This window comes from Gimesia sp. (assembly GCF_048262075.1).
In the GTDB taxonomy this organism is placed as follows: Bacteria; Planctomycetota; Planctomycetia; order Planctomycetales; family Planctomycetaceae; genus Gimesia.
Genome location: NZ_JBLXFK010000008.1, coordinates 57,672 through 173,014, shown reverse-complemented (window position 1 = coordinate 173,014; position 115,343 = coordinate 57,672). Strand labels below are relative to the sequence as shown.

Annotated in this window: 99 protein-coding genes (1 of these 99 only partly in view); 58 read left to right on the top strand and 41 right to left on the bottom strand. The window is 49.5% G+C overall.

Annotated elements, in window-relative coordinates:
- Positions 1-47 precede the first annotated feature (47 nt).
- The 8 genes from ACN0YH_RS16920 to ACN0YH_RS16885 all read left to right on the top strand — a co-directional run bounded on the left by ACN0YH_RS16920 (position 48) and on the right by ACN0YH_RS16885 (position 9,890).
- Entirely contained in the window at positions 48-1,589 is a 1,542-nt protein-coding gene (locus ACN0YH_RS16920; protein ID WP_417380759.1) for a sulfatase family protein, read from the top strand.
- A 327-nt stretch (positions 1,590-1,916) separates the two neighbouring features.
- On the top strand, positions 1,917-3,437 hold the full coding sequence (locus ACN0YH_RS16915; protein WP_417380758.1) for a sulfatase: 1,521 nt from the start codon (positions 1,917-1,919) through the stop codon (positions 3,435-3,437).
- Between the two features lie 166 nt (positions 3,438-3,603).
- A complete protein-coding gene (locus ACN0YH_RS16910) occupies positions 3,604-4,305 on the top strand; it encodes an SDR family oxidoreductase (RefSeq protein WP_417380757.1) in 702 nt (233 codons plus the stop codon).
- Between the two features lie 113 nt (positions 4,306-4,418).
- A complete protein-coding gene (locus ACN0YH_RS16905) occupies positions 4,419-4,784 on the top strand; it encodes a GNAT family N-acetyltransferase (RefSeq protein ID WP_417380756.1) in 366 nt (121 codons plus the stop codon).
- A 290-nt stretch (positions 4,785-5,074) separates the two neighbouring features.
- On the top strand, positions 5,075-5,611 hold the full coding sequence (locus ACN0YH_RS16900) for a hypothetical protein (protein ID WP_417380755.1): 537 nt from the start codon (positions 5,075-5,077) through the stop codon (positions 5,609-5,611).
- Between the two features lie 143 nt (positions 5,612-5,754).
- Positions 5,755-6,291 (top strand): RNA polymerase sigma factor, encoded by a 537-nt coding sequence (locus ACN0YH_RS16895; RefSeq protein WP_417380754.1) that lies wholly within the window; start codon positions 5,755-5,757, stop codon positions 6,289-6,291.
- A complete protein-coding gene (locus ACN0YH_RS16890) occupies positions 6,282-8,285 on the top strand; it encodes a hypothetical protein (protein ID WP_417380753.1) in 2,004 nt (667 codons plus the stop codon). The genes ACN0YH_RS16895 and ACN0YH_RS16890 overlap by 10 nt, the downstream gene beginning before the upstream one ends.
- Before the next feature lie 36 nt (positions 8,286-8,321).
- Positions 8,322-9,890 carry an alpha/beta fold hydrolase gene (locus tag ACN0YH_RS16885; RefSeq protein ID WP_417380752.1) on the top strand — a complete coding sequence of 523 codons (1,569 nt, stop codon included), beginning with the start codon at positions 8,322-8,324 and terminating at the stop codon, positions 9,888-9,890.
- A gap of 54 nt (positions 9,891-9,944) precedes the next feature.
- Here the strand turns inward: ACN0YH_RS16885 and ACN0YH_RS16880 are convergent, their stop codons facing one another.
- Entirely contained in the window at positions 9,945-11,510 is a 1,566-nt protein-coding gene (locus ACN0YH_RS16880; RefSeq protein WP_417380751.1) for a sulfatase, read from the bottom strand.
- 199 nt (positions 11,511-11,709) lie between these two features.
- On the opposite strand from ACN0YH_RS16880, the gene ACN0YH_RS16875 reads away from it, so the two are divergent.
- The 3 genes from ACN0YH_RS16875 (at position 11,710) to ACN0YH_RS16865 (ending at position 13,501) form a co-directional block, all read left to right on the top strand.
- Positions 11,710-12,351 (top strand): hypothetical protein, encoded by a 642-nt coding sequence (locus tag ACN0YH_RS16875; protein ID WP_417380750.1) that lies wholly within the window; start codon positions 11,710-11,712, stop codon positions 12,349-12,351.
- 76 nt (positions 12,352-12,427) lie between these two features.
- Complete coding sequence (locus ACN0YH_RS16870) at positions 12,428-13,246, top strand: class II glutamine amidotransferase (protein ID WP_417380749.1); 819 nt, start codon at positions 12,428-12,430, stop codon at positions 13,244-13,246.
- A 6-nt stretch (positions 13,247-13,252) separates the two neighbouring features.
- Complete coding sequence (locus tag ACN0YH_RS16865) at positions 13,253-13,501, top strand: DUF1697 domain-containing protein (RefSeq protein ID WP_417380748.1); 249 nt, start codon at positions 13,253-13,255, stop codon at positions 13,499-13,501.
- On the opposite strand, the gene ACN0YH_RS16860 is transcribed toward ACN0YH_RS16865, so the two are convergent.
- From ACN0YH_RS16860 to ACN0YH_RS16845, 4 genes are all read right to left on the bottom strand, one after another.
- Positions 13,428-13,901, bottom strand: a complete 474-nt coding sequence (locus ACN0YH_RS16860) for a hypothetical protein (protein ID WP_417380747.1) — start codon at positions 13,899-13,901, stop codon at positions 13,428-13,430. The genes ACN0YH_RS16865 and ACN0YH_RS16860 overlap by 74 nt on opposite strands.
- Positions 13,902-14,053: 152 nt before the next feature.
- Positions 14,054-15,523: a M56 family metallopeptidase gene (locus tag ACN0YH_RS16855; protein ID WP_417380746.1), complete on the bottom strand. Its 1,470-nt coding sequence runs from the start codon at positions 15,521-15,523 to the stop codon at positions 14,054-14,056.
- 11 nt (positions 15,524-15,534) lie between these two features.
- Positions 15,535-15,924: a BlaI/MecI/CopY family transcriptional regulator gene (locus tag ACN0YH_RS16850; protein ID WP_417380745.1), complete on the bottom strand. Its 390-nt coding sequence runs from the start codon at positions 15,922-15,924 to the stop codon at positions 15,535-15,537.
- Positions 15,925-16,059: 135 nt separating this feature from the next.
- Positions 16,060-17,556, bottom strand: a complete 1,497-nt coding sequence (locus tag ACN0YH_RS16845; RefSeq protein WP_417380744.1) for a hypothetical protein — start codon at positions 17,554-17,556, stop codon at positions 16,060-16,062.
- Between the two features lie 199 nt (positions 17,557-17,755).
- On the opposite strand from ACN0YH_RS16845, the gene ACN0YH_RS16840 reads away from it, so the two are divergent.
- Positions 17,756-18,151 carry a BlaI/MecI/CopY family transcriptional regulator gene (locus ACN0YH_RS16840; protein WP_417380743.1) on the top strand — a complete coding sequence of 132 codons (396 nt, stop codon included), beginning with the start codon at positions 17,756-17,758 and terminating at the stop codon, positions 18,149-18,151.
- A gap of 10 nt (positions 18,152-18,161) precedes the next feature.
- Positions 18,162-21,158: a M56 family metallopeptidase gene (locus tag ACN0YH_RS16835; RefSeq protein WP_417380742.1), complete on the top strand. Its 2,997-nt coding sequence runs from the start codon at positions 18,162-18,164 to the stop codon at positions 21,156-21,158.
- A gap of 23 nt (positions 21,159-21,181) precedes the next feature.
- Here the strand turns inward: ACN0YH_RS16835 and ACN0YH_RS16830 are convergent, their stop codons facing one another.
- Positions 21,182-21,928, bottom strand: a complete 747-nt coding sequence (locus ACN0YH_RS16830) for a TlpA family protein disulfide reductase (protein WP_417380741.1) — start codon at positions 21,926-21,928, stop codon at positions 21,182-21,184.
- Entirely contained in the window at positions 21,925-22,869 is a 945-nt protein-coding gene (locus ACN0YH_RS16825) for a PQQ-binding-like beta-propeller repeat protein (protein WP_417380740.1), read from the bottom strand. The genes ACN0YH_RS16830 and ACN0YH_RS16825 overlap by 4 nt, the downstream gene beginning before the upstream one ends.
- Positions 22,870-23,210: 341 nt before the next feature.
- Between ACN0YH_RS16825 and ACN0YH_RS16820 the strand changes: the two genes are divergently transcribed.
- Complete coding sequence (locus ACN0YH_RS16820; RefSeq protein ID WP_417380739.1) at positions 23,211-24,536, top strand: FG-GAP repeat domain-containing protein; 1,326 nt, start codon at positions 23,211-23,213, stop codon at positions 24,534-24,536.
- Positions 24,536-25,159 carry a hypothetical protein gene (locus tag ACN0YH_RS16815; protein WP_417380738.1) on the top strand — a complete coding sequence of 208 codons (624 nt, stop codon included), beginning with the start codon at positions 24,536-24,538 and terminating at the stop codon, positions 25,157-25,159. Before ACN0YH_RS16820 ends, ACN0YH_RS16815 begins: the two co-directional genes overlap by 1 nt.
- Before the next feature lie 115 nt (positions 25,160-25,274).
- Here the strand turns inward: ACN0YH_RS16815 and ACN0YH_RS16810 are convergent, their stop codons facing one another.
- Positions 25,275-25,877 (bottom strand): hypothetical protein, encoded by a 603-nt coding sequence (locus tag ACN0YH_RS16810; RefSeq protein WP_417380737.1) that lies wholly within the window; start codon positions 25,875-25,877, stop codon positions 25,275-25,277.
- Positions 25,878-26,274: 397 nt separating this feature from the next.
- On the opposite strand from ACN0YH_RS16810, the gene ACN0YH_RS16805 reads away from it, so the two are divergent.
- Complete coding sequence (locus tag ACN0YH_RS16805; RefSeq protein ID WP_417380736.1) at positions 26,275-26,958, top strand: hypothetical protein; 684 nt, start codon at positions 26,275-26,277, stop codon at positions 26,956-26,958.
- 173 nt (positions 26,959-27,131) lie between these two features.
- On the opposite strand, the gene ACN0YH_RS16800 is transcribed toward ACN0YH_RS16805, so the two are convergent.
- The 8 genes from ACN0YH_RS16800 to ACN0YH_RS16765 form a co-directional block, all read right to left on the bottom strand.
- A complete protein-coding gene (locus ACN0YH_RS16800) occupies positions 27,132-28,775 on the bottom strand; it encodes an FAD-dependent monooxygenase (RefSeq protein ID WP_417380735.1) in 1,644 nt (547 codons plus the stop codon).
- Positions 28,776-28,908: 133 nt separating this feature from the next.
- Positions 28,909-29,553: a DUF1990 family protein gene (locus tag ACN0YH_RS16795; protein ID WP_417380734.1), complete on the bottom strand. Its 645-nt coding sequence runs from the start codon at positions 29,551-29,553 to the stop codon at positions 28,909-28,911.
- A 218-nt stretch (positions 29,554-29,771) separates the two neighbouring features.
- Positions 29,772-30,296, bottom strand: coding sequence for a hypothetical protein (locus ACN0YH_RS16790; RefSeq protein WP_417380733.1), 525 nt, complete (start codon positions 30,294-30,296; stop codon positions 29,772-29,774).
- 129 nt (positions 30,297-30,425) lie between these two features.
- A complete protein-coding gene (locus ACN0YH_RS16785) occupies positions 30,426-30,941 on the bottom strand; it encodes an SMI1/KNR4 family protein (protein WP_417380732.1) in 516 nt (171 codons plus the stop codon).
- A gap of 33 nt (positions 30,942-30,974) precedes the next feature.
- Positions 30,975-31,832 carry a hypothetical protein gene (locus ACN0YH_RS16780; RefSeq protein ID WP_417380731.1) on the bottom strand — a complete coding sequence of 286 codons (858 nt, stop codon included), beginning with the start codon at positions 31,830-31,832 and terminating at the stop codon, positions 30,975-30,977.
- 144 nt (positions 31,833-31,976) lie between these two features.
- Positions 31,977-32,426, bottom strand: coding sequence for a hypothetical protein (locus tag ACN0YH_RS16775; RefSeq protein WP_417380730.1), 450 nt, complete (start codon positions 32,424-32,426; stop codon positions 31,977-31,979).
- Between the two features lie 15 nt (positions 32,427-32,441).
- Positions 32,442-33,011, bottom strand: a complete 570-nt coding sequence (locus ACN0YH_RS16770) for a DUF2007 domain-containing protein (protein ID WP_417380729.1) — start codon at positions 33,009-33,011, stop codon at positions 32,442-32,444.
- A gap of 20 nt (positions 33,012-33,031) precedes the next feature.
- Positions 33,032-33,736, bottom strand: a complete 705-nt coding sequence (locus ACN0YH_RS16765) for a family 16 glycoside hydrolase (protein WP_417380728.1) — start codon at positions 33,734-33,736, stop codon at positions 33,032-33,034.
- A 387-nt stretch (positions 33,737-34,123) separates the two neighbouring features.
- Here ACN0YH_RS16765 and ACN0YH_RS16760 point away from each other — a divergent pair, with 387 nt between their 5' ends.
- Both ACN0YH_RS16760 and ACN0YH_RS16755 read left to right on the top strand, forming a co-directional pair.
- Entirely contained in the window at positions 34,124-35,098 is a 975-nt protein-coding gene (locus ACN0YH_RS16760; RefSeq protein WP_417380727.1) for a linear amide C-N hydrolase, read from the top strand.
- A gap of 41 nt (positions 35,099-35,139) precedes the next feature.
- The gene (locus ACN0YH_RS16755) at positions 35,140-36,180 is read left to right on the top strand and encodes an LVIVD repeat-containing protein (protein ID WP_417380726.1); all 1,041 of its coding nucleotides are present in this window, start codon (positions 35,140-35,142) and stop codon (positions 36,178-36,180) included.
- Positions 36,181-36,224: 44 nt separating this feature from the next.
- Here the strand turns inward: ACN0YH_RS16755 and ACN0YH_RS16750 are convergent, their stop codons facing one another.
- Positions 36,225-37,250: a DUF1853 family protein gene (locus tag ACN0YH_RS16750; protein WP_417380725.1), complete on the bottom strand. Its 1,026-nt coding sequence runs from the start codon at positions 37,248-37,250 to the stop codon at positions 36,225-36,227.
- Between ACN0YH_RS16750 and ACN0YH_RS16745 the strand changes: the two genes are divergently transcribed.
- From ACN0YH_RS16745 to ACN0YH_RS16720, 6 genes are all read left to right on the top strand, one after another.
- Positions 37,245-37,970 carry a phosphatase PAP2 family protein gene (locus tag ACN0YH_RS16745; RefSeq protein WP_417380724.1) on the top strand — a complete coding sequence of 242 codons (726 nt, stop codon included), beginning with the start codon at positions 37,245-37,247 and terminating at the stop codon, positions 37,968-37,970. The genes ACN0YH_RS16750 and ACN0YH_RS16745 overlap by 6 nt on opposite strands.
- A gap of 154 nt (positions 37,971-38,124) precedes the next feature.
- Positions 38,125-38,631 carry a hypothetical protein gene (locus tag ACN0YH_RS16740; RefSeq protein ID WP_417380723.1) on the top strand — a complete coding sequence of 169 codons (507 nt, stop codon included), beginning with the start codon at positions 38,125-38,127 and terminating at the stop codon, positions 38,629-38,631.
- 130 nt (positions 38,632-38,761) lie between these two features.
- Positions 38,762-39,187: a hypothetical protein gene (locus ACN0YH_RS16735; protein ID WP_417380722.1), complete on the top strand. Its 426-nt coding sequence runs from the start codon at positions 38,762-38,764 to the stop codon at positions 39,185-39,187.
- 407 nt (positions 39,188-39,594) lie between these two features.
- Positions 39,595-40,671 (top strand): hypothetical protein, encoded by a 1,077-nt coding sequence (locus ACN0YH_RS16730; RefSeq protein ID WP_417380721.1) that lies wholly within the window; start codon positions 39,595-39,597, stop codon positions 40,669-40,671.
- 106 nt (positions 40,672-40,777) lie between these two features.
- The gene (locus ACN0YH_RS16725; RefSeq protein WP_417380720.1) at positions 40,778-41,788 is read left to right on the top strand and encodes a hypothetical protein; all 1,011 of its coding nucleotides are present in this window, start codon (positions 40,778-40,780) and stop codon (positions 41,786-41,788) included.
- Between the two features lie 175 nt (positions 41,789-41,963).
- Entirely contained in the window at positions 41,964-43,091 is a 1,128-nt protein-coding gene (locus tag ACN0YH_RS16720) for a hypothetical protein (protein ID WP_417380719.1), read from the top strand.
- A 46-nt stretch (positions 43,092-43,137) separates the two neighbouring features.
- Here ACN0YH_RS16720 and ACN0YH_RS16715 read toward each other — a convergent pair whose 3' ends face one another.
- Positions 43,138-44,508: a TolC family protein gene (locus tag ACN0YH_RS16715; protein WP_417380718.1), complete on the bottom strand. Its 1,371-nt coding sequence runs from the start codon at positions 44,506-44,508 to the stop codon at positions 43,138-43,140.
- A 1,082-nt stretch (positions 44,509-45,590) separates the two neighbouring features.
- On the opposite strand from ACN0YH_RS16715, the gene ACN0YH_RS16710 reads away from it, so the two are divergent.
- Together ACN0YH_RS16710 and ACN0YH_RS16705 are read left to right on the top strand one after the other, a co-directional pair.
- Positions 45,591-46,103: an FxsA family protein gene (locus tag ACN0YH_RS16710; protein ID WP_417380717.1), complete on the top strand. Its 513-nt coding sequence runs from the start codon at positions 45,591-45,593 to the stop codon at positions 46,101-46,103.
- Between the two features lie 173 nt (positions 46,104-46,276).
- On the top strand, positions 46,277-47,563 hold the full coding sequence (locus ACN0YH_RS16705; protein ID WP_417380716.1) for a PQQ-binding-like beta-propeller repeat protein: 1,287 nt from the start codon (positions 46,277-46,279) through the stop codon (positions 47,561-47,563).
- A gap of 12 nt (positions 47,564-47,575) precedes the next feature.
- Here ACN0YH_RS16705 and ACN0YH_RS16700 read toward each other — a convergent pair whose 3' ends face one another.
- The 5 genes from ACN0YH_RS16700 to ACN0YH_RS16680 form a co-directional block, all read right to left on the bottom strand.
- The gene (locus ACN0YH_RS16700) at positions 47,576-48,001 is read right to left on the bottom strand and encodes a 3-hydroxyacyl-ACP dehydratase FabZ family protein (protein WP_417380715.1); all 426 of its coding nucleotides are present in this window, start codon (positions 47,999-48,001) and stop codon (positions 47,576-47,578) included.
- A 137-nt stretch (positions 48,002-48,138) separates the two neighbouring features.
- Complete coding sequence (locus ACN0YH_RS16695; RefSeq protein WP_417380714.1) at positions 48,139-49,566, bottom strand: phytoene desaturase family protein; 1,428 nt, start codon at positions 49,564-49,566, stop codon at positions 48,139-48,141.
- Between the two features lie 247 nt (positions 49,567-49,813).
- Positions 49,814-51,199, bottom strand: a complete 1,386-nt coding sequence (locus ACN0YH_RS16690) for a phytoene desaturase family protein (protein WP_417380713.1) — start codon at positions 51,197-51,199, stop codon at positions 49,814-49,816.
- Between the two features lie 21 nt (positions 51,200-51,220).
- Positions 51,221-51,484 carry an acyl carrier protein gene (locus ACN0YH_RS16685; RefSeq protein WP_417380712.1) on the bottom strand — a complete coding sequence of 88 codons (264 nt, stop codon included), beginning with the start codon at positions 51,482-51,484 and terminating at the stop codon, positions 51,221-51,223.
- Between the two features lie 325 nt (positions 51,485-51,809).
- Positions 51,810-53,060 carry a beta-ketoacyl-[acyl-carrier-protein] synthase family protein gene (locus ACN0YH_RS16680; protein WP_417380711.1) on the bottom strand — a complete coding sequence of 417 codons (1,251 nt, stop codon included), beginning with the start codon at positions 53,058-53,060 and terminating at the stop codon, positions 51,810-51,812.
- Positions 53,061-53,441: 381 nt separating this feature from the next.
- Here ACN0YH_RS16680 and ACN0YH_RS16675 point away from each other — a divergent pair, with 381 nt between their 5' ends.
- The 4 genes from ACN0YH_RS16675 (at position 53,442) to ACN0YH_RS16660 (ending at position 60,430) form a co-directional block, all read left to right on the top strand.
- A complete protein-coding gene (locus ACN0YH_RS16675) occupies positions 53,442-54,011 on the top strand; it encodes a sigma-70 family RNA polymerase sigma factor (RefSeq protein ID WP_417380710.1) in 570 nt (189 codons plus the stop codon).
- Complete coding sequence (locus tag ACN0YH_RS16670) at positions 54,008-55,657, top strand: LamG-like jellyroll fold domain-containing protein (RefSeq protein WP_417380709.1); 1,650 nt, start codon at positions 54,008-54,010, stop codon at positions 55,655-55,657. The genes ACN0YH_RS16675 and ACN0YH_RS16670 overlap by 4 nt, the downstream gene beginning before the upstream one ends.
- Positions 55,658-55,750: 93 nt before the next feature.
- Positions 55,751-58,873, top strand: a complete 3,123-nt coding sequence (locus ACN0YH_RS16665) for a DUF1549 and DUF1553 domain-containing protein (protein WP_417380708.1) — start codon at positions 55,751-55,753, stop codon at positions 58,871-58,873.
- A gap of 69 nt (positions 58,874-58,942) precedes the next feature.
- Entirely contained in the window at positions 58,943-60,430 is a 1,488-nt protein-coding gene (locus ACN0YH_RS16660; RefSeq protein ID WP_417380707.1) for a DUF1501 domain-containing protein, read from the top strand.
- A 22-nt stretch (positions 60,431-60,452) separates the two neighbouring features.
- Here ACN0YH_RS16660 and ACN0YH_RS16655 read toward each other — a convergent pair whose 3' ends face one another.
- Complete coding sequence (locus tag ACN0YH_RS16655; protein ID WP_417380706.1) at positions 60,453-61,214, bottom strand: helix-turn-helix domain-containing protein; 762 nt, start codon at positions 61,212-61,214, stop codon at positions 60,453-60,455.
- Between the two features lie 202 nt (positions 61,215-61,416).
- Between ACN0YH_RS16655 and ACN0YH_RS16650 the strand changes: the two genes are divergently transcribed.
- The 3 genes from ACN0YH_RS16650 to ACN0YH_RS16640 all read left to right on the top strand — a co-directional run bounded on the left by ACN0YH_RS16650 (position 61,417) and on the right by ACN0YH_RS16640 (position 68,433).
- The gene (locus ACN0YH_RS16650; RefSeq protein ID WP_417380705.1) at positions 61,417-62,793 is read left to right on the top strand and encodes a DUF1501 domain-containing protein; all 1,377 of its coding nucleotides are present in this window, start codon (positions 61,417-61,419) and stop codon (positions 62,791-62,793) included.
- Positions 62,794-62,958: 165 nt separating this feature from the next.
- On the top strand, positions 62,959-65,472 hold the full coding sequence (locus tag ACN0YH_RS16645) for a DUF1549 domain-containing protein (protein WP_417380704.1): 2,514 nt from the start codon (positions 62,959-62,961) through the stop codon (positions 65,470-65,472).
- A 66-nt stretch (positions 65,473-65,538) separates the two neighbouring features.
- A complete protein-coding gene (locus ACN0YH_RS16640; protein WP_417380703.1) occupies positions 65,539-68,433 on the top strand; it encodes a c-type cytochrome domain-containing protein in 2,895 nt (964 codons plus the stop codon).
- A 43-nt stretch (positions 68,434-68,476) separates the two neighbouring features.
- On the opposite strand, the gene ACN0YH_RS16635 is transcribed toward ACN0YH_RS16640, so the two are convergent.
- Both ACN0YH_RS16635 and ACN0YH_RS16630 read right to left on the bottom strand, forming a co-directional pair.
- Complete coding sequence (locus ACN0YH_RS16635; RefSeq protein ID WP_417380702.1) at positions 68,477-69,730, bottom strand: hypothetical protein; 1,254 nt, start codon at positions 69,728-69,730, stop codon at positions 68,477-68,479.
- Positions 69,731-69,851: 121 nt separating this feature from the next.
- Positions 69,852-72,776 carry a c-type cytochrome gene (locus ACN0YH_RS16630; RefSeq protein ID WP_417380701.1) on the bottom strand — a complete coding sequence of 975 codons (2,925 nt, stop codon included), beginning with the start codon at positions 72,774-72,776 and terminating at the stop codon, positions 69,852-69,854.
- 348 nt (positions 72,777-73,124) lie between these two features.
- On the opposite strand from ACN0YH_RS16630, the gene ACN0YH_RS16625 reads away from it, so the two are divergent.
- The 5 genes from ACN0YH_RS16625 to ACN0YH_RS16605 are packed head-to-tail and all read left to right on the top strand — an operon-like array spanning position 73,125 to position 78,821.
- Positions 73,125-74,249, top strand: a complete 1,125-nt coding sequence (locus tag ACN0YH_RS16625) for a sugar-binding protein (RefSeq protein ID WP_417380700.1) — start codon at positions 73,125-73,127, stop codon at positions 74,247-74,249.
- The gene (locus ACN0YH_RS16620; protein ID WP_417380699.1) at positions 74,242-75,774 is read left to right on the top strand and encodes a sugar ABC transporter ATP-binding protein; all 1,533 of its coding nucleotides are present in this window, start codon (positions 74,242-74,244) and stop codon (positions 75,772-75,774) included. Before ACN0YH_RS16625 ends, ACN0YH_RS16620 begins: the two co-directional genes overlap by 8 nt.
- Positions 75,775-75,819: 45 nt before the next feature.
- Positions 75,820-76,800: an ABC transporter permease gene (locus ACN0YH_RS16615; RefSeq protein ID WP_417380698.1), complete on the top strand. Its 981-nt coding sequence runs from the start codon at positions 75,820-75,822 to the stop codon at positions 76,798-76,800.
- 42 nt (positions 76,801-76,842) lie between these two features.
- Positions 76,843-77,097, top strand: coding sequence for a zinc ribbon domain-containing protein (locus tag ACN0YH_RS16610; RefSeq protein ID WP_417380697.1), 255 nt, complete (start codon positions 76,843-76,845; stop codon positions 77,095-77,097).
- A gap of 59 nt (positions 77,098-77,156) precedes the next feature.
- Positions 77,157-78,821, top strand: coding sequence for a formylmethanofuran dehydrogenase subunit A (locus ACN0YH_RS16605; protein ID WP_417380696.1), 1,665 nt, complete (start codon positions 77,157-77,159; stop codon positions 78,819-78,821).
- 203 nt (positions 78,822-79,024) lie between these two features.
- Here ACN0YH_RS16605 and ACN0YH_RS16600 read toward each other — a convergent pair whose 3' ends face one another.
- Positions 79,025-79,690 carry a carbonic anhydrase gene (locus tag ACN0YH_RS16600; protein ID WP_417380695.1) on the bottom strand — a complete coding sequence of 222 codons (666 nt, stop codon included), beginning with the start codon at positions 79,688-79,690 and terminating at the stop codon, positions 79,025-79,027.
- 439 nt (positions 79,691-80,129) lie between these two features.
- Here ACN0YH_RS16600 and ACN0YH_RS16595 point away from each other — a divergent pair, with 439 nt between their 5' ends.
- The 5 genes from ACN0YH_RS16595 to mog all read left to right on the top strand — a co-directional run bounded on the left by ACN0YH_RS16595 (position 80,130) and on the right by mog (position 87,276).
- Positions 80,130-80,435: a hypothetical protein gene (locus tag ACN0YH_RS16595; protein ID WP_417380694.1), complete on the top strand. Its 306-nt coding sequence runs from the start codon at positions 80,130-80,132 to the stop codon at positions 80,433-80,435.
- A 212-nt stretch (positions 80,436-80,647) separates the two neighbouring features.
- Complete coding sequence (locus tag ACN0YH_RS16590; RefSeq protein ID WP_417380693.1) at positions 80,648-83,746, top strand: DUF2309 domain-containing protein; 3,099 nt, start codon at positions 80,648-80,650, stop codon at positions 83,744-83,746.
- A 61-nt stretch (positions 83,747-83,807) separates the two neighbouring features.
- The gene (locus ACN0YH_RS16585) at positions 83,808-85,199 is read left to right on the top strand and encodes a proton-conducting transporter membrane subunit (RefSeq protein WP_417380692.1); all 1,392 of its coding nucleotides are present in this window, start codon (positions 83,808-83,810) and stop codon (positions 85,197-85,199) included.
- Positions 85,199-86,686 (top strand): proton-conducting transporter membrane subunit, encoded by a 1,488-nt coding sequence (locus ACN0YH_RS16580; RefSeq protein ID WP_417380858.1) that lies wholly within the window; start codon positions 85,199-85,201, stop codon positions 86,684-86,686. The genes ACN0YH_RS16585 and ACN0YH_RS16580 overlap by 1 nt, the downstream gene beginning before the upstream one ends.
- Positions 86,687-86,733: 47 nt before the next feature.
- Positions 86,734-87,276: a molybdopterin adenylyltransferase gene (gene mog, locus ACN0YH_RS16575; protein WP_417380691.1), complete on the top strand. Its 543-nt coding sequence runs from the start codon at positions 86,734-86,736 to the stop codon at positions 87,274-87,276.
- Positions 87,277-87,349: 73 nt separating this feature from the next.
- Here mog and ACN0YH_RS16570 read toward each other — a convergent pair whose 3' ends face one another.
- From ACN0YH_RS16570 to ACN0YH_RS16540, 7 genes are all read right to left on the bottom strand, one after another.
- The gene (locus tag ACN0YH_RS16570) at positions 87,350-88,201 is read right to left on the bottom strand and encodes a TatD family hydrolase (RefSeq protein WP_417380690.1); all 852 of its coding nucleotides are present in this window, start codon (positions 88,199-88,201) and stop codon (positions 87,350-87,352) included.
- A 54-nt stretch (positions 88,202-88,255) separates the two neighbouring features.
- Positions 88,256-88,495: a hypothetical protein gene (locus ACN0YH_RS16565; RefSeq protein ID WP_417380689.1), complete on the bottom strand. Its 240-nt coding sequence runs from the start codon at positions 88,493-88,495 to the stop codon at positions 88,256-88,258.
- Between the two features lie 243 nt (positions 88,496-88,738).
- Positions 88,739-89,275, bottom strand: a complete 537-nt coding sequence (locus ACN0YH_RS16560; RefSeq protein ID WP_417380688.1) for a GNAT family N-acetyltransferase — start codon at positions 89,273-89,275, stop codon at positions 88,739-88,741.
- Entirely contained in the window at positions 89,272-90,219 is a 948-nt protein-coding gene (locus ACN0YH_RS16555) for a metal ABC transporter substrate-binding protein (RefSeq protein WP_417380687.1), read from the bottom strand. The genes ACN0YH_RS16560 and ACN0YH_RS16555 overlap by 4 nt, the downstream gene beginning before the upstream one ends.
- 11 nt (positions 90,220-90,230) lie before the next feature.
- Positions 90,231-91,409: an ABC transporter permease gene (locus ACN0YH_RS16550; protein ID WP_417380686.1), complete on the bottom strand. Its 1,179-nt coding sequence runs from the start codon at positions 91,407-91,409 to the stop codon at positions 90,231-90,233.
- A complete protein-coding gene (locus tag ACN0YH_RS16545) occupies positions 91,406-92,077 on the bottom strand; it encodes an ABC transporter ATP-binding protein (RefSeq protein WP_417380685.1) in 672 nt (223 codons plus the stop codon). Before ACN0YH_RS16545 ends, ACN0YH_RS16550 begins: the two co-directional genes overlap by 4 nt.
- Positions 92,074-93,864: a hypothetical protein gene (locus ACN0YH_RS16540; protein ID WP_417380684.1), complete on the bottom strand. Its 1,791-nt coding sequence runs from the start codon at positions 93,862-93,864 to the stop codon at positions 92,074-92,076. The genes ACN0YH_RS16545 and ACN0YH_RS16540 overlap by 4 nt, the downstream gene beginning before the upstream one ends.
- 316 nt (positions 93,865-94,180) lie before the next feature.
- Between ACN0YH_RS16540 and ACN0YH_RS16535 the strand changes: the two genes are divergently transcribed.
- Together ACN0YH_RS16535 and ACN0YH_RS16530 are read left to right on the top strand one after the other, a co-directional pair.
- Entirely contained in the window at positions 94,181-95,173 is a 993-nt protein-coding gene (locus ACN0YH_RS16535) for a hypothetical protein (RefSeq protein ID WP_417380683.1), read from the top strand.
- Positions 95,170-95,664 (top strand): hypothetical protein, encoded by a 495-nt coding sequence (locus tag ACN0YH_RS16530; RefSeq protein ID WP_417380682.1) that lies wholly within the window; start codon positions 95,170-95,172, stop codon positions 95,662-95,664. The genes ACN0YH_RS16535 and ACN0YH_RS16530 overlap by 4 nt, the downstream gene beginning before the upstream one ends.
- 5 nt (positions 95,665-95,669) lie before the next feature.
- Here ACN0YH_RS16530 and argB read toward each other — a convergent pair whose 3' ends face one another.
- Complete coding sequence (argB, locus tag ACN0YH_RS16525) at positions 95,670-96,545, bottom strand: acetylglutamate kinase (protein ID WP_417380681.1); 876 nt, start codon at positions 96,543-96,545, stop codon at positions 95,670-95,672.
- A gap of 568 nt (positions 96,546-97,113) precedes the next feature.
- Here argB and ACN0YH_RS16520 point away from each other — a divergent pair.
- The gene (locus ACN0YH_RS16520) at positions 97,114-97,611 is read left to right on the top strand and encodes a hypothetical protein (protein ID WP_417380680.1); all 498 of its coding nucleotides are present in this window, start codon (positions 97,114-97,116) and stop codon (positions 97,609-97,611) included.
- 108 nt (positions 97,612-97,719) lie between these two features.
- Here ACN0YH_RS16520 and ACN0YH_RS16515 read toward each other — a convergent pair whose 3' ends face one another.
- Complete coding sequence (locus ACN0YH_RS16515) at positions 97,720-98,406, bottom strand: ABC transporter ATP-binding protein (RefSeq protein WP_417380679.1); 687 nt, start codon at positions 98,404-98,406, stop codon at positions 97,720-97,722.
- A gap of 48 nt (positions 98,407-98,454) precedes the next feature.
- The gene (locus ACN0YH_RS16510; RefSeq protein WP_417380678.1) at positions 98,455-99,810 is read right to left on the bottom strand and encodes an ABC transporter permease; all 1,356 of its coding nucleotides are present in this window, start codon (positions 99,808-99,810) and stop codon (positions 98,455-98,457) included.
- Positions 99,811-100,094: 284 nt separating this feature from the next.
- On the opposite strand from ACN0YH_RS16510, the gene ACN0YH_RS16505 reads away from it, so the two are divergent.
- From ACN0YH_RS16505 to yidD, 4 genes are read left to right on the top strand one after another with little or no spacing between them, the layout of a single operon-like run.
- Positions 100,095-101,021, top strand: a complete 927-nt coding sequence (locus ACN0YH_RS16505; protein ID WP_417380677.1) for a DnaJ C-terminal domain-containing protein — start codon at positions 100,095-100,097, stop codon at positions 101,019-101,021.
- Between the two features lie 5 nt (positions 101,022-101,026).
- Positions 101,027-101,470, top strand: a complete 444-nt coding sequence (locus tag ACN0YH_RS16500) for a hypothetical protein (RefSeq protein ID WP_417380676.1) — start codon at positions 101,027-101,029, stop codon at positions 101,468-101,470.
- Positions 101,467-101,871: a ribonuclease P protein component gene (gene rnpA, locus ACN0YH_RS16495; protein ID WP_417380675.1), complete on the top strand. Its 405-nt coding sequence runs from the start codon at positions 101,467-101,469 to the stop codon at positions 101,869-101,871. Before ACN0YH_RS16500 ends, rnpA begins: the two co-directional genes overlap by 4 nt.
- Positions 101,871-102,122 carry a membrane protein insertion efficiency factor YidD gene (gene yidD, locus ACN0YH_RS16490; protein ID WP_417380674.1) on the top strand — a complete coding sequence of 84 codons (252 nt, stop codon included), beginning with the start codon at positions 101,871-101,873 and terminating at the stop codon, positions 102,120-102,122. The genes rnpA and yidD overlap by 1 nt, the downstream gene beginning before the upstream one ends.
- Before the next feature lie 9 nt (positions 102,123-102,131).
- Here yidD and ACN0YH_RS16485 read toward each other — a convergent pair whose 3' ends face one another.
- On the bottom strand, positions 102,132-103,211 hold the full coding sequence (locus ACN0YH_RS16485; protein ID WP_417380673.1) for a hypothetical protein: 1,080 nt from the start codon (positions 103,209-103,211) through the stop codon (positions 102,132-102,134).
- 489 nt (positions 103,212-103,700) lie between these two features.
- Between ACN0YH_RS16485 and ACN0YH_RS16480 the strand changes: the two genes are divergently transcribed.
- The 3 genes from ACN0YH_RS16480 (at position 103,701) to ACN0YH_RS16470 (ending at position 105,801) form a co-directional block, all read left to right on the top strand.
- On the top strand, positions 103,701-104,171 hold the full coding sequence (locus tag ACN0YH_RS16480) for a universal stress protein (protein WP_417380672.1): 471 nt from the start codon (positions 103,701-103,703) through the stop codon (positions 104,169-104,171).
- Between the two features lie 122 nt (positions 104,172-104,293).
- Positions 104,294-104,653: a 2Fe-2S iron-sulfur cluster-binding protein gene (locus ACN0YH_RS16475; RefSeq protein WP_417380671.1), complete on the top strand. Its 360-nt coding sequence runs from the start codon at positions 104,294-104,296 to the stop codon at positions 104,651-104,653.
- Between the two features lie 119 nt (positions 104,654-104,772).
- Complete coding sequence (locus tag ACN0YH_RS16470) at positions 104,773-105,801, top strand: prenyltransferase/squalene oxidase repeat-containing protein (RefSeq protein WP_417380670.1); 1,029 nt, start codon at positions 104,773-104,775, stop codon at positions 105,799-105,801.
- Positions 105,802-105,820: 19 nt separating this feature from the next.
- Here ACN0YH_RS16470 and ACN0YH_RS16465 read toward each other — a convergent pair whose 3' ends face one another.
- Positions 105,821-106,753: a histone deacetylase gene (locus ACN0YH_RS16465; protein ID WP_417380669.1), complete on the bottom strand. Its 933-nt coding sequence runs from the start codon at positions 106,751-106,753 to the stop codon at positions 105,821-105,823.
- A gap of 683 nt (positions 106,754-107,436) precedes the next feature.
- Here ACN0YH_RS16465 and ACN0YH_RS16460 point away from each other — a divergent pair.
- The 3 genes from ACN0YH_RS16460 to ACN0YH_RS16450 all read left to right on the top strand — a co-directional run bounded on the left by ACN0YH_RS16460 (position 107,437) and on the right by ACN0YH_RS16450 (position 110,981).
- Complete coding sequence (locus tag ACN0YH_RS16460; RefSeq protein WP_417380668.1) at positions 107,437-108,699, top strand: HEAT repeat domain-containing protein; 1,263 nt, start codon at positions 107,437-107,439, stop codon at positions 108,697-108,699.
- Positions 108,700-108,921: 222 nt separating this feature from the next.
- Positions 108,922-109,959, top strand: a complete 1,038-nt coding sequence (locus tag ACN0YH_RS16455; protein ID WP_417380667.1) for a mandelate racemase/muconate lactonizing enzyme family protein — start codon at positions 108,922-108,924, stop codon at positions 109,957-109,959.
- Positions 109,960-110,000: 41 nt separating this feature from the next.
- Positions 110,001-110,981, top strand: coding sequence for a leucine-rich repeat domain-containing protein (locus tag ACN0YH_RS16450; protein WP_417380666.1), 981 nt, complete (start codon positions 110,001-110,003; stop codon positions 110,979-110,981).
- A gap of 8 nt (positions 110,982-110,989) precedes the next feature.
- Here the strand turns inward: ACN0YH_RS16450 and ACN0YH_RS16445 are convergent, their stop codons facing one another.
- Together ACN0YH_RS16445 and ACN0YH_RS16440 are read right to left on the bottom strand one after the other, a co-directional pair.
- Entirely contained in the window at positions 110,990-111,787 is a 798-nt protein-coding gene (locus tag ACN0YH_RS16445; protein ID WP_417380665.1) for a glycosyltransferase family 2 protein, read from the bottom strand.
- A 188-nt stretch (positions 111,788-111,975) separates the two neighbouring features.
- Complete coding sequence (locus tag ACN0YH_RS16440; RefSeq protein WP_417380664.1) at positions 111,976-113,700, bottom strand: diguanylate cyclase; 1,725 nt, start codon at positions 113,698-113,700, stop codon at positions 111,976-111,978.
- A 369-nt stretch (positions 113,701-114,069) separates the two neighbouring features.
- Here ACN0YH_RS16440 and ACN0YH_RS16435 point away from each other — a divergent pair, with 369 nt between their 5' ends.
- Positions 114,070-114,840, top strand: coding sequence for a 3-keto-disaccharide hydrolase (locus ACN0YH_RS16435; RefSeq protein WP_417380663.1), 771 nt, complete (start codon positions 114,070-114,072; stop codon positions 114,838-114,840).
- A 231-nt stretch (positions 114,841-115,071) separates the two neighbouring features.
- Positions 115,072-115,343 carry the start of a hypothetical protein gene (locus ACN0YH_RS16430; protein WP_417380662.1) on the top strand. It continues 664 nt past the right edge of the window, so only the first 272 of its 936 coding nucleotides appear in the window; the start codon lies at positions 115,072-115,074; the stop codon falls past the right edge of the window.

Genomic DNA, 115,343 nt, shown 5'->3' with positions numbered 1-115,343 from the left:
GAATGGATATCAATGAAACTATTTTTTCTGGAAAGTCGAACTTGATAATGACATTATGTAAATACATACTCCGCGTCGTCCTCATCGTCCTGTTTTTTCAAACAGCAACATACGCCGGCGAGAGACCGAACATCATTTACATACTTGCCGATGACCTCGGTTACGGTGATGTCAGTTGCTACAACCCGGAATCGAAAATCAAAACACCTCACATTGATCGCCTGGCGGTGGAAGGGATGAAGTTTACCGACGCTCATACGCCATCTGCCGTCTGTACGCCAACCCGTTATGGTATTCTGACAGGCCGCTACTGCTGGCGAACCCGCTTGAAATATCGGGTACTGGACGGCTTCGATCCGCCACTCATCGAACAGGACCAGGTCACCGTCCCTTCTCTGCTGAAAAAAGCGGGTTACGATACGGCGTGCGTCGGTAAATGGCATCTGGGCATGCAGTGGACAGACAAGAATGGCCAGCCGATTCCTGCTGTTCCGATCGACCGACGTCAGCGCCCCCGCGTGGGAGATGACGTGGATTACACGAAACCGATTATCGGCGGACCGTTGACCAACGGCTTCGACTACTACTTCGGCATCTCGGCTTCACTGAATATGTCTCCTTTCTGTTTCATCAGAAACGATCGACCCGTAATTCTTCCTACCATTCCCTCGGAACGGATTCAGACCGAATTTCTTTCCGTCGATCAAGGCATGCGGTCTCCCGATTTTACAATCCGCAGCGTGATGCCCACCCTGACCGGGAAAGCGGTGCAATTTATTGAGCGACAGGCGAAGCAATCTCCCGAACGGCCTTTCTTTCTGTATTTCCCGCTCACCGCGCCGCATTTGCCGCTGGTACCCAACGACGAATTTAAAGGCAAAAGTGCCGCCGGCGAATATGGTGATTTTGTGCTCGAGGTGGATGCGACTGTCGGAGCAATTATGGATGCCCTGCAGCGTACCGGTGTGGAAGATAACACGCTGGTGATGTTTACCTCTGACAATGGCGGACTGTATCACTGGTGGACGCCCCAGGAAACGGATGACCTCAAACATTACAAACCCAATCACCGTGGGCAGTATGTCAAAGACCGCGGGCATCAGGGCAATGCTCACCTCCGCGGTACGAAGGCTGATATCTGGGAGGGCGGCCATCGGGTCCCCTTCATCGTCCGCTGGCCCGGACAGACTCCCGCCGATTCCACCAGCGATGAGCTGGTGGAACTGACCGACCTGCTGGCAACCTGCGCCGCGATTACTGATACAAAGCTGCCTGCCGGAGCTGCACAGGACAGCGTTAATATTCTACCCGCCCTGCTCGGCAAGAAAAGTGATACGCCACTGCGAGATTATGCCGTCCATCATTCACTGTGGGGTCACTTCTCCGTTCGACAGGGACCGTGGAAAATGATTCCCAAACGTGGTTCCGGCGGCTTCACCCGCGCACGTGAAATCAAGCCGAAAGAAGGAGAACCAACGGGACAGCTTTACAATCTAGAACAGGATCCCTCAGAAACAAGGAACGTCTGGCAAAAACATCCAGAAGTTGTGAAGTCACTTTCAGCAATTCTGGAACAAGTCCAGAAATAGTAAGCTCACCAGTTAAAGTTCTCGAAGCGCTTCCCTGACCGATGGATACAGAATTTCTATAATCAATGAGGATATTTAAAAACAAATGCCCTCATTTGTGATGCAGTCGGAGCGATTTTTTTCTGTCATACTCAGTAACTGTCGGCAACTGGTAGCAGCTGTTGCTGGCCTCTTTAAATATCTTCTAACGTGCGAAATATGATTCAGATTGACTGTTATATTTTGTTAATTGCTGGCTTGAGTAACATGATTCTGGCAGAATAAACGGATTCAACGATCCGTACTAAGGTTCAGAATACACACTCGAATAAACCAGGGAACATCGCCATGACGCAACACTCTCTGAAATCAGCTTGTCTTCCCTTGTTATTATTATTCCTGTTAGGATTGTTCACTCATCCTGCGTTTGCTGCGAAGCCCCCCAATATTCTGTTAATCGTTTCGGAAGACAATGGTCCAGAATTGGGCTGTTACGGCGACCCGTATGCGAAAACGCCGCACCTGGATCAACTGGCGGAACAGGGAGTTCGATTTGAAAACGCGTTCGTGCCTTACTCGGTCTGTTCGCCTTCGCGGGCCTGTTTCCTGACCGGGAAATACCCACATCAGAATGGTCAGATCGGCCTGGCAACGCATAAATTTGCATTGTACCAGAAGGAGACCCCCAATTTTGTCACGCTGTTGAAGGAACAGGGTTATCAAACGGGGCTGATCGGAAAACTCCATGTAAATCCCGAAAACGCGTTTCCCTTTGACTTTCGCGCGATCCGCTCTGCGAATTTCAATCGCCGGGAACCGGTGACCGCTTACGCCTCTCAAGCGGCGAAATTCTTTGCGCGAACGAAAGACCAGCCCTGGTTTCTGTCCGTCAACTTTCCCGATGCGCATCTCCCCTTCATTCAACAAGCGAATGGACGACCAGCCCACCCCCTGACTGCCGACGATGTGAAACCGATGCCCTGGGTCGGCGTTGATACGCCACGTCTGCGAAAACAGGTAGCCAACTACTATAATTGTCTGGCCCGTCTCGATACGGGAGTGGGTTTACTGCTGAACGAACTCGATAAAGCGGGAGCAACCGAAAACACACTCATATTCTACATCGGCGATCATGGAGCCCAGTTTCCACGCGGCAAGGGAAGTGTCTATGAAGGTGGGCTCCGCGTCCCCCTCATCGTCTCCTGGCCAGGGAAAACACAACCGGGAATGGTGCGGAAGGAACTGACTTCAACCCTGGACCTGCTACCGACCGCCCTCGCGGCTGCGGGAAGAGAGATTCCCGAAGAGCTGGCAGGACGTGATCTGACACCTTTACTCACAGGCGCACCTGTCAAGAACTGGCGTGACTATATTTTCGGCTTTACGACCGGTTCTTTTCCGCGGAACTGTTACATCCAGCATGCACTCCGCGATGGGAGATATAAACTGATTTCCAATCCACGACCGGGGACGGAGAATCTGATCGCCGGCAGCTATCTCGACGAATCACATCCCCATTTTGTTATTTCTGGAGCAACCGCCGCCGACCAGAATACAATTTCTCCGCAGGTAAAACAGGCATTGGCTCGCTGGTCTCAACCACCTCGCTATGAACTATATGACCTGCAGGAAGATCCATGCGAGTGGAAAAATCTCGCCGATGACCCTGATTATACGATGGTGAAGACTCGACTGATCAACGCTTTAACTAAACTGCAGCAACAGACCCGCGACCCTTTTCTCGACCCCGTGAATCTAGAGGCGTTCGTCAAGGAACAGCTCGACCACCGCGATATGAAATACCGCAAGCAAAAAGATTTTCGCTGGTCCTATATCGATTCCTTTGCCAACTGGCGGGCCAAGGAGTAATTCTGGTACCCGAATATTTAAAGCAATTCATAACCGTTCGGTTGCTGACTAGACTATAGACACGTATTTCAACGTGAAATCTGATAACCTTTATTGGATGTGATCAGGTATCAACTCGTGGTCTTCATATAATTCAACATTAAGTAATAAGTAAAAGGTGTTTCAGATGTCAGATAAAGTTGCAGTCATTACAGCGGCTGGTAGCGGAATGGGTGCTGCGATTGCGCGAAAGCTTGCTGATCGGGAATTTAAGGTTGTGATCCTCTCTTCCTCAGGTCGCGGTAAAGCGCTGGCTGAAGAACTGGGCGGTGTTGGTGTCACCGGATCGAATCAAAACCCGGATGATTTAAAACAACTCGTAGAGACCGCCGTCGATTCCTTTGGAGGAATCGACGTGGTTGTTAACAGCGCGGGCCATGGTCCCAAAGGACAGATCCTGGAAATCAGCGATGACGACTGGCATCAGGCGTTGGACGTCTATTTTCTCAATGTCGTGCGTATCGCGCGGCTGGTCACTCCGATCATGGCGTCTCGCGGAGGCGGTCCGATAATCAATATTTCCACATTTGCAGCATTCGAACCCGATCCCCTGTTCCCCACATCGGGTGCCTTTCGAGCCAGCCTGGCCGCGTTCACCAAGCTATATGCCGATCAATACGCGTCTGATAACATTCGTATGAATAACATTCTACCTGGATTCATTGACAGCCTGCCCGAAACGGAAGAACGGCGACAGCGCATTCCAATGGGACGTTATGGAACCATGGACGAAATCTCGGAAACTGTCGCCTTTCTCGTCTCCGACGGTGCAAAGTACATCACCGGACAAAATCTCCGCATTGATGGCGGCCTGACTCGATCAGTTTAACCATTCGAATTTTCTCATTCAGAAACGGTTTCAAGTTGATCACATTGCATAAATTGAAAGATCCCTATCAGATAAATTCACTGGTACACGAATCCAGAGCAGAGGGATTTCACATGCTCGATCGTCTGCAACAGGAATGGAAAGAGGGAACAAATCGATTTGACCAGGCTGGCGAAATACTGCTTTTGGCAATGCAGAACCAGCAGGTTGTGGGCGTATGTGGTCTGAACCGTGATCCGTACAGCAACAGCGACCGTGTGGGGCGGGTCAGACGATTATATGTCTCAGCAGACAGTCGACGCACAGGAATCGGACGCCTGCTGGTCGATGCCATCCAGCTTCGCTGCCATGGTGTCTTCGATGAACTACGTCTCCGTACTGACACACCGGCAGCCGATGCTTTTTATCGTGCCCTTGGATTCCGGCGTGTGGAAGGTGATCCTGATTGCACCCATCTGCGAGAGATAGCTGACCGATAACAAAGCTGGCTTATTTGTTTTTGAGTATCTCGCGACATCGTGGATGAAGTCATGTAACATAGAATGAATTATTCCATACAATAACAGTGTTTTATCTATAATTTCTAATTCATACCAAATTGATTTACTTGAATTTGATCAGTCAACGGCGTCACACAGTCGTAGCGAAAATGATGAATACTATCCCGCGTACTGGAATATCTGAACTCACAGATTCAGAACTGTTGTTATTAGATATCGCTGCCCTTGATGGAGGTCTCCGCAGTTTTTTCTTGCGGGAGATCTTTCCGATGCAATACAACTATCCTTCCCATGATCTTCCTGACGAATTGTTGCATGAAACCCTCGACCGTTTTGAGCAGAAGGGAATTATCACAGGTGAAGACTGTCTCAACTATGATTCTCAACCAGATCGCAGAATTCGACTCACGTCAACAGGCGGAGCGCTTTGGGAATCCGAGCGATTACCGGACTGGTCCCGTTTTGTGACGGATTCCTATTCAGATCGTTATATTAAAATTTATGGACACTCTGCATCTATTTGCGAAGCATTTTTTGAGGTAGCCCGTTACACAAATTTAATTCAATACCGAGGAGGCCTGGTTAAAAAGGTATCAGGACATCGTCGGCTGGTTTACTGGCGTGATCAACAGACCATTCACTGCCTGGCTGCTCGAATCGTCTGTGAAGAGAACTGGCCTCGCTGGGACTACAGGCATTTTGAAGAGGATCGCTGCTGGTGGCGTTTCGCCAATGAAATTGGCAGATTCTGGAGTGACAAGGAACGTAGTTTCCCATCTCAGGATAATCATTCATCGACTCAGTAAACACACATTCCAACTAAAAAAAGTGTAAAGAGTGTAAAGAACGACATATCAGTTTTATTTCTTTCTGAAATCATAAGTATTTCTAATTTTTTTGTGTGATCGTCAGCAGGTCCGGTAACTACTTTGATAGAGAAAGGATCAACATGGACCTGACACAGCTAATTGAACTCTATCGCGGCCCTCTGGTAGGCCTGATCGCTTCCTGGGGGGCTCCCTGGAATGACGCTACGGAAATTGCCCTGGACAGCTTTGCCGAAGCGTACCTGAGTCGTGAATCCTGTCGCGGACTCTGGTCGGAGCCTGAGGTTTTTGGGCCCTGGCTGAGTGGTGTGGCCCGCAACCGCTATCGCAACTGGGCCCGCAGTCGCAAACGACGTCGAAACCATGTTGTGTCTGTGGAAGCCACGACCCTCGAATCGGTCGCCGCTCCTGCTGATCCGGAACCGGCGCCCCAACTGGAAAAACTACGCAGCGCCATTGATCAACTGCCTCTCAAACAGCGTCAAGTTGTGCTGATGCATTACCTGGAAGAAACCAGCGTCAAAGAAGTCGCAGTATTGTTGTCGCTCAGCGAAAAGACGGTCGAAGGTCGCCTTTATCAGGCACGTCGCTCTTTACGACGGATACTTGATGGAACAGTCTCGACGTCTCAAATAGGAAGGATGCTGTTATGCCTGTAGAACTTGTTCCCGAATCTGACTTACGAGCAGCACTTCGTCCGTATCAAGTTGACGCCAACGAATTTGAAGCAGGCATCCGCGCCCGAATCGAAATGGGTGTGGTACCTCTTCAGGATGAGTCTCAGAAAACCGACGATCCAGTACTGACAGTCGCCGCTACATTCATTCCCTGGCCATTGATCACCGGCGGTAAGATTGCCGGGGGAGGCGCCACGCTCTCGTCACTAACGCTGCCCCAGAAGCTGCTGGGGTATGCGGCGCTACCCGCGATCAGTTTATTTCTGTTAGTCGGGGCGACCTTTTTCAGTACCAGGAAAATTCACAAAGTGCAGCAAGAGAATCAGTCTGACATTAGCGACGCGAAGGAATTGCAGGCAGCCGTTCGCCAATGGTGGCGATCCCACAGATGGGGCGCGTTCACGGTATTTGCAGCCGTCCTCATCCTGCCGATGATCGGAGCGACGTGGCTTCTCTTCCTGATTCTGCTGGCTTCCTTCGGCTTATTGCTGTATTTCCTCTCCAGCTTTGCCCGACACGGGATCGGTAATCGACTGCTGATCGCACAGTCCTGTCTGTCAGGCTTACTCTTGCTTAGTATGACAATGCAGAATACTTATGGAGCCCTAAGCGGGATTCATTTCGTCGATCAAAAACTGATCGCCGCAGTCCTTCTTTCAGGCACCTTGATCCTGCTACCGATTGTGATCACCAGTATGGCACGCATGGGAGGGAGAACGGCATTCGAGTCTAAACAGAAATCCCCTCATTGGCTCGTTATACTCTGTACGTTTCTTATCCCTAATGTCCTCTTACTGATTGTTCTTTCCCCGTTTCGCAAACCGGTCTATAACCAGCCTGCTATTTTTGGCGGATATGGCTGGTTGATTTTTGCTGTCATGATTGCCGTTCAAATATCTGCAGTGCTTTGGGCTTATGTTAGACGCTCCAGAAAGGGGGGCGCTACACAACACGTGGCACGTCCTGAATGGATACCGGGAGTACTCTATGTCTGCATCACTCTTCCGTTTTTGCTCTGGCTCACCAATACGATCTGGTGGCCGGCGACACCAGCACGAATTTTGCACTACGTGGAAGCATTTGAGCAAGGACCTTACCCCTCGATTACTTTTCGTAACTGGGAGATCCCGGCGCGCTGGACGATCGAACAAGGACTTCATCCAGATTTGTCCCGCGCCCGCAAAGTATTAGACTACGAAATCGCCACCGATCAAGCTCTGTTAACCTTTACTCTGGGCAGTGCGTTCCGGGTAGGACTCGTGCGCCCCGACCAGATTGATACACTTCCCGATCTGGAACAAAAATGCCGATCACTACTGCCTGTAGCCAACTCACGAAAACCACGTAGAATCTATGGCCTGAATCAGAACGCCTGGGTCTTCTATGCCCTGGCTGATAGTAATCAACTCTCATCTGAGGATCGGGACTTTCTAGAGCAGCGGTTACTGGTCACTCTTGAAAACCCGGTCGTCAAAACGTCTGATATGCTGGAGACTGCCCTCCGCGTGACACAGTTATTAGAGGTGATCGACCGTCCCATCGACCGTGAGAAATACCGCAAGCAAGTCCATCAGTGGCTACGCGAGTTTCACAGCACACAGACCCACTCTTTCCAGATCGCTGGAGGATTCGAAAAGTATCAAGGCGTGTCAGCATCAATGCTGGCAACTTCAGATGCGGTCGAACTGATGCAGATCTATGGTATTCCCGAGGGGCTCGATTTAAACTGGGTCCGATCTTACCTGCGTCCGCTCAATTTTCGACCTGCAAACCGTAAATGGATCGCCGCGGTGACGCTCGATCGCCTGAATCGTCTGCCCGGAGCAACTCAACCGACGTTATTCGAATGGCTCTACTACGAACGCAGCCTGCTCGCGGCAATGCTGCTGGTCGCTTTGTGTCTCTATGCGACTCTGTCGTCCCCCCTGCCTCGTAAAGATAATTCTGGTACCAGGGAAGATTCTGCGTTAGGATGAAACTGCTGATCCTATATTCATTTCGGGGTTACCGTTATGCTCGTACAATTCGCGCGGTTCTTCTTACTCCTGGTCGTCGTCGGAATCTCTTCCAACACCGCTTCGACTGCAGCGCAGACTGCTCCTGCAGTGGGTACCAGTCTCATCCAGCCATGCCAGTTTGGAGCACAACTACAAGGAGAAGAAGCCTTGATTGTGGTCCCCGAAAACCGGACCGCTGCCAACAGTCGTAACATCACTGTGCATTATTTTCGGTTCCCTGCACGAGAGCCCACCGGGCAGCCACCGGTTTTCTTCCTGCCCGGCGGACCGGGAGAAGCGGTGACGGCCAAACAGATTACAGCAGGATTACAGCAAAAACGGTATAACAAATATGCTGAAATGCGTGCCTACAACCAGACGCGTGATGTTGTCATTGTGAATCAGCGTGGGAACAGCCATGTGCCGGGAATTCACCAACTGCCTGAACTGTGTTTTGCGCAACCGGGTCAACGCCTGGAAGCATTGTCTTTTGACAAGGCAGGCGCACGCTTGAAGGCAGGTTTACAAAATTCGATTCTCACTTGTCAGAAACTGCAGTTCGATCTCCGGGGATATGATATTCTGCATCTGGTTGAAGACGTCGATGCGATTCGGCGTTCCTGCGGTTATAAACAGATTGCCTTGCGAGGCAGCAGTTTTGGATCGCAGTGGGCACTGGCCTACTTGAAGCAGCATCCCGAACAGGTCGAACGCATGATGCTGTCGGGGGTAGAACCGCTCAATCATACCTATGACAGTGCCAACGGGATCTGGAACGTCTTCCAGCGAGTCGAAAACGAACTCCGTGCCTCCGGAACGATCAAACTGCCAGAAGCAGGATTACTGGGAGCTTTAAAGACCGTGCTGACACGGCTGGAGAAACAGCCGGTACGCGTGCGCGGCAAACATCCGCGTCGAGGAGGGACAACTGAGGTTGTCATCGGCGTCGATGATGTTCGCTACTATCTGACAAAGCCGATTTTGAATTCACGCCTCCATTCCCGCAACATGCTGGAACTCTGGCCGAAAATGGTTCTGGAACTTTATGATCAGGATTACCAGTATCTGGCAGCGAAGATTATCGATGATCGACCTGAGGTGAAGCGATATAACCTGCAACTGACATTGATTGACCACAGTCTGGGTATTACCGACAATCGTCAACTCGAACTGGAGGACGAAGCAGCCCGTCGCTGGTTAGGTGATGTCAACTGGTTTTATACAGCCACACGGAAGGTGACTCCCACGCCTGTAGTGGATGATGCTTTTCGTCAATTTGAAATCAGCCAGACACCAGTATTGCTCATTCATGGGACACTGGATTTATCGACGCCTGTTGAAAATGCGGAAGAACTGTTGAAGTATTTCCCCCACGGGCATCTGCTCACCATCGAGGGAGGAACTCACGCGGCCAATCATCACGCTGCGAGTTTCGATCCCCGCTTCCTGAAATACCTGACCGACTTCTTTAACGAACAGAACCCGACAGACGCCTATCAACACATCCCTGCTAGAATCACTTTACCGCCGCTCCAGTTTCAAGCAACTGGAGCCCCCTCCCTGTTTTCCCAGTTGATTGACTGAGTTCCGGGTAACGATTCCTCAATCGCGGAATCCCCAGTAGTCTTCCCTAAACAATCAGGGCATTTTCGGCTTCAGCGGTTGTTTACCCTCTTTTGTGGTGGGATAGAGCGCTGCATGCTGTTCCATACTTTCCATCAGCGACTGCATCATGCGCTTGAGCTGTTTGGGCTCTGATGCCGCCAGATCATGCTGCTCAAACGGATCTTTCGCAAGGTTATACAGCTGATAATGCGAGTCTTCGGAACCTTTCGAAGGCACGTAGTGATAGATGACTTTCCAGTCTCCATCGCGGTAAACGGTAAAGTAATTACTGCGGTGTGGCGAGTGAGGATAATGCATCAGAAAGGTATCCCGATGTGTTTTATCTGACTTGCCGGTGAGCAGTTGATTGAGCGGTTGACCATCTACGATGTAACCTTGTGGCGGCTTGACATCGGCCACGTTCAGAATCGTCGGGAACAGATCATGCACAGCAGCGATCTGTGTCTGCAGCGCGTCCTGAGGGATCGGCAGCAGCTTCTGATTGGGGTTCGAGGGATCCGGCTTGGCCCAGGCAGCGATGAAGGGCACACGCATGCCCCCTTCATAGTGGGCCCCTTTCTTACCCCGCAGGGGAGCAGCACAGGCGACCGCGTGTTGATGTCCGAGCGGCGCATCGGAGCCGTTATCGCCCAGAAATAAGATCAGCGTGTTTTCCGCCACTCCCAGTTGGTCCAGATGATTCATGATATCACCCAGCGATTTATCCATGCCTTGAATCAACGTCGCAAAGGCTTGTGCATTTTTCGGTTTATCCGAGTCCTTGTAATGATCGGCGAAACGAGGATCGGAATCAAAGGGGGCATGTACAGCGTAATGTGCCATATACAGGAAGAATGGCTGGTCCGCTTTGACGGTTTCAGCCAGAGTCGCATTGGCTTCAATGGTGAGCGCTTCCGTCAGAAAGATATCGGTATCATGATATTTCTCCAGATGCGGCACTGCCTGATGGGCCCGCCTGGTTCCCCGACCAAATTTCTTCATACCATAATAACTGCCTGGTGCACCAAACGAGGCGCCTGCGATATTGACGTCAAATCCAAGATTGAGCGGTTCCGCTCCGGGAAATCCATCTGCACCAAAGTGCCCTTTCCCCACATGAATCGTACGGTAACCGGCTTTCTCCAGCAGACGCGGTAAGGTCACGTCGTCTTTCTTCAATCCTGCCCAGTTCCAGTCAGGAGGTCCCTGTGGCCCGGCGTTATTCTTGCGGGGATTAATCCAGTTGGTCGCATGGTGCCGGGCAGCATTCTGGCCTGACATAATCGAAATGCGTGTCGGCGAACAGACACTCATCGCGTAGAAATGATTGAAGCGAATCCCCTGCTTCGCCAGTCGTTCCATACTGGGGGTAATATAATAATCGTTGAGCGGATAGCGTTTCGGCTGTCCTTTAGAGTCCGTCAGAAAGGGAACCGAAGTATCCATCACCCCCATGTCATCCACCAGAAACACCACGATATTCGGAGGCGTCTGCGTTTCCTTTTGTAAATTCGCAGCCTGTAAGCTGGCGGTACTGAAAAAGAGAGCGAGACAGAAAACAACAGCCAGTCGCAGTGAGCGGTTAAAATGCGAACTCATGGTGTGACGATCTTTCTAATACAGAATTCTCCGAACGGGAAATAAAACCGGTGATGGTTTAAGACTCCTAATATACCAGTCTGCAGATGCTGCTGTCTAACCAAGTCACTGTTCCAGTTAGTATTTTGTTGCCCGGATTGTTCCATTTGATTAGAATCAATCAGCAGGCGTTACACTTCACTGTTGGGATACCAGATACATGACAGTGAAAGAATCTTTCTGGACGGTCTTACTCAGTTGTGTCACTTTTGCCATACTGGGCGGCCTCGCCGGCTTGATGATCAGCATTATCTTTCCAAACTATTACGATTCCGTATTCTTCTCCGGGCGGGCAGCCCGTATTGATCCCTTCATTGGCGGCATTCGATTAGGGGCAACCCAGGGAACCGGCGTCGGATTACTTCTCGCTTTGGGAGCACTCGCCTGGGCTGCATTACGGGACCACAGCCAAACTACTGCCGAAACGACTCCAGAACAAAAACGGTCGCATCCTCCCGCCAGCCGGTCCTGGATCCCGATAGTGAGCTGGATTTCAGCGACCCTTATTTTGACGGTTTTCTGCAGTTCAGTCGCATTCGTGATGGGAGCCCTAACTGAAGAATTACGATCGACGCAACGACAGACTACGGAAATAATTGAAAAACTCGAAACGCTGCTCGCCTCTGGCAACTATCCAGATCTCAAAACTAATTTCTCCTCAGCAGCTCAGGTTTATCTGGTCGGTACAGTCCCCAATAAAAGTACCCATCAAAAACTCTTAGAACAGGTAGTCTCTACCTTTGGGACCCAGGAGGCTGAGAAGATGACACGATACATCGAGGTGAATACAGCTTCCCCCTGACATTAATTGGATTCATCAGAATTGTTCGATCTGATGCATTGAGTTCACATCATTCGAGTTTTAGAAAGATTCCCGCATGTGCCGCTGGCTCGCTTATTCCGGTCCCTCGCTCAGACTGAGTGATGTTCTGACCCGCCCCAATCATTCGTTGATCGACCAGAGTCGGCATGCTACGCAGAATGTGGAAAGTCTGAACGGCGATGGATTCGGCGTGGGCTGGTATGGCGATGATCCGACACCAGGCGTTTATCGCGACACACACCCTGCCTGGAATGATACCAATTTTCTACATCTGGCCGAACACATTCATGCGGGCCTGTTCCTCTCACACGTACGCGCTTCTACAGGCACACCGGTCCAGAATACCAATTGTCATCCCTTCAACTACCAGAACTGGCTGTTTCAACATAACGGTTCCATCCCCGAATTTCATTCACTCAAACGACAGTTGCTGTTCGACGTCGATCCCGGATTATTCCTGGCGATTGAGGGCTCCACCGATTCGGAGATCCTGTTTTACCTGGCGTTGACGTTCGGTTTAAAAGACGATGCCCCCCAGGCTCTCGCCAGAACAATAGGGCACGTCGAACAGGCCCGCCAGGCAGCCGGAATCGAAGGAGCCGTTTATTTCAGCGCCTGTGTCACTGACGGCGAACGGATCTGGGCAGTACGCTATTCCAGTAATCGACAGTCCCGTACACTCTATCACAGCAGCCATCTCAGAGCATTACATGATCTGGACGGGACCTATGCAGTTCTCCCTGAAGACGCGGTGATAATCGTCTCGGAACCACTGGACGATTTAACCGCCCACTGGGAAGAAGTGCCCGAATCGTCGCTCTTAACAGTGGAACAGGGATCAACCACTGTCACCACATTTAACCCGAAAACATAAAGAGTGATGAAAGGATCTTCAGTGAATTCGTTTGTGGCATTATTTCGCGGAATCAACGTCGGTGGAATAAATCGCCCGCCGATGAAAGAACTGACCACACTGCTGGAAGAACTTGGATTAAAGGCCATCGATCCTATACTCCGGCTTTTCCCCTCTCGTCAGTCTTTTTGTAATGAGCTCCTCAATCACGTCCCACGGCTCGCATCACCGCTTCGAGCTGGTCATGTTGTTTACGTGTGCCATTCAGTAATATGAATACCTGATCCTTACGCTCTATCTGATCGACAAAATTCGGCGGAAACACAAGTCTCTGTTTATCATAGTCGGCCATTCTCGGTTCGGCTTCCGTGACAACCAGTTTAAAGGGAGTGGCTATTTGAAATACCTTAGTGGCTTCAGTAAATGATTCTGCCTGCTGTCCTGTCTCGAAGTAATAGGCTCTGATCGAAGTTTCAACTCCCCAGATGACGAGTCTTGCATCTGCGATCTGGGGTTGATGATACGCGCTCGTCCCCGGTTTCGCTCCCGATTCCTCAGATGTTTCCGAGTCCGTCCGGGCCTGCAGCAACCCTGTCAGCAGGACTGTCCCACCAATGGTCAGTACAACCTGCATCAATCGAAGCCTGCCATTCCTGGTTCTATCGTTAGCGACCATCTCTGCTCTCCTCTGATCATAGTAAGATGAACCCCATCAGGCCCCCACCCAGGAAACCTGTTTTCCCTTAAAGTCTTAGTAGCGTCTTTCTCTACTTAGATCCTGTACAACGCAACAGACAGAAAACCCGATGATAAATCGGTCGTTTGAACTTACTTCGTTTCCAGCGCGCTCATCACTTTCTCCAGCCGTGAATGATCTTCTCGCGTGCCTTGCAATAACACATACTTGTCCCCGTCGAGTTCAAGTTGTTTTGCAATGTTAGCAGGCATGATACAAATCCGTTTATCCTGATCGGTAAGCATGGGTTTTGTATCCGAAATCTCTACTTTGAACTGGTCTGCAAGCTGAAATGTTTCAACCAGCTTTGCGAATGATCCAGCGGCCTGAACGGTCTTAAAATAATAAGCTCTGCTTGATGTTTTGGCCCCCGACCAGGAAATCAACTTCACATTTGGAATCGTCGGTAAATTAGCAGATCTGGTGTTGGGCGGATCGGACTCTGCTTCCTCTTGCTGCTTGTTTTTCGGAAGATTTTCTTTTGAGGTTTGCTCGACTGCAATCTGATCACCGGAGATGCGCTTCTGATCAGCCTGGACCGGAACCAACATCAACGCAAGCAGGCCGAGGCATAAGATTGCCCCACGATGTGAACGGGTTAAAGTTGTTTTGACACGAGAACTGGCAACCATGGTAATTCTCCTTTCCAAAGAACGGGATTCGATAAACTGTGTTCCCCAGACTGGCAACACAGTCTTCTCATGAACAGCATAGTCAACGGCAGCCAGCAACGTTCTGGCGTATGACTGGCGTGAGCCGGGTGTCTTATCGATCGCAAACGCATCACAACAGGTTTCAGCCGCAATAAACATTTCCCGTCGTGCGAGCCAGGCAATGGGATTCCACCAGAACAGACTAATGACGCCACAGGCCAGCAGACTGGGGAGATAATCTTTACGGACCAGATGTCCGATTTCATGGGCAAGAATCTGTAACAGCTGTTCCTCACTTAAGGTCTCTGCTAATGCACGTGGCAGAATGATCGTGGTACGACGGAACCCCACCCACAACATCGGAGAGCAGACTGTATTGACCACAACCAGATCGGGAGCATTAGAAAGCTGACAGGATTTACAGACACTCTGCAGCATCTCTGAGAGGCGTTGTTCCGGTTCAGCAAAATGGGCTGATATTTTTTTCAATCGGTACTGTTGAACAACCGCTAAAACAGCGAAAACCAACGTCACAAAAAGACTCAAACAGAGGAGCGCTTTTGAAATAATTAAACCAGCATGATTCCCGTCGCTGCTGTGCGTGCTTTGATGAACTGAGAACTCTGCAGATTCAACGGAAACAGGAGTGACCTGCTCCTCCGCAGTGCGATCACTTTCTGCTATCGGTGGTAACGCGGTCCTGGTTGGCTGTTCCGCCTGCATTGCCGGTAGTAATGGAACCGCAAACAGTGGTGGCGTCACAAACTTCAATAATACCAGCATCCAGAGACCATGCCGTAATGCCGGTCGTTCATATAGACAGCGGGTTGCCCCCAGTAGAGATAAGATTAACGATGCTGCGGTCACGAACACCATATTCCAGAGTAGACAGTACAATAGATAATTCATCGTAACGCTCCCTAGTCTTTGATGTTTTTGATAATTTTCTCAATCGAAGCACGCTGTTTATCGTTCAGTTTGACCTGATCTACGAGTGAGAGCAGCATTGGTGCCAGAGAACCGCCAAAGTGACTATGCGCCATTTTCTTTAACTGCAGCCCCACAAACTCCTGGCGATCCAGAACGGCTGAAAAACGATGAGCAAATCCACTCTTATCAACGGTCACCAGACCTTTCTCCATCAGACGGTCCAGAAAACTCTTCACCCCGCCATGCAGTGAATGTTCGTGGCGGCCGTACAGTTTCAGCACGATCTCACGCACTGGAATGCCCTCTGGAGTTGCCCATAGTATTTCCAGTACGGACAACTCCGTATCAGTCACATCAATATCGATTTCATTTTCAGGCATTTCCCGCTCCAACGATTTACCGTGAGAAGAGGGCTTCAACCTCTCATTCATTCTGCATTAGATGTTAATGCATTTTGCATGAGAGTCAACTGTAATCTGAAATATTTATTTTTTTGAATTCCCAACCGCACAGCGTCAGCGATCGATATCACTGATCCCCAGTGAGACTGGCAATGATTTTTCCGTGACATACAACTTGAGTAGAGCGAGTGCGAGGGTATCCGCGCGGGTCACGTTTTCATAATGATTGCATTGCGGATCGGCCTTGGGGAGCGGATGTGAATCGGGCCAGTAATGCTTGAGCCCCAGTTGCGCAAAGTACCTGGCCCGGTTCAGATACTGGTCTTTATTCGTCATTTCATAAGCAGCCAGCTGCAGGTAAACGGCAATCCCGATCTCGACCGGCCAGGGACGCTCTGACATATCAGGCTCACTGTTCAGATAGCGATTTGCTGCCTGCAGAATCAACTCACGGTATCGATCCTTCTCTGATCCTTCGGGGAGTTGCTTAAATCGACTATTAAACAGGACTCCCAGCATGCCGGTTGTCTTCCGTCCGTATTTGATATTCCACAGAAAAGAATAACCGCCGTTTTGTTTGTGTTCATAGAGTTGATACCTGGGTTCCGCTGTTACATATTCCACGAAACCGAGGCTATCAACCTGATGCGGGAGTCCCTGCAGACCCGTGTCAATTGATTGCGAAAGATTGAGCAGTTTCTCTTGCAGATCGCCAGGGCCCACCAGTTGCGCTGCATGATGGCAGTCGATCGCCAGGGAAATACTGGCTGAGGTATCGGCATAATTACGGATTGAGTCAAATTCGATCAGATTGTTTTGATGTTTGTCCAACTTACGTAAATAGCGACTGGCGAGCACATCGATATAGTTCAGAAACCTGGGATTCTGCGTTTTTGCATACGCGCGTGCCCAGTCATGAATGAAGTAGCCTCCTTCCTTAGGAAAGTCATAATTTCGGCGTGGATCATGTTTATCATACGCCGCATGGCGACTGAAATTACCGTCCTTCCTCCCCTGCCTGTCAGTATAGAGTTGATGTTCCCAGAGTCCGTCACAATAGTTGATCGTTGCCGTAGGATTCAATTCATAAAACTTTTCGAACAAGACCGTCGGACGCTTGGGTTCATGAATGGCTTTGGTTTCGTAGGTCCCCGGGCGGTCGGTTTTGAGATCCCAGCAGAGATGCTCACCCCAGGCAAACAATCTGGTTTCGGGAGACGGAGTGACTTCCAGAAACGTTTTTAAAGCAGCATCCGCCGCCTGTTGATATTTCGAGTCGACGGTGATCTCGGATAACGCATAGAGTACTCGATACAGATTTTGATCCAGATTCACATTCGAGCCATGCGTCGTCACCCGGTCCCCCTGACGAATGCCATTCGGCGCGGGAGGCATTTTAGCAAAGGGTTTGAGCTTCGTCCGCTGCATTATCGACAGCAACAACGGAGATTTCACACTGCCATAAGTGTCAGTTCCGTGCTCCAGCATCGCATCTGCATAGGCTTGTACCACCTGCAGATATTTCTCTGCCTTCTGTTCATCTTCTGCAGAGATCGGCTTGGTAATGAAAAGAAAAACAAGCAGAAACAACGGGTGAAGTGCTTTCATCATTCAAACCAGTGAAAATGAGAGATCTGGAATTGTGAAACTCTATCCTAAACCGAGTGCATTGGAATTGCCAACAAGATTCTGTGGGGAACGCAACTCGCTTTTAATCTCCTCAATTTATCTCAAAGCAGATCTTGACACCTGAGACAGCATGTCCTACCCTAACCTGCGACAGCATGTCCTATGTTCAAATGAGGTACTCATGGTCAATAAATCGCGTGATGTCACGGAAGCCGAACTGAGTGTTCTGCAGATACTTTGGTGTCAAGGGCCGCTCACGATTCGCGAAATTACCGAAATTCTGGAACCGCAGCGTGTAGACGCCTATTACTCGACCGTCAAAAAGCTGCTGGAACGTCTGGAATCAAAAGGTTTTGTGCAGCGTGAAGCCGCAGGCATTGCCTTCATCTATGAAGCCACGGTAGCTCGCGACGATCTGGTCGGACGACGTCTGCAGGAAGTCGCAGAGACGCTCTGTGAAGGCTCGCTTACACCACTGCTGACACAGTTGGCACACCATCAAGATCTCAGTAAAAAGCAGCAGAAAGTGCTGATGGATCTGATTGACGACCTGGCGAAGCAAAACAAAAAACCATAAGGAGATGGTCATGAATCCGACACTGAATGGAATGCTCAGTAACGTGTTGATCGCAGCTGGCCTGTTTGCCGTGGTCATGCTGTTACGCCGCTGGATCAAAAACCCGGCGGTTATCCATCTGCTGCTGGTATTGATTCTCGTCAAGCTCATCATGCCGGCTTACTGGCAGCCACAAATCGAACTGTTTCCGGCGGAAGCCGTTTTCGTCGAAGACAATTCGGACAAGAAACAGGCAGACACACTCACAAATCATTCAGACAAGCAGGAACTCTCATCAGTTGTGGAGTCATCATCTTTAAAGCAATCGCGGGCTCCCTTGAAAAACCTGTCAGAACGCCAGGCAGCATCCACCTCCCTGACACCAGCAAGTTCAATCGATCTGAATAATAATCAATCTAATGTCAGCAACGATGCTGCAGACTCGCATTGGATGCCCGGCTTCCTCTCGGGGAACAGACTGCGTGAAACGTCTTTTCTGACCGCGCTTATACTCACATGGGGAACCGGAAGTATCGTCTGTTTTCTGCTGGCAGCGATTCGCATTCTTCGTTTTCAGAACCTGTTACGTCACACACAATCGGCGTCCGCCGATCTCATTGAACAGGCCTCATCACTGGCAGCCCGGATCGGTTTAAAGTCGGTACCGCGGATCGAATTGATCTCAGCCAATATTTCCCCGCTGCTCTGGGTGTTCTGCAGTCGGGCCCGCATCATCTTACCAGCGAAACTGCTCGCTCAGCTGAATCAGGCGGAGCGGGAAACACTGTTATTACATGAACTGGCCCATTATCGGCGGGGCGATCATTGGGTCCGTCTGCTGGAACTGCTGACCACGGGAGTCTACTGGTGGAACCCGCTGTTATGGTGGCTGCGTCGAGAAATTCGTATCACGGAAGAAGTCTGTTGTGATGCCTGGGTGATTCAGACACTTCCAAACCAACGGCGTGCGTATGCCGAAGTTCTGGTGAAAGCGATGGGATTCGTCTCACAGGCACAGCCGATCACCGCGGCAACGGGCATGGGTTCACACCATTTTCTGGAGCAACGGTTGAAATCCATCATGTGTGACTCCGTTCGCAGTCGTCTCTCGCGACCATTAAAAACAGGAATCGCAGTGCTGGCGCTGCTACTGCTCCCCTTTGCGCCTATCGCCGTTCATTCACAAACGGAAACCAGTGTTGAAGTCGCTCAAGACACAGTACCCACAGTGGAAGAAATTCTGGATGGTTACCACGCGAATATTCAGCAACTGCTGCCAATAGAGCTGACTTATCGTGTTCTATCACAAGAAAACATGAATTGTATCACACGAGACCAGTTTGTACTGAAAGCGATTAAACGGTTTCCAAATCTGGATCGCAGCGAGATCACTGTGGACGGCAAAGTCCCCAGTGAAGATGAATTTCGCTTTATGGATATTTCATACCAACTGAAGCAACAGCAACTTGAACGACAGTTGACTTCCGAAGCCATCCAGGAACGACTGCGAGAAAAAGTAGTCGAGCAACGCTATTTCTGGACCGATGGTTCCTCATTTCACCAGCGCTGGCCATACTGGCCCGACAGTGAACGACAGCAGAATCCCAAATTAGATCAAGGGCCTGTCTGGCCGCCGGAGAATCTAAATCAACACTACGACTCCATCAAGCTCATCTCCTGGTCAAAGGCCAACCAGCCTCCCCTGAGGCACTGGTTTGGCAGGAATAAAGAACGCAGTTCCCTGCAGGCTTCGATTGGAAATCAACTGAAGGAGATGCCTTCCCTTCACACCAGTGCGCCGTTGGGTCTGAAGGCATATCAATGGGATGAGAAATTGCCAACGTATTCACTCGATGATTCCATGTCAAAAAATCCCGATCAATACAAGATCGTAGGTCGAAGCCAGTTGAACGGCCAATCCGTCATTCTGGTTGACAGTTTCAGTGCCTATCCTCAACGCTCGCAGGAGTCGCGCTGGCGGATGCGAGCCTGGATCGATCCCAGCCGAGGTTATCTGCCCTTACGCATTGAATGGGGGGTTGTTGATCCGTCCAATAAGTTAATCTCTGGTTTGAGTCACCACCTGGAGACACTTGAGATCAAACAGGTGGCGAACAGTTTCTACCCTGTACGAATTAAGTACCAGGAATACACATTGGACTACCCCACACAGCAAAAGCGGTCTGATAAATTGAAACCTGCAGAGCGGGCCAGGCAAGCACAGCTACCCATTCCTGTTATCGAGGGTCGCTGTAAAACCTGGGAAGTCGTCCGCATCAAAGCCAATCAATCGATTGAGCCGGAAACGCTGGCACTCCAGTTTCCAGAGGGCACTGTTTATGAAAACAAGCTTGACGGGCAGAAATATGTAACGGGGAAGACACAACCCCTGCCCTCTGAGCCTGAGCCAGAAGCTCCAAAATTCGTCAACTTCCTTGAGCAGGCGCCTCCCCTGCAGATTCAGGAGTGGGTGGATGGCAAAACACGGAATCTCGCAGATTTCCGCGGCAAGGTTGTGGTTCTGTCATTTCTGAGCGATGTGATGCATTTTGATTTTGAACAGATTCCAGTGGAAAATCAACAGTGGCTTGAGATGATCAAACAGACTATTAAGGCATTCCATACGAAATACGACGAAAAAGAAGTCGTCTTCCTGGAACTCTACCCCCCTGGCACCAGCAAGGAAAAGATTCGCGCCTTCCACCAGTTCCGAGGTTTTGAAACGCACGCCGCCATTGATCAATCCGCACCAACAGGAGGTGCCACCAATTTTCAATATCATGGCGGCATTCTCGATCTCAGCTTTTATCTGATCGATTCGGATGGTCGCGTGATCTTTGGTCCGCGTTTCTGGGATGGAGAACTCGGTGAGATGTACTTCCAGAATGCAGCAGATAAGCTATCGATTTCCCTGGATTCTTCAGAAGAACTCTCCCTGGAAGAGGGAGCCAGTGTCAGCCTGCGGATCATGGAATACATCATCAGCGAACAAATCGACAAAGCACTGGCGGCGAAGAAATCGAAATAGTTCAATCAGTTCTCTGCTTTAATTCATTCCACAGCAGGTTTACTGTTCTCTTCTGGCAGACCGGCCAGTTGTTCATCCAGCAATGCTTCCAGCCGCGGAACATCGGGTTCATAAAAACCGGCCTGGGAAAAGATGATTTTTCCTTCCGGAGAGATCACCAGCGTCCGCGGGATCAGATCGTGGGCAAACATGGAAAACACGACGCGGTCCGGATCGGGGGCCGCAGGGAAAGTGAATCCGTTCTCTTCACAGAACAGCTTCACAGCTTCCATCGTTTCTTCGCGGCCGATGACCAGCAGGCGAAACCGGGGGTTCTCCTGCCGTTCTTCCCAGATTTTCTGGATATGAGGGAGTTCCATGCGACAGGGGCCACACCAGGTTGCAAAGAAATTGATCAGCACCACATCTCCGCGTGCCTCTGACATCGAAAACTCTTTGTCATCCGTCATCGCCAGGGTAAATTCAGGAGCCTCGTCCCCCACCTTCAAAACGGAAGATTCATCAAGTTGTTTCTCTCGTCCCGCCGCTTGCTCTGCCATCTGCTCTTCACGCAGAGTGGGCAGCAACATTCCCCAGAAAATTGACTGTTGCACGACGATGCAGCCGACAATGATCCCCAGAGAGAGCAGAAGTCGCAGAATGTGGCGGCCTCGTCGGGGTGTCGTCCATTGAATGATCATCCCGAAAAATGAAACAATCATCACACAAATGGCGACGAACGCACCAATCTGCAGGGCAAACAGAATCGAGTTGTAGGTGGCAATACTCATGGTTTTTGTACTTTTAGTTGTTTACGAATCAGGGAAGACTGAGAATCATCCAGAATCTGCCAGCAGGCCAGTCCGTTGCCCACCAGATCAAATTCGTCGAACTGCCAGACCACGTTTCTGTTGGCGTCCAGTTCGATGATCTGTGGATTTTCCGGGCCGGCGTGACAGTTGCCAATCACGATGTTCCCATTGTCGAGTTGCTGCAGACAGGTGGTCCATTTGAGTTCGATCTCCGTCCCGGGCACTTTGCCCTGAATCTCCCAGACCGTCTCTTTCTTCGGATTCACTTCGCGAATACTGTTCCCACTGCCGGATGCGATCAGCGTGTTACCGTTCTTTAATCGAATCGCGCCATAGACGCGGGTCTTGATCAGGTACTCCCAGATGATTTCGCCGTCCCGATTGTATTCGGTTACAACCCCGGGCTGTTCAGAGCAGACCAGATACGTACCAGCGGGCGTGATCCGCATCAGGCGGGTGGACTGTGTCCCTCCTTTCTTGAGCGGGAACTGATGCACGAGCTTGCCGTCCTGATCGACTTCAATAATTCGCCCCACACCACTCTCGACAATCACCGTGTTTCCATTGGGAAGTCGAGAGAACGCATGCACGTCGACACGTTTCCCGGCATTACCATTCATCTTCGCCGAATCGTAAGTCCAGACGAGCTTTTTATCGAGGGTAATCTCTTTCAGGCCGGTCCAGTTGTCGTGAAACAGAATATGGCCGTTGGGTAGCAGTTGCACATCGTGATGCCCCGCGTGCCCTTTCTTCGGGCCTGCGGTTTTGTAAGACCAGAGCACTTTTCCATCGGCAGCGCAGAGCGCCAGGATGTCTTTCTGATAGGAAGCGCTGACCAGCACCAGTCTTTCTGCAGACGCGACTGCGGTCACCAGCAGGCAGGTAAATAACATTACTAAAAACTGCGAGGCACGTTTCATGATAACTGCTGGTCCTTACATTCGAGTGAAGATTGAACCTCAAAAGCTTATGTATCATAACCTTCCAGCAACTCAGTGGGAACACAGAACAGAATTCGTTTCATCCCTTTCCCTTCGAATCGACAGATTTTCCAGTAAATTTCATTGGACAGAATTCCTGAATCGCAGTTGATCTGGCGTATCAACGACAGTAGCCTGAAGAGTAGCTGATTCAAAACCTTTATTCTCCAATAAAAATGATAAATAAACAGACAATCAGGCAGGCACACGGACTCTCTTTACGGTGAGAGGATTCTACGGAACAATTGAAACATCATCTTAACCATCTGCGAGGATTTTCGATGACTTCAGACCGCCTGCTTTCATTATGTGTCTTCTGTTTCTACCTGATCTCTTCCGATTCGATCTTTGCGGATGACCAGTTTGAACAACCGGTTCGCCTGAAAGCAGAGGGAAAGATCATTGATTCTGGTGCTGCGTGGGGACACAGCAGTCCCTGTATTGAAGATCTGGATGGGGATGGCCTGAAAGACCTGATGGTAGGTGATTTCAGTGGCACGTTTCGTTACTACAAAAACGTCGGCCGCAGCGATGCGCCGGTTTATATGGATATGGGAAAGGTTCAGGCGGGAGGTAAAGACGCTGCAGTGCGGATTTACTGCTGTGTTGGCGGACAGCCCCGATTTGTCGATCTGGACGGCGATGGCATCCGGGATTTCATCAGCAGTTCCTACGATCCGGGCTACTGTTACTATTTTCGAGGACTGCCCGATCACAAATTCGCTGCCCCCATTGAGTTGAAAGACAAAGCCGGCGTCCCCGTGCGCAGCAGTGTCAAACAGAAACAGAATTATCAGTCATTCGGCAGTTTTTATACTCCCGTAGACTGGGACGCAGACGGTGATTTTGACCTGCTGATTGGCTGCTTTGACGGGCATCTTAAATTGCGAATTAATGAAGGGGATGCGAAAAAGTATGTCTTTGCTGATGAGAACCAGACAGTCGACGCCGGCGGTAAACCCCTGAAAGTAGAAAAGCACTGCTGCCCGGTGATCGCCGACTGGGACCAGGACGGTTTGTGGGATATCCTGGCAGGCAGTGATGAGGGGAGCGTCACCTGGTTCCGCAATACCGGTTCGAAATCAGCACCGCAGTTTGCCGAGGGAAAGATACTCATCCCCAAACATGAAGGGAGTGGGTATAACCAGGTCATCTGGAAGGAAGATGCCATTGCCCCCGGGATTCGCTCCCAGATCGAAGTGGTCGACTATAACCAGGATGGCAAACTGGATCTCCTCCTCGGCGATTTCAATACAACTTATGATTTTCGTGACGACTTGACAAAGCAGGAGAAACAACAGGTTAAAGCAATGTTGTCTGAAGCCGAAACGGTCGGCAAAGCGTATGGCGATAAAATGAAAGCCTTGCGGGAAGATTTCGCGAAACGCTATCCGGGTGATGAAATCTATAGCGATAAAGCAGATAAAGAATGGTCGAAAGCCTATAAAGCCATCAAAGACAGCCCTGAAGCCAAAGCGTATGACAAGCACGATGCAGAATTCGCACAGCAGATGAAGCCTTTTTTGGCGAGTACGCACCGCAAGGGAAACCGCAGTTTCGATCTGGCAAAATCACATGGTTACGTCTGGCTGTTTTTGAGGAAATAATGAACGACCACTCTCTGAAACGACAACCCGAATTCTGTATCAGCGCTATCATGTTTCCGTTTTTTCTGGCCTGTTGTCTATCAGCAGTCTCCGGCTGTGAACAGACTTCCGCCCCGAAAGCGATTTCAGAAAACAGCTCCTCAGAAAATCAACCAGAGGTAGAAACCAGTGTTCCGCCGGCAAGTCAGCAGGCAAGTCCGGCTGGTGTTTCTGATCGAAGTGAGGATCAGCAGGTCTCGGTCACTCTTGAAGTTCCTGAGCAAACAATAAAAGCGGGGGAGCGTTTTCCATTGACGGTGAAATTCGAAATTGCCCCCTTGTGGGAAATCCGGGCACTGGATGCACAACCCGTGAACGTTGTCACTCAACTCAAGCTGGCTCTGCCTGAAGGTTTTCAAACACAGGGTGACTGGCAGGCTCCCCCCTCAGGACGGTCTCTGTCAGCTGACAGTCATCCCGTTTATTCAGGCCGGGTGGAATTTCAGCAATTGATTCAAGCCAGGGAAGATATCAAACCGGGTGAATATGATATAAGTTGTCAGGTGCAATACCAGGCCTGCGATGAGCATCGCTGTTTGAGCCCAACGCACAAGAAGCTGCAGCTGACTGTCCGCATCAAGTGAATCCCTCTGCCAAGACAGCTCAGAGTCACCCCAGTACAAATCAAAGACAGTAAATTCAACTCTATTCAGCCTGGAATTCTTCAGGCAACGCCGCTGATTTCATTCAAAACGAACGTTACCCATTGTCCCAGCGTTCTCCGACAAAGCTGTCATTGATCGCTTCAATTTGTGTACGGATGGCAGAGATGCGTTCGTGATGCAGTCCCAGCGTTACGATATTAAACGCCGCTTCCGGACTGGGATTGTGAAAGTATTCTTCTTCGGTTCGCTGAGGCATCATTGTATCCAGGGGGAAATCAGTGACTCTGACAAAAGCCAGAATACAGCAGACCAGTTGATCGTCATTTAATTCGTAACTCTGTGGAACCGGTAATTGTTCACACTCCAGTTCCAGTAACCGGTTCCAGACGGAATGTACGACCTGAGTGTCTTCATGGAACAGATCAACTAAATAAGCGGGCAGAAATTTTAGAAAACCCGCATATGACATAAATACCGGCGCTTCATGGTGATACGAAAGTAAGCCGTGGTCCAGCTGATCCCAGGTTTTATGCGAAAAATCCCTGATGATTTCATCATAATCATCTCCCCGCTCCTGTACTAACTGTTCACCGTCAATATCAGCAAAATGAGTCGCCGGCGGAAAGGAATCAAAGATACTGTCGATTACAATCTCCCGGTAGTCGCGATTCCAGTCTCTATCTCTAAGAATAATCATATTGGTATCTTCTCATGTGATGAGTGATCACTTCCTGCATTCATATTGTAACAGTTGGAAAGTGAAACTCCTGATTCCAAATGGAAAGTGAATCGCGGAATTTGATTTTACTCGTTTTTTTCAATTCGCTGGTAGCAATCTGCTTCTGTTTTGCGTTTTAACTACAGAGGTGAAAGCCGGAACCTCCACTTCTGGGTCCACCTAGATAAACTGTTATTATAACACGACATACAACACAGATCACGAATCCATGTATTTATTCCTGTCTTAAAAACATTCGTTACCGGAAACCTCTGTTTCCAACCGCTGACGCTTTTGAGCGAGTAATCTTCTGCAGTATCGGGCCAACTGTATTTTTTTAGTTTGACACTTGTTGTCCGATAGGGGGATTTTACGTATGCGAAAATTCAGTATGTTACTCATCGTTCTGGCGTTATCGATGTTTGCCACAGATGCTTTTGCCCAGCGAGGCGGCGGGGGTGGAGGCCGTGGTGGCGGAGGAGGAGGCCCCCGCGGCGGCGGTGGAGGAGGAGGTGGCGGTCAACAGATGGGTCCACAAGGCGGCGGCGGCGGTGGCGGCGGTCAATGCCAGCAGGGAGGTGGTGGCAGCAACTCAATGCGTGGTGGCGGCGGTATGGGAGGCATGCAGACTGATTCGACCGATACTACCGACCTGGTCACGCAGATGATGCTGAGCATGGATCAGAACCGGGATGGCATGATCGCCGGCAACGAAGTCCCTCCGAAAATGCGGTCCAAAGTGAAAGACGCCGATGCCAACGGTGACGGCGTATTAAACCGCATGGAACAACTGGCTGTCATTGATCGCACCAAAATGCTCAACGGCCGCTCCGATGTCAATGGACTCGGACTCAATGAAGATATCTTCAAGCGCCTGGATACCAACCTGGATACGTTTGTCAGTCCCGATGAAGTGCCACGCTCACTCCAGCGATTGTTCCGCACGCTCGACACCAACAGAGATGGCATCATTGATACCGATGAACGGAAGGCTGCTCTGTACAAGATCAAGGGGAAACTGAACCCGGATACTTCACGTACGAAAGAGCCCAATATTTAAACGTGTGACGATCGTCTTCACGATCATATTGCCGGGAATCAATCCAAGACTTTAATGGTGAAACTCCTTGGAGCAAGCAGCATCCTCGAACTCCGAGATCGAGCGATGTTGTTTGCTATACCAGTCGACGGTAGGTTCCCGGCACTCTTTTTTTTCATCTGTCCTGCTGCATCTCATGATTTGAACAGAGCCTCAAAATAACTGGCGACTCGCGTCAATTCGGGTGGTTGGCTGCGAAATGCAATATGGCCATCAGGGCGAATGAGAAACAGACTGGGGTCGATGACACCAAAGCGGGCATGTACCTTTCCTGCGATATCATGCAGCCAGCAATCGTGAAGTGGTGATTCCATTAGCGATTCAGGCGGTGGGGCGGTCGAAATAATCCAGAACTCACCACTGTCTTTCAGAATATGATTGAATTCATTTAATTCAGGAACCTCCGTCTGATCAGTGGCCATCCAGAGCAGACTGTGCCCCTCATGCCCCATCAGCTGACTCAACTGGATTTCTTCTGCTGATTTGGATTTCACAAGCGGACCGGCATCGGGAGTGCAATCGCCGGGCAGTGGTCCTAACCAGTGTTGCCGGGCTGCGTCGCCAGCTGAATGGTAACCACTGACCAGAGGGCTATCGCGATAGTGTAGTTCCAGTTCAGATTCTGCCTGGGCCGCCTGCAGTTTTCCCCTGGACGTATACAGCAGGGCACACAGAGCACGTTTCACTCGCTCGATGGCAGCCGGGTCATTGGGAATACTGCGAAGCGCTTCCGCGGTGTCTCCAGAAGCGCCCACGGCAGCAGCAGCGGGCCGCCGTTCCAGCTCATAGCTATCGAGCAGTTTCGCATCCGCTATTCCCTCAATGACCAATGCCAGCTTCCAGCCCAGATTGAAAGAGTCGTGGATTCCCATATTCATACCATGTCCTTCGATCGGGCTGCAGGCATGGGCGGCATCACCGGCCAGCAGAACCCGTCCCGACCGATAGTGGGCACTCAACTGTCGATACGTATGATACAACATCGGGTCATCCGGTTCATGCAGACGGGAGCCGGGCGACAGAGCATTGAGACCGGCGTTGATCTGTTCCAGTAGCGCAGCATTGTCGATGTCATCATCGGCCCGGAAGTAAATCCGCCAGCGTTCCCGTGGAAGAGGAATCGGATTCAAAGCCGGGGCTTCGATTTGAATCGCCGCCCGATCCGAAGCATGCTGCCAGTCTTGTATCTGGCCATCAATCACGCCCCAGCGCCGCAGATAACGATGGCCGTCCACATCAATGCCACAGGCTTCTCTGACGCGACTGTGAATCCCATCAGTTCCCACCAGCCAGTCGGCGGTCACTGTCTGTTCGACTCCCTCGTTAGACCGCAGCCTCGCTGTGACTTGCGAATCATTCTGTTCCAGACTACTGAGTTCCCACCCACGCGTGACGGCACCTCCCAAACTGACAAGTCGCTCGGTCAGAATTTCTTCCGTTTCATTTTCTGATAGATTCAAATCGTAAGGATGTCGGCATTCCAGTCCGTTGAAATCCGTCTGCGCCACGATCTGACCATAGGCGAAGATATTAAAGCCTCGCATCAGATGCCCCCGCTCCAGAAAGGCATCAATGACACCCATCGATTCAAAGATTTCCAGTGAGCGACTATGAATGACCGTCGCGCGATCAAAGGGCAGGGGTTCGGGGCGACGATCAATCAGCAGGAAAGCAATGTTCCGTCGCGCCAGTTCTACAGCAAGTGAGAGACCTGTAGGACCGGCTCCGACAATGAGCACCGGGGAATATTGTGGTAGGCTTGTATGACCGTTTGACATTCTGTTTCCCATTGAGTTGAAGAGAATTGATGACCTGAGAGCCTTCTTTTTTGTCACGGAATCTTAATCAGATTACGTCATCAGTAAGCATCGCGCTCAATGATCATACTGATAACAGGACTCTGTTCGCGAGTCATATTTTGTACTTTTCAACTGCTGCTTTCATCGCCTGCAGCGAGTCACGGGCAAACTGTTTCTGTTTATGACGCACATACGGATAAGCAATCTTCGTCAACAACTGCTGCGGTCGAGAGAAAGCATACAGATCGTACCAGACCGAATCATCGTCGGCCCGCCATTCCACCTGAAAGCGCTCTTCACCACACTCCGCATGCTCAGGCAATGTGCCATACGCGAACGCATACCGTTGAATGGGCTCCGTCTCTTCCAGCACATACACCACGCGACTCGCATTCAAAACCCACAGTCCCAGCGCCTGCGCGAGGATTGCCACGGTCTGTCCCGGCTCCGGCAAGGTGTCGGGATGATGCAGACTGACCCAGTTCAGACGAAAGTGCTGCCAGTCCTGCAGTGCCCGCATCGCCTGTTCATAAACAGCTCTCCCCTGCCCCAGACAGATCCGGTTGTGATCGACCTGAAATCCGACGGGAGGAGTTGGCGCACGCGTCGCTCCAAGCGAGGAGTAAGTAAACTCCTGCTGTGCCTGCACTTTGATAAAGTCGGAAATCTGAGCGGGATCCGGTTTGCGGAAGTCGAACATCGTTTCCAGTTTTTCCGTAAAAGTGATGAACCGCCGGCAACGAGCATGCGTTACCATAGATAGAGATTAAGTAGTAGATTCTCTCAACAAAAGTGCATGGGCCCTGTGGATGTGAGAAATCCCAAGATGGTTGAACATGAGGCAATCGAAGCGTTCCCTTGAAGAATGGGAGGTTGGCTCCCCGCCTTCCGACAGAAGCATGTCCGGCTCTCGTGCCTACCTGCCCCGAGGATTATGCTGACTCGGATCTCTGCGGAAAGCTGTCGATGAAGCCTTTAATCGCAGGTTGTTACTGGATCTTCTGCGTCGGTCTGTTGTTGTGTCTGTTCCACGGGCTCCGGTTGAACCGCCAGCACAGTCATTACAATACCAAAGCAGTCATAGGAATCCTGCAACGCCACGCGGGGACAGGGCACGACATATGTCTTACCGCGGGCTTCAATGCGCAGCTTGAATTGATCCGACTTGAGCCACTCTTTCTTGTCTTTGCCAGACTCGAACCAGGTACCACTCAGGGACTCTGTTAACTCCCAGCGCCCCTGCGCATCGGTCACACAGGAGGCGCCATCTGAGTTCCTAAATACAAGTGTGACTTTCGCGTCTGCGACCGGTGTTTGATCGGCTCCTGCTAACATCTGGCCTTCGAGATACAGATCGTAAAAATAGCTGCAGCCCGGTAGAGCCAGCAGCGACAGGACCAGAAATAATGTCACCACTCGTGCGACCGCGTATATACGCAGTTCACGATCCAGCCAACAATATAGACTACGACAAAACGATCGATGAAAAGTCTGAGACATGCTGGAACCTCACCTGAAAAAGATCAAGGAAGCAGTTTCGCTTACTGCTTATGAGATCTGTTCCAGGCAGGATTTATTCCCGGTTAATTGAACAGATCCTATTTTTGCTGCAGGTAACAACACAACGGATCAGCGATTCAGCTCGCAGTCCCTCCCCTTCAGTTCGTTCAATACATGGCTGTAGACCCCCTGCTCGTCCGGTTGATGATAGTAGTCGGCGGGATGCAGTAGACATCCTTTTTCCTGAATCTCAGCGATCACTTTTTCAATCCAGTCATGAAGTGAATCAGCTAACAGGACCAGAACATCCGGAGAATGATTCATGTACAGCACGCTCCCCTCCGGGAATTGTGCTTCTCTGGTCGCGATGCAGGTAAAATCCCCATTATCAAAACTGTGGAACAGAATGATACCCTCGACGTGTTGTAGTGAATCGGCGTCGTACAACTCTTCCGATAAGAGATCCATGCCATTGGTGACAGCATAAAAGTCGCGCAGTTCCTGCGGGAGAGGTATCTTATCGATCAGGCTTTTCAGCTCATCCGCCGAAAGTGGGTCCTGCAATTCCACATCAAGTTCATCGCCGTCCTCGTCTTCCGCAGTCAAATCTGATATACGCTCCAGCAGTTTTCTGATGCGGGTCATTTATTTTGCTCCTTGAACTGGAAGAAAGTCAGCTTATTTTACCGGTTTTCCATTACGTCGATCAAATTGAAACGGTTCGGCTGAACTATCTGTCACTGTCACTTTCAGGGGTGGCGCGATCCCCCCCTGATCGACTTCCACTCGCAGCAGATTTTTCGCGGCAAACGGCCGATCATGCAGCCAGGTATGTCCGTCGCCATGGATGTAGAGGATTGGTTTTTTAAAGGTTTTCGCTGTTTCATTCAACGGGTCGAAAAAGTCATTGTGCACTTTGATCGGTTTTGCATGTCCGAAAATAACCAGACTACTGGCTTCATTACCAAAGCGACGCAAGTTACTGCGGACCCAGTTCAGATTATCGGCGTGACGCTGTTTCCATTCTGCAGGATCGTGCACACGACCGCCGACCAGATTCAAACCGATGAATAATACATTACCTTTCACGAAGGAAAAGTTCTCTTCCCGCTCCAGTTGCCGAAAGATCTTAAAAGAATGCTGCCAGCGGCGATCGAACCGCATGAAATACTGTTCCCAGAACTTCCACGCTTCCGCGGGATGGGTACAGTCGTTCCATTCGTTATCTCCCGGAATGATAAACACAGGCATTTTCGATTTCGCCAGCATCCCTGCAACTTTAATATAAACGCCTTCGTTACAGGGTGTGCTGCCTGCTTTAATATCTCCCACATGTACCACGAATTCCGCATCGTCTGGTAACTTCGTAATCTGTTCCGGCAGCAGGACATCTTCGGCCGGTTTGTAAGGGACGTCGCCCATCACATAGAAATTAACCTGAGTTCCTGGCTCGCTACTTTGGGTAGCATCTTTCTGGGCAAAAGCGATGGAACTGCACAGCAGCAGGAGTCCCATTAAAATTATTCTGAATCGCATCGGTAATTCGGTCCTCAATGGGGGGTAAGTCAGGGAAGTGCCATTCCTCATTTTTCAGTAGCAGGCACTCAAGAGCATGATGGGCGAGGAAGAAGACAGCAAGCGCCCCGGCATTAAAATCAGAATACGTTTCGAAAACTCATTTCAGCCAAACAGTTTTCTGGCCGTCGGATAGACGAAAACAAACCAGTATCCACTGAGAAAACTGATCGCTGAGAAAAAGGCACAAGCGGGATCAATTCTGTTTCCAAAGAGAGTAAATGCAATCCAGATCACACCAATCGAAGTGATAGAACCTTTCCAGACATACTGCCAGGTCGGACAGTGTTCTGCAAGCTGCTTATGTCGTTCCTTAGATTCAAGGGATGGTTCGCCTTCAACCAGAGATTTCCCCTGATCTCCGTTCAAGCCCAGCTGAGTGAGGGTGATGACAAACGGTAAAAAGAAGAATCCCGCTATGAAGAACAGGATGGCTGTTGCATTTTTAGAATTCAACATTCGAAGTAATGCATGCGTCTCGTCAAAGGTACAGAAGGCCATGACTGAGCTATACAGGAGTGCCAGGGCTCCGAAGAGGGAGAAAATATTTGTCATGAGATTTTCTGCCTGTTACTGAAACTGCATAAAGAACCGAGTGGAAGCATCGATTGCCAGAAACAGTAATACCAGAATCATCCACGTATTTACAAAGTAACTGATCCTCACTTTGCGCCGCTGTTCGACTGACAGGCGCTCTCCTCTGAACGCAATTTTTGCCAGCAGCAGGAGCGAATACAACTGCAGCGGAAAAAACAGGATGCCATAGACGGCCATCTTCCAGGCTCTGTCGACCATTTCATTCAGATCGGAAGAGGTGACTTCGTCATCGGCAGCTTCGTCTTCTTCCCACTGCTCATCAAAGTCTCCTGCTTCGCGGTCGAGCCCCTTTGTATTGCGCCAATCCTCTTCGGTAATCGTTACCGGTTCATGGTCATGCACAACTTCGAATGCACGCGGCACATCTGACTCGGCAACCTGCACTTTGATTCCGCCTATCGCGTTCCCCAGGTACCAGGCCATGCCCACCGCAACTTCATCCGACATAAACGAACGAATGCCTGCCGCCTCCAGTTCATTTTGAACCAGACTCGCTTCCACAGGTGAACTTAACGTCGCAACGGTGATTAATTCATGGGACACAGGTTTCTCTCCTGTAATGGTTAAGGCACTTTGACAATCACATTATCATAATGAATCGACTCTTTCGGCGTGACCAGTCCAATCTTGTCTTTGGTTGCGTGTGCGATACCGGGTGACTGCAGTGAACCGATGAGCTTGCCATCGATAAAAGCCTGCATCAGATCTCCTTTGATGCGCACTGTCACCGTGTACCATTTGTCTTTTTCCAGTTTGACGGGGAATACCGCCTGCGACTTTTTCAGGATCGCCTGTTCTTCCGCCGTCAGCTTTTCTTTGGACCGGCGTTTTTTGAAGATTTCATTATTGAAAACGCCGGTCTTACCATCACGGAGCGTCACCTTTGTGGGCGAGACCACCACGCGACAGAGGTGCCCCGCATGCGAGCCTTTGAACTTGTGCTGGTTGAATGTGAGATTGGTGGAAGGAGAGCCGGCAAACTTGAGATCAACGGTCAGTTCCACATCGCTGTAAGGTTTGGTCAATAACTGATGCACGGCGGCGTGACCACCATCCTTCAGTTCGACTCCCTGCAGCACGCCGTCTTTAATGACGGAGGAACTCTTGTAGAGATTCCACTGATTGCCCAGTTCTGATTCAGAGAAGTCGTCCGTGAACAGCGTCTGCTGATAATTATTGCCGGAAATGGCTTCCGGTGCTCCTGCCAGGATTGGCAGCGGAGCAAGCAGACAAATCAGCGTAACCATCGAACCTTGAATTGACATCATGAGCACCTTTATTGAAAGCCTGTGACAGAAATATCCTAAACGAGTTTCGCCGGGGAACACTCATTTTAGCCGGAACTGAGGTCCTCTTCACTCCGGAAACAGAAAAAGCAGACAGAATTCCCAAGGATACGCGATCAGCTTCACCGGAGCGAATACTTCAGATCCTGCCAGAAATCAACGTATTTGCTGATAAAAAGGATCACATTGTTTTGCAGTAGAAACTTCTGCGAACTCAAGCCCCCCCCCTTCCTGGTCTGACAGTAATAACAGTATTTGCTATGATGAGATGAAGTAGCTTGTTATTTCAGCAAGTCATTTCATGTAATAAGAATTCGAACAAACAGGAAATTTCTGGATTGAAACCAGATTCTGAAAAGGAAGCAGATTATGTGCACACGTGCGGTTTACCTGGGGCCGGAAGGGGAGACTGTGACTGGTCGGACCATGGATTGGAAAGAAGACCTGCAGAGTAACCTTTGGATTTTTCCCAGGGGGATGTCCCGTGACGGGGGACTGGGAACTGCGTCGTTAAGCTGGACCAGTCAATATGGCTCCGTCGTCGCTTCTCTCTACGAAGGAGGAACTGCGGATGGCATGAATGAAGCGGGACTGGTGGCTAATCTGTTGTACCTGGTGGAGTCGGAATATCCTGCCGACGACGATCCGCGGCCTGCGATTGTCATTTCCGCCTGGGCACAGTATGTACTTGATCAGTTTGCGACGGTCGAGGAAGCTGTCAATGAATTGCGCAAAGAGACGTTCCGGATGGTGACGGTGGTCGCCCCCAATGGTGCCGCGGGAACGGTTCATCTCTCCCTCTCCGATCCTTCAGGCGACTCAGCCATTTTTGAATATATTGGGGGAGAGTTGAAGATCCATCATGGCCGTCAGCATCAGGTCATGACCAATTCTCCCGTTTTCGACGAGCAGATCGCCTTGAACAAATACTGGCAGCAGATTGGTGGCACGGTCATGCTGCCGGGCACCAACCGGGCAGCAGATCGGTTTGCCCGGGCCTCTTTTTATATCAATGCCTGTACGCAGACAGCCAATCCCCGCGAGGCCGCCTCCAGTGTTTTCAGCGTGATGCGGAATGTGAGTGTTCCCCGCGGAATCAGTACTCCCGATCAACCGAACATCTCCTCCACGATCTGGCGTACGGTCAGTGATCAGAAACAAAAAATCTATTTTTACGAGGACACCGCCAGCCCGGGGATGGTCTGGGTTGATCTCAACCAGATCGATTTCAGCCCCGGTTCAGGCACACGAAAACTGACGCTGGTGGGCAACTACAATCTCAGCGGCGATCAGACCGACCAGTTCCAGCCGGCTGAGCCTTTTGCTTTCATGGCGCCTGCCTGAATGGGCTTATCCTGACTTTTCAAATGTGAGAGGCTTGATCAATGCACAACAGGCCGGCTGTCGTTACTTTCACTTTTTGCAGTCTGATCCTTTCAGGGTATGTCTGTGCTGCGCCCCCCACTCCTGTCGTGGGACAACTGGTGGATGACATCCGGCTGCGGGGAACCGAGGATATCTTCCTGCAGGGTGATTACGCCTACCTTCCCTGTCGCGAAGGAAAACGGCTGACCGTCTGTTCGATTAAAGACCCGGCACATCCAGCTGTTGTTTCCAGTTTCACACATCCCCTGCTGGGGGAAGCCGCCGGTTTTGCCATGCAGGGAAACCGGATCTATGTGACCTCCATGAGCAGTCATCGGCTGCTGATTTTAGATGCCTCCGATAAGAAATCGTTACGTTTGCTCGGATCGGTGCCTGTCGGCGAAAAAGGAGCGCTCTATAAAGCAGCATACCGGGACGGTTTCTGTTTTATTCCCAATCTACACGAGAAGAAACTGTTTATTGTCGATGTACGGAACTCGAAACAGCCACGGGTCATCGGTTCTGTGATTGTGACGACGGGAAACGATGGCCCGTTCAGCGTGACTCTCCACGGGGATTATGCCTACGTAGGCACGATCTTCGGCAAACAGAATCGTCTGGCGGTTGTGGATATCAAAGCCCCAGCTCAGCCGCGACTCGTCACACAGATACTCGGTCCCGACATGGGTCACGCCAGTGGCCAGATCGCTGGTCAGAATTTCTACGCCGTCAACTGGGACCGCAACGCGTTTTTTGTTTTCGACTTGACCAATCCAGCGGCCCCTGAGCTGCAGGCAAAACTGCTCGACAGGCGGCTGGGAAAGCCCAATCGCTGTGTGGTAGAGGGAAATCGTGCCTACCTGCCGATGGTGGAGGGAGATGGTATCGCGGTCGTCGATCTTTCAAACCCGGCTCAACCCGCATTCCTGACAGCATATCATGATTCCGAGCTGTTAAAGAAAACCTATGGCGTCGCGGTGCGCGGATCGCTGCTATATGTCGCTTCCCGGGAAGGGAACAGTCTGGTAGTTCTGAACCGCGAGATGCTGGAGAGGAAGTAGGCTGTCTCATCAGCATCAGACATCGCTCGCTCTATTATCAAATCTTAACCCTGCTCCGGCCAGTTCTCATCAACGACGAACAGACGGTCGATCTCCCGACAGTCAGTCTCGACCACTTTTAAAATACTGATCATCAGCGGTCGGTCCCCTTCCTGAAAATGCACATCCAGAGTTTGCTTCAGTTCAGAGAAGGTTAATAACTTCTCAATACCTGGATCTCTGACAGCAGGGGACAACCAGTCCGGTTTTTCACGGATCTGGTAAACAGTGTCGCTATACTGCGTTTTGAGCCAGTCTAGCTCAGAAGAATATAACCAGACGCCTTTTCCATGTGCAGGTGACATCCGCTCCGGAAGTGGGGTGAGTGCTGGCAGATGAGGATTGTAAAAAATGATTCCTTTGACAAAAGCCGCACGCCGCACGACCTCAGGAAAATGCGTTTCACTCAATGGCAGTTGATAATCGAACAGCCGCCTGCACTTCTTTTCAAAGTTGTCCTTGGCGTTGGGACCGATAAAATGGCTGCCGGTCGTATTTTCAGCGGGATAATACAGATAATATTTCACAGCCGTCTCCCAGTGATTCAACTCCCCTGCTTCATCTTCAAACAGGAAATCGATTTCACCAACGGTCTGGTTCTCAACAAACAACTGTTGATTTTGCGCGACAATCTTTAACCGGCGGATCTGTTCCAGCCAGTACAGTACCAGGCCTTCAAAGTACTGCCCCACACGAAAACGGGAATAAGGCACGAGGAACTCCGACAGATCCTGTTCGTTAATCAGCGACAGATCCAAGTTCACCGAACTGCCGGGATCTTGGCTGGAATGTGAAATCAGAGAGGCGCTGGTAATGGCCCAATGCAGGTCACGCAGTGACTGTGATTTATAGAGATCATGCTGGATTGAGTCGGACTTTTTCTGATTCATTATTCCCAGTTTAAACAGTTTCGCATAAAATAACCAACCACAGTAAACGGTATCTTGATCAATACAAGCATGAGACAACGGGTCCTGTTCAATGCTCCTGGAATAAACCTGCCGTGAAATGACAGAGTCGAAATCATGCATCAGCGAATTCTGGAATTCCTTCGTCGAACTCTCATCTGGTTGAAAGGTCGAGAACCCCTGCTGCTGGTGGTCTATCTGGGTTTTGTCGTTTCCACCTGGGCCTTTATCAAAATCGCAGATGAAGTACTTGAACAGGATACCCAGGCGTTTGACAAGTGGGTCATCCGATCGCTACGACAGACAGACGATCCTGCCACCCCGATCGGACCGGTCTGGGCACAGGAAATAGGCCGTGACCTGACCGCGTTCGGGGGAGTCGCTGCTCTGGTATTCTTTACAGTGATCGTGGCGGTCTATTTGTGGATTGAAAAAAAGCCGCGCGTGATTGCACTGCTGCTGGCAGCCGCCCTGGGGGGGTTGCTGCTCAGTTCCCTGCTCAAGCATTTTATCAGTCGTCCACGTCCCGATGTGGTGCCTCATCTCTCCCAGGTCTATACCAGCAGCTTCCCCAGCGGACACTCCATGCTGTCGGCGGTCATCTATCTCACACTGGGTGCCCTGCTGGCTTCGGTCATTCCACGAACCATTTTGAAAGTATACGTGCTCAGTGTAGCGATACTGCTGACAATTCTGGTCGGCCTGAGTCGAATCTACCTGGGCGTGCATTACCCGACCGACGTTATCGCCGGCTGGATCGCGGGCCTCAGTTGGGCACTGTTCTGCTGGATGATTGCCCGCTGGTTGCAAAACCGGGATCAGATTGAAGATGATGAGACGTAGTTAAAACATAGGCCGATCCACTTCGCAGCAGCAGAAAAGCGGAAATACTCAGTTGACAATACTCAGTAACCGTGGATATAGATGAGCCTTTGGAACAGGTGATCGCATTTCCCGTTTATTCCTGATTTCATCAATATAATTGAGCCTGAATCATATGCCATTCAGCACTGACATCAAATTGCCGAAAGAACACCCGCCCCATTTCCCGGACAAATGTGTCGCCTGTGGCTTCACCGCTCCTGATTCCACCGTAGTCATCCGTGAAAGTACGATGAGTTGGGCTCTTTTTTTTGTGGGTCTTTCCGGAAAACGCTTTCATGTGCAAGCGCCTGCCTGCCGATCCTGCGAAAAACGGATCTACCTGCAGCGGGCACTCAGGCTGATAATAACCACTGTCATTGTAATCGCTGCGATTTTGATATTCCGGCCTTATGTTGCAGAACTCTTTCCCAGAGCCCTGCAAAAATGGATCTTGCTGGGAATCGCCATTCTGAGTGTCATCCCCTATGTACTCTACAATACGATTTCACCCCATGACTTCGACATCACTGTTAATGAAGAGAGTGTTATTTATGAATTTCGCAACCCGGAGATAGCAGAAGCATTCTCAATTTTTAATCTGGATGCAGAATGGATCGAGATTGATGATAATCTATCATAGTCTGTCTGCAATCACGCATTAGACTGGATCCAGTTTTATTGTAGCGCCTCCGCGGCAGTTTAGCCCGAGTATCTTAGATTGAGAGACGCTATGGTTAAATGTGATGCACTCTAAGTACACACGATCCCAGGTGAATAAGATCTCTGCCATGGTTTTCTGGAACTGGTTCAAACGTAAACCGCTGGACTTTGAAGAAGTCTTCGGTGCTCTCAGCGGCAAAAAGGCTCAGCAGTTTTACGGAACACATTTTCCAGATAAAAACTCTTATAACAGCTTCGGCATCAAACTTCCCGAACCACTGCTGCTGGATGTAGAGCCTTTATTTGATCCCGTCGAATCATTTCAGTTCTTTGGCCGTCCCTTCAAAGTCGGCAAACGCTGGATACTGGCGTATCATATGGAATACGATACGCCAACGATTGTCGTGAACCAGGACTTCCAGATCCTACTGGAAGGGTTGGGATTGGATGATTCGACAGAGGAATATTTCGTGGCGGATCATTTTCTATCGTTTCTCGACCTGCTGACCATCGAAGCAGACGAAGAAGAAGCTTGAGCGTATCCCGTTCTATTCACTCTGTGAATTCAATCGCAGAGAGTTTCGTATTACGCCTCCAGACCTGCAGGTGGATTGGTCTTCCAGCCAGTTCTTTCCGTTCGTGGCCGTCGTTCCATTTTACTGGCAGGTCAACAGAATCGGCATGAATCGCAGTGCATTCAGCGGCGGTGAACTTGACAGGAGGAAAATCGATAAACTGAAACAGGAAGAGTGAGACCATTTCAAACTAAACAACATGATGAGGTAGTATCCGTGAGGTCCGAAGCTGACTGAACGGGAAATTTATTTGTGTTGATATTGAGGGAATCTGCATTTTCTATTTCAACAGTATTATTTTATCCATTAGTATAGCAGGCAGAAAAGTCACCGGCCTTTCTTTGGCAAGTCAGAAAAGGAACAGCTGCATGTTACTGACAAATTCGCTGCTCAATCAGCTTTCAAGCGTGTTCCGGTTTCAGATCGTGTTGCTGTCGTGCCTGTTTCTAACTACCACAGCAGTCTATGCACAGGATCAGACTGAGAACGCGGCTGCACTGCTGAAATTGATTACGAATATTGAGCAGCATGAAACGTTGTACTCTGCTCTTAAACTGAACCTGACCGAAGAATACGAAACATTTCCCAAACATACGAATCCTGAGAAGCAGATTCACAGTGAAACAAAATATTCCATTCTGCTGCAGGGACGAAATTTTCGTCGACAGGAAAACTCGCAGGGACGTTACCAGATAGCATATCGCTCAGTTCCGAAAACACCCATGAAAAGTTCCCACAAGAGAACTTCAGACTCGATTGAAGTCTATAATGGAATCACCCATCGGGGACTCTGGAATAGCGCTGCCCCTTCCCCGGTAGTAGAAGAAGAAGCAGAGTATGAGAGACGAGGCCAGATTTCCGACGAAATCCCCAGTCTGTCGAATTTAGTACGTCCCCATATGTTTCTGCTGGATGGTGGATGGTCTAAGGTTCCTCTCTCAACTTACTTGAAAGGTACCAATGCGATCCTGGCTTACCCCAATCCAGGTCACTTTGATGAGAAGATCGTCATTGAAGTAGAAATTCTCGGTCAGGAGGAATTCCAGGGGTTGACGTGCACGAAAATCCGCACTGAAACAAGTCATCTCAACGGCACACGCTATGCTGGCTGCGAACTCTGGCTGGCACAAGACCGTAACCTGATTCCCGTGCGAAAAGTAAGTTATACCTACCGCTGGTCGAAAACCATTCCTGTTGCAGAATCTATTGTTGACGAGTGGCAAGAGGTCAGTCCTGGTGCCTGGTTCCCCAGGAAAGCTCACACAGATCGTTACGATTCACTCAAGATCAAGCGCGAAGGCCAACAACAACTGTCCTGGCGGAAAGCGTACAAAGTGGAAAGTATCGAATTGAATCCGACAATCCCAAAAGAGGCATTTTCTAAACTGGACTTTCCACCAGAAACGTCGGTGAGAGTCTATCGAGATGGCAAACTCATTGAGTAAGTAGAAAACGAAGTTGGGAATCATACTGAACATTTAAGGAAACACGAGATTGAACAGGTCATTATTGAAAGTGCGTCATCAAGCCATAATTCCCATCAGGATCATATTGCTGTCAGTTGCGATTCTGCCTGGAGCAAAATGTCATGCACAGGACAAGACTGAAAACAAGGAAGCATTGCAGCAACTGATTGAGGAAATTGAGCAGAACGAGAAATTGTATGCGAATTTAAAACTCGAAGTAACCAGCGTGAATGAAATGTTTCCTAAACGCAAAGAGGCCGATCGACGAATTCGCCATGTGACGAAAACAATGCTTTTCCGACACGGGGATCAGTTTCGCGAAGAGGAAACAAAACAGGGCCGATTTCAGGTTCAATATTTTGCTCCTCCGAAAAAAGAATTGAGGAAGTATTCGAATACAGGCGTCATGAAAAGAATCCAGGTTTATAATGGGGAGCTCTGTCGTAATTATTCGAGTACTGATTTAACGGCAGTCAGGAAAGATGGAAATGCAATAAAACACAGCTATGGCGATAAAACATCTGAACCGCCGCTGATGACGAATTTGGTCCGCCCCCATATGTATCTATTCTTCGGCAAAGGCCCTTATGTTCCATTGTCAACGTTCCTGAAAGGGCAAAAAGTGATCACGGCTCATCCCGGTGAAACATACTACTTTCGTGACAGCATGATCCAGGCTCAGATACTTGACGAAGAGGAGTTCGCTGGTTTTAAGTGCATTCGACTCAGCATCAAAATCGTCAACGACAACGGTATGGTTCGTGCGCGGCACGAGTTGTGGCTGGCGCGGAATCGGAACCTGATTCCTGTTCGCAAATTGAGTTTTGCCAGTCACAGGTCAGATACGATCCCTCAATCAGATTCCAGCGTCAACTCATGGCAGGAAATCGCCACTGGTATCTGGTTTCCTCATAAAGCACACCAGGAAGAGAACAGTGTTTTCATCATCAGCAAAGATAACCGGAAGCAACTGTACTGGCGAAGAGAGTACGACATTCAGAAGATTGAATTAAACCCAAAACTGCCCGAAGACATCTTTACCAGGCTGGACTATCCTCCAGGTACGATCATGAGAGTCAGATATCGGAATAATTAATTTTCGGATAGAAATATTTGGTCCACTCTTTAACAGATAAATCGATCCGACCCGGTAAAAATATTCTCCACTATTGTGATGCGACTAATCAGGACAGAATTCACCCAATGATCAGATCTTAAAAACGGCATTCGCTCAGTATTCGGAATACTATCCGTAGAAAAGGAGCTTGGAAATGTGGCTGGTAACACGATTGATACGGCATCACTTTTTTCCCGTCAGCTACAGCGTATTGCTTCTGACTGTTTTGCTTCAGCCTGTCATGGCCCAAGGCGAAGAGAAAGAACCCTCTCTCTCAGCCGAACTGCGCCAATTGATTCACGAAGTAAAACAAAACGAAGACTTGTATCAGAATCTGCAGCTCAAACTGAATACCACTGAAATTGATCATGCTGAGTTGATTGAATACGAGGGTCCCAAACCCATCAAACGTCAGTCTACCCTTTCTTTCATCAGGCAGGGGGAGAAGTTCCGACAGCAGATTGACACGAAAGGACGGTTCGTCTTGACTTTCACACTCGGACTGTACTGGCTTCAGGATGGTTATCGCGCAGCAGATCCCGCGGAGATTCATGAAAATGAAACCTGGATCCAGGTCGAAACTGGTTCCAAAGAAAGCACATCTGTATTTGATGGAACCACTTATCGCAGTTTCTGGTCAGAGAATTTCAAGACTGAGGGAAGTGAGGAACCGCCGCATATTCAAAAACGTGGCTTAATTTCGGATCGCCCCTCCAGGCTGTCGAACCAGACCAGTCCCCATCGCTTTCTATTTGAACCCGCGTATCTACCTGCCTCGCTCTCGCGCTTCCTGACTGGCAAAGAAGCCGTTCAGGCTGAAACTGGAAAGCCCGCTGCGAACACCCGCGTGACGGAAACAGGCACGGAGACGTTTCAGGAACTGAAATGCACCACACTCCGGATGGAGACCCTTGACTCGGCCGGAAAGGCCCGTTCTCGAACAGACCTCTGGTTGGCTCAAGATCGAAACATGATTCCGGTACGTAAACAGTACTTTATTTACCACGTATCAAAAAAACTCCCGATCTCAGAATCCCTCATTGAAACCTGGCAGGAAGTTTCCCCTGGAATCTGGTTCCCCAAGCAAGCACACACAAATCACTACTATGCAAGATTGGGAAAACTAGAACCAGGACAAAAACCATCAAAGCGCATAGAGTATACTTTGAAAAGCATCGAACTGGACCCGCAACTGCCGGCGGATATCTTCACCAAACTGGTCTTCGAAGCAGGAACACCAGTCACTGTCATTTCTGATGGAAGAAGAATTAAACGCTTCTGAGAATTATTACTCATGAATGCCGGCTCATTACTGAACAATACGGCTTTTACTCTTCTTCCAGCATCGGTGGGATATCGCCTTCAATCATTGGTGGTACATATTGTTCGTCTGTGATGGTAACCCTTCTTGAATCGTAGGTTGGTCTCACTCCGCTACCACCAATGGCTTGATAGGTATTCACGATTGCTGCCAGTTGCTGTTGTTTTGTTTCGATCAATACAACCTTGGCATCCTGCAGGTCACGTTGGGCCAGCAGCACCTCCACGTATTCGGCGCGGGCGTTCTGGAACAGTTTGGTTGCAACATCAACCGATGATTCAAGTACTTTCAACTGCTGCATTTTGATTTCGACACTCTTGCCGTAGTTCTCTACCTTGTTAATGCGATTTACCACTTCGGTAAAGGCATTCAGGTAATCTGCTTTAATGGCTCTTCTGTTGATCACAGGAGCCACGAGTTCGCCGATGGCATTGTATACTAAGGATTCCGGCGTAATAAACAGATACCGGGGATTGAAGGCCGAGTACCCCACGCCGGCGTTCAATACCAGGGAAGGATAGAAGCGGGCCAGGGCAACCTGTATTTCGAGTCCCGCTGCCTGCAATTCGCGTTCTGCCTGCCGAATGTCGGCACGGTTATTCAGCATCTGTGAAGGTACACCAATATTGATGGTGTGCATATTGAGTTCGAAGAAATCCACCAGTTTGCGTTCGACGGTCTGTGGGTAGCGACCTGCGAGGAAGTTGATCCGATTTTCAGTTTCAATCAGCCGCTGCTGGATAATCAGCTTTTCACTCTGGTTCTTACGAACTTCTGCCTCGAAACGCTGAACGGCTAATTCCGTTCCCTGGGCTGCTTCTTTATTCGCCTTGGCAACCTCGAGACTTCGTTCCTGTAGTCCGATGGTGATGTCCAACGTCTCCAACCGTTTGTCGAGTGCCAGCAGTTCATAATAATTCTCGGCGATTTCAGCAACCAGTCGTGTTGTGATATAGTTCCTTCCCTCTTCAGTAGCAAGATAGCGTAACGAAGCCGCGTCCCTGGAATTCCGCAGCTTTCTCCAGATGTCGATCTCCCAGGAGATATCGGCTGCGAGCAGAAAATTTGGCAGTGGCTCAGGGAATCCCTTGCCTGGGGCAATCTGCAGTTGATCTTTAACAGCACCATCACGGGTATAGCGGCCAGGTTTATCGACACCTGCCCCGGCCCGTAAATTGAGGAAAGGCAAATAAGACCCCGTCCAGGCATAAGTCTCGTTGCTGGCGATATCAATGTCCTGTGCCAGGATTTTTAATTCCTGGTTGTCGACCATTGCCTGATCAATCAACCCCGAAAGCATAGGGTCATCGAATAACACGCGGAAATCCAGTTCCGCCGAGGTTGTTTCGTCGTAACTTCCATTGAAGGTGTCGGGCATTCCCGGTCCTTCATCCGCATCTTGAAGACAGGGAATTTTGCATGACGTGAGCAACAGCATCAGAGACGAAATGACCGCAGGCCAAAAACCGAGCCTCTTAATGAGCGAGGTGGAATATCTAACTGAAAACTTCAGCTGCCTGATCCTTGACACCTTGACCAGAGTTTTAAGTTAATGGTCTACAACCACTTTCCTGTGGTATTTTTGTGAGGATTGTCAGTTCATGTCCTTAGTTATTTATGTTTTGCAGTGAGTTCACCTCGAAGTTCCCGGGGTTTATTGGATTCAGAAGAAAATTCAGGGCAAGATATTGCCCCCCAAAACACAAGATCTTGCACTTTCTGACGCAGGATAATGCAGCCCCTGCAAGGAGCTGAGCTGCGTTGTTTCTTACTAAATGATTCAAACTGTGATCTGATATCCAGCTGTGGGGACAACATTGTCTTCTGATAAAATCTCTGACCAGGATAAAAGAGTCCGCGATACAGAGCCCTCCTCTGTATTTATTCACTTCCGATCAGCCTGGATGGTATTGTTTGCTGTCTGGCAGCATCCTGACGCTCTCTATTTCAGTTCTTTTTTTGTGAGTTTTCATTTTTGAGAGATTGTGAGAGGTTGAATGAGAATTTTAATCAAGGCTGGCGCAGGATTGTCTCAGATAAGTCCAAACGTTTTGCAAATCAGGCGGGAGTGTGTCTTTCAAGCGTCCGAAAGTGGTTTGAAAACTGGTACACACGCAGAACTCCTGAAACCTCTGAATAGCGAATACTCTTTCAGACAAGCAATATTGATAGTGCTGTTTTTATCACGCATGACCTTTGATCAGTTTGATAATTCATTGCAACGCGCGCGACGCTTAACTGCGTAGTTTCTTCGAGGGCACCAAGGGATCAAGTCGAATCTGTGTGGTGAAAATCAGGCAGTGGAAAAGTAGAGAAAACGGGTCTGAACTCAAGTTGATGGAAATACTCACACTGTTCCTCGGCTCCGATTCTGCAGGTGGGTATGTTCAGCCGTGAGAGTTTGGTATAGAATATCAGTTAATGACTCATCCCCTGAACCTTTAACGCCGGTGACTGACTGTGCTGTTACGACTGTTTCTCCTGTTCACGATCATCCCCCTCGCCGAGCTGTGGTTGCTGCTCTGGCTCAGTTCGCTGAGCAGCCCGGTGGTCACTTTTGGCCTGGTAGTAGTGACCGGAATATTAGGCGCCTGGCTGGCGCGGAAACAAGGGTCGCAGGCCTGGCGAAAAATTCAACAACATATGGTACAGGGGCAGCCTCCTACGGGGGTGCTGCTGGACGGTCTGATGATTCTGATTGCCGGTGCGTTTCTCATTACGCCAGGGATCATGACCGACATGGTCGGCTTTGCCCTATTGATTCCTCCCATTCGTGAAATTCTGAAAGCCCGGGTCGGAGAATGGCTCAAACAGCGGGCACTGTTGCAGGTTCGCTCTCAGAATACTTTCTATACCAGTGGAGCCCATTTTCAGGGTTTTCAGCAATCGTCGGAGCCAAGTCATACTCCCACAGAAGAAGAAGACATCATCGATGTGGAGTTCACGCGTAAAGATTCTTCTGAAACAGAATAAACGGCTTTACAATTGCATCAGGCGGGACGTCTCATATAATCGAAAACAGGCAGATCATCGTGTCTGCATGTTAACTTCCTTTAGTTATTAACCTCTGATTCAACAGTGTCTCACACGCTACTGATCAGCTCTGCATTCCCTCCCGCTGTTTATATTCTATTCAGGAATCTGTTATGGCCTTGCTTCACTTACGATGTCTGTTCTCTGCTGTCTGTCTGCTGGCTGTGATGATGACGACTGCATCATTGGTGATGGCAGAAGAACCGTACTGGAATCAGTTCCGCGGTCCACACGCGGATGGCACATCGCAGGCAACCGGATTGCCAACCACCTGGAGCGAGAAAGAAAATATCGTCTGGAAAACCCCGGTGCATGGGCGGGCCTGGTCATCACCGGTGGTCTGGAAGGATCAGGTATGGGTCACAACTTCAACCAAAGATGGTAAAACGCTGGGTGTCGTCTGCGTCGATTTTAATACGGGAAAGATCCTGCACGATAAAAAGATATTTGATGTTGAGAAACCTCAGTATATTGATCCCAGTAATTCACACGCCTCGAGTACTCCAATTATTGAAGATGGTCGGATCTATCTACATTACGGCGCATATGGCACAGCCTGTCTGGATACGAAAACCGCGAAAGTTTTATGGGAACGACGCGACTATCCGTGCAATCACTGGCGCGGTGCTGGCTCGTCTCCCATCATCTATCAGAATCTGTTGATTCTGCAATACGATGGTTACGATTACCAGTACATTGTCGCGTTGGATAAAGAGACGGGAAAAGAAGTCTGGAAGAAAGACCGGAACATCGATTACGGGACCAAGAACGGCGACTCCAAAAAAGCATTCGCCACGCCCCGGGTGATTGAATATAAAGGCCGCGTGCAACTGATCAGTCCGGCAGCGAAAGCAACCATTTCATATAATCCGCTGACTGGAGAAGAGTACTGGAAGTTTTATTACCCACAGCACTCCGCGGCAAATCGTCCCCTGTTTGATGGCGAAAAGATTTATGTCGGCACCGGGTTCGGTAAAGCCCATCTGTATGCGGTCAACCCGGGTGGCACAGGAATTGTGACAGACACGCATGTTAAATGGATCGAACAGAAAGGCATCCCTTCCAAGCCATCGCAACTGCTGATTGACGGCCTGATATATATGATCGACGACAAGGGAATTGCTACTTGCCTGGAGGCAGAAACGGGAGACCTGGTCTGGAAAGAACGCATGGATCGGAGTTCGTTTTCGGCATCTCCCATTTATGCGGATGGTAAGATCTATGCTCCGGATCGCGAAGGTGAGACGCGAGTGTTTTTACCGGGGAAAGATTACAAGGAACTGGCTTCGAATAAACTGGACGAGGGATGTGTTGCTTCCCTGGCTGTAGCGGGTAAGTCGCTGATCCTGCGAACCGAGCATTTCCTGTATCGAATTGAAGATCAGTCGGCAGGAAAATAAGCATGCGTTAAATTACGCGTCGGCAGCGGTCACCGCGAACTCAAGCCGGACCGCGGTTTCTTTTCCAACCGAGATTTTCCCGGTGAAGAAGTAAGCTCCGCCCAGCTTTTCTGTCAACGTGACCTGAATGTCAATCGTTTCTCCCGGCTTGACCATGCGGCGAAACTTGGTGTTGTTCAAGCGGGTCGCGACAGGCACTTTACCCGTGTCTGGGGCATCCGTTTTCGCTATGAAGACTGCTGCAGCCTGCATGGCGGCTTCACACAGAATCACACCAGGCAGAACCGGGTGATCGGGATAATGCCCCTGAAAGATATCGATATCAGGCGAAACGAACTTGCGGGCGTGGATGCTGTTTTCTTCGAGCGTGATGACTTCATCGAGCCACAAAAATGGTTCGCGGTGAGGAATACAGGCTTTAATATCGTCCAGATTCACGAGAACTTTCCGTTTCGTAATTGCTTTAATTCAGATTCAATGAGAATGAGACTGTGTCAGTTTTACTGTAGCGTCTCCAGGGCTGTTTGCCACGAGTATATTAGATTGAGAAACGCTATAGTTAAATGTGATGCGATCTAGATTCGGGCGGCAGCAGGAGTCAGATATTTATCGACATCGTTACTGACGATCACGCCATAATTCACAGCGCCCAGCCAACCTGACATGATAATCCCCACTGAACCGGCGTGATACAGGCCTTCGATCTGTTCAGGCAATTCCTTACTGACTTTGAGACCTTCGAACTTGGTTCCAAACGATGCGCCCTGCAGATGCTGTGTGTACCGCTGAAATGTACGCGGCGTGGATGCTTCCAGATGATCCACGCGGTCACGGATGTTGGGGACATACTGTTCCAGGCAGTCGAGGGTCGTTTCAATCAGATGATTTTTATCAGCTTCGTATTGATCTTCGGGGAGGTCGGCCCAGTCACTGAAATTCGCGTTGGTAGAAGAGACGATCAGAGAGCGATCACTTCCGGGACGCGTTTCCGGATAATAGAAAGAGAATGTGCGACTGCTGACCTCTTTACTGAGCATGGCTTTAATATCGAAACCGTTATGCTCTGAGTGAAACAGCAGGTCACCGCAGAAGTTGAGTTCATCACCGGGCTTGAGGGCGATGTAAACCTGCGTACTGCTGTTATTCAATCGCACGGCTTTGGTCTCTTCGATAAATTTGGGATCGAAGTGTTCCTCACCAACGAGATTGAGAATGGTTCCTTTGATGTTCGAGTTCGACATGATGGCTTTGCAGCCAATCCGACGCCCATTGACAACCACACCAGTCACACGACGGTCTGGACTGACTTCGACCTTCTCTACCTGGGTGCGGATTCGCACGTCGACGCCGTTCTTTTCCATTTCGGCTTTGATCAGCTTCACCAGTCGGTCGGTACCACCACGGAAGGTATAGACGCCTTTCTGCATGAAGTTGGAAAAAACAATCCCATATGTAATTGCAGGGTCTTCCAGCGTGGAACCGTTGGCATAGGAAATCGGTTCCATCAGCAGGCGAACGACATCATCGCGACCGGGAAAGAATTCTTCGAAGAGCTCGCGGGTCGTTTTCCCCTGATCGTCGAAGAAGTTCATCTTGCGGGCGGTGTCGAAAAAGTTTTTGACCGTGTCAGGTGCGATATTAAACTGTTCAATCAGCAGGCGAGTGAAATCTTCGCGGGTAAATGTCGTTTCGAGTGAGAACTGCGGATTTTCAAAACGAACGCCACGCAGAGGCACGATCGAATCGGCGATTTCCTGAGTCCAGTATTTACGACAGCTCTTGAGCATGCCGTAAGGGAAGCCGTGCAGAGAAATATCGAAAATATGACCGTTCTGGCGTTTGAACCAGGTGGCCATTCCGCCCAACTGGTAATGGTGTTCGAGTAGTAATACGGAATATCCCTGGCGGGCGAGGATGTTGGCAGAGGTCATGCCTGCCAGACCACTGCCGATCACAATGACATCATATTCGTCCTGGGTGTCTTTCAGAAAATCTTTGGCCATAATAATTCAGCGTCGTATTGAATGTAGCAGATGATAAAAGAGGGGACAGCGACAGTTCACTGTTCCTGCATGAATGGCATGTTTTGCATCTCCTGTTTATCGAAAAACAAGGGGTTTGTCTACTAAACCGCAATAAATCAGGATGCTGTGACAAAAGTGTGACAATTCACCTCATGTGAATAGAAAAAATCGCGTCTTTTTGCCATATCATGATGCAAGAGTACAGCATCAATGCAGCCTGAGATGCTTACTTCGCGTTCAGTAAATGCAGGTTGGCGATGCTGATTCCGGAGAGCATCGAACCAATGATTCCCAGAAACCCCTGATCCGTCCCGCAGAGGAAGAGATTATCAAAAGGAGTCGTGCCATCCAGGATTTTCTGCGGGGCACCGTAAACACACCCATTAATATGCCCGGTGAATTTTTTGATGGTGCGCGGCGTAAAGGTATCGACGTCAATTACATGCGGACGGAAATCTGGAATGAATCTCATTGATGACTCCAGAATCTGATCGTACCAGTACTTCTTGGCTTCGATATATTTTTCTTCCGGAAGATTCATCCAGTAACTCGGGTTCGCCAGTGCGGTGATACGGATCGAACCCTCTTCCAACGGTTGATCATACTCAAAATTATTCGGTGAGCAGATAATCCCACTGCGGACATCGACCGGGTTTTTCGACTGTTCGTAGTAAAAGTCTTCGGAATCGTTATAGAATACGATGGTCTCTTCGTGGCCGAATTCCGCTGGTTGCTGATCGAGTACAGAAATGGTTTCGACGAACGAAATTTCCCCGGGAGTAAAACGATCGTCCACAGGAACATCTGCGCCACACATCTGCAGTGTCTCAGCGGATCCCGCTGAAGACAGCACATTTTTTGCTTCAAGGATCTGGCCATCATCGAGAACCACGCCTGAAACATGTTTTCCATCGGTGACCAGCTGTTGAACTCCCGCGCGTAATTTGAGTTCACCTCCCAACGATTTGAATTTTTTCACCAGGTTCTTCAGAATCAATCGCACACCTTTATAGGGACGGGCAAAACCTTCCTGGTAAATACTGCGGAACATAATCACAAACTGATTAAAATCCATGTCATGCTCTGATGGACTGCCATAAAACATCAGCGGACAGAGTAACATGTGGATCAACAGCGGATCGGAAATATGTTCTGCCATACGAGCCCGGGCGGAAATCCAGGTTTGTCCCAGATCGCCAATGTTATGGGCATCGATCTCTGCAACCAGACGTCGAAACCCATCAATCTGGCTGGGAAATTGCGTTGCGATCTCAGCTTCAAAATATTCGAACTGGTTATTGAACCGCAGAGTGTGTCCGGGAAAAACTACAGATGAACCGAGCTGGGGGCTGAGGTCAAAGTCTTCCCAACTGAAGCGGAGCTGTCTGAGAATTTTATTGAGTGGTCCACGTTTCCCGCCGGGAGGTGAGTAATTGGTAATCGCATGCAGGCCGACATCATGATTACGTCCGCGCAGGCGATAGAAGGAATTCAGGCCACCGATGGTGGTGTGCCTTTCCAGAATACAGACCTGCTTCCCATAATAAGCCAGCCGGATTCCAGCAGCCAGCCCAGACAGGCCGGCACCGATAATAATTGAATCGTAGGTCATGGCGCGGGGATATTACGGGATTCAGACGGTGCTTTCCGCATCCTTCAGGAGTGGTGTCAGGTAGGTCACAGTGCTGTCCATTGTTCCCAATTCACCATAATCTTCTTCAGGAATCTGTACACGATAGAGTTTGCGTAACTCCATGACGATGTCCAGAAAATCCATACTGTCCAGTTCCATCTGTTCCCGGAAAGGAACACTGTCGTCCAGATCTGAAAGATCCTCATCGGGGGCAATACGAGACAAGATATCCAAGATTACCGATCTGATTTGTTCCGGCGCCATGCAGAAACTCCAAACTTTCTAAAAATCCAATAACGTCAATTTCGTGCAGCGAAGCTCACAAATATCACGGAAAAACGCGGTCAGGGAAGCCCCTTATAACAAACGAAGAATCTCCCCGCTAGAAGCCGGGTCCGAAAAACCCGCCCCTCATGAAGAATACTATAACCCGATCTAATATTGGATTTAAACCGACTCAGGCCTTGATAAAGCAGAGTTTTTCAGAAAAACCATGTAGAGTCGTCATTTACGATGAGTGAACACTGTTCCTCAAGCAGAAGATCCAATATTCGTTTATAGCGCGACGAGTTGCCGTTGAACAGTCTGATCAGTCAGAATATTTTTTAACGATCAGAACCGAATTGATTCCCAGCATACCAAATGAGTTATTCAGAATACATTCCACACGTTCCATCTGGCGAGGTGTATTGTGAACCAGTTGAGGCAATTTGCATTCTGGATCGAGTTCATCCAGATTCAGAGTGGCATGAGCAATCCCGTCTTCGAATGCAGGCAGATTCCCCAGCATTTCCAGTGCGCCGGCGGCTCCCATCGCATGTCCGATAAAACTCTTGGTATTGTTGATCGCCAGGTTGGGGCAATCACCAAATACACTCGCAAGCGCTTTTGCTTCTTCGATATCTCCCTGGTGAGTTGCCGTGGCGTGGCTGCTGACAATATCAATATCTTCCGGCTTTATTCCAGCCCGTTTGAGAGCCAGATGAATGCACTCCGCCTGTCGGGTGGAATTCGGAAGCACGAAATCACTGGCATCGGAATTCATCGCGTAACCGATAATTTCACCGTAAATGGTGGCGCCCCGGGCCAATGCATCAGGCAGACGCTCCAGCGTACAGACAGCGCCCCCCTCGGCAACCACGATCCCGTTCCGTTTGACATCAAAGGGTCGACAGGCTTTGGTAGGATCTTCATGCACCGCTAGAGCCCCTTGACTCTGGAAGCTGGCAAAAATCCCAAAAGTGTGAATGCTCTCAGAAACACCGCCACACAAGGCCATATCGACCTCATTCAGCCGCAGCATCTGCACGCCTTGAATAAATCCGGCATTCCCAGCCGCACAGGCAGCGCCCAGAGTCAGATGGGGACCGGTAATTCCCATGTTGAGGGTCACTTCACCGGCTGGATTATTCGCGACTGTCCGTGGGTTATGATGATGCGACCAGACTTTCGTGTCATAATCGAACTGCGAAATCTCGTAGACTTCGTTTTCTGTCTCTACATTACCGTGCTCGGTAATTCCCAGATAGACGCCAACACGATCACGGGCCACGTTTTCCCAGTCCAGCCCCGACTGATTGACCGCTTCATTGGCACAGTAAACTGCTATCGAACCGGCACGCGTCCCTCGGCGGACTTCTTTTCGCTTCTGGTAGCGTAATTCATCAAAATTACAGACGCCGGCGAGGACATCCCCCATATAGCGAATGTTGTAGTCTACGACTCCCGAACGACCTGCCAGCAGATTTTGCCGAAATTCATCCAGATTGTTGCCATTGGGAGCGGTTAAACCGATTCCTGTTATAACAATTCTGCTTTGATCATCCATTGATGCCTGCATGGATTTATACCACTCTGATCGATTTTTGAATGCGATAAAGATTCATAAGCCACTCGACCGCAGTGGCCGGGCAGAGGAAATGATAAATATTAACCCAAGGAGATTACCCGTTCTACTGTAAACTCGCAAGTGGCGCAGCAATTCCGATTTGCGATTCGTAATAGAATCAACGACAGTTCTGGTAATATTTCTGTATAGTGTAAGAGGAGGAGATTACCATTCACAACTCAGAGACTCAGTCGAAATAATCGTTTTAGAAACAGCAGCCTTAAGCCCACTCCTTTGCCAGACTTACAGGCGTTTTCATGATCTCATCAGAAACCAGTTCGAAAAAAATAATTTCTCGCCGTCCAGTTTTGATTTGAGCGTACGAATATCAGTATGGAACTGTCGCTGGAAATACAATTCGAATCAGTCACCACCATGAACCAGATCCCACATGAACAATTTGTTTCGCTGCTCGCACGACATCACAGCCTGATTCGCGGGTTTATTGGAACCTTACTACCTCATCAGACCGATGCTGACGATGTATTTCAGCAGACCTGCCTGGTGCTGTGGAGAAAATGGGATACTTTCGACGAGACACAGAGTTTTTCCTCCTGGGCCTGCGGGATTGCCTTTTATGAAGTGAAAAACTTTCAACGGGTCCAGAGCCGGGATCGTCATTATTTTTCAGATGAAATTCTCGCGCTCATCGCAGAGCAACAATCTACCTCATTACCCGAAACCGAACACAGGCAACAGACCTTGCAGAACTGTATTCAGAAACTGGATACCGAAAACCGGAAGCTGATTCAAGACTGCTATCGTGGCGACCTCAGCATCAAAGAAGTAGCTGAACAGACGGGGCGCAGCTGTGAGGCACTCTACAAGAAACTCTCACGTTTGCGGTTGAAACTCATGGACTGCATGCAACAGACATCCCTTGCCGCGGAGGCAGGCTCATGAACCAGATTCCCTCTCCCGACAATACAATGATCCCATTGATCGATGCGTTACTCCTGGGAACGATCAGTACTGAGCAACAGGCAGAACTGGAACGGCTGCTTGCTTCTGACCCCAAACAGCGTCAATTTTATATCGACTACATGCAGGTCCATAACGGACTCTCCACCTGGGCAAACGAAACGACAGAACCCGCAGCTTGGATTCCTCAGCCCACAATGGCTGCTCCCACATCCCCGATGAAAACACCTCGTTTTCTCCTGTTACTGTTCTCTTCATTGATTGCTGCTTCACTCCTGCTCTCACTGGCATACTATGCCGGTTGGAATACGCGATCGGATTCATCGCCTGTGATTACTGAATCATCGATTGATCTACCAACCAATGAAACCACTCAACCCCAGACGGACCATATCGCTTTATTAACGCAAGCGGTCGGCGTCGAATGGGATACCAACCGTAATCTGCAGGCCGGTGCGGGCCTGTCTGCCGGCTGGCTGAAACTCAAACAGGGAACCATTCAAGTCGAACTGATCAGCGGCGCTTCCATTCTGATAGAAGGCCCCGCAGCGGTAAAACTGATCTCACCACTCAAAGCATTTTGCCAATATGGAAAAATACGCGCGTCTGTCCCCGAACAGGCGCAGGGCTTTACGATGGAAACATCTCAAGTGAACGTGGTTGACCTGGGAACAGAATTTACCCTCTCACTGGATCAGTCAGGTAGCGGACAGGTACAGGTCATCAATGGCAAAGTGGAATTACATTCCACTGACGATCAGTCAACACAAGCGAACATTCAAAGTCTGACCACTGGCGAAGGCGTGCAGTTCGATCAACGGGGCACGATTGATCGTCTCAAAGAAGCCATCCGGCCTTTACTCAATCCGGAAGAACTGTCACAACTGGTTGAGAAGCAACAGGCACAGCAGTTCCTGCGCTGGCAGAAACAGAACGCCAGTCTCAAAGCAGATCCTTCGATCATCGCATATTACGATTTTGAAGAGTCTGCTAACTGGCTCCGCACACTGAATAACAAAAGCCAGCAGAAACCATCATCGGCTTCCCATGGAGCCATCGTCGGCTGCCAGTGGACGTCGGGACGCTGGCCACAAAAACGTAGCCTGGAATTTAAACGGACCAGTGACCGGGTACGCACTCACATTCCCGGAGAATACCAGTCGCTGACCTTCATGGCCTGGGTCCGCATTGAAGGCTTCGATCGCTGGCTCAGTTCCTTAATGCTCACTGACGGGTACAACCCCGGTAACCCGCACTGGCAGCTCAGTGACAAAGGCGAAATGATCCTGGGAGTCAGAACAGGTCCCGGCAAAAACTATTTCTCTCCTGTCGTACTGCAGCCCACCGACCTGGGACGCTGGATCTTTCTGGTGACCGTATATGACCATCAGAAACGGGAAGTCGTACACTACCTGGATGGCGTCGCGGTCAGCCACCACAAAATTGAGAACCCAATTCCCCTGGTCATTGGCCCTGCGGAAATCGGCAACTGGCGACCACAGGAACATACGGGCGCACACTCCATCCGTAGCTTAAACGGACGTCTGGACGAATTCGCTTTATTCGGCCGCGCGTTATCCCCTGAAGAAATATTGCAGTTATATCAGTCTGGAAAACCGAATTCCTGATTGATTTCTCTCACCAATTGTTGTGACATAATACTATTCGATGATCACTCCCTGAATTCTCACCAGCTGAAACTTCATAACAACGAGGCATTGATGCGAAACCTTCTAATCGCGCTCACAATGATATTGGGATTTGTTTTCACAGGCTCACTCCCGGCAGCGGAAAAGAAAGCCGATTTGCCAGCTGACCATGCCAGACGTATGCAGCAGGGGCTGGATCTCTTCAAAAGTGAAGTCCGTCCTCTGCTCGTTACCAAATGTCTGAAATGTCATGGCGGAAAATCAGTTAAGGGAGATTTCGATCTGTCAAATCGCAAAAAACTGCTTGAGAGCGGCATGATCGAGAAAACAGCAAAAGACAGTTACCTGATGGCGCTGGTCGAACATCGTGAAGAACCCTATATGCCTCTCAAGGAACCCAAACTCTCCGCGAAGGAAATTGCGAGCCTTTCAAAATGGATTGATCTGGGCGCCCCCTTTGACAAACCACTGGCAACATCGGAAACAGCAGATGACGGAGCCATGCAGGTCACGAGTGACGACCGGAAATTCTGGTCATTTCAGCCACTGCATCAGACTGCAATCTCGCAGGTAAAACAGAGTGAGTGGGCACACAATAACATTGATCAGTTCATTCTCACACAGCAACAGAAAAAAGGGCTGACTCCCAACGACGAAGTCAGTAAACGCGTCTATATCCGCCGTGCTTATTTTGATCTGATCGGCCTGCCCCCCACACCTGCTGAAATCGAAGAATTCCTGGCAGACCAGTCTCCCGATGCCTATGAAAAACTGATCGACCGGTTGCTGGACAGTCCGCATTACGGCGAACGCTGGGCCCGTCACTGGCTGGACATCGCCCGCTTCGCAGAGAGTCATGGCTTCGAACACGATTACGATCGAAACTATGCCTACCACTACCGCGACTTTGTCATCAAAGCCTTAAACCAGGACATGCCCTACGATCAGTTCGTCAAATGGCAGTTGGCAGGTGATGAACTTGAACCAGACAATCCGCTGGCGCTCATGGCGACCGGTTTTCTGGGCGCGGGTGTCTTCCCGACTCAGATCACCGCCAATGAAGTTGAACGTACCCGCTATGACGCACTGGACGATATGCTCAATACAACCAGCCTGGCCATGCTGGGTTTGAGCGTTGGCTGTGCCCGCTGCCATGATCATAAATTCGACCCGATCCCCAGTAATGACTATTATCGGATGCTATCTACATTTACGACCACCGTGCGTACGGAAATCGAACTCGACCTGGATCCTGAAAAATACAAAACAGAAAAAGTAAACTTCGATCGGACACACGCACCGCTGGTGAAAACCTTGCAGGACTACGAAACATCATCCGTCGATCCCGCATTCGAGAAGTGGCTTCATTCAGGGAAAGCAGCGACCGTTCCCCTCGATAAATGGATTATCCCCGAAGTCATCGGCCACACCTCGAAAGGTAAAGCCCGTTTTGAAAAACTGGACGACGGCTCGGTCCTCGTCAGTGGCCCTAATATCAATCAGGATCAGTATACTTTTACTTTGCGTACCAGTGTCCATCCCATTCGCTCGATTCGTCTGGAAGCACTTTCGCATCGTTCTCTACCCAAGCAGGGGCCGGGACGTGCGGTGAACGGGAACTTCTCTCTGACCGCCTTCAAAGTCAAAGCGAAATCAGCCAAGGATAAAAAAGCAACTGCTAAAGAAATTAAATTGACGAACGCCCGTGCGACGCATGAACAGAATCAGACCACGCTTTCCGCCGCCAGCGCCATTGACGGTCAATATGGATCGGGCTGGGCCGTCGACCTGGGAGGCATCGGCAAAGACCAGGCGGTCATCTTCGATCTGGAAACGCCCCTGGATCAGGCAGAAGAAACCGAACTGACCATCAGTATGTCGTTCACAAACAATGTGAATCACAGCATCGGCCGTCCTCGTTTTTCGGTCAGCAGTACCACCTCTTCTGAAGTAAAAACCGGTAAGGGCAGTCCTGAAGCACTTTCACAGGCCCTGCAACTCGTTCAGGAGGGAAAACCGGAAACACTGTCTGCTGCTCAGAAAGAAATATTAAAGCATCAGTTCGAACAGCAGGATCCTCAGTGGGTCGCTTTGAAAGAGCAAGTTGAAACGCACCTGAAATCCGAACCACAACCAGCTCTGACCAAAGTCATGATCTGCAGCGAAGGGCCGGGGATCAAACCGGTCCGGCATCATAGTCAGGGAAAAGACTTCTTTGAGGAAACCTTTTACCTCACCCGGGGAGACACGGAACAGAAAGGCGAAGTCGCCAGCCAGGGATTTCTGCAGGTCCTGATGCGTAACCCGAAACAGGAAGATTCCTGGATTAAAGCACCACCCGAAACAGCGACAACATCCTACCGACGCACCTCGCTGGCAAACTGGATCACCGATACCCAACAGGGTGCAGGTGCCCTGTTGGCACGCGTGATGGCCAATCGACTCTGGCAACATCATATCGGCACAGGAATCGTAGCCAGTCCCAACGACTTCGGCCTGCAGGGAGATCGCCCCACACATCCCGCGTTGCTCGAATACCTGGCAAATCGACTAATCAAATACAACTGGCAGTTAAAGCCACTGCATAAAGAAATCATGTTGAGCGCCACTTATCGCCAGTCCACGGATTTTGATCCCGCGAAATCAAAACTTGATCCGAAGAATCAACTCCATTGGCGACGAACTCCGCAACGCCTGGAAGGCGAAGTGATCCGCGATGCGATCCTGTATATCGGCGATCAACTGGATCCGACCATGTATGGCCCCGGCTCACTGCAGCAGGACAACCAGCGCCGCAGCATCTATTTCAAAATCAAACGCAGCCAGTTGATCCCGATGATGCAGCTTTTTGATGCGCCCGAAGCACTGGTCAGTATCGGACAGCGTTCCAGCACGACAATCGCACCGCAGGCTTTGCTGTTTATGAATGCGGACTTCATCAGAAAGAGCGCCGGTTCTTTCGCAGCGCGGCTCCTGAAAGATCATCCGGAGTCAATCGAAACAAACATTCAGAATGCCTACCAGATCGCCCTGGGTCGAAATCCAACGGACAGCGAAACCGCGATTTCTCTCGCGTTCATTCAACAGCACCAGGCATCCTATCAGGCGGAGAAGAAACAGGATGCCACCCTGCTGGCATTGACGGATTTCACACATGCATTACTCAGCACCAACGAATTCATCTACCCGAACTAAAGCTACCGTGACTTAGACGATGGCAGCGAAACCGTTTTCAAAACGAACTTCCTATTGAGAGGTATTGAGATGAGACCATCATCCAGCGAATTACCGACGATCTCACTGAACCAGTTACTGGCACGACGCCAGTTACTTAAACGGGCGGGCAGTGGCCTGGGGACTCTCGGGCTACTCAGCCTCCTTCAGCAGGAAGGCGTTCTGCAACAGTCAACGGCGGCTCCTTCGATTCAGGCCACCAATCCGCTGGCTCCCAAGCCGACACACTTTCCACCCAAAGCCAAAGCGGTGATCTGGCTGTTTATCAACGGCGGTCCCAGCCAGGTCGATACCTGGGATTATAAACCGGAACTGGAAAAACGGGATGGGGTCGCGCTGGAAGGTTTCGACAACAAAACCGGCTTCTTTCAGAATTCCGTTGGCCCGTTGATGAAAAGTCCGTTCAAATTCAAACAGTATGGTGAATCCGGAAAATGGGTTTCTGAAATTTTCCCGAACATGGCACAGCACGTCGACAAGATGGCCTTTATTCACTCAGGGCATACAGAATCAAATAACCACAGCCCTGCCCTGTTTATGATGAATAGCGGCCTGCCCAAAATGGGATATCCCTGTGTCGGTTCCTGGGTCACGTATGGACTCGGTTCTGAAAGTAACAGTCTTCCGGCATTTGTTGTGATGTCCGACCCGCTGGGACGTGGTCTCCCCAAAGGACAGAGTCTGAACTGGGGCGCCGGTTTTCTGCCCAGCGTTTACCAGGGAACCTATTTGCGTCCCACAGGTGAACCAATTGATAACTTGCAGCCTCCCACCGTACTCACTGAGAAAGGCCGACAGCGTTCTCAACTGGATCTGCTCAAATCACTCAATCGCCAGCATCTACAGCAAAACGAGGGGGATCAGGAACTGGCAGCGCGCATCGAAAGCTTCGAACTGGCTTACCGGATGCAGAGCGCCGCCCCGGAAGCCCTCAATATCGCCCAGGAACCGAAACACCTCCAGGAGCAGTATGGTATTGGCAATAAGAAGTGTGAGCATTTTGCCAAACAGTGCCTGATTGCCCGACGGATGGTCGAACGGGGCACCCGCTTTGTACAGATTTATTCAGGAGGTATGGAAAACCAGCGGAGCTGGGATGGCCATTCGGATATCAAAGGCAACCACAGTGGTTTCGCGGAAGAAACAGACCAGCCGATTGCCGCCTTGCTCGCTGATCTGGAAGCGCGGGGCCTGCTTAATGAAACACTGGTGATCTGGGGGGGAGAATTCGGACGACTTCCGATCGCCCAGAAAGGCGCCACCCCGGGTCGCGATCACAACCCGCATGCTTTCACCACCTGGCTGGCAGGTGGCGGTGTCAAAGCGGGAACCAGCTACGGTGCCACCGATGAGATCGGTTTTAAAGCGGCAGAGAATAAGGTACACGTAAATGATCTCCATGCCACCATCCTTAGACTGCTGGGCATGGATCATGAAAAACTGACTTACCTTTACAGTGGACGGCGTTTTCGACTGACGGATGTGGGCGGCCACGTGATCAACGAGATCATTGCGTAAGGCAGTTCTTTCAAAACTGTCATCAGGACATCGATTCGGTTGCCTTAAACTTTTTACGATACTCGGAAGGAGAAATACCCATCAGATTCACGAACTGTTTTGTGAAATAACTCTGATCATAAAAGCCGGACTCCAGCGCGATTTCAGACACCCGTTTTTCGGTTCGTGTTAGTGACTGACAGGCCGCATTGATTCTCACACGCAAAATATATTTCTGGGGCGTGATCTGGTACAGCTTTTTGAACTTGCGATCAAATTGACTCACCGACAGATACATCAGATCTGCCAGATCGGAAATCTGAATCCGTTCCTGATAGTGTTCGAGAACATACGCGATGACTTTATCCAGTTCCTGGTATGACTGAAACTCGGTGCCGGCCACTTTAATATCACGCAGGACACCCGCAACACCAATGACTTTACCACCATCACCAAACAGAGGAATTTTGCTGCACAGATACCATTTGAGATTTCCGTGACGGTCGGGAATTAACCAGACCTGATTCGGCAGCGGGCTAGCCGACTCCATCACCCGTCGATCTTCTGCCACATACTGTTCAGCGAGATCTTTGGGGTGAATATCAAAGTCCGTTTTGCCAATGATGTCTTCTTCGCGGGGAATCGCGCGGATGTCCATCCACGTGTGACTGATGTTAATGAATCGCCCCTGGGCATCCTTCGCGAAAAAATAGGCATCGGGAATGTAATTAAACAACTCTTCCAGATGGAGCTTGTTATCCAGCCGTTTTAAAAAGTCATCACGGAATTTCTGAGAATTGAACATGCGTAAATAATACAAATTTATGCGTGTTTTCTACAAGACGACATTGATCTGAGCGTCTACGATATGCGAAAATAAACGAATCAGCGTTTTTTTAAGTGAATCCAGCAATTCGTCTATTTTCAATTTCGAAATTGAACCACATTTCAGAGTTGATTTTCGAAGAATCGACTCTGCGTTGAAATCCATTTGATTGGGGTGCATTATGCTGAAGTTTACCGGTCGAGGCACGGCACATACCTGCAGCGGCGTCACACGCAGAGATTTTCTGCAGGTCGGAACGCTGGGTGCCATGGGACTCTCACTGCCCCAATATCTTGAAGCCAAAGAACAAGGACTCGTTGATAAAAAGAACGACAATCGTTCTGCCATTATGATCTTCAACCTGGGAGCCCCCAGTCAGTTAGATACTTTCGATATGAAACCGGATGCTCCGGCGGAAATTCGCGGGCCCTTTAAACCGATCAATACAGCTTCTCCCGAGATCGACATCTCCGAGATCTTGCCAATGCATGCAAAGGTCGCCGACAAGTTCTCGCTGGTGCGTTCCTGCTATCATACGGCTGCCGCCGTACACGACGCCGGCTGGCAGATGATGCAGACCGGTCGCCTGTTTACTGGCGGAATTAATACCCCCCACATCGGCTCCGTTGTTGATTATCTCCGCGGTCGCAAAACCGATCTGCCCGCAAACGTTGTCCTCCCCGAAACCATGGGACGTGGTGGCGGAAATCTTCCAAACGGGCAGGCAGGCGGCTTCCTGGGTAAAGCCCACGATCCATTCGCTTTGATGGCGGACCCTTCCAAACCGAATTTCAAAGTTCCCGACATGCTGCCTCCCAAAGAAATTGGTACAGCCCGTCTGGAACGACGTAAGAAAATCCGCGAAGTCGTTGATGATACGATCAACTACTTCGAATCCACCGAAGACGCAAAACTCCTGAACGGGAACTTTCATTCCGCCTACCGGCTGATGACCAGTAAGGAAGCCCGCGAAGCCTTTGATCTTTCGAAAGAACCCAAAAAAGTTCGCGAACGATATGGTATGAATCGCTTCGGCCAATGCTGCCTGCTGGCTCGGCGACTGGTCGAATCGGGTGTGCGGTTTGTGACCATCAATACCTTCCTGACCGTCTTCAATGAAGTGACCTGGGATATCCACGGCTCCAAGCCGTTCACCTCGATTGAAGGCATGAAAAATATTGTGGCACCCATGTATGACCAGGCTTACAGCGCCCTGATCGAAGATCTGTACGATCGAGGCATGCTGGATGAAACACTGGTCTGTAATGTGGCTGAATTCGGAAGAACACCCAAAGTCAATCCCGCGGGAGGCCGAGACCACTGGCCTCAATGCTTCACCTGTTACTTTGCCGGCGGTGGGGTTCAGGGCGGACGCGTGGTCGGCAGCAGTGACCCGATTGGCGGTGTGCCCGCTGATCAGCCTGTCTCCCCCGGCGATCTGGCAGCGACCGTTTATCACAGCCTTGGCTTTGACCTGCATACGGTTCTACCCGGTCCTTCAGGCCGCCCCTTCCCGATTGTGGATGTGGGTAAGCATGAAATCCGAGAGTTGTTTTAAACGACCCAATATCAGCTGCTTACAACTGCTGATGATGAATATTTAACGCGATTAAATGAATCCTGAGCCAAAGCGGGCACTACCGTCCGTCTGCTTAGACGGCTTGTATTACATCCCTCGATTCCTCACGCGACTTGCAATTATTTTCCCCAAAAGAAGTGCTCAATGTCTTACTCGAAACAAATAAACCGATTCAGTATTCTGATCTGCCTGTGTGCCTCATTCAGTTTCTGTCCGATCCTGAAATCCATTCCTGCAGCAGAATCCGGCAATCGAATGGTACTCCTGCCCGAACAGATTCAGCTCAACAGCAGGGAAGCTCGACATGGACTGTTAATTCAACAGATTACCAATGGTGAAATATCCGGGCCCGTCACAGGCAAAGTGAAGCTGACTTCCAGTAATCCCAAAGTCGTAAATATCTACGAAACCACACTGGTACCGGTCGGGAATGGAACCGCTGTCATCACAGCACGTTCTGGTGACCAGGAAGCGAAATGCACAGTCACTGTCTCTGGAATCGATGAACCACACCAGTGGAGTTTTCGCAATGATGTGCAACCCATCTTAACCAAAGCAGGGTGTAACTCGGGTCCCTGTCACGGTGCGCTCGCTGGTAAAGGGGGATTTCGCCTCTCACTTAAAGCTTACGATGTTTTCGGCGACTACTACACGATTGCCAAACAATCGCGGGGAAGACGCATTGAACTCTCCGATCCCGCCCGCAGTCTGTTTCTGATCAAGCCCACCGGGGCCGTCCCCCACAAAGGGGGTGTACGCTTCGAAACAGATTCTCCTGAATACCGTATCCTGTCCGAATGGATCGCACAGGGAGCCGCAGCGCCTGACAAAATCGATCCTGTTATCGAGCGTCTGGAAGTCTTACCGAGTCGCTCGATTCTCAGTAAAGGTCAGACTCAACACATTCTCGTCCAGGCACATTATTCAGATCAGACTGTCCGAGATGTGACTCGCTGGACCAGTTTTTCCTCAGTCAACGAAAGTGTCGCTTCGGTCGATGCAGCAGGTTTAATCAAAGTCACCGGCTATGGCGAAGGGGCAATCGTCTGTAATTATTCCAGTAAAATTGCGATTTCAAAAATCACCTCTCCCTATCCACAGGAGATTGCTCCTGAAATCTATGCGAATTCACCACAATATAATTTCATCGATGCACTGGTCCTCAAACAGCTAAAACGCCTGAACCTGCCCCCTTCTCCCCAGTCGAATGATGCCGATTTCATCCGTCGTGCCTATGTCGATACGATTGGCACTCTGCCCACCCCCGCGGAAGTTCAGGAATTTGTCAAAGATGAGAATCAGGATAAACGTAACCAGCTGATCGACCGCCTGCTGAACCGTCCGGAATTTATTGACTACTGGACTTATAAATGGTCTGATTTGCTGCTGGTGAATGGTGCCCTCATCAGACCCGAACCTGTCAAAGCCTACCATGGCTGGATTCGCGACCATGTTACACAGAATACTCCCTGGGATGAACTGGTAAGGGAACTGATCACCTCACAGGGCAGCAGTATTGAAAACGGCGCCACTAATTTTTATGCCATCCACCAGGATCCGGAATCGATGACGGAAAATGTCAGCCAGGCATTTCTGGGTCTGTCGATTGGCTGTGCCAAATGCCATAATCATCCCCTCGAAAAATGGACCAACAACCAGTACTACGCAATGGCCAACTTCTTTTCCCGCGTTCGCGCCAAAGGTTGGGGCGGTGCGCAAAGTGCCGGCGATGGCATTCGCACCCTGTTTGTTGCCACCGAAGGGGATCTGGTGCAACCCTTAACCGGCAAACCTCAACCACCAACGCCCCTGGATGGCACACCAATCGACATCAACTCTCCCGAAGACCGCCGCGTCTATCTGGCCAACTGGCTGACTTCTAAGGACAATGACTTTTTCAGCCGCGCAATTACCAATCGCGTCTGGGCTAATTATTTCGGCGTGGGACTCGTAGAAGCAGTCGATGACATGCGGGAATCCAATCCTGCCAGTAATGAAGAACTACTGGTCGCTGGCTCCGACTACCTGGTCGACCACGATTTCGATCTGAAAGCGTTGATGAAAGTCATTCTGCAATCCGCCGCGTATCAGCGCAGCAGCCAGCCACTCCCCGAGAACAAAGATGAGAAACGCTTTTATTCCCGCTACTATCCTCGCCGCATGATGGCGGAAGTCCTGCTGGATGCGATTTCTCAAGTGACCGATGTTCCCTCAGAATTCACCATGTATTATGAACCAAATCCTCAGAAAACCGACTTCTACCCCAAGGGAACCAAAGCGATACAGTTGTATGATTCCTCGGTCATTTCGTACTTTCTGAAAACGTTTGGCCGCAACGAGCGGATGATTACCTGTGAATGTGAACGGACGGAAGAGCCAACGATGGTCCAGGTCCTGCATATTTCCAACGGGGACACAATCAACAATAAACTGAAAGACAAAGCCAGCCGCGTCACAAAAATGCTGGAGGCGAAAAAATCAGATAAAGAACTGATTACGGAAATATATCTACTCTGTCTTTCCCGCCAGCCCACAGCAGAAGAAGAAAGCAAGCTGTTGAAACTCCTTCAGGAAACACCGCCTGCGGAAAAACGTCAGGCAGTGGAAGATCTGTTCTGGGGCGTACTCAGTAGCCGCGAGTTTCTGTTTAACCACTAGCGTTTGCTGAAATCATTTCGAAACTGATTAAGATTATTTTATAATAGCGCTGACCTGAGGCCCCTGATGATAAACGTTCCTGCAAAACTGATGCTACTCTGTTCGCTCTGCCTGCTGGCCAGTCTTCCTGACTCGCTGCCTGCTGCAGAAAAACAGGTCGATTACCCGAAACAGATCGCTCCTTTGTTCCGCAAATATTGTGAAGGCTGCCACAGCGTGGACGATCCAGAGGGGAAATTCGCTATCGACTCTTACCAGGGTTTACTCAAAGGAGGCAAGCACGGACCGGCAGTTTTACCTGGCGACAGCGGGAGCAGCCGGCTGATTCGCATGATCAAAGGGGAAGCCAAACCGGTCATGCCGCCGGAAGACAGTGGCGAAAAACTGACCGACTCAGAAATTGCCTTGTTTGTCGAGTGGGTCAATCAGGGAGCTAAAGGTCCCTCCGGTAAAGAACCTGCTCGTATGGAACTCACAGTACCCGACATCGCGCCTGCAAAATCGGTACAGAAGCCGGTTGCATCACTGGCCTGGTCTCCGGAAAGCAATCAGATCGCCGTCGCACGCTTTGAAGAAGTTAAGCTCCTCTCATCCGATCTGAAACAAGTCATTCAGACCTGGAAGGGACTGCCCGGCAAGGTAAACTCCGTCCGTTTCAGTCCGGATGGCAAGTGGCTGATTACCTCTTCGGGAACCACCGGTTTATTCGGCCAGACTGCGATCTGGGATGTTGAAACGGGCAAAAAACTACATGAGTTCGTGGGACACAAGGACGTGCTGTATGCGGCTGCGATCAGTCCTGACAAGAAGTGGCTTGCGACTGGCAGTTATGATCAGAACATCATTCTCTGGGATATTGCGTCAGGAAAGCAGGTCCGCTTCCTGACCGGACACAACGGTGCCATCTTCGACCTGGCTTTCAGTCCTGACAGCACCACACTGGCCAGTGCCTCGGCTGATGCCACCGTGAAAGTCTGGCAGGTCTCTACAGGCAAACGTCTGGACACGCTCAGCCAGCCACTCAAGGAACAGTATTCCGTGACATTCAGCCCGGACGGTAATTTCATTCTTGCTGCAGGAGCCGATAACCGGATTCGCAAATGGCGTTTTGTTTCCCGAACCTCTGCAAAAATTAATCCCTTGATCTATGCCCGCTTCGCTCACGAAAATCCGGTAACTCAAATTGCCTTCTCCCCTGACGGCAAACTGCTGGCTTCCATTTCTGATGACCAGTCACTGAAAGTCTGGGACGCCAGTCAGTTGATATTATTGAATGTACAAGAAAATTTACCTGCCCTCCCGACCTCGGTGGTCTTCTCTGCTGATTCCAAAGAGACTCTGGTCGGTTACAGTAATGGTCTGATTGAGAAAATTGAACTACCACAGCAGCTTTCTCCTTCGCATGAAAAACAGCACTCAATTGCCGCTACCAGAAATGCTGCTGTGCCAGCATCCCCGGTTACAAAAATCGACTCACTCAAAGAGCAGGAGCCAAATAACCAGCCTGTTGACGCTACAAAACTGAATACATCAGCTGTCGTTGTCAGTGGAGTCATCGTTTCAGACAAGCCAGACCAGCCTGACCTGGACCTGTATCGTTTCGAATCCAAGGCAGGTCAGGAATGGCTCATTGAAACGAACGCCGCCCGCAAAAAATCCAAACTCGATTCCAAAATTGAAGTGCTCGATGCGGAAGGTAAGCAGATCCCCCAGGTTCTACTGCGAGCCGTCCGCGATTCCTATTTTACCTTCCGCGGTAAAGATTCAAACATCGTCAATGATTTCCGCATTCAGAACTGGCAGGAAATGGAGCTGAATGAATATTTGTACTGCAATGGTGAAGTGGTCAAACTCTGGCTGTATCCTCGCGGTCCCGACTCGGGATTCAATGTCTACCCTGGCAGTGGTGGAAAACGCTATACCTACTTTGGAACCAGCCCGATTACCCACGCGCTGCATGAACCCTGCTACATCGTGGAACCTCATCCCGTAGGTACGGAATTGCCTCCCAATGGCCTTCCCGTCTTCACCATCTATTATGAAAACAACGATGATGGCAGACGCGAACTGGGTGACGACTCTCGGCTGATCTTCAAAGCCCCACACGATGGTGTCTACTATGTACGTGTCTCAGATGTCCGCGGATTTCAGGGGAAAGACTTCAATTATGATCTGACGGTCCGTCCCCGTCGGCCAGACTTTAAAGTGACATTGAAAGGGGCTAACCCTAAAGTCAATGCCGGCAGTGGAAAAGAATTTGAAGTGGTCGCTGACCGCATTGATGGCTTTAATGGTCCGATTCGGGTTGATATCGCCGATGTGCCAGCAGGCTTCCATGTCACCAGTCCGATCATCATCCAGGCCGGTCACGATCGGGCATACGGCGTGGTCTCCGCGGATCCGGTGCCCGAAACTTCAGGACCACTGGTGGCACCGCAGCCTGATGACAGTCGCTATCAATCTGTTTTCGTCACAGCGACGACAAAAATTGGTGGCAAAGAAATCACTCACCCGGTAAACCCACTGGGACAGATCAAATTACTTAATAAGCCAAAACTGATTATCCGCATGGTGACGATGGAAACCGACAAACTGGAAGTCGCCGGCGACAACATTGTCGAGATCCCCGCTAAACCCATTGAGTTGACCATCCATCCCGGAGAGACAATTTCAGCCCGGGTTCTGCTTTTGAGAAATGGTTATCAGGGAGTTGTCGGTTTCGGTCGCGAGTATGCAGGAAGAAACCTGCCACACGGCGTTTATGTGGATAACATTGGCTTAAACGGTCTATTATTGCTGGACAATCAGAATGAACGAACTTTTTATCTGACCGCAGCCAAGTGGGTCCCCGAAACATCCCGGTTGTTTCACTTGCGGGCCGACCAGGAAGGCAAACAGACTTCCATTCCCGTACTGCTGCATGTGAAACACAAGGATAAACTGGCTACCAGTTCGAACTAAGACAGTAGCAACGAATGTGAAGTAACACCATGTCTGGCAGGTTTTATTTACGCAACGGCAGTGAGGGGTTTGTACTCAAATCCGGCAGGGGTGCGTGGGGATAGGCGACGGGTTGATAACGAATCGCCAGTTCGGGAGTATCCAGCTTTTTGCCGCCCTCCAAGCGTGAGGTCAAAGCCCGGTCGAGAATACCACTGGTTAACAACGTCCGTTCGACAGGATAGCTGGGACGGCTCGTGTGAATCATGCGTTCGATACTTTTCAACAGATACGCAAAATGCGGATGTGCAGGTTCGGTTCGCTCTTCGAACTGAGTGGCGGCAGGTTTTGCCTGCCCTTTAATCTTTAACGCCACCGAGGTCCGATTCACTGACTGCAGCATAAACAATGCTCCCACAAACCCGTCGTTGTACTGGAAGAGAAACAGTCCCGCGTCTGGATCATCTCGAACATCCCCCTGCCTTACCTTGGGAACTGCTGCCAGTGCGGCATCGAAGACAGCCTGGGAAACGAGACCTTCATCAAGGACGTTCCACATGGCGTCCCCTTCTAAATATTGCACCCACTCCACACCACTTTCTGCGCCCTGTCGTCGCTCGACCAGGCATTGAAAACACTCGAGTGCATGAAAGCCATACCTGTCGAGCTCGGAATAGCCGATTCCCACTGCGGCTTCGATTTCAGATCCCAGCGGTAGATTGAGTTCTGGTTTCCGATACGTCAGGGGAAGCGACGAGCCGGCCATGAAGGGGACCTTCATTTCCTGGGCACGATCATACATCCATTTTGCATCTGCCCAGACGGGCCCTGGATGTTTGTCATTAAAGACAGGAACAACGCGGTCATATTTCTGAAAGGTATCGGTAATCTCTTTGAAAAAACGACGACGTGGATAAAGCTGCTGCCCTTTGGCATTGATGGGATAGTCGCCATGTTCGCCGATGCTGATCACGCCATCAACGGGAATTCGGTCGGTTCCCACCGTAACTGCTTTTTCGATTGAATCAAAGATCGGTACATTATATTTCGCGGCCATTTTACGAGAGAGATCCCGATCAGAAACCTGATCGACATACAGTGAGGACAGCTTTAAGGTCGGCCCCGTTCCGCAATCCTGTTTCCAGCCTTCCAGAATTTTCCCAATCAGCACATCAGCATGTGTTTTAGGTTCATAGATCGATACGACCGCGGCAACCGATTTTGTTGCGCCCGACTTTACAGGGGCTGCATACGCACGCTGTGAAACAACCCCATACGCAGCAGCGACACTGGCGATCCAGTCTCTGCGAGTCATCATCCTGAGATTCTTCATCGTTTTAGTTAATCCCTTTTTAGATTCAGGTGATTGATCCCAAGAGCAGTATTGCTCTCAAGCCAGACATAAAACAGAGCCGCTTTACAAAGGACTTTGCTTCGCATTAGTCTTTCTTCTGAAACAGAGGATGCTGTGGATCTCCGCCGGATCGTAAAAAGGCCAGCAGATCAAGTGCTTCTTCCTTCGTGAGTGTATCGATGAGTCCCGTTGGCATCATTGACGATTTGGAAGGCAGCATTTCTTCAACAGTATCCCGGTTAATCGAAGTCAGCTTACTGGGATTGGCCATATCCGTAAGCACCATCAGGTTTTTCCCACTAAGATTAATCACGCGACCATTCACGACTCGACCATCATCCAGAACAAACATGGTCGAAGCATACTGATCTGAGATCACCTTCGAAGGTTCAATGATTGACTCCAGCAGGTTCTGGGCATTAAAGCGGCCGCCTGCACCTGTCAGATCGGGGCCAATCGTTCCCCCTTCGCCGGCAAAGCGGTGACATTTGAAACAGGTGGCAGCAGCGAACATCTTACGTCCCTGTTCGAAGTTTCGCTGTGAATGATCACTGTTTTTCGCATTTAGCAATTCATCTACGGTCCATTTCTTTACAAAAGGTCGTGGCGGTCCTTCTGCGACCGGCTCTGCTTTTTCGAGATTGACTTCCAGAACGGGTTTCAACATTTCCTTTTCCGCTTCTGACAGATTCTTGATCGCTTCCGCTCGAATATTGACCAGGAATTTATTGAACGACATGCCCCCTTTATGAGCCATCGATTTGAGATACCACTCAAAGTACTTCTTGCGCAGTTTATCATCCCAGCCCGTCGTCAGATTCATCAGTACTTTTGCATAATGAATCTGTTCTTCCTGAGTAAGCGCTTTATCCTGAAGCTCCAGAGTCCGTTCAATCACCTGGGGAGCATTCAGATAAACCAGCACCTGGCTTAATTCACGATTCATAAAAGAATTAGGAGCAGGGTAGGCTTTGTTGATCTGCGCGAGTACGTCCAATCGTTCTTTTTCGGTCGGACCTCCCATCCGTACAAACACCAGCTGATACAAACGCAGCAGATCCATTTTTTGCGTGTCTGTGAGTTTATTCCAGTCCAGCTTTTTTAACACATTCACTAACGGCGTTTTGAATGCAGGACTGCCATTGCGTGCCAGCGCGATCCCGCCGGTGATTAACGTCGTTGGATCTTTCTCCAGCAGCACGCAGTTCTGCCATTGTTCGACAGGCTGGTGTTCTAGAGCAATCCGGGCTGCAAAACGGATGTGACGATCTTCGTGCCCGAGATAAGGCCAGACGGAATAAACGATTGTTTCATTCTTCTGTCCGTGCAGTTCTTCCAGGTCACGGCGGAGTTCCCGTAGACCGGCGAGCGCATCCGGATTCGGTTCTGCGGGAGCCGTTGATTCGTCGCCTGTATAAGTGATGCGATATAAACCGGACTGTGTGCGGCGACCGCCGATCGTAAAGTAGAACGCTCCATCCACAGGACTGACTACCAGATCAGTCACAGGTAGAGGCGTAGCAGAAGCAAATTTTTCATACGTCGCGACATAAGAGGCCCCTTGGGGCTTGAGATGGACGGCGTAAATAATTCCGTAACTCCAGTCCGAAATAAATAACGATTCCTGGTATTTAGCAGGAAACTTAGCGCCGGTGCCAAAGATAATCCCGGTCGGTGACCCCTGACCGATGTTGACCACTGCCGGCAGACTGTCAGGATAATAATCGGGCCATTTCCCCGTACCCGAACGCCAGCCGAATTCACTGCCACTGGTGACATGGTTCACTCGCGTCGGACGATACCAGGGAGATCCAACATCCCATTCCATATCGGCATCATAGGTAAACAACTCCCCTTCGGGATTGAAGGCGATGTCATATTCGTTTCGGAAGCCTGTGCTGACAATTTCAAATTCTTTGCCTTCCGGATCAGTCCGACAGATCCAGCCACCTGGCGCCAGTTTACCGGCGGCGTGACCACGGGCATCCCACAACCGATGCAGCAGCAGATCTTCGCCCCAGTTGCGGGGAACCAGTGATTTCTCAGGTCCCGGTAAATCCGTATGATTCCCAGCAGCGATATAAAGTGACTTCTTATCAGGCGAAAGAATAATCGCATGCGGTCCATGTTCGCCACCGCCCTTAATTTCACGCAGGAATTTCACTTCGTCATACTGGTCATCGCCATTAGTATCTTTGAGGCGATACAGGCCCGAAGGTCGTTCCTTACCACCATTCACTACAGCATACAGACTGTCGAAGGCATAGAGCAGTCCGTGTGCCATGCCCATATCCACCTTCAGTTTTTCCACCTGAGTGTCATTTGTTTTAGAGCCGATCTTTGACGGCGTGATGCGATACAGGTCCCCATATTGATCGGAAGTAATCAGCCGCCCTTTGGGATCAATGGTCATACTCACCCAGGAACCCTGCACTTCAGTAGGAACTGAATACAATAATTCGACTTTGAAACCTTTGAGCAGTTTGATCTGATCTGCGGGTGTGGCTGCTGCAGAACGTGGTGCTTCCGTATTTCCCAAAGAGATCGATTCCATTTCAATTAATCCTGCTTGACTGGCCGGATCAATTCTAAGACCGGTCATTTCAGAATCGGCATAAAAGACAAAAGACAGTTCCTGCCAGTCGGGATTTCTTTTCTTCAAATCAAATCGTTCAGAACGAGAATCGGCATAGCTGTTATTTTTTTCCGTTTTCCAATAGACCTCTCCCTTCAGGGGAAAGTCAGCGCGCAGTTTTAATTTGACCTGCTTCCAGCCAGCTGCTGATTTCAGTTCGCGACCGAAGTGGGGATCTTTTCCGGTACTGTCCACCTGTAGCAGTTTGTCTTTGACCGAAAGTTTGCAATTGGCGTAAGCAGTCCAGCCGTGTTCCTGATTCTGGAATGTCCATATCTGAGTTGATGGCGACTCGACAGTTTCGGCGGCCAGTAGTGTCTGAGAAACAAGTATTGCGCTCATGGCAAAACACAGAGATTGAAATGCTTGAATCATGTAGCTGCCCCTGATTCGTGATCAATTGGAAATAGAATTGCAGTTGGACGGAAATGTGGTATTGTCAACGGGATCGAAAGAAGCCTGTCGGCATTTCTGCGGGATACATCAACAACACAGGTAGGTTTCAGATAACTGAGATCGGCTGTTAAAATAGAACGACCCCTCCATCATAACAGCTGGATAATCCATTGAAAACTCGTCTCGATTCATTTTTATTTTTTGATTTTCTGCAGGTGAACTCGATATTTCTACGAAATCATTGCATCATATAATGAAGTCATTCATCATATTCTTCTCAATTCTTTGAGCTGATCTTACGCACAATAAAACAAGGAGCCTCACTTGATGACCTGTCGCGAATTGATTCGGAGTTGCAGCCTTTTTGCAACAATCTTTAGTATCTCACTCATTTCCGCTGGCTGCAATCAACAGGGAGCCAGCCAGAAAAACGATGTGGCTTACGTCACTAATGGAATCGCATCCTTCTGGGTCATTGCGGAAAAGGGAGCAGAAAAAGCGGGTGAAGATCTGGGGGTGAACGTCGAAGTCCGCATGCCTCCCCAGGGCGTAACGGACCAGAAACGAATGGTCCAGGAACTTTTGGCCCAGGGGATTGATGGTATTGCCATCAGTCCCATTGATCCTGCCAATCAGAACGACCTGCTGCAGGAGATCGCCGATAATTCAATTTTGATCACGCAGGATTCCGATGCGCCTGACAGCCCCCGCGAATGTTATATCGGTATGGATAACTACAAAGCCGGTCGGATGTGTGGTGAACTGGTCAAGGAAGCGTTGCCAGAGGGTGGAGAGATCATGTTGTTTGTCGGCCGTCTGGGTCAGGTCAATGCACGCTTGCGACGACAGGGAGTGATCGACGAAGTCATGGGCCGCTCAGAAGATAACACCCGCTACGATGAACCTGGGAAAGTCATCCAGAACGATAAATACACAATTCTCGATACTCGAACCGATGATTTTGATTTTCCGCAGGGAAAAGCAAATGCGCAGGATGCCATCGCTAAGTACCCGAACCTCAAATGCATGGTCGGCCTGTTCGCTTACAATCCTCCGCTTTGCCTGGAAGCCGTGCGTGATGCCGGGAAACTGGACGAAATAAAAATTGTCTCTTTTGACGAAGAAGCTCCCAGTCTGCAGGGAATCATCGATGGCACCGTAGTTGGTACGGTTGTGCAGAACCCTTATCAGTACGGATATGAATCGGTACGGGTTCTCAATGCCCTGGCGAATGGTGATAAATCGGTGATCCCTGAAAATAAAATCATTCATATCCCTGCCCGTAAAATCACCAAAGAGAACGTGAAAGAATACTGGGATGAACTGAAAAAGCTGACAGGTGATGCTGAGCAGAAAGCTCCGATAAAAACGAAAAGCGAGACCATCAATATTCCCTTAGGGAACGACAGCTACTCGCCAGATAATCCGAAAGTAACCAAGTCGAATGAGTAGCACTGACCAGGCTCACTCGACACCGCTACTGAACGTCAAACAAATTTCAAAACAGTTTCCCGGTGTCAAAGCATTGCATCGGGTGAGCCTGACACTCAACCGAGGAGAGGTCCTGGCTGTTATAGGCGAGAATGGCGCAGGTAAGAGTACCCTGATGAAAATTCTCGCAGGAGTACAGGCTCCGGATACCGGTCAACTGTCTTTGGATGGTACACAGTTCTCCTTATCCAAAGTAGAGGATGCCCTCGATCTTGGCATCGCTTTGATACACCAGGAACTTAACCTGTGTGAGAATCTGGATATCGCTTCCAATATTTTTCTGGGTCGCGAACCTGTCAATTGGGGTATGATTGATCACAGGCAAACCTGGGTAAAAGCAGAGAAACTCCTCAAGCAGGTTGGCTTGAATGTCTCACCACGTACGTTGGTCGGCGACCTGACGGTCGGTCAGCAGCAAATGGTGGAAATTGCCAAAGCATTATCCATCAATGCCCGCATTCTGATTATGGATGAACCGACGTCTTCCCTGTCACTTCATGAATCGGAAGCCCTGTTTTCGGTCATTCGCGACCTGAAATCACGGGGTGTCAGTATTATTTATATTTCACACCGACTGGGGGAAGTCAACGACCTGGCAGACCGAGTGGTCGTGTTGCGCGATGGAGAAAACGCAGGCGAGTTGGATCGAGAATCCATTTCACATGATCTCATGGTTCAGCTGATGGTGGGCCGCAGTGTCTCGCAGTTTTTTCCTCACACTCCTCATGAACCGGGTGAAGTAATCCTTGAGGTCAAACAGTTGCGTACACCGGCAAACCCCTCTCACCCGATCAGCTTTTCGCTCAGGCGCAGTGAAATCGTAGGCATCTCGGGACTGGTCGGGGCCGGAAGAACAGAACTGATGCAGGTGCTGTTCGGCATCGACCCGCCTGTGAGTGGATCAATCTGTGTTGACGGCCAGGAAATTCAGATAAATTCCCCCCAAGATGCGATCAAAGCCGGTCTGGCCCTTGTACCGGAAGACCGTAAATTGCAGGGACTGATTCTGCAGATGGCGGTCCGTGGAAACATGAGCCTGGCCAGCCTGTCTCGTGACCAAGGTCGCCTGGGACGCATTGACTTTGCCCGTGAGCAGTCGATTTCCAGTGAAATGATCGATGCCATGAATATCAAAACACCCGATGATCTTCAGATTGTCCAATTTTTATCTGGTGGTAATCAACAGAAAGTGGTCCTGGGAAAATGGATGGCGATGAACCCGAGCGTACTGCTACTGGATGAACCCACGCGGGGAGTCGACATCGGTGCCAAGGAAGAAATTTATCTTCTGATGAATAAACTGGCTTCCAGTGGGATGGCTGTCCTGTTTGTCAGTAGCGATCTGGAAGAGATTCGTGGCATCTCAGACCGGGTACTGGTCATGCATGAAGGACGACTGACGGGTGAACTAAACCGTACCGAGCTCAGCGAAGAAGCAATTATGCAACTGGCTACGGGACAAACCAAGGAAGCAATTACAAACTGAACTGAATTATTAACCTGGATATCACCGCGCTTAAGAAATTGAATTATGAAGAAAATCCTGGGAATCTTAATCTTATTGCTTGTCGTGTGCCTTGTGACGGCTGTCTCGAATGAGCATTTTTTCTCAGCCTACAACATGCAGAATGTAATTCGGCTTACTTCCCTGTTTGGCATAATCAGCATCGGCGTGGCCTTTGTGATTATTTCCGGCGGGATTGATTTGTCGATCGGTTCTGTCATCTGCCTGGTAGGCAGCCTGCTTCCCTATATGATCATGGAAATGGATGTGTCGGTCCCTGTTGCTTTAATCCTGTCAGCGGTGATCTCCATCGCCATTGGATTGACGCATGGATTACTGATTACCAAATTAAAGCTGCAACCTTTTATTGTCACCTTATGCGGGCTGCTCATCTACCGTGGCATCGCCCGGGGCATTACAGAAGATCAGACGCAGGGCTTCGGTGCCACTCATAATAGTCTGCGTTATCTGGCCACGGGGAAAATCGATATTCCTTTGCTGGAAGGTTTCAAACTGCCTGTTCCTTTTTTGATTATGATCGGCGTCGCTTTGATCGCCGCTTTCTTTCTGAATAAAACGATTTTCGGTCGTTATCTCAAAGCTATCGGGAATAACGAAGCTGCCGCCCGCTATTCCGGTATCAATACCGACCGGACAGTAATCATGGCATATGTGACCTGTTCGTTTCTCGCAGGAGTCGGCGGGGTTTTGTTCGCGTTAGATATTAACTCCGTACAACCCGAGGGAATCGGCAACTTTTATGAATTATACGCGATTGCAGCTGCCGTTCTGGGAGGCTGCAGCATTCGAGGGGGAGAAGGCAGTATTCTGGGCGTAGTCATCGGGGCGGCGTTGATGCGGGTTCTTCGGAATTCAATTACCATGCTGGGGATTCCCTCCCAACTGGAATTTGCTATCATTGGAGCAGTGATTTTAGTCGGCGTGATTACCGATGAGCTGGTGAAACGCTATGCACAAAAACGCAGGTCCAACCAGCAATCCGTTTAATACACCGGATAAGCCAGTCAGATAATTTATGGATGTCATACCATGATTACTTATGAATACTTTTGTGAAACAAATGGAAAAACGGTCGAAGTCAGCCATCGGATGTCAGAATCGTTTCAGACCTGGGGAGAAGTTTGTCAAAAAGCGGACCTTCCCCTGAATGGCACTTGTGAATCGGCCCCGGTGGAACGCCTGATTTCAGGGGGACTGTTATTCAAAGGAGAAAGCTCGAACAAGAAATCTCAGCTGCCGATGGCCGATCCGGGCTGTGGTCGCTCCAACTGCTGCCGCCATTAACTTCCCCTCCTGTCAACGTGCTCTCTCGATTGAATCCTCTGCTACATTGAAGGTCACCTGTGTCTCTGTCTCGTATTAAAAATGGAACGATTTACGATCCAGCGAATGGAGTCAATGGCGAAGTCCGCGACTTGTGGATTCAAGATGGCAAAATCATCGCTACGCCTCCCAACGCAGATTCGTTCTCGGGAAAGTCACTGGATGCCACCGGCTACGTTGTGATGCCGGGGGGGATCGACATGCACTGTCATATTGCGGGTCCCAAAGTCAATGCGGGTCGCAAAATGACACCGGATCTGAAACGCACGGCTCCCCCTATTTATCGCGGCGAGCACACCCGTTCGGGTACGGGCGGCGTAGTCCCCAGCACCTTCGCCACCGGTTACCTGTTCGCCAGCATTGGCTACACGACTGCCATGGATGCCGCCATTCCGGGACTGCATGCACGCCATGCACATGAGGAACTGCAGGATACTCCGATTCTGGATAAAGGCTTCTATCTCCTGTTCGGTAACAATCACTTTGTGATGAAGCATCTGCGGAACCAGGACCAGAATGCCCTTGATGCATATTGCGCCTGGCTGTTGGAATCGGCCAAAGGTTATACGATCAAGATTGTGAACCCGGGCGGCGTCGAAGACTGGAAACAAATCAGTCGCAAGACGATCAAGGAACTTGATTCCCCCGTGCAGAATTTCGGTGTCACGCCTCGTCAGATCGTACGCGGACTGGCGGGAACTGCAGACCGTCTGCAACTGCCGCACTCGGTGCACATCCACTGCAATAACCTGGGAATTCCTGGAAACTGGGAAACGACCCTCAATACGATGGAGTCGTTAGAAGGTCATCGCGGGCATCTGGCACACGTTCAGTTTCATTCATATGATGGCGATCCAAATGATCCTGCCAGTTTTTCTTCCGCGACTCAGAAACTGGTGGACTATGTCAACTCTCATGAAAACATCACGGTCGACGTCGGTCATATCAATCCCGGCACTACGCTATCAATGACCGGTGATACGCCTTTCAGCCAGTTCCTGCACAACATCAATCGGAATAAATGGTATACCGCCGACTGCGAACTGGAGAGCAGTTGTGGCGTGATCCCCATCGAATACCGACCGCAGAAAAGCCTCATTAACGCAGTCCAATGGGCCATTGCATTGGAATGGTACCTGTTGATGGAAGACCCCTGGCGGGTCATCATGACCAGTGATCACCCGAATGGTGGTGCCTTTTATCATTATCCCGAAATCATCTACCTGTTGATGGACCGCAGCTTCCGCCTGGAATTTCTGTCTCAAATGCCTGAAGCGATTCGTGAACGCAGTGTGCTGGCTGATCTGGAACGGGAATATTCACTGTATGAAATTGCCATTATCACTCGGGCTGCTCCTGCGCGAGTTCTGGGAATGAAAGATAAAGGCCATCTGGGTCCAGGGGCGCATGCTGATATCACCATCTATGCACCGCAGCAGAATCGACAGGAAATGTTCGAGCGGCCCCGCTGGGTTTATAAAGATGGCCAGCAGGTTGTCGCAGACGGAGAGATTCAGACGCATGCATTCGGTAAAACCTATTACACTTCTCCTGACTTTGATCAGGAATTTCTGCCACACATCGAAAGCTGGTTCAACGACAACTATTCGATTCGCTTCCGGAACTACCAGATTGACAACGAGGAAGTTCCCCAGGCAGAAGAAATCGCCTGCCGACAACTTTAATTTGAAGAAACCCAGGGCTGTAAAAAAGCACTCTCATTAACTTCAGAGAGTGCTTCTTTCATTTCATACTCATGTTTATTAAATGCATCTGGTACAGTTTCTGAATCAGAGCTGGATTACATCATATTTGACCAGAGCGACTGTCAATCTTGTATACTCAGTCCAATTGGCCTGGAAGACGCTACAATAAAACGGAGCACAGTCTAAATGGGGGGCAACGTGTGATCCATATTCGCATCGGAAATGGCTACAGTTCCAAGGGGAACATATTGTCCTACATCTGGATTAAAATTGTACACTTCACCCGTTTCGAATTTATAAACCCAGGCATGCAGTTTCAACTCTCCACGACTGACTGCAGCGGCAACGGACGGATGAGTTTTCAAGCTTTTAATTTGAACCAGAACATTTTCTTCAACGGTCAAAATAAGACGCTTCTGTGGATCTGTTAGATGAGAATAGTTTTCATTTACAATCCGACGCGTCGATTCCGCATGTTCCAGATAAGACTTTACGGCAGGCATCTCTTGTACAAGTTTTGGGTCAAGTAAACCCGCCATTGCACCACAATGAGAGTGCCCACAGATAATAATATCTTTCACATTCAAGGCACTCACGGCATATTCAATCGTTGCCGCTTCGCCACCATGCACCGTTCCATAAGAGGGAACAATGTTTCCAGCAGTTCGCAGGATGAACAATTCACCGGGCTTGGTTTGTGTCAGATAATTAGGATTAATTCTTGAATCTGAACAGGTTATAAATAAGGCCAGTGGATTTTGACCTTCAGCCAGAGTTTCAAACAGCTTCTGATCCTGGCTGAAATAATTCCTTTGAAACTCGTGGATTCCATCAACAAGTTTTTGCATCTGCTCACTCCCAAATCTGCTTGTATTATAATTTGACTGTGACTCGTAAAACTGTGACTCGTAAAATAGTGGGTGTCACCCGGCCAGTTGGCTCCTATCAGCACAATATTACACTCTCAGACAGTGATCAAGGGCTATTATCATTGCATTTTTTTCTTAGAACAAACCGGAATCTTACCTCATCCCATCCTTCAGTTTTTCTGCAGATCAGTACCAGAGGCAGTAGATTTATGATCAGAATTGACAGCCCCCCGCTCTTAAAGAACACTGAGATCAGATCAGAATCACTGAAAACGAACTTGCAGTTACGTTAGCGAAGCATTATATTAGCGCGCTCATATATGTTATTATTTTTTGCCAGCACGTTGTCTATACCAAAGCTGTAAATTAATCCGCGGTAGCGGTGGCTTTTGAAGACGTCCTGCTGCAGGAACCATTGATGAAACTCTTTGTTTTACAACTTCTCTTTCTAGGGGTTTCCTTTAGCACTGCTTTGACTCTGGTCTCTCAAGAGGAATCAGGGGTTATTCCAGTCGAACAGCCTTACGAGAAGTATGAAGAGACTGAATCTTATGCCAAAATAAAGAAGTGGGATCTGTCAACCCACCTTTTTAGAACCATTACTGTCGATTTTCACATCCTGCATGCGTTCGATTTTATTCCGCATGTATCGACTCTCATCTCTACTCCCGTCTCGCATGGCCCTGATTGTTCACGCGCGCCTCCGATTCCATCTTTCTGCTAATCTCATTGCCGCGACACTCTAAATCATGATCCTGCTATTTCATGATCTACGTTGCTCCTGCCAAAGTGAATGCACCAACGGTCATTTCGTTTACTTGAAGTGAAGCCAGGTGATCACTCTGTTTATTTTCCAAACAGCCCTGGTGGTAATCTTCCAGAGTTCGCACATAGTTCTTAAGACATCTGAGTCTTCTTATATTTCTGTGAATCGCCATGAATCAATCCGCAAACGCTCTACCAATAGACAAATCAGTAAACCTCAGACATTTAATTGAACATGCAGCTCACCTCTTACCAGCGCAAGGGCCCATCACGGTCTTCGTACATCACAATACCCTGCATGCATTCGAAGATCTGCCCTTTGAGCAAGGGGTCGTCGAAGGGGGACGCACTTTTGGCTGCCATCCCTATTTGTCGGAAGATCGATATCGAAAAAAGTTTGAAAACGATCGAATTCGTGTCCAAGATCTTGAGGCCGTTTTACTCGAGGATCTCGGTGACAGTAGTGAAATACTGATCGGGGGATTCGGCACTCGTTTTGCGCTCCGCTTGGCAATGTTACAATTTCCGCTGCACTCTGGCCCTGTTTCGGAATTACGCTGGTTCATTGCCCAAACGGATGCCTTGCGTCATTTCCGTCAGGAAGTTGATCCCGCTATCCGTGAACGCATCATTACAACTACACGCCACTGGATCATGCGTGATTTTCTAAACGGACAAAATGGGATTCAGCACCAGTCCGAGCCTTTATTGGACAGCCTGTTCGATCAGTTTGGAAGAGCCTCCATTGAAATGTGGGATGCCCCCAAATGGGAAACATTCGTTTTACATTTTCTCTGGCGAGTCTGTTATGCCGGCGCACAAAAAGCAAAGACGAAATGCAAGCCAAAACCACAACCGCTCAGACTCCGCGATTTGTTGCTGAAAGTTACGAGTGAAGATACCGACCTGATTGTTCACGATATCTTAATTCGTTTCTGCGCAGCATTTCTTGACCAGGGATTCAGTTCATGGACATTACCCGAACGCAACCAGGGTTTTTACCGCTCATTTTTCCAGCTGTATTCCGATTCAAAAATTGGACCGTCGATTGAACTATCTGGCTTGAGACATGAAATCCAGCGACTGGAATCTGCTGATATCGGGCCATTGGAATCAATCGCAGAATCTCTTTCCTTATTGGGAATAGCGGAAGAAGATCATGAAACCTATCTTGCTCAGACCCTCCTTGCACTGCGTGGCTGGGCTGGAATGGTCTGGCAAATGGAGACAAATGCCGAATGGATGCCTCACACGGCTCCCGCGGACAGCCTGATCGAATTTTTAGCAATTCGGCTGATTCTTGATCGACTGGCATCTCAATATGTCATGGAGAATTCACTTGGGTATGAAGGGCAATTGAATACGCTCCAAACGGAAATACTCAGTCGAACCGCTCAAGAAACAATCTGCGAAGTGAATCAGCGTGCATTTTCTATCTTCCAACTCGCCCAGGTGCGTGGCTGGAATCCCGAAGATCTTCTCTATCTTTCAGACGGGCAGTGGACCACTCTGATTCAAGAAATAGAACTCTTTTCCAGCCTCGAACGCCGACGTATTTATCACCTGGCATTTGAGCGAAAATATCGTAATGAAACACTTGACGCTGTTGCCATTCACTCTACCCGGCGTCGAATTCAACAGGAACAAATCGATGCTTCAAAATCATCTCCCCCTGCCTATCAGGTAGTATGCTGTATAGATGAACGTGAAGAATCGTTTCGGCGACATCTGGAAGAAATTGCTCCGGATTGTGAAACATTCGGAGTTGCAGGTTTCTTTGGAGTCGCCATGTATTACCGTGGAGCGGCGGATGCGCACTTCACTCCCCTTTGCCCGGTGAATATCAAACCGACTCACTATGTACAGGAAGAGACACTGTATTCCCTTGAGCAAGTCAGTCGCCGACGGGCAGAAACGAGAAGGCGAATTGGACAAGCCACTCATCAGGCACATGTGGGAACGCGAACATTTATAGGAGGCTTTTTAACGGGGATACTGGGATCACTGGCCGCTTTTCCCCTGGTTGCCCGAATTCTGTTTCCCAGGTCGACGGCGCAGGTTCGACGAATATTCAATCGCATTGTCCAGCCTTTAGGTACACAGTTACGATTGGAAAGAATTGATTCCCAACCTGGTCCCCAAAATGAGCAACTTGGTTACTCTGTTGAGGAAATGACCAATATCGTTGAAGGAGGACTAAGAGCCCTGGGACTTGGGAAACCAGAGTTACTGTCACCTCTGGTGATCATTTGTGGGCACGGCTCATCCAGTCTCAACAACCCGCATAAAGCTGCTTATGATTGTGGCGCTTGTGGTGGAGGTCGCGGTGGTCCAAATGCACGGGCTTTTGCACAAATGGCAAATGATCCTCGAGTGCGACGCATGCTTTCGGAACGTAGTCTTATAATTCCCGATAACACTTTCTTTACGGGATGTTTTCATAACACCTGCGATGATAGCATCATATGGTACGATCTGGATCATCTCCCCTTTTCACAGCGTCAACTATTTGAAAAAGCTGAGAAGGTTCTTAACGTTGCCCGAGCTCACAGTGCTCACGAACGCTGCCGACGATTTGAATCAGCGGAACTTTTACTTTCTGTGAACGATGCTTTACGACATGTCGAAGGTCGCGCAGAAGATCTCTCGCAGTCCAGGCCGGAGTGCGGACATGCTACCAATGCTTTATGCTTTGTCGGACGTAGAGAGTGGAGCCGCGGTCTGTTTCTTGATCGTCGTGCGTTTCTGACCTCTTACGATCCGTCGCAGGATGACGCTGACAGTTCGATCCTGGAACGGACACTCCAGGCCGGGATTCCCGTCTGTGCCGGGATCAACCTGGAATATTATTTTTCCTATGTCGATCCCACCGGCTATGGGTGTGGCACTAAACTCGCGCACAACATTACTTCTCTCCTGGGTGTGATGGATGGAGCGGCCAGCGATCTGCGTCCTGGTCTGCCTATGCAAATGGTCGAGATCCACGAACCGGTTCGGCTGCTGTTCGTGATTGAAACCACAGTCGATGCGATCAACCGCATTATTTCCAACAACCAGGCGATTGCCCGACTCGTGCATGGAAACTGGGTACAACTGGCAGTTCTCGATGCTGATACTTCACAGATCCAATACTATCACAAGGGTCACTTTCAATCCTATATGCCTGAAACGGATGAGATCCCGTCCATAGACTCATCCATCCACTGGTACCGAGGCTGGCGCGATAACCTGGGCTTTGCTTCCATCCGGGAACATCAGACTTCGACCTGATAAATCAGAGATGCTTCTGTATAACGACTTCTCCAGCCTTGAATTAGATATCTGGACCAACATGAATACTGACACTGTTTTTTACTTTTTAGGCGTGTGCGTTGTAACCAGCCCTGCACTCCTCTTTGCGGTCTTTGGTGTCACTTCTCTGGTGGGAAAACCCCTCGGGGAACGACTGATCGCCCGGGCCACACAGACGATGGTCCTGATTGGCCTGTTTGCGTCGATGATCATTCTGGGTCTGATGCTGACATTGGGAATACGGTACGTCCCGATTGAACTTGGGAACTGGGTTGTCATTCCGGAACAGCATTTCCACTTTCATTTGAAATTTATTTTCGACCGTCTCTCAATCCCTTTCTGTATTCTCTCATTTATTCTGTGTGGGACAGTAGGCGCATTCGCCAGCCGTTACCTGCATCGTGAACCAGGCTATAATCGCTTTTTCGTCTGTTATTCCATTTTTCTACTCGGGATGGTGGTCTCTTCTCTGGCAGGTACGATTGAAACACTCTTCTTCGGCTGGGAACTGGTTGGTCTTTCCTCTGCATTACTTGTTGCTTTTTTTCATGAAAAGCTCAACCCGGTTCGAAATGGAATGCGTATCTGGACGATTTATCGGATTGCGGATGCGGCATTTCTGTTGGCCGCGTTGATGCTGCATCATTTAACGGGTGCAGGCGATTTCGTAGGTCTGATGGGAACCGGCTCCTGGCCTGATGGGCACGCGACGATTTCTGAACAACATGCCCTCATCGTCGGCATACTATTACTGATTGCCGCCGCTGGAAAATCAGCACTTGTTCCCTTCTCCAGCTGGCTTCCTCGCGCCATGGAAGGGCCAACACCATCCAGCGCGATTTTCTATGGCTCTCTGTCAGTTCATCTGGGAGCATATCTGCTGTTACGAGTCAGTCCGATTCTCGAACTGTCCCTGACTTTAAGAATTGCCGTTATCTTACTCGGGTTGATTTCAGCAATCTATGGAACCCTGGTTGCCCGGGTGCAGACCGATATCAAAAGTGCTCTTGCCTTCGCATCTCTCACCCAGGTGAGCATCATTGTTGTCGAAATCGGCTGTGGTTTACGATACATTGCACTGATCCACATCATCGGCCACGCCTGCCTGCGAACGCTGCAACTTCTCCGCGCCCCTACGTTATTACACGATTATCACACGCTGGAAAATGCCATTGGCTCGCATCTTTCACAAAAAAAATCTGTTTTGATTCGTGTGATCCCGGAACGGTATCGATATCGACTTTATCGATTTGCTCTTGAACGTGGATACCTGGATGCCTTGAGCAATCGGTTCATCGTCGGCCCTTTCATTTCCGTATTCTGCTGGTGTGACAGAATGGAACGCCGCTGGAACGAACTGCTTTCCGGCGAAGAACCCCATGAATCGGACCGGATCAAAACACGTTCCGAATCAATGGAGGAATACCTATGATTCCTGAACTTCACTTTGCCTGGATGGAAATTTCGATCCTGTTTTCTCTGGCTGGTTCGCTCTGGCTCAAATTCACAAAGAATCGTGACATCGCCTACAAACGCTGTCTCATCACCTGCGCACTGGTTTTTCTGACCGCTGTCGGTGGATGGGTAGACTTCATAATGCTGCAGGCTTTTGAAGCAACAGATCATCTCAGCCTCACCCAACTCCTCTGGAACAGAAATCTCTTCATTGCCGACGAATTGAGTGCCCCTTTACTTCCGCTGGCAGCGCTGCTTTATCTACTGACCGTGCTTTCCACATTGAAGACCAAAGGTCACCGTTTCTCTTTCAGCAGTACCCTCTTTTCGGAGGCCATTCTATTAGCTACGCTCAGTAGCAGGGACCCCTGGGTGATTATCTGCTTACTTTCAGTGGCAACGATCCCTCCCTACCTGGAAATCAAAACTAACAGAGAATCCCCACGCGTTTATGTATTACATATGGGACTGTTCATCACTTTACTGGTATTGGGGGGAGTTCTGTCCGGCTATGGAGACGCGAATGATGTGACCTCACTGATAGCAGGGGCACTTCTTACCACGGCCGCCCTGTTGCGCAGTGGAATCATACCACTACATTGCTGGATGACAGATCTCTTTAATAAAGTGACTTTTGGAACAGCCTTACTGTTTGTCACTCCCATGACTGGTGCCTACGCAGTCATGCGACTCGTTTATCCCATCGCCCCAGACTGGGCTCTACAAGGCATCGCTCTGATTTCGCTGGTAACGGCAGTTTATGCGGCAGGAATGGCGTTAGTACAAAAAGAAGCACGACGTTTCTTCTGTTATCTGTTCCTGAGTCATTCTTCGCTGGTGCTGGTAGGTCTGGAGATGGCAACCCCCCTGGGTCTGACCGGCGGATTGTGTGTCTGGATTTCTGTGGGAATTTCACTCGCGGGGTTTGCCTTAACTTTTCGGTCAGTGGAAGCAAGAATTGGTCGAATCTCGCTATTAGAATATCATGGACTCTATGAGCACACACCAACCCTGGCAGCGCTGTTTCTCGTTACAGGACTGGCCTCAATAGGTTTTCCCGGCACACTGGGTTTCATCGCGACCGAACTGCTTGTCGAAGGCGCTATTGAAGTATACCCGTTAATTGGAACAGCGGTGATGATTGCCGCCGCGCTAAATAGCATTGCTATTCTTCGGGCCTATTTTCGAGTCTTCACAGGTGCCCGCCATGTCGCATCCATCTCGCTGCGAGCCCGCGTTTCAGAACATGTGGCAATCCTGATCCTGGTGGCGCTGATTCTAGGTGGAGGACTTTATCCACAATTCGGCGTCTCATCCCGTTATCATGCAGCAAAGGAAATGATTCAACTTCGTGAAACTCTTTTTCAACATACCTCTTCTGCCTCAAAAGTCAGCGAAACAGAACCCCCTGCTGCACGATCACAAGTGGTCAACTCGCTTGCGAAACAGACTGGGCGGTTATAAGGTATTGTGCCAGAAAAGTTATTTTATTGATAGCAGAAAGACTCACAGTGCCACAATCAAATATTGCCCGCATTGGAATTGTAACCGTATCCGACCGCGCCAGTCGTGGCGAATATGAAGACCGCGGCGGCCCTGCGATCCAAGACTATCTTTCGGAAGTGTTGACCAGTGACTGGCTGCCTGTCGCCCGTGTCATTCCCGATGAACTGCAGACGATTACGCAGACCCTGAAAGAACTCTGCGATCAGGAGAATTGCTGCCTGGTTGTTACTACCGGTGGTACTGGCCCGGCGAAGCGGGATATCACCCCCGAAGCGACGCTGGCTGTTTCTGAAAAAGAGATGCCGGGATTTGGGGAGTTGATGCGTAAAGTCTCGCTGGAAAAAGTTCCAACCGCGATTCTGTCCCGGCAGACAGCAGTCATCCGGGGCGGAACTCTGATTATCAATTTACCAGGCCAGCCGAAAGCGATTCAGGAATGTCTTGACGCTGTGTTCCCAGCAGTACCTTACTGCATTGATCTGTTGGAAGGGCCGTTCCTGGAAACTGATGAAGCCCGCCTGAAAGTGTTTCGTCCTAAAAAGAAATAGGCGCAATAAAAAAACAGGAGCATGCCGACGAATCGCTGCTCCTGTTTTTAAAATTCATATTCGAGTATCAGAATCAATTCTGTACTAAATTTGCACTGTCTTCTTCTATCGTTTCCAGTCGAACGGGCTTGATATCAAACTTGGGATTCTGCCCCAGGAATCGAGCCGGGTTGTTGTGGAAAACTTCGATAGCATCCTGAACGGAATACCCGCGAGCCCGGTACTGCACAACGCACTCCTGTAGAGTGAAAGGATCACTGGGTCCCCAGTCGGCTGAGGAATTCACCAGAATACGTTCGTGGCCATACATTTCCAGCATGTCAACGGCCCGTTTGGGAGTGCACTTGGTGATGGGATACAAAGTGAACCCGACCCAGTAGCCTGCTTCCAGAGGCTCACGAATGGTGTGTTCTTCGACATGGTCAATCCAGACACGTTCCGGATTCACATTCATGTGGGACAGCACTTCCAGGGTACGTTTGGTGCCACGCACTTTATCTTGCAGGTGAGGTGTATGAATCAAAATCAACTGATCATATTTGATGGCCTGCTCGACCTGTGCTTCGAAAATTTCTTCTTCGTTCTTTGTGGTTTTGTGAAAACCGATTTCCCCGACACCCAGTACGGTTGGTTTCTTATAAAACTCGGGCATGTGCTTGAGCACTTCGCGGCTGAGTTCCGGGTTCTCTGCTTCTTTGGGATTCACGGCAACCCAGCAGTAATGTTTGATCCCATACTCGGCAGCGCGAGTCGGTTCGAATTCGCTGATCTGGTGAAAGTAATCTATAAACGTTTCCGGGTACAGACGGTCAAAGCCGGCCCAGAATGCGGGTTCCGCGACGGCAACCACGCCGGACATGGCCATGCGTTCGTAGTCCTGGGCTGTTCGGGCAATCGCGTGATAATGAGGTTGAATGATTTGCATAATCGTCTCACTGATAAAATCTGATGGAAGCGGGGAGGGAGGAAATCTGATCGACTAATCGAGATCTGAGAACAGCAACAGCATCCGCTCTGATCGATTGGGCAGATGACTTTCTTCTTGCAAAAGAGCGATTGCCTCACTCAAAAGATCCAGCCGCGAGTCCTTCAGGGCATCTGCGCCCTCTTCATGATCATGGGCCCTGTCAATGCGATCCAGAGTCGCAGCAAGTTCTACCAGGGCACAACGGGCTTCGAGATATTCTCGATCCAAAACCTGTAAAGCTGTTTGCATCATTTAAACCTTTCGGATTTTTACGTCTGGTGAAGCTCCTTGATGATACACAAGCGTTTTCGACGAATCTTCAACATTGACCTTCATATCACAAGGCGAGCAGATTCGAAAAACGCGGCATAGAACCCGACCCCGGGTTCAATGAGTCACTCCTTATTATATACCTTACATCGGTACTTCCTACTCTCTCAACTGAGTTCAACTCAATTTCCCCGAAAGCGGAAACATAATTTCAGTATAAATGCATCAGTCGTAGTAATTACGGCGAGTAAAAAAAACCGGATGATAAACGGCTCTTCCCGATTTCTCCTGAAAACCGTTTTGTTCCAGAAAATGGACCATAAACGCATCCTGGTTTTCACCGGTAAACTCACAGGTAACTCCATACAGCCAAGCGGGTTCAAAGCCAAAACGAAGATAATATTCCGGATGTCCCAGCACAATCACAAACTGCTGGTTTTGTTTTTGAAGCGTTTGCAGTCCTGCCTTTACTAATTGAGACCCGACTCTCTGCTTTTGAAACTCAGGTAAAACCGCCAGTGGCGCCAGACCCCAGCCTTGGACTTTGGAACCGTCTGTATAGTTAATTTCAGCCGGTGTAAACAGAATGTGACCAACGATTTTGTGATCATCCTGGATTGCCACCAGGGAAACCTGTTCCGGACAGGCCGCTCTCAAACGATCCACCAGATTCGCTTCCGCAGTTTGACCAAAAGCTGCTTCATTGACCGTTCTGATTTCAGTACTGTCCAATGAATTTTCAAAGCGAATCTGCATCATCATTGGTTTTCTGGAGTGGATATTTTTTGCTGCTGTTTCAGAAACATTTGCAAATGGGTTAACTGCTGCTGCATGTTACTGACATAATCCCCCTGTGCAGGTGCGACTGTCAGAGGATTCAGTGTGAATACGGTAATACCCTGCTCTGCTAATTTATGGATCAGTTGGTCGGCAGGCTCCGATTCACACAGCATCAGAGATATCTTCTGTTGTTCCTGTAAAGTCTTGAGCTGCTGCCAGTCCTCCTGGTTCGGTTTTTCACTGGATTTCCAGTGCAGATGATGCATTGTCCAGTCACATCGTTTGGCGAGATACTGATAAACGGGCCGACGGGAATACCAGTGCAATCCCGGATATTCTTCATGAATCTGATCCAGTTGCTGATTTAACGGTTTCAATGAAACATTCAGTTTCTCCAGGTTTGCCCTGATTTCTGTTTCTGATTCCGGATCCAGTTTGATCAGTCGCTCTGCTACCGCTTCGGCCTGTCTTGACATCAGCCGGGGATCGAGCCAGAAAAAAGCGACCGTGCCCGCGTGTGAGTGGGCCCCACCTGATCCGTGGCGGTGAACTTCAAAATCAGGGACGGTAATTAAAGCATCTTTGATCGCAAGCGAAGTTCGCAAGACCTTTGAACGTGGCAACGAAAGTTTTTTAACCCAGTCGGCAAAGTCAGCACCATTCGTGACAATCAGATCCGCCTGCTGAATGCTCTGGATTGTCGCATCGTCTGGCAACCAGGATTCCGGATTCTCATCCGGGGGAACCGGATTCAGTACTTGAAATTCAGGTCCCACCAGTGATTCGACGATAAACTGCAGCGGATAATTGACCACAACGACAAGCCGGGGACTCTCCTTTTTTGCCTGCTGCTGGACCGTATCTGTTTTCGACTGACAGGCAGAAATCGTCAGCACTAATAAAAAATACTGAAAGACAGTTCGCATTATCAATACCACTAAATAAACCAGAAACGCATTAATTGATGTAAATACACTCGTAACACTACAGTCAGAATTGAAACGACAATCAGACTCGCTGCAAAGATGAAACACAGTTCTGTCAGCTGCAGCTTCCAGATCGTCGAACGACTGCACCCCAGTTGGAACATTGTCTGCCGCTCCCGCTGGCGCAATCTCAGGGACAGAATAAACACCAGCGTCAGCAGTAGACCGACCGAAATCGAAACCAGTAACGTATTCGCATCGAACAGCTGTTTGACGCGAAACACCAGTTGCAGTAATTCATTCACGATCTCGACGGGGCGAATGAGCTGGATCGACGACTCTTTCGTATCGTACATCCCCAGCAGTAGTACTTCCGATTTCGGATCATTCGGAATCAAAATCATCGATGTCACAGGGAAGGAGTCGATCTCACCATGAAAGTGGAACGAAGCCAGATTTTCTTCAGTCACTTCATTGAATTGGGGAACTGCTGCGTTTGCAACAGTGCTTTGTCCCTCTTTTTGTAAGACCAGATCTTTGTCTGTTTCCGCATTGATACTCTGATGACCATGTCCGATACCGGAAATGATCCATTCCGTCTTCAGATCAACAAAAACGGCATCGTCATCGGGTGAATGCGCCCGGGCTAATACTCCCACAACCCGCATCTGGAGTGGATAGTTGCCCGACAGATCAAATACGTTCAAGGGATCGGACATCAACCGGTCCCCTGGCTTAAGTTGCAGTCTCTTCGCGACGTTGGAACCGATCACACAGTCCCCCAGACGCTGCAGGCTGGTACCTTTTACGACATTGAGTTTGCGGAACTCAAAATAATCCAGGCTGGTTCCCACAATCGGAGCGCCTTGCGCAGTGAATCGGATCGCCAATGGAATCGACAAGGCATAACCTGTTTCCTGTATCGTTTCCACTTCCTGCATGGTGGTCGATTCCAGGTCTGCCTGATTGAAATACATACTCTGCAATGCCAGATCGAAGCGGCTCCCCTTCATCCCGGCCACCAGGGGGGTTGTGTTGGCGCGGGCCATCAGATCCCGCTCGAACTGTGCGACTCCCAATTGCAACAGTACCGGCAATAAAATCGACAGCGAGACACACAGAACCAGCGTAATCGTCTTGAGCTTATTATAGAGTAGATAGCGGATTGTCAGCCGAAAAATACCACTCATGACATGGATACCACCTCATGAAACTGTTCAATGTCGATGGTGCGGTCAAACTGGTCTAACAGACGATCATCGTGCGTGACCATAATCAGAGTCGCGCTGGTTCGCGCGGCATGTTTCAGCAGCAGATCACGAATCAAACGTTTGTTGGCGGGATCAAGATTCCCGGTAGGCTCATCAGCTAACAGAATCTCAGGTTGAGGCAATAGGGCCCGGCAGATAGCCACCCGCTGGCGTTCCCCTTGAGAGATCTGATCGATCCGACCATTTAAATATTGATCAATCTGCATGGATACCGCCAGTTCCTGCGCACGGTTCTGCACACCCTGATCCATTTTCAACGCCTGATTGATGTAATAGGGAAGCAAAATATTTTCGCGCACATTCAAGTAGTCGATTAACTCAAATTCCTGAAAGACAAAACCGATTTTTGAAATACGATAAACGCGTCTCTGACTGTCATTGAGAGTTTTCAAATCGACATCACAGGAAATAAGGGTTCCCTGATCCGGAACCAGTATACCCGAGATTAAGTTCAGCAACGTCGTTTTCCCGCAGCCACTTGGTCCGATCACTGCGACCTTTTCTTTATCCTTGATTTCCAGTTGAGGTATGCTCAGCTGAAACGGGGATTGCGGGTAGCGGAACTGAAGCTGTTGCAGGCGGATCATGGCGAACTCGTATCAGCGGACTGTTTCGCGGGAGCCGTCTCCTCGGTCTCCATGGGGGCTTCCTCTTTGACATCACGCAAACGGGTTTTAAAATGCAGACGTTTCTCATCCAGCAGGTCCATACCCGTCAACTTCCAGGCCCCCTCCACCGGTTCCAGATAAAAGATGCCTTTATACTGGTTGGTACGAGTATGAATATGTCCCCAGTGTTCGACCGTGCCTGCGACGTTCCAGGTTGATTTTACAGCAAAACTGCGTTCATCTTGAGAATTCTGTTCTTTCAGATCCAATGCCGGTTGGAGTTCGATGGACTCCCAGTTGACGTCAGTCACGCGTGAGATCGCTCCCCCCTGCTCCTGCATTTTCAGACTCTGATTAATCTGTCGATACAGTGTCTCCAGAAAAGAACCCTCAGCACTTTTCGCCAGGGCATCATAAACATCACTGTCAGAGTGATAATCAAACGAACGGTAAATATTCTTGTGCAGGGTTTTGAAGACCGCTTCTGCTTTATCAATGGACACCTCAGGCACGGGTTGCAGCGGACTGGCAAAACTGACCTGGGCCAGCGGCAGGCAGAGCAGACTGATAAAAAACAGCACAGCCACAGCAGTCAGTGTCCGCTTGTATGAATGTCCGCGACGAAGCAGACTCAGGCTCATCATAAGACACAACAGAAATCCGAAACCACTCACGACGGGGATTGTCCATAGAGAACGCGCAGGCAGAGTGACAGCCACCGGATTCACATCCAGGCTGACTTTCCGTCCCGGGTTTTCCCACTTGAACTCACTGTTCCTCTCCAGTTTGGAAAAGACAGGTCTAGAGGACTGATCAAAGGCAAAGCAGACTGCTTCCACACTCCAGACGCTGCGGTTAAACATATCCCAGGTGACTTTAACCGTATCGGGAGTTCCTTTGGTGCTGTAAGTCAGAATGATCCCCACGCGGGCATTCGCCAGACTGACCCGCTTTTTCTCGGCATGTTTGGCAAAATCAGTGAAATCGAGTCCATAAAAATCGAGCCGGGAGACCACAGGTTTGACCGTAATGCCATCGATCTCAATCGGATTCGCTTTCGCAAAATACTCTTCAATCTTCGCGCGGGATGCCTCCTGCTCTGCAACTGATAGAAAGTCTGGATCTTTTTTATCCAGAGTAAAAAATGATTCCAGTGTTGCCAGGGGTATCAGAATTTCGTGGCGTACTTCGAAGTCTTCAATGTACAGAAACGAATAGATCGTCCCGTAGCTGGTAATCCCTAGTGTCTCCTCACGCCGTTCTTTGAGCCACTTCTGCCAGTCTGACTCTGACGCATCAGGGTCTAGCGGAGGATGATCCCAGTTGAAGCGAATCGTCTGAGGATCGCGGGGCTTCATCGCTACGGCATAGGGAGTTTCAGAGCCTTCCTGCTTCAGATTGAATCGAACCATCGCCGGAAAACCAGCGTTGGAATCAACCAGTTCCTGGCTGAAAGTCAGAAACTCGGGTGGTTTCGCGAGTGCATATTCCATTTCGAAAACCAGAGTAAACTGCATCAGGTCGCTCATGGCGACCCCTTCAGACTTCACTGAAGAATCATCTACGGAAACCACCTTGCCTTGCAGTTTCTCTCCATTGATATCGCGAACCAGCAGGCGGTCCAGCAGGAACTGTTTGTGCTGTTCAATCGCTTTTTTGATTTTCGCCTGGGAAACGATGTTTTCTTCGTCGGGTTCCAGTTTCTGAAAGAAATACAGGTCTTCTACATAGATCTGCATCGAAATCAAAACTTTATCTCGAGTCACATACACATTTTCCTGGCTGTCAGAAATCGGATGCGCATCACTCCTCGTGGGAACAAGTCCACAGATCATCAAAGTCAGACAAAATAGAAAACGTAGCGGAAACCGTTTTTTCGAGCCAGACAGCCTCTCAAACTTGCAGACTGTGTTGGCATCTCGCATGGTCATAATTGAAATTCGCAGCAGAATGATTGTGAATCAATAAGGAGAGTGTCAATCGGGCAGGCTTTGTTACATTTCTGTACTATTTGATCCTACCGAGACACAGTATAGAATTGCAATCGTCGCCTGCTTATAAGACACTACGAATAAAGAATTCATGATGCTTGAGAAAAAAGGGACTCCGATGGAAGAAAACCAGAAATCAGACCAGCCCGAAGCCAATGAGACACAAGCAGTTAACGCCGAACTGCCCCCTCCTGTTAAAGAACGGCTCCTGAAGCGGACCGCACTCTGGTTTCTGGCAGTACTCCTGGCAGCCTCCGCGATGATTTACCAGCGTGCCACCGGCCCTACATACCCCATGAAGGTTCCTGTAGCGGAAGATCTCGTCGCCCGACTCATTCGTACTCATGAATCAACGGGAGACGCGACAGTAGAAGTTCCGATTCCCCAGGCAGAAGCCAAAACAGCAACAGCCACACTCTACTATAAACGTTATCGTACCGACGACGAATTTACTCCTGTTCTCATGGAAGCAGTGACCTCGGAATCAGGCACCCAGTTTGAAGGGGCTCTCCCCAAACAGCCTGCAGCGGGTAAGTTGCAGTATTACATCGAAGCAAAAATCGCTGGCCAGCCACGTCGTTTTCCAGAGCAGGCGGACCAATTTGTTTTAATCCGTTTCAAAGATCCCGTCCCTGACGGTGTATTGATTCCGCATGTCACATTGATGATTTTTTCGATTCTGTTAGGAATGCGTTCCGGACTGTCTGCGCTCTTCGCTCCCTATAATATGAAACAGCTGGCCTGGACCACGCTGTGCGGTATGACTGTGGGAGGCATGATTCTGGGACCAATGGTGCAAAAATATGCGTTCGGTGAATACTGGACCGGGTTTCCTCTGGGGGGTGACTGGACCGACAACAAAATGCTGTTCATGTTTCTGGCCTGGGTCTTTGCCTGCTCCGTCATCGGGCTTAACCCGCGGAAGAAAAACACCACTATCGGACGCATCGCCGTCTTCACAGCCACGATTGTGATGACGGTCTGCTATCTCATTCCTCACAGTATGGGTGGCAGCGAACTCGATTATAGCCAGGTTGACAAAGGCATCGATCCGAGCAAAGCCATTGAGACAGGTCGAAAATGAATGCCGCTCAGGTCCATCTGATGACGGTACACGTCCCCATTATCGGCTGCTGGGGACTGTCGATCCTGTTCCTGCTGGCCTGGATCTTCCGCGACGAGCGTCTGCTGAAAATCTGCTGCTGGCTCTTATTAACGGTATTGGTGATCGCGACGGTCGCTTACTTCTCCGGCCCACTTGCTTATGAAATGTTGCAGAACCAGGTTCAGTTGAACGAAGAAACCGTGGAATTTCACGCGGTACTCGCCCGTTCCTGTCTACTGGGCATGGTGCTCCTGGCGATGGTGGTGGGAAATGCCTTAATCCAGGGCTTTCAGGGGGAAAGCGTCCCGCGCTGGCAACGTGCCCTCATTCTGGCTGGGACGATTGCAATCGCCAGCTTCTGGAGTGCAGCCGCTCACTGGGGAGGCCTGATTCGACATCCGGAAATCGGCTTCTCCAAACCGGAACCCTCTGAAAGCGCAGCCGCTGATTCCCAGATCAATGAGCCCTGAGCAGCTTATTTGACGATTTCAGTCCCGATCCCTTTATCAGAATAGATTTCCAGCAAAATAGAATGAGGGAGCCGGGCATCCACGATATGGACCTTGCCAACACCGCTGGCAAGTGCTTCCAGAGCAGCATCAACCTTGGGAACCATTCCCGAATCGATTGTTCCATCGGCAATAAGAGAGCGACAGCGTTGCGTTTCCAGATGGGAAACCAGTGTCTCGGGGTCATGACGATCAAGAAAAATCCCGGGAACATCGCTCAGAAATACCAGTTTTTCCGCTTTCAGAATTCGGGCAAGAGCCGCAGCAGCGGTATCTGCATTGACATTCAACTTCTGTCCTGATGCATCCAGGGCAACAGAAGGGATGACTGGAATCGCATCGGACTGACAGATTTCCGCCAGGAGATCCTGATCGACGTCTGTCACATACCCGACATGCCCGAGATCAACGGGAGAACCATCTGCTGCCTGCAGGGTCAGTTGTGCTCCTCGCAGGCAGTTCTGTGTGCCAAAATGCAGGGCTTTCGCTTTAGCGCCTTGTGATTGGATTTCCTCCACCAGCGAAGCACTGATCTGATTGGCGAGTACGTCGGTGGCAATTTCCAGCGTCTGCTCATCAGTATAACGGCGTCCGTTGACGAAACGAGGTTCGATCCCCGCGGTATTCATCGCCTGGCTGATCGCTTTCCCGCCGCCATGTACCAGAATCGGATGCATGCCGACGGTACGCATGAAGATCACGTCAGTCAGGAAACTTTTGACTGCCGCCTCTTCTTCCAGAGCACTTCCCCCGAGTTTGATTACGACATAACGACCACGAAACCGGCGAATCCAGCTTAACGCTTCGATCAATACAGCTGCTTTACGAACGGCACCTTCCACAATGAACCTTTCATCCTTCCGGACACATCAATATTTCTAAATTTGTTACCCTGAGAATCGTTTCAACAGGCGTTTGATGACTGCAGCCAGACTTCTCGTTAAGCAGCCTATTGTAGATGTCTCCCCTCCACTGTCAAACGAGCGGCATATTCCCAGGAATCATTCGAAATACCTCCCTGATCTGTTGAACCATTTTTCGTTTTTTCAGCCGATTTACAATTTTTATCTCAACTTCAATTTCAATCGTCTTAAATCCGGGTTTCTACAGTTTTTCTGATGACCAAACTGGCATAATCCAACTTGAATCAATTGCCTGTCAGGCTTCACAATCGGACTGATCAATACGGCCCCGGCAAGTAGAGAGAATGGCACGACAGTCCGGTTCGGAAATTTTGCGCCGACACACACCTGATACAAGCCATCTCTTCAGAAGCCTGGAAATGGTGTGTGGTCGTTCTAAGGAATTCCCCGATACATAACTCTACAGAACGAGAGTGTTTTCGCTCACCATACTGTATTGCCTGATAACAACTCAGAGACCCCCAAAGACCGAGACGGAGAAACAACGTTGGCCCACTCACACTTGCCGATTCAACACCTGATGAAACAAATGGAAAACTTTGCTTCAGATCAATCTAACCTTAACTGTCGTCCCTCATGGATCAATGACTTTGTCGATGAGATCGCCGATATTTTCAATCCTTTTGACGAAGTCGGCCGCGTTGGCTTCGACTGTCAGTTCACAGAAAAATGCTGGGAAGTGGGCCTGTTTCTCGGCAGCACAGAAATTGTAGGAGGTCAGCGGGATGGACAGTTCATCGCCGCCAGCTTCCAGTTTGATTTACTGCAACTCCTGGATCGTTTCGAGTCGGTCAACCGGTTCCACTTTAATTTTCTGGAGCAGTCTGACTCATCCACAACCAATGACACCGCATCTGCCTACATCACGATTGAAGGTCACATGACTGACCTGGAGATCGTGCGTCTGAATGTTTACGCCACTCCCCCTGAAGAGGCTGGACCCGGGTTCCGCAAAACGCACGATGGTAAAATCGATACCGTCTGAGATTCGAAACTACGCTTCCTGACTGCTAAACAGACAGTTGAAAAATAACGAAACATCATTGCGAGGCGATCAGCTACGATTCATGACTTATGAATCGTAGCTGTTTTTTTATTCAACCGGTTCGACAGCAGTTTCTTCAGCCACCTTCCCGTCACGTAAACGAAGAATAAAATCCGTATCCCGAATATAGCGTTCATCATGAGTGACAATCACGACGGTTGTCTTGTACTCTGCACTCATCTCACGCAGACAATCAAAAATCTCCCGACCGGTTTTGGTGTCGAGTTCCCCGGTCGGCTCATCGGCCAGAATCAAAAGTGGCCGCTTTAACAGCGCACGGGCAATCGCGACACGCTGTTGCTCTCCCCCCGAGAGTTGACTGGGGCGATGCGTAATCCGGTTTCCCAGGCCGACCTGTTGCAGCAAAGCTTCAGCGCGTTGCCTTTGATCTGCAGTCACCCCTTGAGGCAGATAAGGAGCCAGTACATTTTCCAGCGCATTCAGGTTTTTCAGCAGATTGAAATTCTGAAACACAAATCCCACTTTTTCCCGGCGGTAGATATCGCGTTCATTCTGGCTGAGCGCGGAGAGAGATCGGTTCTGTACGAATATTTCTCCTGCAGAAGGCGTATCCAATGCTCCCATCAGGTACAACAGAGTACTCTTCCCACTACCGGAAGGCCCTAGGATAAACGAAAACTTTTGACCGGGAAAATGGCAACTCACTCCCTGTAATGCCTGCACCTCGGTCTCACCACTCTGATGGATCTTCTTCACATTTCGTACTTCAATCATTCCCTTATCCACTTTCAGAATTCAATCCACTATAAAACAGAGGCGGCATTAACCTCGACGAATGGCATCTATCGGAGTCATACGCGTCGTCCAGATTGCAGGATACAGGCCACCCAGAACTCCGAGCAGAGTACTGAAGACCACACCAAACAGCAGTAACCCCGGGCTGGCATACAGATGCACCTGGCTGGCAAACTTCCAGTTGACGACGGCAATGGCAATTAAACCGAGGATTCCTCCTAGAACGCCCCCCAGTATCCCTAACAGAGAACTTTCCGCCGTGATCAGCAACATCACATCCCGATTCGACCAGCCATTTGCTTTCAGGATTCCAAAGTCCACAACCCGCTCCATTACACTCATCAGCATCGTGTTGATAATACTCAGCATTGCAATCAAAACGCCGATCCCCGTCATCAGGCCCAGAAAAATATCCAGATCAGCAGTAAACGTATCCAGACGTTCGCCCCAGTCGGAAGCAGAACGGACTTCCAACGCACTTTCAGCAGACTCTGATTCCAATTTCCCTGTTTTCAGATCGGCGACCGTTGGTTTCAAAATGGTGTTTTCCACTTTTTCATTCGTGAGTTCTTTGTCGGCGGGATTTCCTTTAAAGGTATCGTCGATGGCTGTCATAAATTCTTTGAGGATATTGCTATTTGACGAACTGGCCAAAGCCAGCGAGGTCGGCTGCCAGGATGCCAGTTCGCGACCTTGAAACCGATCTTTAATTGCCTGGACCAGCTTATCATTAGAGACTTCTCCCGACTGTTCGATATAAAAGCAACTCACACTTTCCGGATCAAATCGAGTGATTTCGCGTACGACATCTATATCCAGAATGATAGCGACATCTAACAGGATCGAACCTGACTCATAAAGTCCGACGATGTTCATCGTCTGGCCATTCACTTCAATCTGGTCACCAATCTGTTTGTGATGCTGCTCGGCAATCTGCCGACTTATGACCGTATTTAATGTTCCGCGGTCATCCAGAGTCAGAAATCGACCTTCGTAGATGGCTTCCCGGTAGATCCCATGCTTCAACTCTAATCGAGTCGGCAGGTCGGTCCCAAACAGAAAGCGGGGCGGACTGATCACAGGTTTCCCTTCAATCAAATTCACTCGAGACCAGATTTCCGGGTTGACAATAGATACCCCGGTCACATCTTTGATCTCAGTTCCCCAGTCGCGGGGAATACGTGAGAACAACGGGATTGGCGCGCCCGGCTGCATCGCCAGGATCCCTGATATTTTACCGAAGGTCTGAGAAACCGTCTTTTCCAGCCCTCCTGCGATGGAAAACAACCCCACCATCCCAGCGATCGCAATCGTTAAACCCATTAAACACAAAAATGAGCGAACTGAGCGGCTTAGAAGATTTTTAATCGCAAATTTTATCATTGAAGCTGTTTTCCAGTGAGTTAATTCGATCCGACCTGTGCAGGGTAGGGGCATTCTACGCAGATCAGATCCATCAATGAATCATTTTGATTCGTATTCTTAGAATAAAAGCACTGTTTATAAGCAGTTATAGACTGAGCTAACTTGAAAACCAGTGAATTTCAAACGTAGAATGCTCCCAGCTGAGCATCTCTCAGGAAAGCATTCAACGGGCGAACGCACCATACTGCAGGGCTCGCTCGATAAATATTAGACGCCTGGTACATCAAACGAATTTCGAATCCATGAGCAAACGAGACTATTACGATATTCTGGGGGTTTCCCGCAGCGCTACCGCTGACGAAATTAAAAAAGCGTACCGAAAACTGTCGCGCAAATATCATCCGGATATGGCACCGGATGACAAATCGGCTGATCAGAAATTTAAAGAAGTTCAGGAAGCCTACGAAGTTTTACGCGACGAGCAGAAACGGAAGCAATACGACCAGTTTGGGCACTCATTTCAGCAGGCAGGTCCGGGAGGTGGTGGCTATTACCAGTCTGCCGGCGGTGCAGGACCGGTTGACTTTGAAGACATGTTCGGCGGGGGTGGCATTGACCTGGGTGATTTATTTGGGGGCGCGTTTCGAGGTGGGGGATCCAAACGGGCACAACCCCGTCCGCAAAAAGGGGAATCGAAACGTCTCTCCATTGATATTCCCTTTCATCTGGCTGCTGTTGGGGGAGAACATGAGATCAGCCTGCAGAAAGGGAGCAGTTCTGAGCGACTGACTGTGAAGATCCCTCCAGGTGTCGATAGTGGTTCCGTCATCCGGCTGAGTGGTCAGGGAAACCCGGGGATTCATGGCGGGCCAGCTGGCGATCTCCTGTTGACCATCAAAGTTGGCGCACACCCGTACTTCAAAAGAGACGGGAGCAACCTGTTACTGGAAGTCCCTATCACGCTTACCGAGGCAGCACTGGGAGCCAAAGTGGATGTCCCCACATTAAGCGAAGGAGAAGTGACCGTCACGATTCCTCCCGGTACATCCAGTGGCAGCAAACTACGTTTACGGGGAAAAGGAATCATCGATCAGAAAACTCGACAGACCGGCGATCAGATTTGCGCCATCAAAATTGTCGCTCCCAAAACACTCAGCGATCAGGCAAAAGCCCTGTATGAACAACTCAAAGATTTACAACAGGAATCACCCCGATCGAAAGCATGGTGAATTCGATGCAACTGAAACATCCCTCTGTAACCAGCCCAGGGAAAAACTGTCTGTTCCTGTTCTGCGTATTCTCTCTGACATGCTTACTGACACTCCAGCCCGTGGCAGCACAGGATCAGGAGACAGGTTCGACTACCAGGAATTCAATCAACCAATCGAGCGTGGAACTTCCCGACGATCCGGCAGCGGAAAGTACCGAAACGGATTCCGAAGAACCCAAAAAAGACGAACGTCCTAAAGAACTGGGGATCATGATCTTAATTGTCTGGCTGCTAGCGGGTGCTGGCATCGGAATTCTGATCTTTACTTCGCTGTTTGGTCATTCGGTACGCACTATGATTCGCCGTCCTTATCCAAACCAGATGTATCCCCCCAAAAAAGAAACGTCTGAACCACCAGTGGAAACCAGCATGGAAGCAGAGACTGGCGACGAAAAACCAGAATCATGACCGGTTCCCAAAACGATCCCCGGCACCAGACCCCTTCCGTCAAAACATTCGGATTTCCGAGAGAATACCGTATCCGTAGCCAGCAGGATTTCGATGCGATCTATGCTGCAAAACAGCGGGCCGGCGACCAGAACCTCTTACTGTTTGCAATTCAGAATGAACTCCCCCAGTCCAGACTGGGAGTGAGTGTCTCAAAAAAGAATGGCAATGCCATTAAACGGGCGCGTAAGAAAAGACTGCTCCGCGAGGCATTTCGCCTGATCCGATCTCAATTACCCGCAGGGCTCGATCTGATTGCCATCCCCCGTGCAGAGAAGGATGGGGATCTCCGAGGCTACCAGAATTCACTCAAATATCTCTCACAGAAGCTGAAACGTCGCCTGGAGCAACAGTCTGGTTGATGAAACAGATCGCCCTGCAAATCGGCCGCATGCTGTATCAGCTTCCCGCCCGAATACTGATCGGCCTGGTTCGCATCTACCAGATGACCCTCAGCCATCTGGTAGGCAGACAGTGCAGGTTCCACCCGACTTGCAGCGAATATTTTATTCAGGCGGTGAAAAAATACGGCGCCATCAAGGGATCCTGGAAAGGTATTCTGCGGATCTGTCGCTGCCACCCTTTTCACCCCGGAGGCTACGATCCCCCTTAGTCGATTCGGTTAATAGACTCGGCTGGGTGTTATCTGGATCGATGTTTCTCGTCTGACGGGTGACGTCTCTTCCTGAATCTGTTGAAAACTGATTTTTCGCAGTGGAACAGACTGGTCCTGTGAAATCATCGAAGGCACAGTCAGTTCCCGGGGATGATTGAACTCGGGCTGTTCAGTAGAGAAGTCTGGCACAGAGACCGGGGTGGCCGTTTTAAACTCAAATTTGCGAACCTGTTGCTGCTGAGCCTGTTTCGAATAAGGCCACATTTCCAGTTGATCTTCAGAAGTCGAGAAATCCTCGACAGCCAATGGTTCACGGATAGCAGAAACCTTCCAGGAATTGTTGAAGTTAGTTGCTTCTCCGGGAGGTGGCAGTTGAGGTAGCTGCTGTGATTTCACATCCGGTTGGGGTTGCAGTTTCTGCGGCGGAGCAGGCAGTGCAGGAGCGCGTTTGACCGGTTCCGGCTGCAGTACCTCTTCCGGCATCTCAGTCGCTTCAAAAACAGGTTCTGAATTGATGCACGAAAGGTCTCCACAGAAGGTTTCTTCTTCGATCACTTCGACATGGCTGCCGGAAACCCTGCGCACCCAGTCGGGCGTCTTCACATGTGATTTCATTCTGGAATAGAAACCTTTTACTTTCCCATTCATCTGTTTCACTTTATTCGACATGGAAGAGGAAACAGTTGAATAGTGGGGAACCAGTCCCAGGTACTTCTGGGCCGGCTCTTCCGGTTCATCATCAAACATGGACTTAAAATATTCAGAATCGTCAATGGTTTCTTCATCCGAAACCTTCTGAATGAGAGACCGCTTCTGGTTTGATGTCTGCTCTGCCCCTGGTGGAATCAGGCTCGGAGGAGCGGCAGGTGGAAAGCTGTCATCAACGGGAGCAGGAGCTGGTTCCAGTTTATATTTGCCCTGGTTCTGGTATCGGGGAGCCGTTGTGTCCATCTGCTCCTGATACTCAACACTGGGACGGGAGGCCTGCTGATAGACCTTCTGTTGAACATACTGGCAGCCAGCTAACCCCGATATGGAAAACATACATAGTGACAATGTGATCGTTTTCGAATAGGGTCGTAACATTTTGAGTTCCTCTTTCCGTGTCTGTCAGACAGCGCCGATCTTAAAAAAACCACTTTCCAAATTTGACAAGCTCATAAAATGTGGTATGGCACACGGAATAAAAATCGGTTAAATCTGCCGTTTTCGCATATATGAAAGTACGTAATCAGTTAGAATGGGCTGAAGAGCCATCCGTTTATTCTCGCTAAAACGATTTCTCATAAATGCAAGTGTCGTAATTGATGAAGCTATTGTTTGTGATCTAACGATCGTATTATCTGTAAGCGGTTCCATAGAACGGATCATTACTAATAAAACGGTATTAACGGCTGAAACAATTTCAAGGATCTGTTAAGTTTCAGTGATTATGCCTGTTTTCGATCAATCCACCATTATTGAGTGACAAGCGGCGACAGGCAGGCTGCATCTCAGGAATAGTTAAATTCAAATTCAGAACCGGTCTCGGAAGTAATTACAGTCGATGGATATAATGAAACAAGGAGTGACCCCATGATTGATTTGAAAAAAATTCTCGTACCAACCGACTTCAGTGAATTTGGAGAACAGGCCCTGCTTTATGGATGTGAGCTTGCCAACCGGTTCGAAGCCGAACTCCATTTACTGAATGTCGTTCAGGATGCCGTCGCCATGTTTCCAGAACCGAATATGATGGGAACGTCGATGAATGATCTGGTAGCAGACATGCAGGGGCTGGCTCAGAAACAGCTGGAAGAAATGCCTGGCCTGCCAGGCACTGAAAACCTGAAAGTCGTACGTAAAGTTTGTGTCGGTCCTGCATTTCTGGAAATTATTCGTTATGCCAAAAAAGCAGACATCGACCTGATAGTCATCGGTACACACGGCCGAACCGGCCTCAAACATATGTTGCTCGGAAGTGTGGCTGAAAAAGTAGTCCGCAAATCCCCCTGCCCGGTATTGACGGTTTCTCACCCCGAGCGGGAATTTGTAATGCCAACTTAAATAATCTGCTGCAACACACTATAATTTATTGAGTTAATATCACTGGAAATTCGTAGACGTACTGAAGCATCCGCATTCACGATGAAATCCGGACTCACCCCACTAAATATACTGAGGAAACAATGCCGAAACTGACCGTTGAAAATGTAGGAGAATTCGAAGTGGAATCTGGTAAGCGCCTGGTATTGGCACTGACCGAAGATGCCCAGGTCGATCAATTACATGCCTGTGGTGGCGCGAGTCGCTGTACGACATGCCGTGTTGAGTTTATCGAAGGTGAACCTGAAAAAATGACGGTCGCTGAAAAAAACACTCTCGAAGCACGTGAAGTCACCGGCTGCCGACTCAGCTGTCAGATTCTCTGTGATCATGATATGACCGTCCGGGCGATCAGTCGCCTGGAAGGCAGCGGGCGCGCCGATGCAGGCCATGTGCCCAAACCCGAAATGGAACCTCAACCCGTAGAATGGGTTGATAAATAACCTGAAATCCAAATCTGGGGAGCTCTGATATTTCAAAGCTGCGTTCAATTCAGAGCTTCTCATATTTCCGGCACAGTTTGATAACGGTCGCCGGGTCCTCTGAATAGAGGGAGTAATTGATGCGATTCATGCTTTCAGTCGTTTTGCTGGCTACTGTTCTGATTCTGTCCGGTTCAGAAACTGTCTCCGCCAAGAACCGTGACCCAAAAGTCCAGCAGGCGATTTCCAACGCCCTGGAATATCTCGCCAGGGAACAACGTCGCCAGGGATACTGGGAGGCGAATGGAGGACAGTACCGGGTAGCGATGACTGCCCTCGCGGGGAATGCATTACTGGCAGAAGGTTCCACCACCACGCGCGGGAAGTACGCAAAAAACGTTAAGAACGCTGTGGATTACCTGCTGGAGATGAGTCAACCCAACGGTTTGATCGGTTATAAAAATGATTATCACTACACCTACGGACACGGCTATTCCATGGTCTTCCTCTCCCAGGTTTATGGTGAAGAAGAAGACTCGCTCCGCCGCGAAGAACTCAAAAAAGTACTGATTAAAGCCGTCGATTTCTGTGCCGGTGCCCAGACCACTCGTGGCGGCTGGGGTTATGTTTCTGCCAAAGACGGTAATGATTTCGATGAAGGCTCAACCTGTATCACACAGGTCCAGGGTTTACGCGCCTGTCGCAATGCCGGCATCCCCGTGGATAAAAAAATCATTGACCGCGCCAAGAAATACATCTCAGACTGTACGACTCCGGAAGGGGGCGTCCAATACAGTATTCGAGGAGGCGGGGCTCGACCAGCGATCACGGCAGCTGCCTGTGCCGCCCTGTTCAATGCCGGAGAATATGACTCTGACCACCTCAAAAATATGCTTGATTTCTGCAAGAAGAATATCTGGCCTGGGGGAAATTCAAACCGCTACTTTGGACACTGGCATTACGCCCATTTTTATTACGCCCAGGTGATGTACCGCGGCGAAACCAAAGACTGGGATAAGTACATCGAAGATATCGGCAAGCAGATTCTACGCAAACAGTCTGCATCCGGTGCCTGGATGGAAGGACATGTCGGACCTGTCTATACGACTGCCATCAATGCGACGATTCTACAGCTCGATAAAGGTTACCTGCCGATCTATCAGAAATAGCAGGTATCCTGATATGGACTCAGTCATTGCTCAGACTTGTTAAATGACAGATCACCGACTCGGCTAATCTCTGGGGATGATAACCTCCCTCCAGCAGGCTGACGATACGACCACCACAGTACTCGCGTGCCACTCCTTTCACCAGTCGTGTTAACGTTCCAAAATCCTCAGTCTCCAGACCCAGCGAACCAATCGGATCATCTTTGTGCGCATCAAAGCCTGCACTGATTAAAATCAGTTCGGGCTGGCATTTAGTGGCAGCATCAAGCAGCATCCGCTCAAACTGGGAAAAATAGTCCTGACGGGAGATTCCGAATGCCAGTGGCAGGTTCCAGATTGTTCCCAAGCCCGCGCCCGCTCCCGTTTCATGGCCCAGACCAGTCCCAGGATAAAACGGATGTCGGTGTGCAGAAAAAAAATAGACGGACTCTTCTTCATAAAAGATATCCTGAGTGCCATTACCGTGATGTACATCCCAGTCAACAATCAGAACACGGTTTAAACCATGAAAGTCAACGGCATGTCGAGCGGCAATGGCCACGTTATTCAACAGACAAAATCCCATGGCCCGGCTTGAAAGGGCGTGGTGCCCCGGTGGCCTGCTGGCACAAAACACCTGCTTCACATCCCCATTGATTACCCGGTCCACTGCTTCAACCGCACAACCTGCAGCATAACGAGCTACATCATACGAGTCGGCGGACATCACTGTATCTGATTCAATGCGGCCACCGCCTGCTGCCGAAAAGGCCTGTAACTGTTTCAAGTAACTTTCAGGATGAACCCGGAATATCTCCTCGCCCGATCCAATCTGGGGATCATTCAATATCAATAGATTGGGTATGACTGCGGCAGTAACCTCGTTTGTTACCGTTTCCAGCCTCAGAGCACATTCCGGGTGTGCCCCGGTCTCATGCTTTAAGAATGTGTTACTCTGAAAATAAACCGCCATACGCTATCCATTCCTGACCGGGCTACACACACTGATTTCCTCAGAATCCAGATAACCGTTATAAGGTGTCTCAGACGGCAGGAGGAAACTGAACATTCTCTCTGCAATCATTCACATTTTCTTCACATCTGCATTTCCTGCCGGCATTGATGATTCTGATCATTTTTTCTAACCCATAGATAATTCGGAGACGCTTTGGCTCGGCAGAAGAATTCCGGCTTAAGGATTGAGAAATTTCTTGACAGTTCGTAAGCTAAAGCGATACCGTAAGATAATAAAACTATGCCATGGAAGACAGTGGAATTTATTCCTGCAGCGACAACGGAGTTATTTTGACCGTGCAAGTGGGATTGGAACGCTGATTCCCTGAATCTGCTACTCGAAAATGGCAGATTTAATTGGTATCTGCTCTTTATTTATCGTATGATTTACAGTGATTCATATCCTCATTCCGCTTCGTTCGGAACCAGAATAGCAGTCGGCACTTAATCACAGGAAATCTATTCGGCTGCCATAGAGTTATTTGCCTTATTTGTGTAATATTTTCCTTGAATGTAACGCTCCCTTTTAAGTCGAGAAAACCCTGTGCTTCTGAATGTACCGGGGTTCGAGCAGAACGTTGAATGAAGGAACTTTCCGTGCGACAATCCATATGCTCGTATCAGGCCTTTTCAGGAATTGAAATGCTGACCGCCAGAGTATGCAGACATTCTCTGTTGGCAGTCGGTCTGTTACTGTGTTCCAGTTCGTTACTTCTCGGCCAGCAACCAGCAGATCCCAATGCCCAGAATAATGCATTGAATGTATACAAAGAGTTAATGTCTCCTGATGAAGCGGTCAAATTTCGTAAAACCAAACTGCGGAATTTCGATGAGGTGCTGCGGGGGGGAAAGATCAATTCTCCCGAAGACAAAAAACTGATCGCTGAAGGTGCCAAATATCATCTCTATCTGATGACTTTCAAGCAGGACCCCAATAAACCGGAAAACGAGACTGACCTGAACAAACTGCGGGCCAATATCCTGCGTGATATTCAGTTCTCCGGGCGCGTTTCCGGGAACTATCAGGCGCGAGAATTGTATCTTGAAGAATTGACAAAACAGGCCGAAGATCTGCTCAACAATCATCGCCTGATTCGGTTCAGCGCTGTTGTCTTACTTTCTCAACTCGATCTGCGTGATGAAGATTTTCGCAAGAAAACAGATCGTGTCGCTTACACGATGGCTTATGTCCCCCTGGTCAAAGTCCTGAATGATAAATCTCAGCCCATAGAACTCAAGATTGTCGCTGCCAATGGTCTGGCCCGTATTGGAGAGACCGGCAATGCGACCAACCAGTTGCGAATTAAAATAGCAGAAGAAATTATTGATGAACTGATCCAGTCTGTGAATGAATTCTCCTGGTATCAGCGCAGTCTGGTTGATGCGCTTGGTTCAATGGGCATTACTGACAACCTGGCTCGGCAGCCAATTGTCACTGAAGCTCTACTGAAAGTCATGAATGACGCGAAACGGACTTGGGAAGTCAGGTCCGCTGCTGCACGGAATCTTGGTAAACTTCCCCTCAAAGCCAATGCTGACATCAAGCTCATCACTTATTCCATCGTGGACATGACACGAAAAATGATTCAGGCTTATAATGCCAACGTCAATGCTTTCTTCTGGAAACGCTGTTTCTTGAATGTCTACCAGGCATTCAAACCCCTGAATGCGGCGGATAATACCGGTCTGACCAAAAAACAGATTAATCAGACGGTTGTGAATGACGCTTACAAACAGGTCATCAAATCGATTGCCACGATCGTCCAGCCCGGTGTCACTCCACCTATTAATGCAGATGTCACCAAAGAAATGGATGACTGGCTGAAGAAGAAACTTCCCAAAAACTTCAGGGTCGCTCCCGTACAGGCCAAACCGCAGAACCAACAGGTTGCTGAAGGGAAATAAATCCTTCTCTATCCGGTTGGGGTCCTCGAGCGCATCACATTTAACGATTGCGTCTCCCAATCTAATAGACGCGGGCCAAACAGCCCTGGAGTCGCTACAGTAAAACGGGACACAGTCTCGTTTTCTATTTTGAATATACCACTACAGAATTTCCTCTGTTTCTGACCAGCCATCCCGCTGAAGATCCCTGCTTTTTCTATCACGTTACAGTAGAATAGCAGCATGCAAATCACAGACGTTCGCGCAATACAACCTGCAGGAAACAACTCCCCTCCCGACTGGCGTACCAGCCTGGGACAGATTCTTATCGCCATTGATACCGACGCGGGTATCACAGGCTACGGAGTCGGTGGTGGCGGTCTGGCAGGACAACATGTGGTGAAGACCGTCCTGCGTGATCTCCTGCTCGGCAGAAACCCGGAGCAGATTTCACAACTCTGGGATGAAATGTATCAGGCAACTCTGGCATTTGGCCGTAAAGGCATTGCCATCATGGCCATCAGCGGAGTTGATCTCGCACTCTGGGATCTGCAGGGAAAACGAGAACAGCAACCTGTGGTCACGTTGCTTGGTGGCACACCTGGAACAAAGATGCCTACCTACCACACGGTCTGGTCTACCCAAGATCTCGCGACGAGCGGTGAGCATGCCGGCTATAAACTGCATCTGGGAAAAGTGGCTGCTCCTGAACAACGCGATTTAATGGTCTCTTCCATCGAGCAGGCGCGGATCAGCATTGGCTCTGCGCCTTTACTGATGGTTGACGCCTGGATGAAATGGGACATCGAATCAACCATCTCGATTGCGCGAGAGATCAAATCATTTCAAATCGAATGGATTGAAGAACCCTTATCCCCGGATGATCTGGCCGGCTATGCCATACTCAAAGAACAAACAGAAGTCCCCATCGCTGGTGGCGAGCATGAGTTTACTGCAGACGCGTTTCGTCCACTCATTGAACAGAAGCTGCATACAGTACTGCAGCCCGATGTCAACTGGTGTGGTGGTTTGACGGAACTGATCAAAATCTACACAATGGCAAAACAAGCCGACTTACGTGTCTGTCCGCATCGTGGTTGTGAAATCTGGGCGTTGCATGCCATCGCCGCTCTGGATCCTCAGCCCCTGGCAGAGACCGGTCGCCCCTGGATGACCTGGGTCAAGGGACAACCTGACATTCAAGAGGGCATGATCGAAGTTTCGGACCGGCCTGGCTTCGGTCTGTTATTCGATGAAGCTCAACTACAACTTGTAAACTGACACTACTACCTGAATCCTATTCCCCTGAAACCCTGCAAATCATGAGAACTCAAAACCAGCTGATTACTATTTTTCTGATCTCTTTTGTCAGTATCCTCAATTTTGCAGGCTGTACTAAAGAGGCTGCTCCGGAAAAGACAGCAAAAACGACCAAACAGGATCCGCCTGTCCCGACAGCGCCTGCCGATCCTGTCATTCTGACAGAGCAGGATATCCACGAGCGCCTGAAGAAAAATAACCCTGACTATCAGAACAATGCTGAGTTTGGAAAGCAAAAGGGAGAAATCGTCTCGGCCAAACTAAGCGGTGTGGAAGATATTTCAGCACTAAAGGCTCTGAAACTGCAGTTCCTGGATCTGATGAATTGTCCGGTTTCAGACTTAAGCCCGCTCAAAGGGATGGATCTACAGTACCTGGATCTGACACACTGTCCGGTTTCCGACTTGAGCCCCCTGGTAGGGATGAAAATCCAGGAACTCTACCTGGAAGGTTCCTTTGTCAGTGACCTGAGTCCCCTGCAGGGCATGCCTATTCGAATTCTCAGAATGGAACATACGCCCGTTTCTGATATTTCACCCCTGGAAGGCATGCCGCTGAATCAACTCAATCTGTTTGACACTAAGGTCAAGAACCTGGGACTGGTTAATACACTCCCCTTGAAAACACTCTGGATTCCCAACACGGAAATTACTGACATTTCCCCCCTCAAGGGCATGTTGCTGGAGAGCCTGGACATTCAGGATACCAAAATTGCAGACCTCTCTCCTTTACGGGGGATGCAGTTTCTAAGATTGAACCTGGCGAATTCCGCAGTGACCGATTTGACGCCTTTGAAAGGAATGCCTTTACAGCGGCTGATTTTTACTCCCGCCAATATCACGAATGGCCTGGATGCAATCAGGGAAAACTCATCGATTCAAGGACTGGGCACCAGCTTTGATACTGTGAAAGCGGCTGATGAATTCTGGAAAGAATACGATGCAGCTCAAACGAAAACAGAGATGAAAAAGCCTGAGAAATAACCGGCGAGTCAATCGACAAGGTACTGCTTATTCTGAGAGAACAGATCCGATTTCCAGATCCCCAGCCGGTTCAACCAATATTGCAGCATGACAGCCAGAGTCAGTATCCCATATCGGGCACTGCGTCTGAAATTGATACTCGATGCCTCTTCAAAATAGCGTACCGGAACCGGGATATCGCTCAGCTTGAATCCAAAGCAAACCGCCTGCGCCAGGAACTGAGTATCGAAAATAAAATCGTCCGAATTGTTGTCGAAGGGGATCGTCTCCAGAACTTTGCGGCTGTAAGCACGAAAACCACTGTGAAAATCTCCCAGGTTCTGTCCGAGTGCAATATTTTCAATGATCGTCAGGAAACGGTTCGCAACATACTTGTAAAAAGGCATCCCCCCCGACAGGGTTTCCGTCCGGGTCCGGATCCGTGAACCAAGAATTACATCGCAAATCCCCAGTCGGATCAGTTCGGTTGCTACCGGGATCACGCGGCTGTCGTATTGATAATCAGGATGAATCATCACGACATAGTCTGCTCCCGCATCCAAAGCATAGCGATAGCAGGTTTTCTGGTTTCCGCCATATCCTTTATTTTGCTCATGCTGAATGACCGTTAACCCCAGACGTTTTGCGACTTCGACCGTATTATCACTGCTGCAATCATCGACCAGTACGATTTCATCAACAGAGCCTTCGGGAATATCCGCCACGGTTCTTTCCAGGGTACTGGCAGCATTGTAGGCAGGCATTACAGCAATGACACGCCCTCGCTCCGGCAAGGAACTGTTTGAGCTGGAGTCAGGATCGAGCATAAGATTATCAAATTCAGAACGTTGATGATTGGGCTGTTCTGCTTTCCAGATACAGAACAGGGGTAATGCACAGACCTCTGCAAGACTTCTTCGCGGAATATCGGCTTGAGATGGTCGCTTTCAGGTATGCATTGTTTACGAGAAGATAGGCGTAAACAAGTCAAAACGGCTTCGTTTTAAGGAATCACTTAAACCGGGGCAGAAGTCAGGCTGCAAACTCGATTGCGCCCTTCCGCTTTTGCCTGATACAAGGCACTGTCCGCAGCAGCTAACATCGCCTGAACACTGTCCATCACATGGGGTGAATAGGTCGAGATCCCCAGGCTCGCTGTGACGGGAATGTGAACCTCGTTAAATTTGATGACACTGGATTCAATGGAATGACGGATGACTTCGGCGATTCGCTCCGTACCAGTCAGTCCCACTTCTGGTAGCAGAATCGCTAATTCCTCTCCACCATAGCGGGCAGCAATCACATTATCCGATGATCGAATCTCCTGAATCCGTTCTCGTAAAATCTGTGCGACCCGTCGCAGGACTTCATCTCCCGCCTGGTGTCCATAATTATCATTGACCAGTTTGAAATGATCCAGGTCGATTAAAATCAGCGAACAGGCCATCTCTGCCGACTGTGCCCGATTAAATTCATCTTCAAACAATTCATCAAATGAACGGCGATTGACCAGTCCCGTTAAGCCATCCTGTCGCGCCTGACGTTCAATCGTTGCATGGCTCAGAACTTTCAACAGTGTATTGGATAAAAACTGCGAGGCCCAGGAGATCAGTCTTAACGATCGTTCATCATAAGGTTGACTGTCCTGATTGGTCAGACAGAGCACGCCGATCCGTTTTCGATTTGTGATCAGAGGTGAGATCAAAGCAGCCCCGATCAGAGATCGGATTCCATGATTTTCCAGCTGATCCCCTGCCAGAGAAGTATTCTCCCCTGAATTGAGCCCCAGTTGGACCAGTTTCATCTCATGCTCACTCCAGCGGGCTTTGACTCCGGATTGGAGAGTAATTCCACATTCGACAATTGCTTTACAGCCACTGGCATCACCGGGAGTCGAAAGAAATAACCCCGCCCTGCTTGAATTGGTCAGTTGTCGTAATCGATCCAGAAATTCTTCCAGCATGATTACCGGAGTCTTATACTGCTGATCAGCCAGGGATCGCAATTCGAGCTGTTCACGCGTGACGCGTAACTCAAACCGATGCGATTCAAAATCCTGATTCTTGACAATATTACGAGAGACACAAATCAGCAGTCGCTTTGCCAGTTTGATCTGCTGGGCTTCATCAACACCTTCGGGATACAGATCTGTTGTAATAAATATTCCGGAGATGTCTTTTTTATCATAGACGGCCATCAGGCACAGCTTTTGAATTCGGGCTTTGTCCTGATCGTGAAAACATTCATAGACATTCGATTCTCGAAGCTTTTCGCCACGCAATACAAGCACATTCTTATTCCGCAACTGTTTCAATATAATCCGGTCAATGTCATAAACCGCTTTGGTATTGCGCGAAATCCCCCGTGATTCTCGAAGCTTAAATTCGCCATTAATGTGGTTCAGGTATAAGCCAAATCCATCTTTCAGAGAAGGAACGTAGCGTTTCAAAAGCAGTTCTATTGCCTGATCAAAATCGGACTGCGAAACAAACTCCCGGAGAATATGATTTTCAATCAGCGTCATCGCCCGATCGGATTGAATATCATGTAACTCTTCCTCAAATTCAGAAAGATTGCGCTGGAACTCTTCGTTCTCTTTACGTACTGCTGACATCTTCAATGTGTAAACAATGTATTGCAGCAGACAGACACCGGCGATGGCCGCAACACTGGCATTTGTGACGCCCTGCGACACATTTTGAGTCATTACTTCGATGATTGATGCAATAAGGTAAGACAACTGAGCCCTGCGCTTTCTGACCTGCAAATGAGATTATATTCTGATGAATTCCGTGGAATCTCCACGAGGTTCATCCAAAACCTAGCCCAGAAAATGCCCTCAGATGAACACATTTTTCCCTCTCGCTCGATGATTTGCCTTCATCACTTTGCCTGATCCCTGAATTCGTTATAATCCAGATAAACCGATATTTTTCGCTTTCGATTTGAACTCCTTTATTCTCTAATAAGGTGAAGTCCGTCTCGTATCGATCCTCACCTTTATGACTGAAACCGACAATCGGGTGTGACACCAGCTGGTTGAGCTGCAAAGTACGTCTGTCCCAGGTAGTAACCGTTCCCATTTTTTTGACAAAGCATCAGGTCTTCTATGAATATTTTGAATCATTTTGCAAATGCGTTTCTCCAGACCCACCTGCCAAAAACCTGCCTGCTTCTGGTTCTCACACTCAGCTTCATCACGGCTCCGTCTGCCTCTGCAGATGATCACGCAGAAAAAAGCAGCCCAAACAATGTCGGTGCCACTAAAAAAACAGAGAAACAACCGGATCCAAAATGGATATCACTGTTTAATGGTAAGAACCTGGATGGCTGGAAAGTCCCTCAATTCGGTGGCGAAGGCGAAGTCCATGTCGAACAGGGAAACCTGATCCTGGAAATGGGGGTCGATCTGACGGGCGCCACACTCGTCGATACGAAAGATTTTCCCCTGACAAACTATGAAGTAGAACTGGAAGCCATGCGCGTGGATGGGACAGACTTCTTCTGCGGGCTGACCTTTCCTGTCAAAAAAGATCCCTGCTCATTTATTCTGGGCGGCTGGGGCGGCAGCCTGTGTGGAATCTCCAGCATCGATGGAGATGACGCATCACAAAACAGTACCACTACATTTCAGACTTTTAAGAAGAAGCAATGGTATAAAATTCGTCTGCAGGTCACCGACCATAAAATTCAGGCCTGGCTGGACGGGAAACAGATTGTCGACCAGAATCTGAAAGATCGCAAGATCTCAATCCGACACGAAGTCGAACTTTCCCGTCCGTTCGGCATCACATCATTCTGCACGACAGCTGCTTTGAAAAATATCCGACTGAGAAAACTGACTCCCAAAGAAGTCGCTAAAACAGCACCGCAGAAATAATACCACACGTTGATTTTGATCAACACAGCGATGGATTAAGTCATCACAGGCTATTATTTTTGCAAGCCTGCTTAATTCATAAACCATTCAATATATAGCCTTTAGGGACACACTTTCTTTTCCACGTCAAAGTGGTATTCCTTTTGCGTTTAGCCTGCCAGAGAAAGTTTGGGAATTCTTCGTAATCCCAGGCTCCGGGTCATTTCACTCTCAAGGCAGAACGGCATTCCATTGAATTCGCAAATTACCGCAGAAATCGCAGCAGTCATTGCATCTCAAAGTCTCGCTCTCATTGAAGGAACAACTCCCTTTTCTTCCGATGTTCTCTGTGACATCTGGTTTCATGGCCAGGAACATCTAAAGCAACGTCGACGTGTTCTTGAACCGCTGGCGCAATCTGATACTCCTCATGATCTTTCTGAAGCTGAACTCGAAGTCATTTTCAAAGACTTCTTCGCCGAAGAAATGCTGATGCGGGTCGTCACCACGGTTCTTGCTGCAGC

What these genes read in the sequence shown, in the direction of transcription:
- ACN0YH_RS16920 (WP_417380759.1), top strand. Translation starts at nt 48, where the DNA reads ATGACATTATGTAAATACATACTCCGCGTCGTCCTCATCGTCCTGTTT.
- ACN0YH_RS16915 (WP_417380758.1), top strand. Translation starts at nt 1,917, where the DNA reads ATGACGCAACACTCTCTGAAATCAGCTTGTCTTCCCTTGTTATTATTA.
- ACN0YH_RS16910 (WP_417380757.1), top strand. Translation starts at nt 3,604, where the DNA reads ATGTCAGATAAAGTTGCAGTCATTACAGCGGCTGGTAGCGGAATGGGT.
- ACN0YH_RS16905 (WP_417380756.1), top strand. Translation starts at nt 4,419, where the DNA reads ATGCTCGATCGTCTGCAACAGGAATGGAAAGAGGGAACAAATCGATTT.
- ACN0YH_RS16900 (WP_417380755.1), top strand. Translation starts at nt 5,075, where the DNA reads ATGCAATACAACTATCCTTCCCATGATCTTCCTGACGAATTGTTGCAT.
- ACN0YH_RS16895 (WP_417380754.1), top strand. Translation starts at nt 5,755, where the DNA reads ATGGACCTGACACAGCTAATTGAACTCTATCGCGGCCCTCTGGTAGGC.
- ACN0YH_RS16890 (WP_417380753.1), top strand. Translation starts at nt 6,282, where the DNA reads ATGCCTGTAGAACTTGTTCCCGAATCTGACTTACGAGCAGCACTTCGT.
- ACN0YH_RS16885 (WP_417380752.1), top strand. Translation starts at nt 8,322, where the DNA reads ATGCTCGTACAATTCGCGCGGTTCTTCTTACTCCTGGTCGTCGTCGGA.
- ACN0YH_RS16880 (WP_417380751.1), bottom strand. Translation starts at nt 11,510, where the DNA reads ATGAGTTCGCATTTTAACCGCTCACTGCGACTGGCTGTTGTTTTCTGT.
- ACN0YH_RS16875 (WP_417380750.1), top strand. Translation starts at nt 11,710, where the DNA reads ATGACAGTGAAAGAATCTTTCTGGACGGTCTTACTCAGTTGTGTCACT.
- ACN0YH_RS16870 (WP_417380749.1), top strand. Translation starts at nt 12,428, where the DNA reads ATGTGCCGCTGGCTCGCTTATTCCGGTCCCTCGCTCAGACTGAGTGAT.
- ACN0YH_RS16865 (WP_417380748.1), top strand. Translation starts at nt 13,253, where the DNA reads ATGAAAGGATCTTCAGTGAATTCGTTTGTGGCATTATTTCGCGGAATC.
- ACN0YH_RS16860 (WP_417380747.1), bottom strand. Translation starts at nt 13,901, where the DNA reads ATGGTCGCTAACGATAGAACCAGGAATGGCAGGCTTCGATTGATGCAG.
- ACN0YH_RS16855 (WP_417380746.1), bottom strand. Translation starts at nt 15,523, where the DNA reads ATGAATTATCTATTGTACTGTCTACTCTGGAATATGGTGTTCGTGACC.
- ACN0YH_RS16850 (WP_417380745.1), bottom strand. Translation starts at nt 15,924, where the DNA reads ATGCCTGAAAATGAAATCGATATTGATGTGACTGATACGGAGTTGTCC.
- ACN0YH_RS16845 (WP_417380744.1), bottom strand. Translation starts at nt 17,556, where the DNA reads ATGATGAAAGCACTTCACCCGTTGTTTCTGCTTGTTTTTCTTTTCATT.
- ACN0YH_RS16840 (WP_417380743.1), top strand. Translation starts at nt 17,756, where the DNA reads ATGGTCAATAAATCGCGTGATGTCACGGAAGCCGAACTGAGTGTTCTG.
- ACN0YH_RS16835 (WP_417380742.1), top strand. Translation starts at nt 18,162, where the DNA reads ATGAATCCGACACTGAATGGAATGCTCAGTAACGTGTTGATCGCAGCT.
- ACN0YH_RS16830 (WP_417380741.1), bottom strand. Translation starts at nt 21,928, where the DNA reads ATGAGTATTGCCACCTACAACTCGATTCTGTTTGCCCTGCAGATTGGT.
- ACN0YH_RS16825 (WP_417380740.1), bottom strand. Translation starts at nt 22,869, where the DNA reads ATGAAACGTGCCTCGCAGTTTTTAGTAATGTTATTTACCTGCCTGCTG.
- ACN0YH_RS16820 (WP_417380739.1), top strand. Translation starts at nt 23,211, where the DNA reads ATGACTTCAGACCGCCTGCTTTCATTATGTGTCTTCTGTTTCTACCTG.
- ACN0YH_RS16815 (WP_417380738.1), top strand. Translation starts at nt 24,536, where the DNA reads ATGAACGACCACTCTCTGAAACGACAACCCGAATTCTGTATCAGCGCT.
- ACN0YH_RS16810 (WP_417380737.1), bottom strand. Translation starts at nt 25,877, where the DNA reads ATGATTATTCTTAGAGATAGAGACTGGAATCGCGACTACCGGGAGATT.
- ACN0YH_RS16805 (WP_417380736.1), top strand. Translation starts at nt 26,275, where the DNA reads ATGCGAAAATTCAGTATGTTACTCATCGTTCTGGCGTTATCGATGTTT.
- ACN0YH_RS16800 (WP_417380735.1), bottom strand. Translation starts at nt 28,775, where the DNA reads ATGTCAAACGGTCATACAAGCCTACCACAATATTCCCCGGTGCTCATT.
- ACN0YH_RS16795 (WP_417380734.1), bottom strand. Translation starts at nt 29,553, where the DNA reads ATGGTAACGCATGCTCGTTGCCGGCGGTTCATCACTTTTACGGAAAAA.
- ACN0YH_RS16790 (WP_417380733.1), bottom strand. Translation starts at nt 30,296, where the DNA reads ATGTCTCAGACTTTTCATCGATCGTTTTGTCGTAGTCTATATTGTTGG.
- ACN0YH_RS16785 (WP_417380732.1), bottom strand. Translation starts at nt 30,941, where the DNA reads ATGACCCGCATCAGAAAACTGCTGGAGCGTATATCAGATTTGACTGCG.
- ACN0YH_RS16780 (WP_417380731.1), bottom strand. Translation starts at nt 31,832, where the DNA reads ATGCGATTCAGAATAATTTTAATGGGACTCCTGCTGCTGTGCAGTTCC.
- ACN0YH_RS16775 (WP_417380730.1), bottom strand. Translation starts at nt 32,426, where the DNA reads ATGACAAATATTTTCTCCCTCTTCGGAGCCCTGGCACTCCTGTATAGC.
- ACN0YH_RS16765 (WP_417380728.1), bottom strand. Translation starts at nt 33,736, where the DNA reads ATGATGTCAATTCAAGGTTCGATGGTTACGCTGATTTGTCTGCTTGCT.
- ACN0YH_RS16760 (WP_417380727.1), top strand. Translation starts at nt 34,124, where the DNA reads ATGTGCACACGTGCGGTTTACCTGGGGCCGGAAGGGGAGACTGTGACT.
- ACN0YH_RS16755 (WP_417380726.1), top strand. Translation starts at nt 35,140, where the DNA reads ATGCACAACAGGCCGGCTGTCGTTACTTTCACTTTTTGCAGTCTGATC.
- ACN0YH_RS16745 (WP_417380724.1), top strand. Translation starts at nt 37,245, where the DNA reads ATGCATCAGCGAATTCTGGAATTCCTTCGTCGAACTCTCATCTGGTTG.
- ACN0YH_RS16750 (WP_417380725.1), bottom strand. Translation starts at nt 37,250, where the DNA reads ATGCATGATTTCGACTCTGTCATTTCACGGCAGGTTTATTCCAGGAGC.
- ACN0YH_RS16740 (WP_417380723.1), top strand. Translation starts at nt 38,125, where the DNA reads ATGCCATTCAGCACTGACATCAAATTGCCGAAAGAACACCCGCCCCAT.
- ACN0YH_RS16730 (WP_417380721.1), top strand. Translation starts at nt 39,595, where the DNA reads ATGTTACTGACAAATTCGCTGCTCAATCAGCTTTCAAGCGTGTTCCGG.
- ACN0YH_RS16720 (WP_417380719.1), top strand. Translation starts at nt 41,964, where the DNA reads ATGTGGCTGGTAACACGATTGATACGGCATCACTTTTTTCCCGTCAGC.
- ACN0YH_RS16715 (WP_417380718.1), bottom strand. Translation starts at nt 44,508, where the DNA reads ATGCCCGACACCTTCAATGGAAGTTACGACGAAACAACCTCGGCGGAA.
- ACN0YH_RS16705 (WP_417380716.1), top strand. Translation starts at nt 46,277, where the DNA reads ATGGCCTTGCTTCACTTACGATGTCTGTTCTCTGCTGTCTGTCTGCTG.
- ACN0YH_RS16695 (WP_417380714.1), bottom strand. Translation starts at nt 49,566, where the DNA reads ATGGCCAAAGATTTTCTGAAAGACACCCAGGACGAATATGATGTCATT.
- ACN0YH_RS16690 (WP_417380713.1), bottom strand. Translation starts at nt 51,199, where the DNA reads ATGACCTACGATTCAATTATTATCGGTGCCGGCCTGTCTGGGCTGGCT.
- ACN0YH_RS16685 (WP_417380712.1), bottom strand. Translation starts at nt 51,484, where the DNA reads ATGGCGCCGGAACAAATCAGATCGGTAATCTTGGATATCTTGTCTCGT.
- ACN0YH_RS16680 (WP_417380711.1), bottom strand. Translation starts at nt 53,060, where the DNA reads ATGCAGGCATCAATGGATGATCAAAGCAGAATTGTTATAACAGGAATC.
- ACN0YH_RS16675 (WP_417380710.1), top strand. Translation starts at nt 53,442, where the DNA reads ATGGAACTGTCGCTGGAAATACAATTCGAATCAGTCACCACCATGAAC.
- ACN0YH_RS16670 (WP_417380709.1), top strand. Translation starts at nt 54,008, where the DNA reads ATGAACCAGATTCCCTCTCCCGACAATACAATGATCCCATTGATCGAT.
- ACN0YH_RS16665 (WP_417380708.1), top strand. Translation starts at nt 55,751, where the DNA reads ATGCGAAACCTTCTAATCGCGCTCACAATGATATTGGGATTTGTTTTC.
- ACN0YH_RS16660 (WP_417380707.1), top strand. Translation starts at nt 58,943, where the DNA reads ATGAGACCATCATCCAGCGAATTACCGACGATCTCACTGAACCAGTTA.
- ACN0YH_RS16655 (WP_417380706.1), bottom strand. Translation starts at nt 61,214, where the DNA reads ATGTTCAATTCTCAGAAATTCCGTGATGACTTTTTAAAACGGCTGGAT.
- ACN0YH_RS16650 (WP_417380705.1), top strand. Translation starts at nt 61,417, where the DNA reads ATGCTGAAGTTTACCGGTCGAGGCACGGCACATACCTGCAGCGGCGTC.
- ACN0YH_RS16645 (WP_417380704.1), top strand. Translation starts at nt 62,959, where the DNA reads ATGTCTTACTCGAAACAAATAAACCGATTCAGTATTCTGATCTGCCTG.
- ACN0YH_RS16640 (WP_417380703.1), top strand. Translation starts at nt 65,539, where the DNA reads ATGATAAACGTTCCTGCAAAACTGATGCTACTCTGTTCGCTCTGCCTG.
- ACN0YH_RS16635 (WP_417380702.1), bottom strand. Translation starts at nt 69,730, where the DNA reads ATGATGACTCGCAGAGACTGGATCGCCAGTGTCGCTGCTGCGTATGGG.
- ACN0YH_RS16630 (WP_417380701.1), bottom strand. Translation starts at nt 72,776, where the DNA reads ATGATTCAAGCATTTCAATCTCTGTGTTTTGCCATGAGCGCAATACTT.
- ACN0YH_RS16625 (WP_417380700.1), top strand. Translation starts at nt 73,125, where the DNA reads ATGACCTGTCGCGAATTGATTCGGAGTTGCAGCCTTTTTGCAACAATC.
- ACN0YH_RS16620 (WP_417380699.1), top strand. Translation starts at nt 74,242, where the DNA reads ATGAGTAGCACTGACCAGGCTCACTCGACACCGCTACTGAACGTCAAA.
- ACN0YH_RS16615 (WP_417380698.1), top strand. Translation starts at nt 75,820, where the DNA reads ATGAAGAAAATCCTGGGAATCTTAATCTTATTGCTTGTCGTGTGCCTT.
- ACN0YH_RS16610 (WP_417380697.1), top strand. Translation starts at nt 76,843, where the DNA reads ATGATTACTTATGAATACTTTTGTGAAACAAATGGAAAAACGGTCGAA.
- ACN0YH_RS16600 (WP_417380695.1), bottom strand. Translation starts at nt 79,690, where the DNA reads ATGCAAAAACTTGTTGATGGAATCCACGAGTTTCAAAGGAATTATTTC.
- ACN0YH_RS16595 (WP_417380694.1), top strand. Translation starts at nt 80,130, where the DNA reads ATGAAACTCTTTGTTTTACAACTTCTCTTTCTAGGGGTTTCCTTTAGC.
- ACN0YH_RS16590 (WP_417380693.1), top strand. Translation starts at nt 80,648, where the DNA reads ATGAATCAATCCGCAAACGCTCTACCAATAGACAAATCAGTAAACCTC.
- ACN0YH_RS16585 (WP_417380692.1), top strand. Translation starts at nt 83,808, where the DNA reads ATGAATACTGACACTGTTTTTTACTTTTTAGGCGTGTGCGTTGTAACC.
- ACN0YH_RS16570 (WP_417380690.1), bottom strand. Translation starts at nt 88,201, where the DNA reads ATGCAAATCATTCAACCTCATTATCACGCGATTGCCCGAACAGCCCAG.
- ACN0YH_RS16565 (WP_417380689.1), bottom strand. Translation starts at nt 88,495, where the DNA reads ATGATGCAAACAGCTTTACAGGTTTTGGATCGAGAATATCTCGAAGCC.
- ACN0YH_RS16560 (WP_417380688.1), bottom strand. Translation starts at nt 89,275, where the DNA reads ATGATGATGCAGATTCGCTTTGAAAATTCATTGGACAGTACTGAAATC.
- ACN0YH_RS16555 (WP_417380687.1), bottom strand. Translation starts at nt 90,219, where the DNA reads ATGCGAACTGTCTTTCAGTATTTTTTATTAGTGCTGACGATTTCTGCC.
- ACN0YH_RS16550 (WP_417380686.1), bottom strand. Translation starts at nt 91,409, where the DNA reads ATGAGTGGTATTTTTCGGCTGACAATCCGCTATCTACTCTATAATAAG.
- ACN0YH_RS16545 (WP_417380685.1), bottom strand. Translation starts at nt 92,077, where the DNA reads ATGATCCGCCTGCAACAGCTTCAGTTCCGCTACCCGCAATCCCCGTTT.
- ACN0YH_RS16535 (WP_417380683.1), top strand. Translation starts at nt 94,181, where the DNA reads ATGATGCTTGAGAAAAAAGGGACTCCGATGGAAGAAAACCAGAAATCA.
- ACN0YH_RS16530 (WP_417380682.1), top strand. Translation starts at nt 95,170, where the DNA reads ATGAATGCCGCTCAGGTCCATCTGATGACGGTACACGTCCCCATTATC.
- ACN0YH_RS16515 (WP_417380679.1), bottom strand. Translation starts at nt 98,406, where the DNA reads ATGATTGAAGTACGAAATGTGAAGAAGATCCATCAGAGTGGTGAGACC.
- ACN0YH_RS16510 (WP_417380678.1), bottom strand. Translation starts at nt 99,810, where the DNA reads ATGATAAAATTTGCGATTAAAAATCTTCTAAGCCGCTCAGTTCGCTCA.
- ACN0YH_RS16505 (WP_417380677.1), top strand. Translation starts at nt 100,095, where the DNA reads ATGAGCAAACGAGACTATTACGATATTCTGGGGGTTTCCCGCAGCGCT.
- ACN0YH_RS16500 (WP_417380676.1), top strand. Translation starts at nt 101,027, where the DNA reads ATGCAACTGAAACATCCCTCTGTAACCAGCCCAGGGAAAAACTGTCTG.
- rnpA (WP_417380675.1), top strand. Translation starts at nt 101,467, where the DNA reads ATGACCGGTTCCCAAAACGATCCCCGGCACCAGACCCCTTCCGTCAAA.
- yidD (WP_417380674.1), top strand. Translation starts at nt 101,871, where the DNA reads ATGAAACAGATCGCCCTGCAAATCGGCCGCATGCTGTATCAGCTTCCC.
- ACN0YH_RS16485 (WP_417380673.1), bottom strand. Translation starts at nt 103,211, where the DNA reads ATGTTACGACCCTATTCGAAAACGATCACATTGTCACTATGTATGTTT.
- ACN0YH_RS16480 (WP_417380672.1), top strand. Translation starts at nt 103,701, where the DNA reads ATGATTGATTTGAAAAAAATTCTCGTACCAACCGACTTCAGTGAATTT.
- ACN0YH_RS16475 (WP_417380671.1), top strand. Translation starts at nt 104,294, where the DNA reads ATGCCGAAACTGACCGTTGAAAATGTAGGAGAATTCGAAGTGGAATCT.
- ACN0YH_RS16470 (WP_417380670.1), top strand. Translation starts at nt 104,773, where the DNA reads ATGCGATTCATGCTTTCAGTCGTTTTGCTGGCTACTGTTCTGATTCTG.
- ACN0YH_RS16465 (WP_417380669.1), bottom strand. Translation starts at nt 106,753, where the DNA reads ATGGCGGTTTATTTTCAGAGTAACACATTCTTAAAGCATGAGACCGGG.
- ACN0YH_RS16460 (WP_417380668.1), top strand. Translation starts at nt 107,437, where the DNA reads ATGCTGACCGCCAGAGTATGCAGACATTCTCTGTTGGCAGTCGGTCTG.
- ACN0YH_RS16455 (WP_417380667.1), top strand. Translation starts at nt 108,922, where the DNA reads ATGCAAATCACAGACGTTCGCGCAATACAACCTGCAGGAAACAACTCC.
- ACN0YH_RS16450 (WP_417380666.1), top strand. Translation starts at nt 110,001, where the DNA reads ATGAGAACTCAAAACCAGCTGATTACTATTTTTCTGATCTCTTTTGTC.
- ACN0YH_RS16445 (WP_417380665.1), bottom strand. Translation starts at nt 111,787, where the DNA reads ATGCTCGATCCTGACTCCAGCTCAAACAGTTCCTTGCCGGAGCGAGGG.
- ACN0YH_RS16435 (WP_417380663.1), top strand. Translation starts at nt 114,070, where the DNA reads ATGAATATTTTGAATCATTTTGCAAATGCGTTTCTCCAGACCCACCTG.